This window comes from Streptomyces sp. NPDC048419 (assembly GCF_043200415.1).
GTDB lineage: Bacteria > Actinomycetota > Actinomycetes > Streptomycetales > Streptomycetaceae > Streptomyces.
Map to the genome: position 1 here is coordinate 1 of NZ_JBICXT010000025.1, position 111494 is coordinate 111494.

Below are 111494 nucleotides of genomic sequence, written 5' to 3' on the forward strand. Positions count from 1 at the left end.
TAAACCCCCCGCCACTCGGTTAAGACCCACCGCTGCCCCCACACCACCACCCCCGACGACAAGAACAACAACACCCCCCCCCCCCCCCCCCCCGGGGGGGGGCCCCCCCCCGGGGGGGCGCCCCCCCCCGACGGGGATTGGCTTTGACCGATGAGCAGCGTCAGTGTTGTGATCCCCTGCTACAAGTACGGCCACTTCCTCGCCGACTGCGTGAGCAGCGTCCTGGACGAGCAGGACGGCGTTGACGTCCGCGTACTCATCATCGACGACGCCTCGCCCGACGACTCGGCGGAGGCCGCGCAGAAGCTGGCCGCCTCCGACCCGCGCATCGAGGTCCTCGTCCACGAGACCAACAAGGGCCATATCGCCACCTACAACGAAGGCCTGCTGGACTGGGCCGACGGCGACTACGTGGCCCTGCTGTCCGCCGACGACCGGCTGGTCCCGGGCGCACTGGTCCGCGCCGCCCGCCTGCTGGACGCCCACCCCGAGGCGGGCTTCGCCTACGGCCGCCCCCTGCGCTTCCAGCACGGCGGGCCGCTGCCCAAGGCCCGTACACGGAGCACCGGTTCGGTCGTCTACCCCGGCAAGTGGTGGCTGGAGCGCCGCTTCGGCGAGGGCACCGGCTGCATCACCTCGCCGGAGGTCGTCGTCCGCACCGGCCTGCAGAGGAAGGTCGGCGGCTACGACCCGGCCCTGCCGCACGCCGGCGACATCGAGATGTGGATGCGGCTTGCCGCGCACGCCGACGTCGGATACGTCCGCGGCGCCGACCAGGCCTTCTACCGCGTCCACGGCAAGAACATGTCCACCGTCGACTTCGGCGGCCAGCTCGACGACCTGCGCCAGCGCCTGGTCGCCTTCGACTCGGTGCTCACCAAGTGCGCGGACCGGCTGCCGAACGCCGACCACCTGGCCGAGCAGGTCCACACCCGCCTCGCCCGCTTCGCCCTGCGCCGCGCCTACCGCGCCTACGACCGGGGCCGTACCGGCGTCGTACCGGTCGAGGAATGCGTGGCCTTCGCCGAACAGTGCCTGCCCGGATACCGGGCGCTGCCCGAATACCGCGCCCTGCGGCTGCGCAGACGGATCGGACCGAAGGCGATGCCCTATCTGCAGCCGCTCGTGTGGTCGGCCGTGGCCGAGCGCGGGCGGGAGTGGCTGTGGTGGGAGTCCTGGAAGCGCCGCGGCATCTGATGAGCGAACAGTTCAGCCCGGTGGGCCGCTCAGTTGGCCACCGGAAGAGGACCGGAGCTACGCCGGCGGCCCTGCGGGGCCGCCCGGCGGCTCGTCGCGTACCGGTCCAGCCACAGCGCGCCGATCACCCCGGCCGCCAGCCCCAGCAGCGCCGTACCCGCGAGCCCGCGGCTCTTGGTGCCCTGCACCTCGGCGGCGCTCGGCGAGGTCAGCACGGAGGGCGTGATCCACGCCTCGGCCGGCACCTGCTGGGCGCTCTGCAGCTGCTTGACGTGCGCCGTGTACACATCGACGATGCGCCGCACCGACGTCACCGCGGCGTCCGCGCTGGACGCCTGGGACTGCACCTGCAGGGACGGGATCAGATACTGGGGCGTCGCGCTCGTGCCGCTGTTGCGGGGGATGAGGTGGTAGCTCCCCGTGACGCCCGCCGCGCGCAACTCCTTCGTCCCGGCGGGGGACTGGAGCTGCTGGACGACGCCGTAGGAGACCACGGCGAGCGGCGGCTGCAGATTGGTGTACTGGTTGGGCTGGCTGCGCGTCACCGGCGGCTTGAGGACGACCACCGCCGAGCCGATGTACTGCGGCGTGGGCCGGACCACGAAGTACGCCCCGGCCATCGTCAGCAGCAGTGCGGCCAGCACGACGTACCAGCGGCGCAGCAGTGCGTCGGCGACGTTCCCAGGCGACATACGAGTTCCTTCCGTCACTCCCGATACTGGCAGGGCACGCGGTGGGATGCCACCGAATGGAGGGACGCATCGTGAGTCTTGGTGAGATATGGGCAATTCTGCGCCGACGTTGGTACTTCATGGTGCCCTTCACCATCCTCAGCCTGATCGGCGGCGGATATCTCTGGGTGACCGTCCCGGTCTCCTACGAGTCCCACAGCTCGGTCGCGCTGCTGGACTCCTCCGCCGTCGCCCGGCTGGCCCCCACCTTCGGCAACCCCATCTCGAACGCCGGCGGTTCGCTCATCGTCACCGCCGACGTGCTGATCAGGACGCTCGAATCGGCCGACGCCGCCAAGGAGTTGCGCAGCCGCGGAGTCACGGACGTCTACACGGCCGGCTTCGCGCCGGCCAGCGACAGCCCGCTCCTCGTGCTCAGCGTCACCGGCACCGACCAGGACAAGGTGCTCAAGGAGACCAACACCCTGACCGCCTTCGCCGGCGAGCAGCTCGACGCGCTCCAGGAAGCCGCCAAGGTCCCGCCCGCGTACGCCGTACAGACCGCGCCCGTCGTGCTGCCGCAGACCCCGGTGGCCAAGTCCAAGAGCCGCTACCAGGGCGTCGCGGCCGTCCTCATCCTGGGCGTGGTCAGCGCGTTCCTGCTGTCCATCCTGATGGAAGGCATCTCGGTGGTCCGCCGCCGCTACCGGGAGGCGCCGCGACCGAAAAAGGCCCGCACCCCCAAACGGGTCCGCGTTCCGGAGCGGACCCGCGCGGGCATGTTCAGCCGCCGGGTCGACGCCACCGCGGTCCTCACCGTCTACCTGGTGCTGGCCTTCTTCATCCCTTCCAACCTCGCCCTGCCCGCGCTCGGCGGCGTGGGCACCCCCGCCAACGTCTTCGCCCTGCTCGGCCTGATGTGGTACCTGGCGACCTGGCTCGGCGGCCGCATCCTGCCCGCACCGGGCACCCGGCTCGTCCGGGTCTCGCTGTGCGTGCTCGGGCTGGCCGTCCTGGCGGCGTACATCTCCGACTCGATGCGCGAAAGCTCCCACCAGGAGGTCCTCGGAGCCGACCGCGGACTCATCGGCTACCTGGTGTGGGTGTCCCTGGTCGTCCTGGCGTCGGCGGCCATGCAGGAGCGCAGCCGCCTGGACGTGCTGATGCGCCGCGTGGTCATCATGGCGTCCGTCGTCGCCGCCATCGGCTTCTACGACTTCTTCGCGGCCACCAACATCGCCGACTCCATCCACATCCCCGGCCTGCAGACCAGCGTGGCCCAGGTCAGCGTCATGGACCGCGGCGCCTTCACCCGGCCACGCGCCACCACGGCCCAACCCCTCGAATTCGCGGGCATGCTGGCGATCCTGCTGCCCTTCGCCGTCCAGCAGGCCTTCGATCCGGTCCGCCGCCATCTGCACGTGCTGCGCCGCTGGGGCCCGGTGATCCTCATGGCCGGGGCGCTGCCCCTGTCGGTGTCACGGACCTCGATCATCGGCCTGCTGCTGGTGGCCGTGGTGATGGTGCCGCGCTGGAAGCCGGCCCGGCGCTGGGCCGCGATCGGCGTACTGACGGCCTCCGTCGCCGTGTTCAAGGTCCTCGTCCCCGGACTGATCGGCACGATCACCGGCCTGTTCGCGTCGTTCCTGTCCAACTCCGACAGCAGCACCCAGGCCCGTACCGTCAAGTACAGCGCGATCGTGCCCTACTTGAAGGAACACCCGCTGTTCGGACGGGGCTTCGGCACCTTCACCCCGGACCTGTACTTCTTCACCGACAACCAGTACATGCTCGGGCTCGCCGAGATGGGCCTGCTCGGACTCGTCGCCCTGTTCGTCCTCTTCATCACCGGCATCCACCAGGGCGGCTCGATCCGCCGGCTGGCCCGCACCGACGCAGACCGCGAACTGGGCCAGGCGTTCTTCGCCTCCGCCCTGGTCGCCATGGTCAGCAGCGCCACCTTCGACTCCCTCAGCTTCCCCATGTTCGCCGGCATGTTCTTCCTGATGCTCGGAGCGGGGGCCAGCTACCTCGGTTTCATCAGGCGCGAGGCGGCCGCCGCCGGCGTTCCCGGCCCCCGCACCAGCCCGGAAGCCGAGCTTCCCCAACTAGTGGAGTCCCGATGAGCAGTGGCGTTCCGACGGGTCGCGGAGTTCCGACGGGCGATGGCGTTCCGACGGGTGATGGCGTTCCGACGGGTGATGGCGTTTCGACGAGCACGACCGTCGCCGTCATCGTCGTCACCTGGAACAGCGCCAAGGTGCTCCCCGGCTTCCTCGCCGCCCTCCCCGACGGCATGACCGGCCTCGACTGGCACCTCGTCGTCGCCGACAACGACTCCGCCGACGACACCGTCGACGTCCTCAAGACCCTGGCCCCCGACGCCACCATCGTCCAGACCGGCCGCAACGCCGGCTACGCGGCCGGGGTCAACGCGGCGCTGGACGCGGCCGGTGACATGGGGGTCGCCCTCATCTGCAACCCCGACATCCGCATGCGCCAGGGGTGCGCGAAGCGCCTGGTCGAAAGCCTCGGCCCGGAGGTCGGCATCGCCGTGCCCCTGCTCTACGAGGAGGGGAAGGGCACCCCCCACTACTCACTTCGCCGGGAGTCGACCGTGCTGCGGGCGCTCGGCGAGGCGGTGATCGGCAACCGCCGGGCCGGTCGCTTCCCGGCCCTGAGCGAACTGGTCACCGACCGCGCCGCGTACCAACGGCCCACCCGAGCGGACTGGGCGACCGGCGCGCTGATGGCCATCTCAGCCAATTGCCGTGCGGCGTGCGGCCGTTGGGACGAGTCGTTCTTCCTCTACTCGGAGGAGACGGAGTACTGCCTGCGCGCGCGGGACGCGGGCTACGCCACCCAGTTGGAACCGAGCGCCGAAGCCGTACACCTGGGAGGCGACTCCCAGGTGTCACCGCGGCTTTGGACGCTGCTGACGCTCAACCGGGTGCGGTTGTACGGGCATCGCCACGGCGCCGTCGCGACTCTTTGTTTCCGCGGCGCGGTGCTGCTGCGCGAGGCGGCCCGAGCGGCACTCGGCAGGAAGGCGAGCCGGGCGGCGGTGGGCGCGCTGCTGAGACCGGGGGCGCTGCGGGTGAAGCCGGGACCGTAACCGAGTAATGCCGCAGCACGGTTCGGCCGCCGCCTCGCACCCGATCGTCGTGTCGCTGATTCCGTCGAACTTCGTTGCCCAGTCGATCCAGTTGGTGCTTGGACGTCGCCTTTCGGGCCAGGGGCGTGTCAGACCGTCTTGACCACGGTGCCGGCGCTCTCCAGTGCCGCCACCTCCTCGGCGGGTGCTGTCGCGTCGGTGACCAGGGTGTGCAGGAGCGAGGTCGGGCCGACGTAGGCGTAGGCGGTGTGGCCGAGTTTGCTGCCGTCCGTGGCGAGGATGACGCGGCGCGAGGAGGTGATGCTCGCCTTCTTCACCGCCGCGTCGTCGAGGTCGTAGGCGGTCAGGCCCTCGGCCGCGCTCAGGCCGCAGCAGCCGACGATGGCGGTGTCGAAGCGAAGTGCCGCCAGGGAGGCGAGTGTGAGGGGGCCGGCGAGGGCGCCCTCGGCGGCGCGCGGGCGTCCGCCTGGCACCATCAGGGTGGCGGGGCCCGGAGGTTCGCTGAGGATGTGAATGGCCTGGAGTGACAACGGCATGACGGTGACCGGGCGTTGACGCAGCAGGCGGGCGACCTCCAGGCAGGTGGTGCCGCTGTCGAGGAGAACGGTCTCGCCGTCGGCGACGAGTGAGGACACCTCGGCCGCGATCCGGCGCTTGGCCTCGACGGCCTCGTGGGCGCGCAGCGCGAAGGGCGGCTCCTCGCCCCTGAGGAGGAGGGTGCGGGCTCCGCCGCGGACGCGTTCGAGGACGCCTTGCGCGGCCAGCGTGTCGAGGTCGCGCCGGATGGTCATCTCCGAGGCGCCGGTCAGCTCGGCGAGCTCCGGGACCGTGACGGTGCCCGCCTCCCTGACCGCCTGCGCGATCAGCCTGTGCCGGTCTGCGTTGCTCATGTCGTGATTGAACACCACGATAGAACGAACAAGCAAACTGTTCACGAAGCGACTTTCCAAACAAGAATTATGTTCGTTATGGTTCCCGGCATGGAACGCACCCTTCGATCCGCCCGAGTGGCGACCTTCGTCTACTTCGTCCTCTGCGGCACCTTGATGGGCACCTGGGTGGTGCACATCCCCGCCATCGAGGAGCGCGTCGGCATCAGCCACGCGACGCTGGGCGGCCTCCTGGTGGTGCTCGGCTTCGGGGCATTCGCCGGGATGCAGGTGGCGGGCCGGCTGTCGGACCGCCTCGGAGCGCGCGTCGTACTGCCGGCCTCGGGAGTCCTGTGCAGCGCGGCCCTGGTGCTGCCCGGCCTGCCCCGCGATCCCTGGACGCTGGCCGGCGCCCTGTTCGTCTTCGGCTTCTTCAACGGCTTCCTCGACGTGAGCATGAACGCCCACGCCGTGCACGTGGAGAAGGCCTACGACCGGCCCGTCATGTCGGCCTTCCACGCCACGTTCTCCGTCGGCGGCGTCATCGCCGCGCTCGTGGCCGCGGGCGCCGCGAGCGCCGACCTGAGCCCGGCCGCCACGCTCGGCGCCTCGGGCGCCGTAGGCATCGTGATCGCGCTGGTGTCGGCCCGCAGCCTGCTGCGGTCGGCCCCCACGCCTGCGGCTGCCGCCGAGGGTGGAGAAGAGCCCGCCACCAAGCGGCACGGAGCACCCGGACGCATCTGGATCCTCGCGGTCCTGGCCGCGATGGTCATGCTGGCCGAGGGAGCCGCCAACGACTGGAGCGCCCTGCACCTGAAGAACATCCTCGGCGCCCCCGCGAGCACCGCCGCCTTCGGCTACGGCGCCTTCGCGGCGGCGATGACCGCCGGCCGGCTGCTCGCCGACCGCATCTCCGGCCGTTTCGGGCCCCTCGCCGTCCTGCGCTACGGCGCGGTCATGGCCACCGTAGGGATCACGATCGCCGCCCTCTCGCCGTGGATCTGGGCCGCGTTCGTGGGCTGGGCGCTGTTCGGCCTGGGCCTGTCCGGCTGTGTGCCCCAGCTGTTCAGCGCCGCCGGGCGTGCCGACGCCGCGACGGCCGGCGCCAACGTCTCGCGCGTCGCCGGCATCGGCTACCTGGGTATGCTCTCCGGCCCCGCCGTCATCGGCTGGCTGACCCACCTCGTAGCCCTGAACCACGCCTTCCTGCTGCTGACGGCCCTGTGCGTGATCACGGCCGCGGCCGCCGGAGTCCTGCGCGATGTCTCCGACGGCACGCGGGAGGTGGCGCGGAGCGGACGCCGGTCGACGGTGCGGGACGGGTCCTGACGGCGAGCTGCTCACCTGCTTGTTGTCGCCATGTCGCCGGGGGAGGATGTACCCGCGGTCAGGCAGCGGCCGTGCCGGTCCGGTGCGTCCGGAACCGGTGCTCCCGCGCGACGGGTGTGCGTGGGACCGGATCGCAGAGCGAGGCATGATGACGACGCGTTCTCCGCAATCGGTGCTGTCGACCATCGGCCAGGCGACGGTGGTGTGCCTGGTGGGTGAGCTGGATGGCGAGATCTGCACCCAGCTCGGGCAGGAACTGAAGCAGCACTTGGAGCAGGCCGCGGGACGCGGGCAGCGGCTGGTCCTCGACATGGCCGGCGTTCGGTCGGTCAGTGCCGCAGCCTGCCGGACCCTCCAGCTGACGACCGGGCACCTCGCCCACGAGCCGGTACTGGTGGTCGCGGCACCGCCCGTGGTGCACGGCGTGCTGGAGGCCGCACACCTCACTGGTATCCGCCTCTACGAGACGCTCGCCGAGGCGCTGACCTTTCTGCCTCGGCCACCCGCACCGCAGAGTTCGCTGGGGGCGTGGCAGCTCGGGGACCCGTCCGTCGAGGGCGAGGGCCTTCGGGAGGAGGTGTTCGGTCTGCGGGCCAAGGCTCGCACCAGCGGCTTGATCGGCATCGCCCAGGGCATGCTGGTGGAACGCTATGACCTGACCGGACCGACTACCGCCTTCGACCTGCTCCGAAGAGCCTCCCAGCAGTTCAACGTGCCGCTGCGCGTCGTCGCCTCCGCCGTCGTCACAGCTCCGCCACCCACGAGCGAGAGCCAGTGGTTCCCCGGACGCGCCACCCACGCCCCGCGGCCCGACGTCGCGATCCTGCACGGGGACAGCGGTGATGCCGCCGACCGAGGACATGTCCTGTCCGCCGCCCTGCACAGGGCACTCGCCCTCTCCGACGCGAACGCAGCCGAAGTGCACCTCACCGACCCGGCGCAGGACGACGCCCTCTTCCTCGAACAGCACTGCGGACTGGGCGGCGCCTACTGGGACGCCCTGGTCACCGATCCGCCCGTCGCGTGCGTACGGGCGCAGCGGCAGTGCGAGGCGGTCACCGTGCCCGACATCGCCGCGGACCCTGACCTGGCGGCCCATCCGGCAGGTCGCGCCCTCCTGGCGCTGGGCAGCCACGCCGTCCACAGCATGCCGATGATCACGACGGGCGGATACTGCACCGGCACCGTGACCCTGCACCGGGTCGAGCCCGGATTCTGGCTGACGAGCCGACAGCAGCAGGAACTTGGCGCACTCACGGCCGACATCGCGGCCTGGCGCTCCTGGTACCGGCGCACCGTTGTCCTCGACGCACTCGAATACCTGCATCAACACCGGCAGCCGGAGCCCCGACGCGGCGATCAGGCCTGAAGCCCGCCTCGCATCGTTTCCGGTGCCTTCCGCATCTGCCGCCATGCGTCCGTCCCCGGGCGGACCGTCCTCAGCCGGCCGCTGTCGTGGTTCCCCGCACGACGAGATGCGGTGCGACGACGTCTTCCCCGGTCGGAGTACCGCTGTTTTCCAGGCGGTTGGTGATGTGCGCGACGGCCAGTTCGGCCAGGCGGGGGATGCCCTGGGCGACGGTGGTGAGGTCGACGTGGGGCAGAGGGGCCAGACGGCTGTCGTCGAAGCCGACGACGGAAATGTCGTGCGGGACCGAAAGGCCGCTGCGGAAAAGGGTGTTGAGCGCGCCGGTGGCACAGGCGTCGTTGAAGGCGAGGGCAGGGCCGGGGCGGGCGGCGGAGGTCAGCAGGGTGTTCGCGGCGGTGGAGCCGGGCTGTGCGGTGAGTCCTCCGGGCAGGATGCGGATGTGGTCGGCCAGGCCGTGGCGGTTCATGGGGGTGCGGTAGCCGCGGCGGCGTTCGGCGGTGCCCGGCGCCCGGCCGCCGTCGATGTGGGCGATGTCGCGGTGGCCGAGCGACACCAGGTGGTCGACGGCCTGGCGGGCGCCTTCGCCGTCGGCCGTGCGGATGACCTGGATGCCGGGGGATCGCCGGTCGCAGTGCCCGCCTGCTGCGCAGCAACCGCACCCACCTGATCGGCGTGCAGTTCGAGATCCAGGAGCCGTTCCACACCGACCTGCTGGAGCAGCTCTACGCCGCCGCCGAATCCGTCGGCTACCAACTCGCCCTGAGCGCCGTCGCGTCCGGCCGCCCTGAGCGCCAAGCCGTCGAATCACCTCAACCCCGGGCCGAACCCGTCGAGGTCTTCGCCATGGCCGACGCCCTGGTCCGCCCCGGCTTCAAGGGCCAGGGATTGCCCGACACCTCGGTGGTCACCGTCCGCTTCGACAACGGCACCCTGGCCACCGCGGGGGTTGCCGTCTCTCGCCTCAACGGCTCCGGTGCCCAGCAGTTACACATACCGGGCGCCACCGGCGTCATTGGCTGGAGACGGCAGGCCCACCCGTGTGCTGGGCCTCCTCCGTCGCGGCCCAGGCGGCGAGCAGCTGCAAGGCGTCGTGGTCGGGGGTGCCGGGGGCGGCGCTGTACGCGGTGAGGGTCAGGCCGGGCTGGGCGGGCAGTTCCATGGCGTCGTAGTCGAGGGTGAGGATGCCCACCGCGGGGTGGCGGAAGGACTTGCGGCCGGTGTGGTGCAACCGCACGTTGTGCTTGGCCCAGGCGGTGCGGAACTCCTCGCTGTGGGTGACGAGTTCACCGATGAGGCCGGTCAGCTCACTGTCGTGCGGGGCCCGTCCGGCCTCGGTGCGCAGGAGGGAGACGGTGGTGTTCACGGACTCCTGCCACTCGGGGAAGAAGTCGCGGCCGTGCGGGGTGAGGAACTTGAAGCGCGCGATGTTGACCGTCTCGGTGCTCCGGTCGGTGCTCCGGTCCGTGTACAGCGGGGCGTAGAGCGCGCGGCCGAGGCGGTTGGTGGCGAGGATGTCCAGGCGGCCGTTGCGGATGAACGCGGGAGAGTCGCTCATGGAGGCGAGCACGCGCAGGACGCTGTCCGGCAGCGGTCCGCGGGCGCGCCTGCCGCTGCGGCGGGCGGGGCGTTTGGCGGCGGCGCGGGCCAGGTCGAAGAGATGGGCGCGTTCGGCGTCGTCGAGCTGGAGGGCGTTGGCCACGGCGTCCAGCACCTCCTCCGAGGCGCCGGCGAGGTTGCCGCGTTCGAGGCGGACGTAGTAGTCGATGCTGACACCTGCGAGCAGAGCGACTTCTTCACGGCGCAGGCCGGGCACCCGCCGGTTGCCGCCGTAGGCGGGCAGCCCCGCCTGCTGCGGGGTGATCTTGGCGCGGCGGGAGGCCAGGAACTCGCGGATGTCACTCTCGGTACTCACGCATTCCAGGCTAAGCCGGGCGGCGCATGTGTGGGGGGTCCTGTCGGTACCTGTAACGGCAGACCCTTCTCCACCGCTTTGAGCTGCGGTTTCCTCGGTGTCAGCACCTGCCGGAGCACCAAGGAGCATCCCCATGGAACTGCTGAAGAAGCAGCCGACGATGAAACTGCCCTCCGATTGTTTCACCGGCGACGCCTGGGCCGACGTCATCCACCGCGGCGAGGAACCCTCCCGCTCCCGCGCGAACGCGGTCCGCTTCGCCCCCGGAGCCCGCACCGCCTGGCACTCCCACGGTCTCGGCCAGACCCTCTACGTCGTCGAGGGCATCGCCCTGATCCAGGCACGCGAAGGCGAGATCCTCGAAGCCCACCCCGGTGACGTGATCTGGACCCCGCCGGGCGAGGAGCACTGGCACGGCGCCGCCCCGGACCACTTCATGACCCACCTCGCCCTGTGGGAGACCGACGACGTCGCCTGGCTCGAACACGTCACCGACACCGAGTACGGCGCCCGCCGCCGCAGCACCCGTAGCGCCTGACCCCCGGTCCTCCTCACCAAGCCGCACACCGCCACGGCGGCACAGAACCCCGTTCGAAGGAAGTCACCACCATGCGCGGAGCAGTACTCCACGCCCCCGGGGACGTACGCGTCGAAGAGCGCGACGCCCCGACGATCGTCAAGCCGACCGACGCGGTCGTCCGCACCGTCGCCGCGTGTGTGTGCGGCTCCGACCTGTGGCCGTAGCGCGGCATCGAGCCCGTCACCGCTCTGGTCCCGATGGGACACGAGTACGTCGGTGTCGTCGAAGAGGTCGGCGGCGACGTCGAGTTGATCAAGCCGGGCCAGTTCGTGGTCGGATCGTTCTTCGCCTCGGACAACACCTGCGAGATCTGCCGGGCCGGCCACCAGAGCTCGTGCGTGCACCGCGAGTACGTGGGCGCCGGGGGCGCGCAGGCCGAGCTGCTGCGCGTACCGCTGGCCGACGGCACGCTGGTCGCCATGCCCGAACCGCCCTCCGACGACCTGATTCCCGGCCTGCTCGCCGCCTCCGACGTCCTCGGCACCGGCTGGTTCGGCGCGGTCGCCGCCCAGGCGGGGCCCGGCGAGACGGTCGCCGTCGTAGGCGACGGCGCCGTGGGCCTGCTCGCGGTGCCGGCCGCCAGGCAGCTCGGCGCCGAGCGGATCATCGCCATGAGCCGGCACGAGTCGGCACCGCCTCGATCGCCTGGGAACAGACCCAGACCGGCATGACGGCGGACGTGGTCGTGCCCGAGGGCTGCGAGGGTGGTGCATCTGCCGGGCTGCGCCTCCGTGACCGTAGGGGCGGGTCGGCACAGGCTGGACAGCGGGGAATTCGACCGCGCCGCAGTCTGAGACCGGTCCCGGGTTCCCGAGCGGCCGTTCAGGAGGTCAGGGCGACGTCCACGTGGGCGCATCCGTGGCGGGCCGCGAGCGGCCAGGGCTCGAAAGTGTCCGTGTTGTCCGCAGCGCCCGTGGGCAGTTGGACGAACATGCGGTGCTGGTGGGCGATGACGCCGGTGGCCGGTGTGTCGAGGAGGCGGGCCAGGACGTAGGCGGCGGACAGGCTGGTGACGTCGCGGATGGTGCCCAGCGGCAGCAGGGAGCGGGTCTCGGCGATCGCCTCGTGCTCACCTGCCCGCAGGACGACGCGGGTTCCGGGTGCGATGCCGTGCGCGGCGATGGCGACCGCGATGTTGTCGAGGTCGTCCGAGCCGACGGCGGCCAGGGCCCGGGCCCGGTCGAGATGGACCTTCTCCATGACGGCCCGGTCGCCGCCGTGGCCCGTCAGGACGGGGATGCCGAGGGAACGGGCGAGACGGACGCCCGGGGCGTCCGGATCGCGTTCCACACCGACCACCGGCACGCCCAGGCGCCGCAGTTCACCGCACAGGCGCAGCCCGACCTGGCCGATGCCGACGACGATGACATGGTTCGCGCGGGGGATGGTGCGCGGTCCGATCAGCCCGACCAGCCGCGGCCCGAGCATCCGGTCGATGAGGCCCGCGGTGAACAAGGCGCTGAAGACGATGGTGCTGAGCATGAACACGCTGGCCACCACGGGATACACGGTGGAGTGCTCGGGCGCGGCAGCGGGTCCGACGGTGGCGACGACGCGGGCGGCGTCGAACAGCGCCTGCGCGGGGTGATGGCCGAGCGCGATCAGCCAGGTGAAGTCGGCGAGGAGGACGGCGAACATGCCCAGCATGCCTATGAGCATCAGCCGGGCGCCGGCGTCATGAGGCCTCAACTGCCCTGCCAGGCGCCCGATCCGGAACCGGCGGCCGGCGCGCTCCGGTCTCCAGGGTTGGGTGGACGGGGGTTGCCCGTCGACGACCCGGACGGCGTGCGGGCGGCCGTCCTTGTGGGACAGGGCGGCGATCGTGCCGTCGAGACAGGGGCCGGCCAGGGCGGGCGCCGCCAGGTCGGCCGGCGAGGTCACGTGGCACTGCGGCAGCAGGCGGAGCAGTTCACCGGCCATGGTGCGGTCGAAGATGGTGACGGTGATCGGGGTGTGGGCGGACATGTGCGCCACGGCCAGGGCGTACCGCAGCGCCGCGACGTCGTCGTGCAGCAACACCGCCACCGCGTCGGGCGGTGGCGTCATGGCCGCCCGCAGTTCCTCGTCGCCGGGCTTGGTCAGATGCCGCACGATGTGCGCACCGTCGCGCAGGGACGCGCACACGCGGCGCGCCACGTTGGTCTCGCCGATGACGACGAAGGAACGGCCGCCGGCCGGGTCGGGGGAGTGGGTCATGGCGTCTCCTCAGCCTCCGGTCAGCCGCAGTCGGCGGGGCGGTGTGGACGGTGGGGTCGAGGAAGGCTTCGTCATGGCGACCAGCCTCGCCTTTTCGCGGCGCCGACCCTGCCGCCGAAATGGATGACGATCACGTGGTGCGTTGTACGTTCGCCGCACTTGACAGGGACGATCCGATTTGCGTGGTACGGCTGCGGGTCCGGGACCTGCCGTAATTCGCTTGACCTGGGCGCGGGTCGGGGCTGCACTGTCGCGGGGCGCCACGGGCGGTGGTGCCGTCGTACAGGGGAGGCTGCGCCAGCAATGGAGATCCGTTCCACGACCGACCAGGACCTCGACGTCTTCGTCGACACGCTGCATGTCGCATTCGGGCGCTTCCCGGAGACGCCGGCCGAGGGCGGCAGCGGGGTGTGGTGGTCGGCCCTCGAAATGGACCGCAATGTGCTGGCCGTGACGGCGGACGGGCGGCCCGTCGGCACGGCGGGTGCGTACTCCTTCGAGCTCACCCTGCCCGGCGAGACCGTTCTCCCGGTCAGCGGCGTGACCGCCGTCGGCGTCGTGCCCTCGCACCGGCGCCAGGGTGTACTCAGCGCGATGATGCGGCATCAGCTGACCGAGCTGCGGGCGCGCGGGGAGGCCCTTTCTGTCCTCCTGGCCTCCGAGGCCCTGATCTACCGCAGGTTCGGCTACGGCCCGGCGACCTACATGCGGCGACTGACGGTGCAGCGCCGGCGCGCCGCGCTCGCCGCGCCCCGGGCACGGGAAGCGGCCGCGGCCCCGGCGACCGGCACCATCGAGGTGCTACGGCGTGCCGAATGCGGCGAGATCCTGGAGGAGGTCTACGACCGCTACCGCCGCACCCAGCCGGGCGCGCTGTCCCGGCCGCACCGCTGGTGGGCCTCCGGCGCCGGACAGGCCCCGATCGCTCCGACGCCGCGCTACGTCGCCGTCCACCGCGACGCCGACGGTACCCCGGACGGCTACGCCAGCTATGCGATCGGCGACTCCCAGACGCTGACGGTCGACGAGACCATCGCGACGAACGACGCCGCTTTCACGGCCCTGGCCCGTTTCGTACTCGACCACGACCTCGTCGACCAGGTCGTCTTCAAGCACTTCCCGCCCGAGCACCCGCTGCTCTGGCAGTTCACGGACTTTCGCGCCGGCGAGCTGAGCGGCGACACCGACTGGCTCTGGGTACGACTGCTGGACATCCCCCGGGCCCTGACCGCACGCGCCTGGTTCACGGACGGCGAACTCGTCCTCGACGTCGACGACCCGCTCCTCGACGAACACGGCCGCTACCTCCTGACCGTCCACGACGGCAAGGCGGACTGCGTCCCGACGGACCGAGAACCCGACCTGTCCCTGGACGTAAGCGACTTGGGCGCGATCTACCTCGGCGGCACGACTCCGAGCACGCTCGTCCGCGCCGGCCACATCAGGGCCCACCACCCGAGTGCGGCGCCCCTTGCCGACGCACTGTTCCGGGCGGAGCGGGCTCCGCATTGCCTGCACTGGTTCTGACGGGCGCTGTCATTGCTCTCCGAAGGAGCCCCCCGCGCTCTGCTGATCACGGGCACGGTCGGCGTAGGCAAGACTTCGGTGGCCGACGCCGCAGGCGGCTTGCTCGCGGACGCGGAGATCCCCAACGCGGTCATGGATCTCGACCGGCTGTGCAACTCCTGGCCGACACCCGCAGCCGACCCTTTCAATTTCGGCATGCTGCTGCGGAACCTGCGCTGCATGGCGCGGAGCTTTCTCGACGCAGGCGCGACCCGGCTTGTCCTGGCCGGGGTGGCTGAAAGCCGGGCCGAACGCAAACAGTACGAGGAGGCACTCGGTATCGGTCTGGCGGTGTGCCGCCTGCGGGTTCAACTGCCCATGGTCCACCGTCGCCTTGCTCATCGCCATGGCGACGATCACGCCGGGCTGAGCTGGCATCTGAACCGCTCGGGCGAACTCGATCGCATCCTCGACGACGCCGAGGTCGAGGATTTCACCATCGACGCCACCGACACCTCGGTATCCGCGACTGCCATGGCCGTGCTGCATCGGGCGAACTGGTTGTCAGGCTGACCAAGTCGTGTAGAAGCTCTCGGGGTTGACCAGGTACCGCACGGTCGCGTGCGGTACGTGGCGCACCGTGTGGCTCCGGCTGTACCGGTGGATCAGTTCCCAGTCCTCGCGCGGGAGCACCTTCGGGGTGCGGTGCAGGCGGCTGAAGTGCAGGGTGCCGTCGCGGCGGGCGACGAACGCGTTGGTGTCCAGGAAGGACTCACGGGCGGCGCGGTGGCGGTCGAAGGGGACGGAGAGGGTGTCGTGTTCGGTGCCGTCCGGGAGGACTCGGCGCAGCGCCGTGTAGATGCCGTCGGGGGCGCCGGGGGAGTCCAGGACCGCCAACGCCCGTTCCAGGTGGTCCGGTTCCCACAGGTTGTCGTCGTCGAGGAACGCCACGTACCGGGAGCGCGTCAGACGGATGCCCACGTTGCGGACCACGCCCGCCACGCCGGTGTTACGGGAGAGCGAGACGGCGAACAGGCGTGGGTCGTCCGGGAGTTCCGGCAGGCCGGCGCCGTCGTCGACGACTATGACCAGCTGGTCGCGGACACTCTGGGCCAGGGCCGAGCGGACCGCCGACCGCAGTGCCTCCGGGCGGCGGTGCGTGGCGATGACCGTTGCTACGAGAGCGGCGGGCGCGGCGGCGGTCGTGGCCGCGAGGCGCTGCACCTCCGCCGACTCGAAGCGGCGCAGCCGCAGCGCCGAGGGCGCCAGCAGGACCTTGTTGCGGAGTTCGAACAGGACCAGCCAGCCGAAGGCGTGCTTGAGGAGTTCCCAGGGGGCGCGGACGACGCGTCTCATCAGCTCTTCTCCTCAGCCGGACGGCTCGGGGGTGACCGGGGTGCCGTCGGCGTACCGGTTGCCGCGCCAGACGTTGCCGGACCCGGCGTTCCAGGCCGTGACGGAGCCGTATACGCCGGAGTTGCGGTGATAGCGGGTCGAGAAGACGTTGTTCGTGACCGTGATCCCGGTTGCTCCGTCGCCGCCGCCGTACAGGGCGTACGCGCCGCCCGCCAGAAGGTTGTTGTCGACGACGGTGTTGGAGACGTGGCCGGTGTCGGCGAACAGGCCGATGCTCGCGGACGCGCCCCGGTTGACGTCGACCGGGTTCAGGAGCGTGTTGTGACGAATGATCAGCTGTCCGGAGTTGCCGCCGCCACTGATCACCGCGTCCGTGTGCTGCCACTCGCCGCCGGCGTTGCGGAAGGGCACGAGATCGTGGACGTAGTTGTCGTGAATGTTGCCCTGGCCCATGGACAGGGCGTTGCCGAAGACGGAGATGTCGCACCAGCCGACCTCGATGGAGCTGGCGCCCATGTTGGACACGGCGTAGTCCACACCGCCGTTGTCGGGGCCCTTGCCCGGAACGGCGGTGATGGTGGTGTGCAGGATGCGCAGACCCTTGAAGCCGGGGCGCAGGTTGACCCCCCACCAGTTGGTGGACGTGATCTTGGAGTCGATGATGGTCACGTTGTCGGCGTAGATGTCGAGTGACCCGGTGATGTCCCAGCCCTTGATGACCGTGCCGTCGGTCTTGATGCTCATGTTCCCCGTGGAATGCGGCTTGAGGGCCGAACGGGGGCCGGTGGTACGGCCGTTGGGAAAGCCGGCTTCCAGGGACGTCACCGTGGTGGAGCGTGCCGAGGGCTTGGCGCTGGGGCCGTGGGTGCCGGGAGCGGAGGCTGAAGGGCTCGTGCTGGGCGTGGCCCGTGCCGAGGGGGCGGCGCTCGTCGGGTCGTCTGCGGCGGCCGGGGGCCGGTCATGGGTGCTGGGAGCCTGACTGGCCGAGGTGGAGCCGGCGGACCCGGAGCAGCCCGCGGTCAGCAGGAGGGCCAGGCCGGCGAGACAGGTGCGGAGCCTGGTCATACGGTCTCCGGTGTCCGGGAGGTGCCGCGCAGGAATCGGCGGCTGGGCAGCACGCACACCGCGTAACTGGCCAGCGCGACCGTGCCGATGGCGAGCAGCGCGAGGACACCGTCGCCGAGTAGCCACTTCGCGGCGAGGAGTACCAGGGTCATCACGATTCCCCCGAGGAAGGGCCAGGCACAGGCTCTGGCGATGTGGGCGAGGCCGATTCCGGCCCGGCCGAGGGCGTGCAGGAAGACGGGGACCACCAGCACGGCGCCGACCAGGACATGGCCCTGGGAGACGCCGACGATGCCGCCCATCCGGGCCCCGGCGATCAGCACGGGGACCAGGGCGAGGACCCACAGCCCCTGGACGAGGATGAGGGAGCGGCGCTGTCCGGTGGCGACCAGGCAGTCGTAGGCGAGTTCGCAGCCGATGCGGATCAGGCCCAGGGCCATCAGCCAGGGCAGGGCGTGGGCGGCGGGCAGCCATTTGTCGCCGTAGATGAGCTGGACGACGGGGCCGGCGAGGCCGCCGAGCAGGACGCACAGCGGCACGGTGCCGGTGACCAGAACCCCGAGGGCGCGGCTGAAGCCCTGGGCAAGGGCCTGCGGGGAGTCGGCGAGGCGGGAGAAGCCGGCGAAGGAGACGCGTCTGGCCGCCTCGGAGATGACGCGGACCGGCCAGCCGGACATGTTGAACGCCAGGACGTAGAAGCCGAGGGCGACTCCGCCGAGCGTGGAGCCGACGACCATGGTGTCCACGTTGACGACCGCGAGCGCGAGCAGGCTCGCGCCGGCCAGCGGGAGCCCGAACCGCAGCAGCGCGCGGGCCTGTTCGCGGTCCCAGCCGAAGCGCAGGGTGCCGGGCGCGGCGACGGCGCAGCCGATGAGGGCGGCGACGTTGCCCACGACCGCGCCCCAGGCGAAGCTCATCGCGCCCCAGCCGGCGAAGGCCAGCACCAGGGTCACGGCGGTGCTGAGGACGAAGTTGAGCGCGTCGATGACCATCCGCTTGCCCTGCGCGAACTCCCGGGTCAGGAAGCTCGCGGGCACCTGGGCCACTCCGTCGATCACCAGGCACAGGCACATGACCCGCAGGACGCCCGTGGCGTGCGGCGAGGCGAGCAGGCCGGCCACCGTCGGCGCCGAGAGGAACAGGCCGACGTAGAGCAGGCAGCTGGTCGCGGTGGCCAGGGTCAGTACGGTCGGCGCGAAGCGGCGCGGGTCGCCGTCCCAGCGGACGATGGCCAGGCTGACGCCCAGCTCGTTCGCCGAGAGCAGCACCAGCAGCACGGTCTGGGCGATGCCGTACACGCCCCACTCGGCCGGCCCCAGGGCGAAGCGCGCCAGCAGGATGCCGGTGGCGAAGTTGCCCAGGCGCATGACCACGGTGTTGATCAGGCTCCAGCGGGCCGCCGAACGGACCTTCGTCCCGAAGGAGTCGGGGGCGGGAGCGCTTTCGCTTGTCTCAGCGGTGCCACCATCCGGGGAGAGCCGGGCCGCCGTCGTTTTCTCGTGCGCCGCAGATGTCCCGCTCGCCTCAGATCTCTCGCTGTCGGGTGTGCGAACGCTGTCCATGAGTCGACTCCTCGTCGAGCGGCTCGGCGGGCGCCACCGCCGTGGCGGACCGGCCGGCCCTCGGCTGTGCGGCCCGCCGGTTCTCGGCGGCCCGCGACCAGGCGGGCGGGCGCCGGAGGGCGATCGTCTGTTCCGCGACCGGCTCCCCGGCCGTCGGCTCCGGGATGGAGACCGGGTCCACGAGTTCTTCGGGCTGTACGGCCTCTTCCGGCGCGGGCGCCGTGCGCGGCCGGCGGCGTGCCTCAACGTAGAAGACGCCGACCAGGCTCAGCACCAGGCCCAGACCTCCGGCCATCACCATGTATTCGAGCCGCGTCTTGGTCTGTGCGACCGGGTTCTGGGGCGGCACGATCGTCGTCATGCGGATCATGGCCTTGGAGTTGACCTTCTGCTGCTTCTGGAACTGGTCCAGACGGTCCTTGGCGTACGACGTCAGGAGCTTGTCCGAGGCGAGCACGGAGGCCTTGTCGGTGCCGGTGACCGTGAGCCACATCAGCGGACCCTGGGCGTTGTCGGCCAGCTTGGCCTCGAACGTGCCCTTCGCACCGAGGGACTTGAGGTCCCGCAGCGAGTCGTCGGAGTTGAGGTTGCGCGCCAGGCTGTCGGCCATACCGGTCAGTGAGGTCTGGGTACTGAGGAAGGGGTTGCCGTCATAGGCCACGGTGGCCTTCTGGGAGTTGAGGAGGACCACCGTGCTCTGTGACTGGTAGGTGACCGGGACCATCGTGACCACGCCGACGATGAGGCCGGCGGTCAGCAGCAGTCCCGGCAGCAGGACGTACCAGCGCCTGCGCATCACCCGGAAGATCTCAGCGAGATCCATGGTGGTCCCCCCTAGCGACCAGACGTTCGACGAGCATATGTTGCAAGCGGATCATATGGGGAAGGTTCGGTCCGTGGGGCTCGTCCGGTCGATGGGTGCCTTCTGGCCGACGAGTCTCGGCCGGTCGGTCGATGTCGGAAGGTCTGCAGATGCCGGCAGGTCGGTCGGCCGCCGGCGGGTGGCCGCCGTGCCTCCTGCCAGCAGTACGTCGGCGATACGGTCGCTCGCGCGGCCGTCCCACAACTCGGGCCGGCGTGGCGCGGGCGGAGCGCCCAGCACCTGGTTCACGGTGGCCACGATGCGCTCCGGGTCCCGGCCGGCCAGCACGTTGGTGCCCAGCTCGACGGTGATGGGGCGCTCGGTGTTGTCGCGCAGGGTCACGCAGGGCACGCCCAGCGCGGTGGTCTCCTCCTGCACGCCGCCGGAGTCGGTGAGGACCACGCGGGCGGCGTCCTGAAGGGCGATGAAGTCCAAGTACCCCGCGGGCTGCACGAGTTGAACGCCTCCCGGGACTCCGATGTCGGCCAGCTTCCCGGCCGCCCGCGGGTGCACGGGAAGCACGAGCGGGCAGCTCCCCGCGATCTCGCCGAGCGCCTTCAGGAGTCCGGCGAGGACCTCGGGGTCGTCGACGTTGGCGGGGCGATGCAGGGTGACCAGGCCGAACTCGCCCTTGGACAGGCCGTATCGGCCAAGGACGTTCGAGGCCCGCGCCCGTTCCAGGTTGGCCAGCAGCGTGTCGATCATGACGTTGCCGACGAGGTGGACCTGGTCATCCCGGTAGCCCTCCGCGCGCAGGTTGTCCACGGCGTCGGGGGAGGGGGCCAGCAGGTAGTCGGCGACGCGGTCGGTGGCGACGCGGTTGACCTCCTCCGGCATGCTCCAGTCGCGGCTGCGCAGGCCGGCCTCGACATGGGCGAGCAGCGGGCCGGCCTTGGCGGTGACCAGGGCGCAGGCCAGGGTGGAGTTGATGTCGCCGACCACGACGACGATGTCCGGGGACACCTCGTCGAGGAGCGGTTCGAACGCGGTCATCACGCGTCCGGTCTGCTCGGCGTGGGTGCCGGAGCCGACCCCGAGGTAGCGGTCGGGCGGGCGGATGCCGAGGTCGGCGAAGAACACGTCGTTCATGGCCGGGTCGTAGTGCTGGCCGGTGTGGACGAGGACGACCTCGGCGCCCCGGTGCTCCAGGGCGTCCATCACCGGTTTGATCTTCATGTAGTTGGGGCGTGCGCCGGCGACGCAGACGATGCGCGGCATGGGTCAGAGCACCTCGATCGTGGGCCCGGCCGGGAGCCGTCGGCGGCAGTCCAGGACGAAGGGAGCGTGTTCGGCGACGAGTTCGTAGTCGAACCCGTCGTGGTCGGTGAGCAGGACCACCACATCGGCGTCCGCCAGCTCCTGCGGCGTCGGCTCGACCCGCACCAGCCGGCTGTCCATCGGCAGGCTCTCCACCACGTGCGGATCCGCGGCCCTGACCTGCGCTCCCATGTCGAGCAGGAGTTGGGAGATGCGCAGGGCGGGCGACTCGCGGGCGTCGCCGGTGTTCTTCTTGTACGCCAGGCCGAGCAGCAGGATGCGCGAGCCGTTCACGGAGCGGCGTCTCTCGTTGAACAGGTCGGTGATACGGCGCGTGACGTACTCGGGCATGTGGTTGTTGATGTCGTTGGCCAGCTCCACGAAGCGGAAGCTCTGGCCGAGTTCGCGTTGCACGCGCCAGGACAGGTACGAGGGGTCGATCGGCAGGCAGTGGCCGCCGACGCCCGGGCCGGGCGTGAACTTCATGAACCCGAAGGGCTTGGTGGAGGCCGCGTCGATGGCCTGCCAGATGTCGATGTCCAGGTGGTGGGCGAACATCGCGACCTCGTTGACCAGCGCGATGTTCACGTGCCGGAAGGTGTTCTCCAGCAGCTTGGCCAGCTCGGCCTCCTTGGGCGAGCCCACCGGCACGGTGGTGTCGACGAGTTGGCCGTAGAAGTCATCCACCGCCTTGAGCGACGACTCGCTGACGCCGGAGACGACCTTCGGAGTCTCCTTGAAGCCCCATACTGCGTTGCCCGGGTCGATCCGTTCGGGGCTGTAGCCGAGGTGGAAGTCGGTCCCCGCGGTCAGGCCCGAGCCCTCCTCCAGGATCGGGCCGAACATCTCCTGGGTGGTGCCCGGGTAGGTCGTCGACTCGAGGATGACGGTGGCGCCGGGGCGGAGGTAGCGGCCGAGGGTGACGGCCGATTCCCTGATGTAGCGGAGGTCGGGCATGCCCTCGTGCAGCGGGGTCGGCACGGTCACCACCGCGACGTCGAAACCGCCGCAGTCGCGGGCCGAATCGCTCGCACGGTAGGTGCCGTTGTCCAACGCCGCACGGATCCGCTCGGAGGAGACGTCCTCGACGAAGGACTCACCGGCGGCGAGGCTCTTGATCCTTCGGGTGTCGACGTCGTAGCCGATCACCTCGTGTCCGACCTCGGCGGCCCGGATGGCCAGCGGGAGACCGACGTAACCCTGTCCCACGACGACTACGCGCATCAGTGACTCCTTTTCGCGGGAGCTGCCGACGGGGTGAGCCGGAAGAGCTCGCGCGCCGTCATGAGGAGGAAGGAGGCATTGGTGGTCACGTAGCGCCGGCCCAGCCGGCGCGGTTCCTGCACCGCGCGGTAGAGCCACTCCATGCCCCACCGCTGCCAGGAGGCGGGGGCCCGCTTGGTGACCCCGGCCAGGATGTCGAAGGAGCCGCCGACGCCGTGCACCACGCGGGCGCCGGTGCGGGTGCCGTAGGCGGCGGTGAAGATCTCCTTCTTCGGCGAGGTCATGCCAAGGAAGAGCATCTGGGCGCCACTTCGCGCGATTCCGTCGGCGATCTCCTGCTGCTCGGAGTCGGCGAAGTAGCCGTTGCGGCTGCCGGCCACCTTCAGGCCGGGGAAGCGGTCGGCCACCTTCAGCAGCATCTGGTCCAGCACCTCCTGTTTGGCGCCGAGGAAGTACACGGGGATGCCCGTGGTCTCCGCCTCGGCGAGCAGGCGCAGGAACAGGTCGATGCCGGCCACCCGTTCGGGCAGCGGGGCGCGCAGGATGCGGCCGGCCCACACCACGGCCTGTCCGTCCGCGAGCACCAGGTCGCAGCCGGAGACGGCCTTGGCGAGGCGGTCGTCGCGCCGCATGTTCACCAGCTTCGCGGCGTTGACCACGCCGATCTCCAACTGCCTGCCGTCACGGACCGCTTCCAGGCAGCGCTCGACGGTCTGGTCCATGGTCAGCGGGTCCAGTTCGACCCCGAACAGCTGTTGACGCTGCGTCATATCCGGCCCCCCTGCCAGGCGTAGAGCATCCAGCCGAACTCGTACGGCCGGCATTCGCGGTCCACGGACAGAGGGCGGTACATCCGGTCCAGGGACTTCAGCCGCAGGCCGGGCGCGACGCGGGTGGACAGGCCACGGGCGGCGCGTACGGCCTTCTTCGGGTCGCCCCGGTAGACCTTGCGCCAGGTGGCGCCGAGCTCGTCGAGGATCATCGGCTCCCGGTGCTCCGAACCCGCCAGTTCGGGTACGTCCGTCATCCAGCGCAGGCCCTTGCGGATCGCCGCACCGAAGTCGGTGCCGCCCGCGTCCGCGAGGTCGAACAGCGCGGTCGGCGCCATCGCGTGCTGGTGGACGCTGTAGACGGGGTAGCCCTCCACGACGCCGCCGGTGCGCGCGTCGTAGTGCCACCACCACTGCCCGCCCTCACCCTGCAGCTCGCAGATGCGTGCCGCGCAGGCGTCGGACGCGGCCAGCGCCTCCGCGTCGCCGTCGTCGGCGCTCGCGTGGGCGCGGGCCAGAGCCTGCAGCGGGTAGGTCTGGTCGGCGAAGCAGGCGATGTGCGTCCGGTACCAGGGCACCAGGCCGGGGCCGGTGGCGTGCGGGAACAGAGGGCTGTCGCCGATACGGGCGCGCAGCAGGCGGTCCCGGGCCGCGGTGAAGCGTTCCTCCACGTCGACCGATTCGCGGGCGGCCGCGAGGGCGGACAGCACCCACGCCGCCTCGACGGTGTACTGCGGCCGGCCCTCCTCGTCGAGCGCGTAGACCCGCGCGAGGGCGTCGGAGAGTTTGGGGTGGTCGGTCTCGGCGGCGGCCCAGGCGATGAGCGCCGCGTCGCCGAGGTTGGTCACCGCGGGCAGCGACTCGACCAGCAGGCCCGCGAACTCCTGGGCCGTACGCCCGCCGAGGACCGCACGCTGGCGCTCCTCCGGCAGGAAGCGGACGCCGAGTGCGGTGATGGCCCCGTAGCGGGTGCTGGCCCCGCGCCGTTCCAGGGCCCAGGAGCCGTCGGGGGCCTGCTGCCCGGCCATGGTGAAGACGAAGGCCTCACTCCCCGGAAGCAGCATGGATGGAAGTCCCGACTCGGCGACTTTCAGCAGTCGTTGGGCGAGCGCGAACAGCGGCGGTTCCTCATGGCCGAGTGCCGCCAGACGTGTGGTGGTCATCTTTTGGACACACCAACCCCCCTGGGTCCTGTGAACAGACTTGTGATCGCCGCGGAGTGGATGGTCACGCGGCGTAAGGCAGACGTCGGACTGCGCAGTTGTCAGACGTCAGGCATCGGAGCGTGGTCGCTCCTGATTTCAGACACAGGTGTCCCCACCCCTGTAACCCCCCCTGGGTACTTCGGGTCCGTGTGCTCATTGTGCTTGCTCTGCACACTTCACACACATGTTATGCCGGGAGATGTTCGAAGATTTGCGGTTTGGGGGAAACAGGAGGCTACGCGCGTTCGACGAGTTGGGTGTCCTTCTCGTCGTACAGCGCGCCCGTCTCGGGGCACTCCCACACCCCGGGCTCGCCCTCGCGCTCGGTCAGTCGTACGCCGGCCCTGCCGACCCAGCCGATGCGGCGCGCCGGAACACCGGCCACCAGGGCGAAGTCGGGCACGTCCCGGGTCACCACGGCGCCCGCGGCGACCAGCGCCCAGCGGCCGATGCGCACCGGCGCGACACACACCGAACGGGCCCCCACCGACGCCCCCTCGGCCACCACCACGGCCACGGCCTCCCAGTCGCCACCGCGCTTCAACTTGCCCTCGGGGTCCACCGAGCGCGGGAAGTAGTCGTTGGTGAACACCGCCGCAGGGCCGACGAACACGCCGTCCTCGAGGACCGCGGGCTCGTAGACCAGCGCGTAGTTCTGCAGCTTGACGTTGTCGCCGATACGGACGCCGGGGCCGACGTAGGCGCCCCGGCCCACGATGCAGCCGCTGCCCAGCCGGGCGTCCTCCCGGACCTGGGCCAGATCCCAGATCGTCGTCCCGTCACCGATCGTGGCCGTCTCGTCGACCTGGGCGGTCGGCTGAATCCTCGAGCTCACCGGACTGAACCTTTCTTCTCGTCGAGCAGAGCAGGGAACGCCGCCTTGAGCGCCTCGCGCCAGGGACGCATGGGTTCGATCGCCGCCCGGCGCCAGCCGTCGTGGCCCAGGACGCTGTACGCGGGACGGGGTGCGGGTCGTACGAAGGCATCACTGGTGGTCGGCCGCACGCGCGCGGGATCCGCGCCGAGCAGCCTGAACACCTCGCGCGCCAGGCCGAACCAGGTCGTCTCGCCACCGCTGGTGCCGTGGTAGACACCGGCGGGCGCGGTCCCGGCGAGGGCGGCCTGCCCGAGCCGCACCAGCCGGTCGGCGAGGTCCACCGTCCAAGTGGGCTGCCCGCGTTGGTCGTCGACCACGTCAAGGGTCTCCTTGACGGACTCCAGCCTGATCATCGTGTCGACGAAGTTCCCGCCGCCCGCTCCGTACAGCCAGGCCGTCCGCACCACATACCCCGAGTCGGGAAGCGCGCCCAACACCGCTTGTTCTCCCGCGAGTTTGGTACGGCCGTACGCGCTGCGCGGTGCGGCCGGGGCGTCCTCGGGATACGGGCTGGTGCCGTCGCCCGCGAAGACGTAGTCCGTCGACACATGGACGAGTGCGGCGCCGGTCTTCGCACATGCCTCGGCCAGCTGCCGTGGCCCGTCGCCGTTGACCCGCAGGGCGTCCGCCTCGCGTGCCTCGGCATCGTCAACCGCCGTCCAGGCGGCGCAGTTGACCACGATCCGGGGCCGGCGCGCCGCCAGCACGTCGTGCACCATGTCGGCGTCGGTGATGTCGAGACCGGCCCGGTCCAGGCCGGCGGGCGACTCGCCGTCCCGGCGCAGCCGCGCCATGACGTCCTGCCCGAGCATGCCGGTGGCGCCGGTGATCAACCAGGTGGTGGTCGTGGAGGTCATGGTTTCCGCTCGTCTTCGAAAGAGGTCCGGGGAAGCGGACTTAGAGAGCTGCGCGCTCCTTGAGCGGCTCCCACCAGGCTCGGTTCTCCCGGTACCATGTCACCGTCTCCGCAAGGCCGGTGGCGAAGCCTTTGCGCGGCGCGTACCCCAACTCGTCTCGCGCCTTGGTGCAGTCCACCGAGTAGCGGCGGTCGTGGCCCTTGCGGTCGGCGACGTACTCGACGCTGGTGTCCCAGTTCGCGCCGCAGGCTTCCAGCAGCAGGGCGGTGAGGTCCTTGTTGGTCAACTCGGTGCCGCCGCCGATGTTGTAGACCTCGCCGGCCCGGCCCTTGGTGCGGACCAGTTCGATGCCCTGGACGTGGTCGTCGATGTGCAGCCAGTCGCGAACGTTGCCGCCGTCGCCGTAGAGCGGGACCTTCCTGCCGTCCAGCAGGTTGGTGATGAACAGCGGGATGACCTTCTCGGGGAACTGGTGGTGCCCGTAGTTGTTGGAGCAGCGGGTCACCCGTACGTCCAGGCCGTGGGTGCGGTGCTGGGCCAGGGCGATCAGGTCGCTGGACGCCTTGGAGGCGGCGTACGGGGAGTTGGGGCTGAGCGGGTCCGTCTCCGGCCAGGAGCCGGTGTCGACGGAGCCGTACACCTCGTCGGTGGAAACGTGCACGAAGCGGCCCACTCGGTGCCGCAGGGCGGCGTCCAACAGGGTCTGGGTGCCCAGGACGTTGGTGCGGATGAAGTCGGTGGCGCCCAGGATGGAGCGGTCCACGTGCGACTCGGCGGCGAAGTGCACGACCTCGTCGTGCTGGGCGAGGAGCTCGTCGACCAGCTCGCCGTCGCAGATGTCGCCCTTGACGAAGGCGAGTTGGGGGTGGTCGCGCACCGGGTCGAGATTGGCCGGATTGCCCGCGTAGGTGAGCGCGTCCAGCACCGTGACCGCCACCTCGCCCGGTCCGGCCGGGCCGAGCAGCGTGCGGACGTAGTGCGAGCCGATGAAGCCGGCACCGCCGGTCACCAGCATTCTGGTCGTCATGAGGAGATCTGCACCTTGCTGTGGTCGCCGAGGACGAAACGGTGGGCCGAGGGGCGGCGAGGCGCGGGAGTCACCTCGACGTTGCGGCCGATGAGGGAGGCCTCCACGCGGCGGACGCCGCTGACCGAGGAGTCGCGCAGCACGATCGAGTACTCGATCTCGCTGTCCTCGATCCGGCAGTCGCCGGCGATCGAGGTGTACGGGCCGATGTAGGAGTCGGTGATCACGGTGTTCGCGCCGATCACCGCCGGACCCACGATCCGGCTGCCGGTCACCTTCGCGCCGGCCTCGATGCGCACCCGGCCGATGATCTCGCTGGCGTCGTCGACCGTGCCGTGGATCTCGCCCTCCAGGCGCTCTAGCACCGAGCGGTTGACCTCGAGCATGTCGGTGACGTTCCCGGTGTCCTTCCAGTACCCGGAGATCGTCGTGGACCGCACATCACGGCCCGCGTCGATCATCCACTGGATGGCGTGGGTGATCTCCAACTCGCCGCGCCAGGACGGCTTGATCGCGCGTACGGCCTCGTGGACGGCCGGGGTGAACAGATACACCCCCACCAGCGCCATGTCGCTCTTGGGGTGCTCGGGCTTCTCCTCCAGGCCGGCCACGCGGCCGTCCGCGTCCAGTTCGGCCACCCCGAAGGCGGTCGGGTTCGCGACTTTCGTCAACAGGATCTGCGCGTCGGGCCGTTCGGCACGGAAGGCGTCCACCAGGTCGGTGATGCCACCGACGACGAAGTTGTCGCCGAGGTACATCACGAAGTCGTCATCGCCCAGGAACGCCCGGGCGATCAGCACCGCGTGGGCCAGCCCCAGCGGCTGGTCCTGTGGGATGTAGGTGACGTCCAGACCGAACGCGGAGCCGTCGCCGACCGCTTCGCGGATCTCCTCGGCCGTGTCCCCGACGATGATCCCGACCTCGGTGATGCCGGCTTCTGCGATCGCCTCCAGACCGTAAAAGAGCACCGGTTTGTTCGCTACCGGTACGAGTTGTTTCGCCGATGTATGCGTTATGGGGCGCAATCGGGTACCTGAGCCACCAGACAACAGGAGTGCCTTCACGAGATCACCATACTTTCGCGGTGCTTGCCGACGAAAGGATTCCGCATATGTACGGCAGGTCTTCGCCACGTGGGGCAGGTGGGGCTTACCGGGTGTGTCGGGAGGAATCGGAGCGTAGATGATCGCTTGATCGCCAAGGGTGCCGTTCACAATTCGTCCCCGACCCTTTGGAAACTGGTTCGACGCGTCTGGTGAGCGCTGGCACAGTGACCCCCCATGGATGACCCGGAACTCGTGACCGCTGCGGACGTACGACGCATGCAAGGTCTGGCCCAGAGGGTCACGGCCGTCCGTCCCGACCTGGTGAACAGTGACGCTTCGGTCGGGGAGCTGGCCTGGATCTGGGGCAAGGGGCATGCGAGCCACGGTGAGAGCTGGCGGCGCCGACTGTGGTTCTCCGGTGGCGAGTTGGTGGCGTGGGGCTGGGCGTTTCTGCCACACCGGGTGAGGCGGAACGACGGGTCGGTGAAGGACGTCACCGGTGCCTGGCTCACCTATCAGGTCCATCCCCACCACGATGAGCTGGTGGACGAGGTGATCGACTGGTACGACGCCGTGGCGGCCGGCCTCGAGCGCGCGGTGATCGCGCAGGCCGCCGACGAAGTCGCCTTGAAGCGCTGGACGGCGCACGGCTACGACACCGATCCGGACTCGCTCGGCGACGCCGGCTCCTGGACCCAGCTCAACGAGCGGGACCTGGATGACGTCGAACGGCCGACGTTGCCGGACGGCTTCCGCTTCCGCACCGCAGGCGAGGCCGGGCCGCAGGCCGCGGTCCAGGCCCATGTGGACGCGTGGGCTCCGTCGCCGTACACGATCGAGGCCTACGAGGGCGTTCGACGGACCCCGCCCTACCGCGGTGACCTGCACGTCCTGGTGGAGGCCCCGGACGGAACGATGGCCGCATCGGCGATCATGTGGCTCGACGGGGTGAACAGCACCGCCGAGTTCGAGCCGGTCGGAACGCACCCCGACTACCGGCGGCGCGGGCTCGGCAGGGCGATGCTGCTGCACGGGATGCATCTGGCGCGGGCGGCCGGCGCCCGGCACATGACGGTCGCCTGTCTGGGCGCACCGGGGCATCCCGGGGCGCGAGGGCTGTACTACAGCGTCGGGTTCCGGATGTTCAGCCGAGACGTGCCGCTCATCAAGGCAGCGGGGGAGGCCCGGCCGTCACAATGATGGGTGCGGCGCGTGGGTGACGGTTTTCGGAGGTGTGTGGTGGTCGGGCAGGTGGTTCGTCGAGGTGTGCGGCTCGGGGTGCGCATCGGCTCGGTGCCGGCGGTCGTCTTCGGCTCCCCATGGCTCGTTGGCGTGGTGGCGGGCGCCGGGACGGGCTGATGCGTGGCGCCATGGCAGTGGGCGGGAGTGTGGGTGTGGGCGTTCTGCTCGGCATGGTGGCAGGTGGCAGGTGGCAGGTGGCAGGTGGCGTACTGGCGCTGGCGCCCGAGTGGGCCGCCGCCCGCGCCCCGTTGAGGCCGCCTCCCGCCCCGCCCCCTACCCGGCGTCCTGCCGCCCGCAGGCGTGGGCGGCCGCCGCCTCGGTCTCGGTGCTCCAGGCCGCTCTCGGCCTCGACGCGGACATCCCCGCCGGGACGGTCACCGTGACGCCCGCCTTCGCTACGGCCTACGCACCGCTGACGGTGACGGGACTCCAAGTCGGCCCGGGCGCACTGGACATCACGGTCACGGCCGACGGGACGGTGGACGTGACCGCGCCGGAAGGGCTGAGTGTGGTCACGGGGTGAGAGCGGCGAGCCGTCTCGCGGCGTTTGCATCGCAGCGCGAGACGGCTCGTGTTCAATTCGGCGCGGAGTTACGGCACTTGCACGACCTCCTGCCGCGCCTCCTTCGCAGTCGCGCGGGCCTGGCGAGTGAGGGGGCCGAAGACGGCCAGGACCACGGCGCCGACGAGCCAGGTTCCGGCGATGAAGTAGAAGACGCTCCGGTAGCCGCTGCTCTGGTACAGGGACGCGACGATCAGAGGTCCCGCGGCGTTCGACAGGCGGCCCAGGCCGTAGGAGACGCCGGTGCCCAGCGATCGGCCCCGGGTGTCGAAGAGTTCGGGCGAGTAGGCGTAGGCGAGAGCTGTGTAGCCGCGCTCGAACATGTTGACCAGGAAGCCGAAGACGATGATCAGGACCGGGTTGAAGGTGAGGCCGTACAGCAGGCCGCACAGGGAGATGACGATGCCGAACGCGGCCAGGCACCACTTGCGTTCGAAGCGGTCGGTGACCAGCGACGCCAGATACGAGCCCAGCGGCGCGCCGACCGTGGTGAGTGCCACGTAGAAGACGGACTTCTCGACGCTGAAGCCCTCCTTGGCGAGCAGGGTGGGCGCCCAGCTGGAGTAGCCGAAGAAGCCGATGGTCTGGGTCACCCACAGCACCGTGAGCAGCAGGGTGGGGAAGAGGTACTTCTTCTGCAGCAGCAGCTTCAACGGGGCCCGGGTCTGCGGTGCTTCGTCCACGGGGGGCGCCGGCTCGGGCAGCGGGCCCTTCTCCGCGGCCACGCTCGCCTCGATCTCCCGCAGGACCTCGTCCGCCTTGGCGTGCTCGCCGCGGCTCTCGTACCAGCGCGGGGACTCCTTCAGCCGCCGGGTGAACAGGACGAGCAGGATGCCCAGGGCGCCCCAGAGGTAGATCAGCCGCCACGACCAGTCGTTGAGGGGGACGACCGCGCTCGCGACGAGGTTCGTGGCCGGGGTGCCGCAGATACCGACGACGATGGCGTACGCCTGGTACTTGCCGCGGACGGCTGCCGGGTACAGCTCGTTGACGTAGATGACGGCGACGACGGTCATCGCGGCCAGACCCGCCGAGGTCAGCACGCGGAACACGCCCAACGACACGATGTCCCAGGAGAACACCGAGGCGAACGAGAAGACGCCGAACCACAACGTGGTGAGCAGCAGGGCGCGTTTGCGGCCCCACCGGTCGGCCAGCGCGCTCGCGACGATCGAGCCGATGAACATGCCGACGAAGGACAGTGAAGTGACGTAGGCGACCTGGTCGATCGTCAGTCCCCACAGCTTGATCAGCTTGGGGGCGGTGGTGGCGAAGGTGTTGATGTCCGCGAACTCGAAGAAGTACGCGAAGGACACGGCCAGCAGCGTGACCTTGTGGAACCGGCCGATCGGCAGCCGGTTCAGCCTGTTCAGGGCGTTGGAGTGCACCATGGGGATCAGACCTCCTCGCTCGGCCAGTACAGGCGCATGGGGTTGTCGACGAGCAGACGCTGTCGCTGTTCGGCGGTGACCGCGATCTGCGGCACGTAGTCGACCAGGAGCCCGTCGTCGGGCATGTGGTCGGTGAGGTTGGGGTGGGGCCAGTCGGTGCCCCACAGCACGCGGTCGGGGAACTCCTCGACGGCGCGGCGGGCGAAGGGGACGACGTCGGCGTACGGACGGTGTTCGCCGTTCAGCGCGGCGGGCCCGGTCTCACTCAGACGCTCGGGACACGTCACCTTCACCCAGACGTCGTTCGCCGCGACGAAGCGCAGGAAGCGGGAGAACTCCGGCCCGTCCGCCGGTCGCGTCACGTCCGGCCGGCCCATGTGGTCGACCACCAGGGGAGTGGGCAGCGAGGCGAAGAAGCCCTCCAGGTCGGGCAGGTCGGCGCTCTCGAAGTACAGGACGATGTGCCAGCCCAGCGGGGCGATCTTCTTCGCGATCAGACTCAGGTCGTCCTCGGGCGAGGAGTCGACCAGCCGCCGTACGAAGTTGAAGCGCACACCCCGCACGCCTGCCGCGTCCAGGGCGAGCAGCTCGTGCTCGCCGATGTCCGGACGGACGGCGGCGATGCCTCGGGCCCGCCCGCCGGACGCCTGAAGGGCGTCGACCATGGCGGTGTTGTCCGCGCCGTGGCAGGTGGCCTGCACGATGACGTTGCGGGAGACGCCCAAGTGGTCCCGGAGTGCGAACAGTTGCTTCTTGCTCGCGTCGCAGGGCGTGTACTTGCGTTCCGGTGCGAAGGGGAAGACGGCCTGCGGGCCGAAGATGTGGCAGTGGGTGTCTACCGTGCCGGGCGGCAGCGTGAAGGTCGGTGCGGACGGGTTGTGATACCAGTCCAACCAGCCCGGTGTTATAGGGGAGTTGGGGACAGCGGTGGGCACGAGTTCTCCTCGGGGACGGGCTGTGCGGGGCACGCGGGAGGGAGAGAAGGGAGGGGGAGGGGGAGGGGAAGAAGAGCGGGGCTCAGCGGCCCTGGCGCTTGAGCAGCGCGTCCAGACGCGGGTACACGGCGCGGGCGTTGCGCTCCTGGATCGCGGCCAGGTCGTCCGGGCTCAGGTTGGCCTTCTCGACGTAGCGGCGGGTGTCGTCGAAGTGGTGGCCGGAGCAGGGGTCGATGTCGCGGACGGCGCCGATCATCTCCGAGGCGAAGAGGATGTTGCGGGTGGGGACGACGTCGAGGAGGAGGTCGATGCCCGGCTGGTGGTAGACGCAGGTGTCGAAGAAGACGTTGCCGAGGACGTGCTCCTCCAGCTCCGGCTTGCCGAGCGCCATCGCCAGTCCCCGGAAACGGCCCCAGTGGTAGGGCGCCGCGCCGCCGCCGTGGGGGATGATCAGCCGCAGGGTCGGGAAGTCCGTGAACAGATCGCCCTGCACGAGCTGCATGAACGCCGTGGTGTCGGCGTTGAGGTAGTGCGCGCCGGTGGTGTGGAAGGCCGGGTTGACGCTCGTGCTGACGTGCACCATGGCCGGGACGTCGTACTCGACCAGCTTCTCGTAGACCGGGTACCAGTAGCGGTCGGTGAGCGGCGGGGCGGTCCACCGGCCGCCGGATGGGTCCGGGTTGAGATTGACCGCGACCGCGCCGAACTCCTCGACACAGCGGGTGAGTTCGGGCAGGCAGCCGGCCGGTTCGACACCGGGCGACTGCGGCAGCATCGCCGCGGGCACGAACCGCTCCGGGTACAACTGGCTGACGCGGTAGCAGAGTTCGTTGCAGATCGATGCCCACTCGGCGGACGTCTCGAAGCCGCCGATGTGATGCGCCATGAACGAGGCGCGCGGCGAGAACACCGTCATGTCGATGCCGCGCTCGTCCATCAGCCGCAGCTGGTTCGCCTCGATCGTCTCGCGCAGCTCGTCGTCGCCGATGCGCAGATCCGCGGGGGCCGGCGCGGCGGCCGGATCGGCGAGCCCGGCGATCTGCCGCTCCCGCCAGGTGGCCAGGGCCGGGGGCGCGGTCGTGTAGTGGCCGTGGCAGTCGATGATCATTGCTGCACCCGTTCGCGGTCGTACGTCGTCGCTGACGGCTGCAGACTGGCTCCGCGCCGCGGGGGCGGGGAGCCGCCCTGGCACGGAACTAACGTGCGCTTAACATTGGCGACCCCCTCCTGACCTCGTGGTCTACATTCGGCTGCGGGACCACAGGCGAAAGGAGGTGGGCACATGCAGCTGCTGCTGGCCGAGGACGACGACGGGGTGGCCGCCGCCCTCGTGGAGGTCCTCTACGACCACGGACACGACACCCGGCGCCTCCGCCTCGGCAAGGACGTCATGACCTACCACCGCAGCGCCGACCTCCTGCTCCTCGACCTGGGCCTGCCCGACGTCGACGGCCTGGAGGTGCTTCGCACGCTGCGCGCGGTGAGCGACATGCCCGTGGTGATCCTCACCGCGCGCGGTGACGAGCGCTCGGTGGTGCGCGGGCTGCGGCTCGGCGCCGACGACTACCTGGTCAAGCCCGTACGGCTGACCGAGCTGCTCGCCCGTATCGACGCCGTCGTACGGCGTTCGCGGGCCAAGGGCCCTGGTACCGGTGCGCGAGCCGTCAGGGCCGGTGACGTCGAGATCGAGCTGGACGCCCGCCGGGTCCGGGTCTCCGGAGCGGAGGTCGAGCTGACCGCCAAGGAGTTCGACGTCCTCGCCGTGCTGGCCCGGCGCGCGGGCACGGCCGTCAGCCGCGAGCAGCTGCTGGACGAGGTGTGGGGCGACGCCCGGCACGCCACCTCGCGCTCCCTCGACGTCCACCTCACCCAGCTGCGCGCCAAGCTGGGACGCCCCGAGCTGCTCACCACGATCCGCGGCTTCGGCTACCGCTTCGGGGACTGAGGCGTGCGTACCCGGGTCCAGGCCGTACTGCTGCTGTTCGGCATTCTCGCGACGGCCGCCTTCGCCATCCCGCTGCTGCTGTTCACCGCCTCGGACCGCACCCAGCAGCTGGTCCTCGCCCGCAGCTCCGACCTCGACCGCTTCGCCTCCCTCATGGACCAGGCGGCCAGGACCGGCGACACGTCGCAGGTCGTCGCCGAGGCGCGCCGCTTCACGCAGCTGTACGGCGAACCACTCGTCGTCACCGACATCCGCCGCGGCCCGGTCGTGCAGACCGGCGGCATGCGGGCGGACCAGCCCGCCGTGACCCGGCTGATCGACGCGGCGCTGCGCAACCAGAGCGCCCACCCCGCGGCGGCGCTGCGCCCCTGGTCACGGGGGCACCGGATGTTCGCCGCACCCGCCGGCACGGGCACCCAGGTCACCGGGGCGGTCGTCCTGCGCGCCTCGGTGACGACGGCCGCGGCGGACGTCACCAGACGCTGGGCCGCCGTCCTCGCCGGAACGGCGCTGGTCGCGCTGGCCTGCACAGCCCTCGCCCGCGCCGCGACCCGCTGGGTGGTCAGCCCGCTGCGCCGCCTGGACCGGGCCGTCGGCCAGCTCGCCGCGGGCCTGCCGCCCGAGCAGACCCGTGCCTCCGGACCGCCCGAACTGCGTCAGCTGGCCACCGGGTTCAACCGCATGGCGCGCACCGTCATGGCGGCCCTGGAGCAGCAGGGCCGGCTCGTCGCCGACACGTCCCACCAGATGCGCAACCCGATGGCCGCGCTACGGCTGCGCGTGGACGCCCTGCACACCCATCTGCCCGCGTCCGCCGAGCGCACCTACACCGGGGTCACCACCGAGCTCGACCGTCTGGAAACCCTCCTGGACGACATGCTCGCCCTGGCCACCGCGGAACACCGGGCCGGCGAACTGACGGTGACCGACGACGCGGACGCGCGCTGCGACGCCGCCGAGGTCGCCCTGAACCGGCACCGGCTGTGGCAGCCGGTCGCCGACCGCGCCGGCATCCGCCTCACCACCGAGACCGACGCCCCCGTCCCGGCGCTCTGCACGGAACGTGAGCTCGCCCAGATCACGGACATCCTGCTGGACAACGCCATCAAGTACGCCGGAGAGGGCGCAGAGATCACCCTGTCCTGCGGCGTCGACGGCCCCTGGGCGGTCCTCACGGTGACCGACACCGGCCCGGGCCTCACACCCGAGGAACTGACCCAGGCCACGGAACGCTTCTGGCGCTCGACCCGACAGACCGGCACGACGGGCACGGGCCTCGGACTGGCAATCGCCCAGCAGCTGCTCGCGGGCCGAGACGGCCGTCTGGAGCTGGAGCAGGCGCGGCCGCGGGGGCTGCGGGTCACGGCGTACGTCCCTCGCGCCGCGGCTGAAGGGGGTGCGCGATGACCGGCCGCGCCGTCAACCGCCGCACCGCGATGCGCGCCGCTGTCGGTGTCGCGGCTGCCGTAGCCCTCGGGGGCGCGCTCGACGGCGACGTCTCGCGGCAGAGCATCGGGCCCAGCGGGGTTCTGCGCCTGGCGACCGGTGAGCCCACGGCGTTCTACGCCGCCTTCGGCCGCCTCCTCGCCGCCGAGATCGAGGCGGCGTACCCGGGTCTGAGCTGCCGTATCCGCACCACCGCGGGCAGCGTCACCAACCTCGAGCTGCTGCGCGACGGTCACGTCGACCTCGCGCTCGTCCTCACCGACACCGCGCGGGAGGCGCAGGGCACCACCCTCTTCCGGCGCCCGGTGCCGCTGCGGGCGATCGGCAGGCTGTACGAGACCTACCTGCAGTTCGCCGTCCGCTCGGACTCCTCCGTGCGTACCGTCTCCGGCCTGGCCGGCCACACCGTCTCCCTGGGCGCCCCGGGGTCCGGGGCGGAGGTGCTCGGTGAGCGGCTGCTGCGCGCCGCCGGCCTGCGGCCGGGCACGGATGTCCTGGTACGCCATCTGCGGCTGGCCGCCGCAGCCGACGCCGTACGGGCGGGAACCGTCGAGGGCCTGCTGGTGGCCGGCGGCGTCCCCCTGCCCACCCTGACCGACCTGGACGAAGATCCGGGTCTACGCTTCCTGCCGCTCACCGATCCGCTGCCCCGCCACGGCGGCGGTATGGCCGGCTCCGGCCTGGAAGAGGTGACGTTCCCCGCGGGCGCCTACCGGGCGGCGGGCGGTGTCGCCACCGTCGGGGTCTCCAACCTGCTGGTGTGCCGCCCCGACCTGGACACCGGTCTGGCAGAGGCGATCACGCGCCTGCTGGTCCAGCGCGCCACGGCCCTCGTGCCCGGCAGCGCGGTCGGAGTGCAGTTCCTAGACGTCCGCAGCCTGATCGGCACGGGGAGCGTCGCGCTGCATCCGGGGGCGGTCGCGGCGTATCGGGCGCTGCACGGCTGAGTCGAGAGACGTGTCGACCGTTCTGCAGGGCGGTGCGCCACCAGAAGCACCTAGGGGGTGACTGACAATTCCTTAGCCGAGCGCCGCAACCCCATCGATCAGCAGATCCCGGTCCGACCTGGCCGCCACCACCTCGAACCCCATCTCGGCGAGCTGCCGGGCCCGGGCGGGGCTGCCCGCGTACACGCCAGGGATGACGTCATGCGCGCGGCACGCGGCCACGATCGACCGGAGCTCTCCCTTGTCGCCCGCGATGAGGTCGTCGAGCGCGATGCCGAGGGACAGGGCGAGGTCGTACGGCCCGACGAAGATCATGTCCACTCCGGGCGTCGCCGCGATCTCCTCGACATTGTCCAGTCCGAGACGGGTCTCGACCATGACGCCGCAGACCGCTTGGCGGTTGGCCTCCTCCACGCCGAGTTCGGCACGTCCCCAGTACGGGGCGAACGGTCCCCAACTGCGGCTGCCGATCGGCGGGTAGCGCACGGCGGACGCGGCGCGGGCGGCCGCCTCGGCGCTCTCGATCATCGGGATGACGACCCCGCGCGCCCCGGCGTCCAGTGCCCGCCCGATCTCGCCCGCGTCGAGGGAGCGCACGCGCACCAACACGTCGACCCGGGTGACGACATGCAGCACGTCGCGCACCGACTGGTCGTCGTAGAAGCCGTGTTGGGCGTCGAGCCCGATCCAGCCGGGGTTGCCGTGGCTGACGGCCTCCGCGGCGGCGGCGCCGAGGAGTGACCACACCCCGGTGCCCGAGGTCGGGGTCCACGTCGTCGTTCGGGTCACGCTGATGTCTCCTCGTGCGCCGGGTGCTCGTGCGGGTGGTGGTGCACGCCGCTCAACTCGGCTTCTCGGAACCGGAGATGACGTCGACGGCGAGGCGTCGATGCGTGGCGAAGAGCGTGCGGGCGTCTTCGGTGTCGCGGGCGCGCAGCGCGGCGACGAGTTCCCGGTGCTCGCGCGGGATGCGATCGAGATAGCCCTGGGTGCTGCGGCCGATCCGGGTCAGCAGGAACAGGTGCACCTGGCAGCGGATGCCGTCCCAGGCGTCGGCGAGTCGCCGGTGCCCGGCGGCGGCGAACACCGCGTCGTGGAAGGCGATGTCGCAGCGCACCATCTCGTGCGCGTCGGCGGCCCGTTCCATCATGTCGGCCGTCTTCGCGACCGAGGCGAGGTCCTCGTCCGAGGCGCGCGCGATCACCTCGCGGACGGCCAGGTCCTCCAACGCGCCACGCAGGCTGTCCAGTTCGGCCACGTCGTCGGCGGACAGGGAGGTCACCGTCGTGCCGCGGTGCCAGGCGCAGTGGACCAGGCCCTCGCGTTCCAGCAAGCGAAGGGCTTCGCGCACCGGGCCGCGGCTGACGTCCATGTCACCGGACAGTTCCACTTCGCGCAGCTGCGCACCGGGCGCGTACCTGCCGTCGAAGATGGCCTCGCGGATACGGTCGGCGACCTCGTCCGCCAGCCCCCGGCGCCGGGCGGGGGTCACTCGTCCCTGTTCGTTCATCGCCTTCATCTCCTCAATGTCGCAATGTTAACATTCGAATCGCAACCAATGTCAACTTGCGACAAGTGCTGCACAGGTCCGAGCAGGAAGGCATTCCATGACCGTTCTCGACTCCCCGATCCCGCGGTTCCATCTCGCCATGCCGGTCGACGACTTGGCCGCCGCCCGTCGGTTCTACGGCGACGTGCTGGGCCTGGAGGAGGGCCGCAGCGCGGAGAGGTGGGTGGACTGGAACCTGCACGGCCACCAGTTCGTCACCCATCTCGCCCCGGAGCGCGGGCAGCGCGTCCACAACCCGGTCGACGGCCATGACGTCCCGGTGCCGCACTTCGGGCTGATTCTGACCGTGCCCGAATTCCACAAGCTGGCCGACCGGTTGCGCGCGGCGGACGTCGCGTTCGTCATCGAGCCCTACGTCCGCTTCGAGGGCCGGAAGGGCGAGCAGTGGACGATGTTCCTCCACGATCCGGCCGGCAACGCCCTGGAGTTCAAGGCGTTCGCCGACGATTCGCAGATCTTCGCTCCCTGACCGGCGGCGGTGCGGTCCGGCCGCCCGTGGCCCGGACGGGCGGACCGCACCTTCTCATGTCAGGCGCACCCTGCCGGGGTAGCCCGTGAGGCGTCGGAGATCAGCGCCTGCTGGGCTGCCTTGAGCCGCTTGACGTCGGGCTTGACCACCTTGCGGTCGTACGTCATCAGGCCGTTGAGCTCGCCCTCGACGTCCGAGATCTGGGTGTAGACCGCGCCGTTTCCGCCCTTGCAGGCCAGTGCGTGGACCTCGGCGAGCTTGGCCAGGTAGTCGTCCGTGTAGGTCGAGGGATCGACGTCGACGTACGACTGCTGCACCGACCAGGCGTGCCCGGGCACCGCGAGCCCAAGGCCGCCGTACTCACCGCTGACCAGGGCGCGTCGGCCGTCCGGGTTCGGTGGCAGGGCCGGGCTGGGATAGCCGTGCTCGTCGATGATGTCGCCGGTGCCGCCGTCGGCCCCGAGGTTGATCCCGGACATGGAGTTCACCAGCCGGGTGGGGTCCCAGGACTTGGCCTGGTCGGCGATGCGGGCCATGTCGTACTGGCCCCAGCCTTCGTTGAAGGTGACCCACATGACGACCGACGGGCTGCTGATGTGCTCGTCGATCATCTGCTTCATCTCGCGCTCGTACTCGGCGCGGGCCGCGGTGGACGGGCTCACCCCGGCGGTCATCGCCGGCATGTCCTGCCACACCATCAGACCCAGCTTGTCCGCCCAGTAGAACCAGCGGTCGGGCTCGACCTTGATGTGCTTGCGCACCGAGTTGAAGCCCATGCTCTTGTGCATCTTCAGGTCGTGGGCGAGGGCCTCGTCGGTCGGGGCCGTGTACAGGCCGTCCGGCCAGAAGCCCTGGTCGAGCGTGGCCATCATGAAGATCGGTTTGCCGTTCAGGACGGTGCGCGGAACGCCGTCGATCTTCTCGACCTTGATGGAGCGCATGCCGAAGTAGCTGCCGACGTGGTCGGCCCCGACGGTGACCTTGAGGTCGTAGAGGAAGGGGTCGTCGGGCGACCACAGGTGCGGGTTGCGGAGGCGCAGGGTCAGGGGCCCGCCGCTGCGGCCGGTGACGGTGGCGACCTTGCGCTTGCCGTCGTAGGCCGTCGCGGTGACCGGCAACCCGGCGCGTACCCCCTGCGGTTCGACGGTGAGCGTGCCGGCGTCCACGTCCGGGGTGAGCTTGAGCTGGTCGACGTGGTCGGAGGCGACCGGCTCCATCCACACCGTCTGCCAGATGCCCGAGGTCGGCGTGTACCAGATGCCGCTGGGGTCCAGGCGCTGCTTGCCGATCGGCGGGTTCTCGCCGTTCGCCGCGTCGGTCGGGTCGTAGACGCCGACGATCAGCTCCTGGGTGCGGCCGGGCTTGAGCGCGTCGGTGACGTCGGCGCTGAACTTGTCGTAGCCGCCCTGGTGTTCGGTGACCTTGGTGCCGTTGACGTAGACCTCGGCCTTCCAGTCGACCGCGCCGAAGTTCAGCTGAAGCCGCTTGCCGGAGCCGACCTTCCAGCCGGGCGGCACGGTGAAGGTGCGCCGGTACCACATGCGGTCCTCGTGCCGTTCGATCCCCGACAGCTGGGACTCGACCGGGTAGGGGACGAGGATCTTCTCGCCGAGGTTCTTGCCCACCGGCGGCTGGTCTCCCGCCTTGGCGGCCGCGAATTGCCAGGAGCCGTTGAGGTTCTTCCAGGCGTCGCGGGTCAACTGCGGCCGCGGGTACTCCGGATGGGCGTTGCCGGGGGAGACGTCGTCGGCCCACTTGGTGCGCAGCTCGTAGGTGGACTTGTTGGCGCCGCTGCTCCAGAAGGTGCTGACAACGTTGCCGTCCGTGCCGGTCAGGCCGCCCTTGCCGTCGTAGCGGACGTCGGCGAGCCCTGGCGCGGTACCGGTCTTGTTGCCGACGACGGGTTCCTTCAGCGCCACCAGCAGGGTTCGCGGGTTGGCCGGGTCCAGCTTCGCCTCGCCCAGCGGCCAGGTGGCGCCGCCGATCACGGCGTCGAAGTGGCTGCTCAGACCGGCCGGCGGCGTGCCGAGCGGCTGTGCGAAGTCGAGTTTGAGGGTACGTCCGCTCGCGAGGACGGTGGTGGAGATGGCGCCGTCGTAGGCCCATCCGTCGGGCAGCCGGAAGGCCGACTGCGGTACGGCGGTCTTGGTGCCGCCGGGCGGGGTCCAGCGCAGGTGGAGGTTGGAACCTCCGTAGTGCTCGAAGTACTCGACCTTGATGTCGTAGGCCTTGCCCGCGGTCAACTCGACCGGTGCGCCGGTCTGTTCGCGGTCCCAGTCGTCGACCCAGTGGTCGATGACCATCTTCCCGTCGACCCACAGCCGGAAGCCGTTGTCCCCGATGATCGAGAAGGTGGTGGGCCCGGTCTTCTCCGGGACGATCTTGCCGGTCCAGCGGACGCTGACGTCGTCCGACCGACCGGTGGCGAAGTTCAGCCGCGGCTCCAGGGTGTCGAAGTCGAGGTTCGGGTCGAAGCCGGTGGCTTTGAGCTGGTCGAAGTCGAAGGCGCCGGGGGCGGATTGGGTGTAGTACTCGCCCTTCAGGCCGTGCACCTCCACGGGGTCGTCGGCCGCGGTCGCGGCGGGTGCCGCGGCGAGGCCCGCGGCGCCCAGCGCCGCGGCGAGCAGCAGGGCGAGGCGTTGGCGGATGGGTCTGTGGACGCTGATGCGCACGAATCCTCCTTGGCTGAGGAAGGGTGGCGGCTCGTTGCTTCAGTCTGTACAACGTTGGAAGGAACGGCAGTTGGCATGAGAGCACGACTCCCGGCCTCTGTCCAGGGGACATGACAAAGCCTCGTGGACGGGGCGCCCATCGACGCTGAGGAGATCCCTTGCGGGTCAGCCTGAAGGACGTGGCGGAACGCGCGGGCGTTTCGATCAAGACCGTGTCCAACGTTGTGAACAACTATCCGCACGTCACACCGGGGATGCGGTCCCGCGTGCAGGCGGCGATCGACGAGCTCGGCTACCGGCCGAACCTGACCGCCCGCCATCTGCGCAAGGGCCGTACGGGGATCATCGCGCTGGCCGTTCCCGAACTGGGCAACCCCTACTTCGCCGAGCTGTCCGGCGCCGTGATCGACGCGGCCGCCGAGCACGAGTTCACCGTCCTGCTCGACCACACCCGCGGCGAGCGCGAGCAGGAGATCCTGGTCAGCCAGGGCTTCAGCGGCCGGGTGATCGACGGGCTGATCCTCAGCCCGCTGGCCCTTGAGGCCGAGGATCTGCAGGGCCGCTCGGACGACGTCCCGCTGGTGCTGCTCGGCGAGCGCGAGTACGACCTGCCGTTCGACCACATCGCGATCGACAATGTGGCCGCAGCGCGCTGCGCGGTGCGCCATCTGCTCAGCCGCGGCCGGACCCGGATCGCCTACCTCGGTGTGCGCACCGACTCCGTGAACCGGCCCGCCCACCTGCGACTGAACGGCTGGCGTGCGGAGTTGGCGAAGGCCGGGGTGCCGGCGCCGGACAGCCTGGTGGTGCCGGTCGGCGGTTGGGACCGGGACGACGGGGCCCGTGCGATGGCCCAGTTGCTCGACGCCGGCGTGCGCCCGGACGCCGTCTTCGCCTTCAACGACCTGATCGCGATCGGGGCGATGCGGGTGCTGCACGAGCGGGGTCTTCGGGTGCCCTGGGACGTGGCGGTGGTGGGGTTCGACGATATCGCGGAGGGGCGTTTCGGTGCCGTCACCCTGACGACGGTTTCGCCGGACAAGCAGGCGATCGCGAAGATGGCCGTCGGATCGCTGCTGCGCAGCCTGTCGGGCCGCGAGGAGCCTGGTGGGCGCGAACTGAGCGCGGAGTTCCGGCTAGTTGAGCGGGAGAGCACGCTCGGCCGGAGGTGACGAGATTTCGGACGGAAGGCTTTACACGCTCCTTCCAACGATGTAAAAACCTCCCCTGAACGACGTGCACGCCGAGTTGACCGCAAGAGCCAGCCTCCCCGAGAGCGCTCTCACCTCCCGGGGCCCGCGCCGTTTGGGGACACCCATGAAGCCCACCGCACTTGTCCGTCGCACCTCCGCACGAACCCTCCTCGCCGCCGGCCTCGTGACGAGCCTCGCGCTCGCGACCGGATGCACCAAGTCCGAGGACGACTCGGGCGAGAAGACCTCCGCCTCGAAGCAGGACGACGCCGGCCAGGTGGTCGCCTCACCCGCCGCCGGCTCGGGGCCGACCTGCACCATCGACGCCTACGGCGGCAAGAAGCTCGACCTCAAGGGCGCCACCGTCGGCTTCTCGCAGTCCGAGAAGGAGGCCAACCCCTTCCGGATCGCGGAAACCGCCTCCATCAAGGCCGAAGCCCACAAGCGGGGCGTGAAGCTGCTCACCGCCAACGCCCAGTCGCAGTTCTCCAAGCAGATCAGCGACGTCCAGGACCTCATCGCCAAGGGCGCGAACCTGCTGGTCATCGCCCCGCTCAACTCCGACGGCTGGGAACCGGTGCTGCGCACCGCGGCCGCCAGGCACATCCCGATCGTGACCATCGACCGCAAGATCAACGCCGCCGCCTGCAAGGACTACGTGAGCTTCATAGGCTCCGACTTCGTCGAACAGGGCAAGCGGGCCGCCGACTCGATGATCGAGGCCACCGGCGGCAAGGGCGAGATCGCCATCCTGCTCGGCGCGGCCGGCAACAACGTGACCACCGAGCGCACCAAGGGCTTCGAGGACCGCATCAAGGAGAAGGCCCCCGGTCTGAAGATCGTGTTCAGGCAGACCGGCGAATTCGCCCGCGAGAAGGGCCAGTCGGTCACCGAGAACCTCATCCAGTCCAAGCCCGGCATCACCGGCATCTACGCCGAGAACGACGAGATGGGCCTCGGCGCCGTCAACGCCCTCAAGGGCGCCGGCAAGAAGCCCGGCGACGTCAAGATCGTCACCATCGACGGCACCCGCAACGCCGTGCAGGGCATCGTCGACGGCTGGATCTACGGCGTGATCGAGTCCAACCCGCGCTTCGGGCCGCTCGCCTTCCAGACCCTCGACACCTTCACCAAGGGCCAGAAGGTAGGTCAGGACATCGTTATCAAGGACAGCTCCTACGCCAAGAGCAACGCCCAGTCGGACCTCGACAAGGCATTCTGACGTGCTCGCGGTCACCCACCTGTCCAAGACCTTCCCCGGCGTGCGCGCGCTGTCCGACGTGGACTTCACCGCGCGCGCCGGGGAGGTGCACGCGCTCGTCGGCGAGAACGGCGCGGGCAAGTCGACGCTCATCAAGCTGCTCACTGGCGTCTACCGGCCCGACGCCGGCGAGGTCACGTACGACGGCGAACCGGTCCGCTTCACCACCCCCCTGCAGGCCCAGCAGGCGGGCATCTCCACCATCTACCAGGAGGTCAACCTCGTCCCGCTGATGAGCGTGGCCCGCAACCTCTTCCTGGGCCGCGAACCCCTCGGCCGCCTCGGCCTGATCGACTTCCGGCGCATGCACCGCGAGGCCGACGAGGCCCTGCGCGGACTCGGCATCCGCGTCGACGTGCGCCGGCCGCTGCGCGAACTCGGCGTCGGCGCCCAGCAGATGGTCGCCCTCGCCCGCGCCGTCGCCGTCGACGCCCGCGTCGTCATCATGGACGAGCCGACCTCCTCCCTCGAACCCCGGGAGGTTCAGACCCTGTTCGGGGTGATCCGCATGCTCCGCGAGCGAGGCGTCGCGGTCATCTACGTCAGCCACCGCATGGACGAGCTCTACGAGATCTGCGACACCGTCACCGTCCTGCGCGACGGCCGCCTCGTGCACACCGGACCGCTCGCCGGTCTCGACCGGCTGCGGCTGGTGGCCATGATGCTCGGCCGCGAGATCGGCGAGGTGCGCGCGGAGGGCATGACCAAGTTCACCGGCTCACACGACACCGCCGCCGAACCGGTGCTGCGCGCCGAGGGATTGACGGTCAGTCACCGGTTGCGGGACGTATCCCTGTCGATCCGTCCCGGCGAAGTCGTGGGCCTGGGCGGGCTGCTCGGCTCCGGCCGCAGCGAGACCGCGAAGGCCATCGCCGGGGCCCTGCCCACCGACGCCGGCCGGGTCGCCGTCGCCGGCGTCCCGGTGCGGGCGGGCTCCACCGCCGCAGCCATCCGCGCCGGCATCAGCCTGCTGCCCGAGGACCGCAAGGCCGAAGGCATCGTGCCCGGACTGTCGGTGCGCGAGAACATCGCGCTCGCCGCGCTGCCCGGCCTGTCCCGCTTCGGCCTCGTCGACGACTCCCGCATCGACAAGATCGTCGACACCTTCATGAAGCGGCTGCGCATCAAGGCCGCCGGACCCCACCAGAAGGTAGGCGAACTCTCCGGCGGCAACCAGCAGAAGGTGCTGCTGGCCCGCTGGCTCGCCCTGCACCCCAAGGTGCTGCTGCTGGACGAGCCGACCCGCGGCATCGACGTCGGCGCCAAGGCCGAGGTGCAGGCCCTCATCGACGAACTCGCCGACGACGGCCTCGCCGTGCTGCTGATCTCCTCCGACACCGAGGAGCTGATCGAGGGCAGCGACCGCGTGGTGGTCCTCAAGGACGGCGTCGTCGTCCGCGAGCTGACCGGCGACGCCGTCACCGAGGACGCGCTGATGCGCGCCATCGCGGCCGTACCCGCTGGAGGCAAGGATGGCTGAACTCACCTACGCTCGCGGCGCGTTGGACCGCGACAAGCTGCTGCGCCTGCTCCAGGACTACGGCGTCTACGTCGGCGTACTGGTGCTGCTGCTGTTCAACTTCGCCTTCACCCCGCACTTCGCCTCCGCCGCCAACTTCCGCACCCAGGCCGTGCAGGTCGCCCCGGTCCTCATCGTCGCCCTCGGCATGGCACTGGCGATCGGCACCGAGGGCGTCGACCTGTCGGTGGGTTCGGTCATGGCCCTGTCCACCTCCCTGCTCTCGCTCTACCTCGGCTACGGCCCCTGGCTCGCCGCCCTCATCGCGGTCATCGGCGGCATCGTCGTCGGCGTCGCCAACGGCGCTCTCATCGCCTTCGTCGGCGTCCAGCCCATCGTCGCCACCCTCGCCCTCATGGTCGCCGGCCGCGGCCTGGCCCTCGTACTGCTGCCCCAGCTCAAGGACGTACGCGACCCCGGCCTCGCCTCACTCGGCTCCGGCGACGTCCTCGGCGTGCCCTACCTGGTCCTCATCGCCGCCGCACTCGCACTGCTGGTCGCGTTCGTGGTGCGCCGCACCACCTTCGGGCGCCAGGTCCTGGCGATCGGCGACAGCCGCCCGGCCGCCCGCCTCGCCGGGCTCCCGGTCCGCCGCGTCCTGGTCGTCGTCTACGTCTGCTCCGGCGCCCTCGCCGCGATCGCCGGCGTCCTCGCCACCGCCCGCCTCACCGCGAGCGACCCCACCTCCCTGGGCACCCTGATGGAGCTGTCCGCGATCACCGCCGTGGTCGTCGGCGGAACCCCGCTCAGCGGCGGCCGGGTACGCATCGGCGGCACCGTCGCGGGCGCCGTCCTCATCCAGCTGCTGACCACCACGCTCATCAAGCACGATCTGCCGCCGTCGTGGACCCAGATCGCCCAGGCCGTGGTGATCGTCCTCGCCGTCTACGCGGCCCGGGAACGAGGCAGGAGATGACCACGCACACCGAAGAGGCCGGCACGCCGGCCGACACCGTGAGCGCCAAGAACGACGACCCCGGGCGGATGAACCGCTCCGAGCGGCTGAGCGGGCTCGCCCAGCAGCACGGCGCCCTGGTCACCCTCGTGATCGCCATGGCCGTGGCGTCGCTGAGCTTCGACACCTTCCTGACCGGCGACAACCTCGAGAACATGGCGCTGTCCTCGGCGTTCCTCGCGGTGGTCGCCCTCGGTATGACCTTCGTGATCATCACCGGCGGCATCGACCTGTCGGTCGGTTCCGTCTTCGCCCTCGGCGGCGTCCTCGCGGCCTGGGGCTCGCAGTACGGCACCGTGGTGGCGCTGCTGCTGCCGCTGGCCGTGTGCGGGCTGGTCGGCCTGGTCAACGGACTGCTCATCGCACGCGTCCGGCTGGCACCGTTCATCGTCACCCTCGCGGCGATGCTGGGCGCCCGCGGCATCCTGCTGGCCATCACCGACGAGGGCTCCAAGACGTATCTCGTCGACAAGGACTCCTTCTTCGCCACCCTCGGGCAGGGTTCCCTGCTCGGCATCGGCGTGCCCGTGTGGATCACCGTGGCGCTGTTCGCGCTCGGCGCCGTCGTGCTGCGCCGTACCCGATTCGGGCAGTACGTGTACGCGGTCGGCGGCAACGAGGACGCGGGAGCCCTGATGGGCGCGCCCGTGGCCCGTACGAAGGTCTCCGTCTACACACTGTCGGGCCTGTGCGCCGGTCTCGCCGGCGCCCTCAACGCGGCCTGGCTGGTGTCCGGCGTGACCATCCTCGGCTCCGGCATGGAGCTGGAGGCGATTTCGGCCGTGGTCATCGGCGGCACCCTGCTCAGTGGCGGCTTCGGGTTCATCAGCGGCTCGCTCGTCGGCGTGATGCTGCTCAAGGTCATCCAGAACGTGATCAACCAGATCGGCTCGCTCGACTCCGCGTACCAGCAGGTCGTCAGCGGTGCCTTCCTGGCCGTGGTGGTCGTCGCCCAGACATGGCTGGGCCGGAGGCGGAGAGTGCTGTGAAACCTTCCTCGTCAAGATCCCGTCGCACGGCGGCTGTTGTCGCGGCCGGTGCGGTAGTGGGGCTGTGCCTGGTCAGCCCCGGCGTCGCGACGGCGGGCGCCGCGCACCAGCGGGCCCACCCCGCCACGGTGAGCGTGCAGGACGCCCGGTTCGAAGTCCTGTCCCCGACGTTGATCCGCAGCGAGTACGCGGGGGACGGCCACTTCGAGGACCGGCCCACCTTCAACGCGATCGGCCGGGACTCCTTCACCCCGCCCCACTACACCTCGTCCGTCGACGACGGCGTCCTGACCATCACCACCAGCGCCATGACCCTGCGCTACCGGGTCGGCTCCGGCCCCTTCGACGCCGACAACCTCACCACGTCCTTCAAGGCGGGCCAGGCACCGGTACTCGCGGCGCCCTGGCAGCACGACGTCTGCGCCGTCGGCGCGCTGTGCGAGGCCGAGGATCAGCAGTACGACGGTCCCGGTCTCGCCTCCGACCACAGCGGGTTCACCGGCAAGGGCTTCCTCGCCGGCTTCGAGGTCGACAACAACTCGCTTGCCGCAGACGTGAATTCACCGGCATCCGGTACCTACGACCTCGCCCTGCGCTATGCCAACGCCGTCGGCAGCGACGGCCAGCACGAGGCCCGCACCCTCAGCCTCAGCGTGGACGGCGGCGGCGACAGGACGTTCTCGCTGCCCGCCACGTCCGACTGGAACGCCTGGGGTGTGGCCCGCCTGCCGCTGACACTCGGCGCCGGCCCCCACACCGTCCGGCTGCACCGCACCGCCGCCGACTCCGGAAGCGTCAACATCGACAGCCTCGCCCTCCTGACCTCGGGAGCCGCCTACCCCTCCCGTGCGCAGAGCACGGTCAACGGCTGTCGCTTCGGCACCAGTTGCGAAGCCGAGGACGCCCTCCTGGCGGGCTCCGCGACCATCGCCACCGACCACAAGAACCATGCGGGCTACGGATTCACCGCCGAACTCAACCAGGGCTCCCGCATCTCCGACCGCATCACGGGCGTACCCGAGGACGGCACGTACGTGCTGAACCTGCGCTACGCCAACGGCACGGGCAGCGACGGCCTGCACCAGCCCCGCACCATCGAGGTCGGCACCGGCGGCGCCTCCCACGCCCTCACGCTCCCGGCCACCGACAACTGGGACACCTGGCAATCGGCTGCGATCCCGGTCGAGTTGAAGGCGGGCACCGACGAAGTCGCACTGAACTGCCCGGACTCGACCAGCTGCCACGTCAACATGGACACCCTCGCCCTGAGCCGGCAAGGCGAGACGGCCCCCGCACCCCACCTCGCCCTGGGCGGCTACCGGCGCAGCCTGGACGGCCTCAACGGCGACAACGACCCCACCCCCTGGACCACACCCGGCCTCCTGCACCGCGACGGCTGGTACCTGCTCGACGACACCCCGTCCGCGATCTACGACACCGCCACGAAGAAGGCGTCCCAACGCCCCGCTCATGACGGCCGCCCGTACCAGGACGGGTACGTGTTCGGCTTCGGACACGACTACCAGCAGGGCCTGTCGGACCTGGCGACCCTGACCGGTCCGTCACAATTGCTGCCCCGCTGGGCCTACGGCGTCTGGTACTCCGAATACATCGACCGCACCGCGAGCGACTACGAGAACACCATCCTGCCCGCGTTCCGCGCAGCGGACGTACCGCTGGACGTGCTGGTCACGGACACCGATTTCAAGTCACCCAACACCTGGAGCGGTTGGAACTTCGATCCGGCCAAGTTCCCCGATCCCAAGGGCTTCTTCGACTGGTCCACCGGACAAGGGCTGCACAACACCCTGAACGTGCATCCGAGCATCCTCGGCACCGACCCGCAGTTCGCGAAGGCGCAGAGCACGGCCAAGGGCAAGCTGCGCAAGGGCGGTTGTGCGGGCAGCGCGGGCTCGGACTGCTACACCTTCGACTTCGGCGATCCCGACCAGCTCAAAGCCTATCTCGACCTGCACCGTCCGATGGACGCGGCGGGCAACGACTTCTGGTGGCTGGACTGGTGCTGCGACGCCTCCCGCTCCTCCCAGGCCGGCGTCACCCCGGACGCATGGATCAACCAGAAGTACGCCGACCTCACCTCCGAGACCAGCGACCGCGGCTTCGTCCTGTCCCGCGCCTACGGCTCCCTCCAGGCCGGCGGCTACAGCGGCGGCGTGGGCCTGCCCACCGGCCCCTGGGCCGACAAACGCAGCACCCTCCACTTCTCCGGCGACACGACATCGAACTGGGGCACCCTGCGCGCCGAAATCGGCTACACACCAGGGGAGTCCGCCGCCACCGGCCTCGCCAACGTCAGTCACGACATCGGCGGCCACAACGACGGATACGGCATCCCCGGAGCCGAGACGTACACCTCCGGCGGCCAGACGCATCGCACCACCAAGCTGCCCGACGACCTGTACGCCCGCTGGGTGCAGCTCGGCACCTTCCAGCCCGTCGACCGCCTGCACAGCAACCACAGCGACCGCCTGCCGTGGCAGTACGGCGCTGATGCGCAGAAGTCCGCCGAGAAGTTCCTCCGCCTGCGCGAGTCGCTCGTGCCGTACACGTACACACTGGCGCAGCAGGCGAACACCACCGGAACGCCGATCGTGCGCCCCCTGTACCTCCAGTACCCGGAGGAGGAGTCGGCCTACAGCAAGGCGGACAGCGAGTACCTCTACGGCCCCGACATGCTGGTCGCCCCGGTCACCGAACCCGGTGCCGGTGCCACCACTTCGGTGTGGTTCCCGCCGGGCCGGTGGACGGACTACTTCGCGGGCCGCACCTACAACGCCCCTGCGGGCGGCGCCACTTACGACGTCACCACGACCCTGGACACCATGCCGGTCTTCGTCCGAGCGGGCGGCATCGTCACGACCCGCTCGAACAACGTGCCCAACGACGCACAGAGCCCCCTGAACAAGGTCAGCGTCACGGTGGCCCCGGGGGCGTCCGGCGCCTTCTCCCTCTACGAGGACGACGGCAGCACCTCCTCCGGACGTACGGCCACCACCCGCATCCGCTATACCGAACACAAGGAAACGCACCTGCTGAAGATCGCACCCACGAAGGGCACCTTCCGAGGCCAGGCAAGCCACCGCACGTGGACGGTCTCCTTCCTCGGCGTGGACCGAGCGCCGAAGCAAGTGACCTCAGAGGACCATAAGTTGACCGCATCGGCATGGCACTGGGACGCCGACACCCGTGTCCTGCGGATCACGATGCCGTCGCACAGCATCCGCAGTGGGGTGAGCATCGGGTACCACTAGCGGGCGCCGGGCGCCGGGCGAGTGGCGAAGAGGGGCCTGTGCATCGTTGATCGCACGGGCCCCTCGGCTACGTTGTACAGATGACCGACTCCCTGCCGCCGGGCGGCGCCGTCCTGGAGGCGGGCGAACTGGATGCCCGGTGGGCGCACGCGTGGCGGCCGGAACAGGTCGCGGAGCGGCTGGCCGGGGCCCGTACACCGTGGTGCGTCGCGGCAGGCTGGGCCCTGGACCTGTTCCATGGCGCGCAGACCCGGCCGCACGGTGACCTGGAGATCGCAGTGCCCGCCGCGGCCTTCCCGGAGGTGAGGGACCGCTTTCCGGAGTACGTATGGGACGCGGTGGGTTCGGGACGGGTATGGGCGGGAGCAGGGGCTGAAGCCCTGGCAGCCACACACCAGACCTGGCTCCGTGATGCGGCAACCGGCCGCTTCCTGTTCGACGTCTTCCGCGAACCGCACGAGGGCGATACATGGATCTGCCGACGGGATGAGTGCCTGCGGCTGCCGTATGACGCAGTCATCGAGCGAACGCGGAACGGAATCCCGTACCTGGCACCGGAGTTGGTGCTGCTGTTCAAAGCGAAGGCACCGCGGCCCAAGGACGAGGCCGACTTCGACGGGGTGCTGCCGCTGCTGGACCGGGTGCGGCGACACCGGCTGGGCGGGTGGCTGAAGCGGGTGCACTCTGGGCATCCGTGGCTGGCAAAGCTGTCCGTGTAGCCGGCACGTGCGACAGCCGACGCGTGCGGTCTGCCTGCTGGTCCATCCTGCGGTTCATGGGCGTCGTACGAACAGCAGGAGCCGCAAGGTCGCCCGGGCGTCGCGGCGGCGGTGTGGGGTGCGGGCGGCCAGGGAGGTGAGGGCTGTGATCGCGATGGCCGCGGAGTGGGTCACGCCGGTGAGAGCGGCGATCAGGGCGAGGTCGGGTGCGTGCATGGGGTGCCTCCATGGCGATGGGTGCGTGGAGGCTCGTTTCTCGGTGTTACGGCGGGTTTACGGCGACGGGCCCTGGTCCGTGTGTCTCGCCAATAGGCTGGTGGGGCGCGGTGTGACGAGTTTTCCGGGGGACGTGCGGAGGAGACGCGGATGGCGGGGGCGGACGACGCGGCCGAGCGTTTGCCGGCGGAGCTGGCGCGCCTGTACGCGGCGGCGGGCAGTCCGCCTCAGGCGGCGCTGGTGCAGCGGTGCGGTGCCCGGCTGGGTCGGCAGGTCAGCTTGTCCACGGTCAATCCCTGGTTACGCGGGCACAACCTGCCGGCGCTCAGCTCGTGGCCGGTCCTCCGCGTGCTGGTGGAGGTGCTCCAGCAGATGGCCGCCGAGCGGGGCACGGCGTTCGACAGGCGTACGGAGGGGTCGTGGTCCGCGTTGTTGCGGTCCGCGCACGATCAGCTGGCGGCCGGCAAGCGCGGTGGCCGCCCCCGCAAGAAACCACCACGCGCGCCCGACTCGTCCGGAAACCCGCGCATTCCGCACAGCCTGCCTGCGGACGTGGTGGACTTCACCGGACGGGACGCCGAAGTGCGGGAACTGCTCGGCTTGTTGGAGCCCGACACGCCTACGGACGTCGTGCTCGTCGCCGCGGGGATGGCGGGCGCCGGCAAGACCGCGCTGGCCGTCCACGTAGCGCACCGGGTTCACCGGGAGGGCCGGTTCCCCGGCGGTGTGCTCTTCGTCGATCTGCACGGCTTCAGCCCGGACGCCCCGCTCGACGCCGCCGACACCGCAGCAATCCTGCTGCGCGCCCTCGGCTGCCGAACCGTTCCGTCCTCGGCGACAGAGCGGGCCGCGGCGCTGCACTCCCTGCTCGCCGGGCGGCCGCCGGTGCTGATCGTGCTGGACAACGCCGCATCCGCACAGCAGCTCACCGGGCTGACACCGCACCCGCCGCACCGGCTGCTCGTCACCTCCCGCATCACCCTCTCGGCGCTCCCGTCCGCCCGTCGCGTGCCACTCGACTCGCTGTCCGCGCAGGAGTCGACGACGCTGCTGGATCGGGCCCTGCGCCGAGCCGACGCGGACGACGAGCGAGTGACGAAAGAGCCGGACGCCGCCCGCCGGATCGCCGAACTGTGCGGCTTCCTGCCCCTGGCCCTCCGTATCACCGCGGCCCAACTACGCGACGATCTCCACCACTTACTCGCCGACCAGGCGGACGCCCTCACCCACGTACACGACCGGCTCGGCCTGCTCAGTTACGACGACGTGGACGCGGAGGGCCGCCCACTCGCCGTGCGCGCCGCGTTCGACCTGTCCTTCGCCCGACTGCTCGACGCACACCGGCGCGCGTTCCGGCTGCTCGGCGCCCTGCCCGGCCCGGATATCGGACAGGAGACCGCCGCCGTGGCCCTCGACCGCGGCGCGCACGACACCTACCGGCTGCTGGCCGACCTGGCCCGACGCCATCTGCTGCGGCGACGGCCGGACGGGCGCTGGGACATGCACGACCTGCTGCGCCTGTACGCCGGCGAGCAGGCGACCCGCGAGGAGTACGACGCCGCACTGGACCGGATGCTGCACCACTACCGGCGGCGCGTCCCCGCGGCCTGCCGCAGGCTGTCCCGGGACACGGGCCGCTCGAAGGACCGGCGGGAAGCGGTGGAGTGGCTGGACGCGGAACACGGCAGTGTCGCCGAGGCGGTGGTCGCCGCCGGCGAACGCACCCGGCGGCGCGAAGCGGTACAACTGGCCGCCGACATGGCGACGTTCTGGGAGTTCCGTAGGCACAGCCGCGAGTGGATCGCCGCCGCAGAGGCTGCTTTGCGGGCGGCGCGGCACCTGGGCGCGAGCGACCTCTGCGCGGCCTCCTCGAACCTCGGCAACGCCTACCGGGTCAACCACCAACCCGACGAAGCGCTGCCGCACCTGGAGCGCGCGGCGCTCCTCGCGCCGAACGAGGCGGCCAGAGGCAAGGTGCTGCACAACCTGGGGCTGGTCCACTTCCAGCTGGGCCGCTACGGCGACGCCGCATCCCAGCACCAAACCGACCTGGACATCTGCCGCTCCCGAGGAGACGCCTTGGGCGCGGCGCAGGCGCTCGCAGCCCTGGGCGACGCGCAGCGCATGCTCGACCAGCACGCTGACGCCGCCGCCACGCTGCAGACGGCCCTCTCCCTTCTCGACGCACACCCTCGCCCCGCCGAGGGAATGGGCACCGGAGCCTTCACCGACACCAGGCTGAGGGCGCACATGAACCTGGGCCTGACCCTCATGCGCTGGAATGCCTCCGACTACGGCCGCTGCGGCATCTGGCACCTGTGCCACGCCCTTCGCATCGCCCTCGAACGCGACAACCGAGAGGCCCAACTCAAGGCCCTGACCAACCTCGCCGCGCTGTACCTCACCATCTGCCCGGACTGCCACGCCCCCTCGGCCATCGACTGCGCCACCCGCGCCCTCACCCTGTCCGAACACGGCGCCGACCCGGTCGTAGCGGCAGGCGCCCAACTCATCCTGTCCCAAGCCGACATGGCCCTCGGCAACGAAGCAGCCGGCTGCCATCCGACCGCAGACACCGCCGACACCGCCGCACAGCAGCGCCCCCTGCACGCATCGGTACTGGAGGGCGACTACGAGGAGCTGGAACGCACCACCTTCTATGGCTTTCGGTACGCGGTGTGGAGCTGACACCGGCCTTCACCTCGGCATCCATTCACCGCGAAGAGGCTGGATCATTGGGCGCACCCCGCCTTACGTTGGCGCCATGAGCGATCACCTGGAAGCGCCTGTCGCCCCCGTCGAGGCCCTTGAACCTCCTTACTACGTGGCGGTTTTCACCACGGTGCGCACCGAGGAGCAGAGCGGTTACAGCGAGACCAACGCACGCATGGAGGACCTGGTGAAGGACGTACCTGGGTTTTTGGGGATGGACCACGCGCAGACTCCTGGCGGCCTGGGTATCACCGTCGGATACTTCCGCGACGCCGACGCCCTCCGCGAGTGGCGGACCAACGCCGAGCACCGCGCGGCGCAGAAGCGCGGACAGGCCGAGTGGTACCAGAGCTACACGCTCCATGTGGCGAAGGTGGAGCGCAGCCACGGGTTCACGCGTACCCAGGCCCCGCACGGACCGACAGCAGACTGATCGACCGCCGCCGGTCGGTCCCTGACGTGACGCAGTCGATGCTCTTCGATACGTTCCCAGGCCATGGCGGATGGCAACGGTGCGCCGGAAAAGGTGGCGTGGGTTCTGGTCCGGGACGATCGGGTGCTGGTGACGCGTAGTCACGACAGGGATCGCTTCTACTTTCCGGGTGGTCATCGTGAGCCGGGCGAGTCCGACTGCGAGACCCTGGTGCGGGAGATCGACGAGGAGTTGCAGGCGGCGATCGACCCGGATTCCATGGTGCACTTCGGCACTTTCGAGATCGGCGAGGGGCATCCGGAGCACGGCCCCTTCCGGATGATCTGCTATACGGCCGATCACCGTGGTGAGTTGGCTCCGGCGCGGGAGATCGCCGAGAAGGCGTGGTTTCGCTACGCGGACAGGGACCGGGTCTCGGCCGTCGACGCCATGGTCTTCGACGCGCTTCACGAGGCCGGGCGGCTTTCCTGATTCCTGGGTCCGTGAGGTGTCCGGCGCACCGGGCTGTCGGTCAAGACAATCCGGTTCTGCTCCGACTGCGGCATCGTGACGCCGGCCGATCGCAACGCCGTCGGCTACCGCCATAGCGGCCCGGACGCGACGGTTTTCGGGCCCGTTTTGGACAGCGGACAGCAGAATTCCGAAAGCACATGGGTCGAGCCCAGGGCCTTGCGAAGGGCAGCCAACCCACGCCGGAGGAGTGCCGATCGAGGACCGTCGGCCGCTTTACGCGCGGGCCGTAGCCTGGCAGCCGGGTAGTAAGGCTACGGAGACCAGCGCCTACGTCTGAGCGCAGGACGTGCGCAACTCCGTCCACGCGTCCCGGGCCGAGTCGGCAGCGAACAGCGGGGTGGGCGTGCTCCGTCCGGGAGTGAACAGCATGTAGTGCATGGGGAGAAAGGACACGTCACCCCACGGCTCCCGATCGTGCACACGCGCGAGTACTTGGCCACAGCGTATGCAGGCGATCCACGGGACGACCAGCGGACCAGCCAGTGCCTCATCGATCGAGAGGTAGGCCCCGGACGGCTGGACGGCGTCGTCACGCTCGATCAACCTCAGCCCGTCGTCCTCCTGGCGATGGCCCACGCATTGGCCGAGGCCCGGTGCGAGCGCTCTGCGCACACCCCATACCTCGGACGCCACAGAGATTTCGGCCCGCACCGTCTCGCTGATCGGCGCCTGATGCTCCAGTAGGCCGGCGACGAGCTGGTCCAGCCCGGCTTCCTGCTCCCCGATCTGCCAGCAGTCCATGAATCGCGCGGCGTCATCGGGTGGCAGAGGCGCGGCGAACCGACGCCACTGGGTCGCTTCGTCAATCACGCGCCGAGACTATCGGCGCCTTCCCAGCGCTGCGTCGGCCCCCCGTCGGCTGCCAACGACAGAGGCGACTCGTGACGCCCCGCGCCCCCCGCCGAACAGAGCCCGCCGTCGTCAAAAAGAACTCATTGAACCGTACAACCACACGGAACCTTCACGAGTCCTTTACATGCACATCGAAACGCCCTTGGGGGGACCATGAACAACCAGCAGTACCCGCAGCAGCCCTACGGCGGTCAGCCGTACCCGCCGCAACAGCCGTGGGGCGCCCCGCCTCCGGCGCCTCAGCCGCCCAAGCGGAAGACGGGAAGAATCGTCGGCCTCGGCTGCCTTGGCATCGTCGCGCTGTTCGTCCTCATCGGCATCGTCGCCGCGATCGGGGGTGGTGACAGCGACAACAAGGCCGGCGGCTCCGGCGACGCCGGCCCCGCCGCGACCGCCACCAAGAACGACAAGGCCGCGGCCGTCAAGGACGACGGGAAGTCCGCCGGCAGCAGCGACAAGAAGCAGTCCGACGACAGCGGTAAGAAGAAGTCGGTTGGCGAGAAGAAAGCCGATACGAAGTCGAAGGTCGTGACCTTCAAGGTCTGGGGCACCGCCCCTGCGGGCGCGCTCGGCCCGCTCGACGTCACATACGGCTCCGACTCGGACACCCGTCAGGGCGCGTTCAAGAACGGCAAGTTCACGGCCACGCTGCCGCTGAACGACGACGCCATGTACTTCAACGTGACCGCGCAGCTGCAGGGCTCCGGCGACATCAACTGCTCCGTAACCGTCGGCGGTCACACCAAGAAGGGCCACGCGGCCGGCGGCTACAACATCTGCGATGCCCAGCTGTCGTCCGGGCTGTTCGGCGGCTGGGAGTAGCGATGACCGACCTCATACCGCCGCCGCCCACCGAGCCGCCCTCCGTACCGCTCGTACCCGCCGAGGTCGCGGTGCCCGCGGCACCGGCGAAGAAGCGCCCGAGTCCGCTCGCCGCCGGACTCATCGGCCTCGCTCTCGGTGCCGGCATCGTCGGAGGCACCTGGGCCGTCACCGCTGCCGGCGGGCCCGGCAAGCCGGGCACGTTCACGCTCGAAGGCGAATTCACGCTCCTCGAAAACGCCTCCGAAACCGGCGGCGGCTGCGAAGGGACCGGCGGCTACGACGACATCAGTGAAGGTACCTCCGTCACTGTGTACGGCGCCGACGGAGAGGTCATAGCCACCGGACACCTCGGCGACAGCAAATCCGTCACCTACGACACCTGGATGTTCAACATCGCCGTCCCCGACGTACCCAAGGGCGGAAGCCTCGGGTAGGCGGCCGGTTGGCGTCGCTCGTTCCCTCAAGGCGCCCCGGCCTCTACCGGGGCGTCCGCAGGGTCATCACCGACCCCCGGGGTTCAGCTGACGCCGAACTGCTCCTGGACCGAGCGGAGTTTCTGCCATCGCTCGGTCCTCCGCGCGGCGTCTGGCCTGCGCTCATGGTGGAGGAAGACGAGACGATTCCAGTCGTCCGCGTGGGTGAGAGAGCCCGTGAGCGATCAAGCCGTGCCTCCGCGGCCTGATGCGCTCCTTCTAAAGGTCACGGAGAGGACCGCGGCTGGTCGTGGTCGCGGCCCGGGAACAGCGAGTCGGGCCTGCGACGCTGGCGTCCGACGCGACCGTCGGTTCTGAAGGGGGCGACTGATGAGGCTACGGCCGCCGGTCGACGTCGCCGCATACCGGAGTGTGGGCCATGAATGCGCAGACTTGACTCTCCCGTAAGGGGAGACATGAAGGTGGGCCCATGGACGGCGGCGCGCTCTACTCGATCGGTGAACTGGCCCGGCGTACGGGGCTGTCGGTCAAGACGATCCGGTTCTACTCCGACCGCGGCATCGTGACGCCAGCCGATCGCACCGCAGCCGGCTACCGGCGCTATGGCCCGGAGGCGATCGCTCGGCTGGCCCTCGTGCGGACGTTGCGCGAGCTCGGACTGGGTCTCGACGCGATCCGACGGGTCACGGATCAGGAAGTCACGCTCGGTGAAGTAGCCGTGGAGCATGCCGCCGCCCTGGACGTACAGATCAGGGTCCTGCGTCTGCGGCGAGCGGTGCTGATGACCGCGGCCACACGCGAGCCCACCGTTGAGGAGATGGAACACATGCATCGACTGGCCACGCTGTCCGAAGCACAGAGGCGCCGATTCGTCGACGACTTCCTCGACGCCGTCTTCGACGATCGCGTCGGCCGGACGGCCTATGCGGCGGCTCGGCGATCCATGACCCCCGAGCTTCCCGACAGCCCCTCCGAGGAGCAGGTCGCTGCATGGGTGGAACTGGCGGAGCTGTCCCTGGACCCGGGCTTTCGCGCCGGTGTGCGCAGCCTCGTGGACGACCACGCGGCCGAACTGGCCGACGCCACCGCCGCTCCGCCCCGTCCGGACATCGTCGCCGTCACCCGTGAACTCGTCGAAGCGGCCGTGGCATCCGGTATCGGTCCCGGCTCCCCGCAGGCCGATCCCGTCGTCGCGAGGCTCACCGCCGCGTGCGCGCGAGCCGTCGGACGTCCGGACGACACCGAGCTGCACGGCTGGCTGGTGCATCGCCTGGAAGCCGCGAACGACCCACGCCGGCAACGGTACTTCGACCTTCTGGCTGTCATCAACGGCTGGCCGGCGCCGGAACCACTTGCACCGGTGATCGACTGGTCCGTCGAAGCCTTGAGTGTCCGAACGGCCCGCTGACGCGGCCTGTGCAGCTGCCGGCAGGACCCGGTGCCTTCGGGCTCTCGGGACGTCACACGCCCAAGAGCGTCCCAAGAGCCGGAACCTGCTGCCGATGAAGTCGGCGACGTAGGAGGGGCACTTGGGCTTCGCCCATGAGCAGGCCCCCGCACGCCGAACGTGACGCACGCCCGAGCCATCCCCTGCCACCACCACCCCACCGCACGGGCCGCCCAGCCCTGCGCACCCTCGACGTGACCGCCGCCGCGGCGACACGGACCGCCCTCGAAACCCTCGCGGCGACCGGCTTCGACGACTTCGGCACGGCTACGGCCCGGGCGCGTGCCTGGTGCTGTCCACCCCCGCAGGCACGGCCCGGTGACACACGGGGCCGTCAGTGCTCCAGGCGCACCGGCATCAGCAGTGAGAACGTCTCCTCGTCGTCGGGCCGGCGGATCGCGACGGGCGCGGTCGGGACACCGAACTCGAGGATCAACCGATCCCGGCCGCCGGCGGCCAGGGCGTCCAGCAGGAACTCGCGGTTGACGGCCACCTGGTCCGGGTCGTCGTCACCGTCGTCGCAGACGACCACGGCACCGTCGTCCGCCACCTTCAGCACGCTGAGGTCGTAGGACGCCCCGTCCTGACGGCGCACTTCGCTCGCACGGACGGGACCGCCCTCCACGGCCTTCCGGAAATCCGCAGCCTCGACGAGGGCGCGGCGCCCGGCAGGCAACTGGACAAGGCGACGGTAATCGGGGAAGTCGTGCTCAAGGCGCCGCCCCGACGCCTGTCCGCCCTCCGTCTCCAGCGTCACGCGATCACCGTCCACAGCGAGCCGTACGGACTCCTCGCCGTTCAGCAACGCCCGCATCGCGTCGGCGATCGGGGCGGGCACGACGACCTGCACAGCGGGTCCGCCGTGCCCGCCGACACCGGCGTGTGCGACAGCCATCCGGTACCGGTCGGTGGCCACGACGCGAAGTGCCTCCCCCTCGACGTCGAACAGGACGCCACCCAGCATCGGCAGCTCCGGATCGACACTGACGGCGAAACGGACCGCGTCCAAGGCGGCCGCCAACTCAGCAGCGGAGGCGGTCAGTCGGGTGGTGATGGTCGGATCGGAAGTCAAGGTGTTCTCCCTGCGCATGAGTAGTTCCTGGAGCGTGGAGAACTCGGCGCGGGCATCGGACAGTTCGAGTTCGAGCCGGCGCAGGTGCGCCTGCAGCAGCTCACTCACCAGGTCCTTGTCCGCACTGGACCAGCCGGCCAGGACGAGCCGAATGTCGGCCAGCGACATACCGGCCCGGCGCAACCGGGCCAGCAACCGCGCCTCCTCGAGCTGGGCGGGGCTGTACCAGCGATAACCGCTCACCGGGTCCACCCTGGCCGGCACCAGCACCCCGGTGCGGTCGTAGAACCGCAGGGCACTCACACCCAGCCCACTGTCCCGGCTCATCTCACCAATGCTGCGCATCTCGCTCTCCACACCGGGAACTTTGGGCCCTGCACAAGGTCGAGGGTCAATCGCGGCGTGTGCCGATCTGCAGGGTGGCCGGGGCCGCGCAGCAACCTCCGCCGTCCCCGCTCTGGGCCGAGTCAGGGTCGTCGTACAGACCCGCGCCGCCGCACACACCGGTTTCCGGCAGCGTGAGTTCGACGCGCTCGGCGGCCTCGCGGTCGCCTGCGATGGCTGCGGCGATGGATCGGACCTGCTCATAACCGGTCATGGCGAGGAAGGTCGGGGCGCGGCCGTAGGACTTCATGCCGACCAGGTAGATGTCCGGCTCCGGGTGGGACAACTCATTCACGCCGTGCGGGTAGACCGTGCCGCAGGAGTGCACGTTGGGGTCGATGAGCGGGGCCAGCGCGGTCGGGGCCTGGAGGCGCTCGTCGAGGCCGAGCCGCACTTCGGAGAGGAAGGAAAGGTCGGGCCGGAAGCCGGTCAGCGCGATGACCTCGTCGACCGGGTCCAGGCGCCGGCCGTCCTCGGCGATCAGGACCAGCCGGCCGGCGTCGCGCTCCACAGTCTGCGTGCGGAATCCGGTGACCGCACTGGCGTGACCGGCCTCGACCGCGGCCCTGGCGCGCAGGCCCAGGGCGCCGCGCGCGGGGAGCTGGTCGGCTTCACCACCGCCGTAGGTGCCCGCGCCGATGCCTCGGCGCAGGATCCATGCGGCGTGCGTACCGGGTTCGTCCTTCGCCAGATCGGCAAGGTGGGCGAGCGCGGTGAAGGCGGAGGCGCCGGCGCCGATGACGGCTGTGCGCTTGCCTGCGTACCGGGCGCGGGCGGCATGGTCCTTGAGATCGGGTACGCGATAGGAGATGTGGTCGGCTGCCGACTTCTCCCCGAGAGCGGGCAGGCCGTCGGCGCCCGTCGGACCGGGGACGGACCAGGTGCCGGATGCGTCGACGACGGCACGGGCGGTGAGGCGCTGCTCGCGTCCGCCGGCCGTCCGGACGTGGATCGTGAAGGGCTGCTCGTCGCGGTCGGCATCGACGATGCGGTCCCGTCCCGCGCGGGCGACGCCGGTCACGGTGAGGCCGTAGCGGACCTTGTCGCCGAGTACGTCGGCGAGCGGCTGGAGGTAGCCCTGCGCCCAATCACCGCCGGTGGGATAGGTGGCGCCGTCGGGGCGGGTCCAGCCGGAGGGGGCGAGGAGCTTCTCCGCGACGGGGTCCGTGACCTCGGACCATGGGGAGAACAGCCGGACGTGTGCCCAGTCGCGTACGGCGGTTCCGGCGGAGGGCCCGGCCTCCAGGACCAGCGCTTCGAGGCCGCGCTCGACGAGGTGGGCGGCAGCGGCCAGGCCGACGGGACCGGCTCCGATGACCACAACGGGCAGCTGGTCGGTGGTGGGCGCGTTCACGGTGTTCCCCTTTGATTCGACGTCTGTCGATGTCTTGCGCGGCCCAGCATGGCACCTGTATCGATGGACGTCAACATAGACAAACATCGAATCAGGAGAATGGGTCCCCTGGTCGACTTGATTCGACATGTGTCAACATAGATGCATGTCGAATACGAAGGTGCTGCCGCTGCTCGAACCCGAGGCGCGCGAGGCCGTGGCACCGTGCTGCCCGCCCCTGACCGAGCGACCGTTCACGGCGGAAGAGGCCGAGACGGCGGCGCGGATGTTCAAGGCGCTGGGTGATCCGGTACGGCTGCGCCTGTTCACCGCGGTCGCCTCGCACGAGAGCGGAGAGGCCTGCGTATGCGACATCTCCGACGTCGGCGTCTCTCAACCGACCGTCTCCCACCACTTGAAGAAGCTCAAGGACGCCGGACTGCTGACGTCCGAGCGGCGCGGCACCTGGGTGTACTACCGGGTCGAACCCTCCGTGCTGGCCGCGATGGGCAAGCTGCTCACCACCGGACCGGCTGCGGCCTGATCATTCCCGGGCGTGGAGAGTGCTCCCGGTGAGGCCGGACTGGCCGCCGCCGAGCACCACCACCTGGGACGTGCGCGTCACTCGGTGGCTTTTCGGCCGGGCAGGAAGACGAGCGCCACCAGCGCCAGGCCGACGACGGCGCCGATCAGCTGCATGGCGACGAAGCCCACCAGGGAGCCTGGTGCGATGCCCGCGAAGGTGTCGCTGAACGTGCGGCCGATGGTCACCGCGGGGTTGGCGAAGGACGTGGAGGAGGTGAACCAGTAGGCGGCGCCGATGTAGGAGGCGACGGCCACGGGGGCGAAGCGCAGCTGGTCGGTGCGGGCCAGGCCGAAGATCAGCAGGATCAGGCCGGCCGTCGCGACGACCTCGCCCAGCAACAGGTGTCCGGCGGACCGGTCGTGGGTGGACCACTCCACGAGCGGCTTGCCGAACATCGCGTCCGCCAGGATCGCGCCCGCGATCGCGCCGACGATCTGTGCGGGGACGTAGACGGCCGCCTCGCGGATCGTCACGCCCGGGCCGCCGCGCCGGCCTGTCCACCACTCGGCCAGTGTGACCACGGGGTTGAAGTGCGCGCCGGAGACCGGGCCGAGCAGGAGGATCAGGACGCCGAGGCCGAAGACGGTGGCCAGGGAGTTGGTCAGCAACTGCACCCCGACGTCCTTCGTGAGTTCGGTGGCCTGGATACCGGAGCCGACGACCACCGCGACCAGGGCCGCGGTACCGATGAGTTCGGCGGCCGCGCGGGCGGCCAGCGGCCTGCGGGGCGGGGTGGCGCCGGGAGCGGGCTGCGGCACGACGTCGGGTGGCGCCGATGCCGCTGCGGACTCGTGCGTGGCGGTCAACGAGGACTCCTTGGTGCGGTCGCCGGGTGGCGAGGGATCAGGGGCAGGAGCGCTTGTTGCCGGCGGCGGCACGGGCGGACTCGGCCAGGTCGGCGAACTGACCGGCGAGCGATGCGATGACGTCCGCGCGCAGCTTGTAGTAGGTGAACCGCCCGCACGGCTCCGTCTCGACGACTCCGGCCTCGCGCAGCACCTTCAGGTGGTTGGAGAGGTTGGTCTGCCGGGCGCCGGTCTCCTCCACGAGGTGCGTGGTGCACAGCGTCTCTTTGGCCAGCAGGGTGACGATCTGGAGCCTCAGCGGGTCGGCCAGAACCCGGATCAGATCAGTGTCGACTGACGTCAGCATGCACTGATACTGTCACATCAGTGGTGACTGACACCACTGGCCGCTGATGTGTGCGGACCTCTTCTGCCGCCGTGCAGGCGCGAGATCAAGAGAGACCACTGATGTCCGACAAGCCGTCCGTGCTCTTCGTCTGTGTCCACAACGCCGGCCGTTCGCAGATGGCCGCAGCGTGGCTGAGCCACCTGGGCGGAGGCCGCGTCGAGGTCCGCTCCGCCGGTTCCAGCCCGGGCGATCAGGTCAATCCCGCCGCTGTCGAGGCCATGGCCGAGGTGGGCATCGACATCTCCGCCGAGGTGCCGAAGATCCTCACCGTGGATGCGGTCAAGGAATCCGACGTATGCGTCACCATGGGGTGCGGCGACAGCTGCCCGGTCTTCCCCGGCAAGCGGTACCTGGACTGGCAGTTGGACGACCCGGCCGGCCAGGGCGTGGCGGCGGTCCGCCCGATCCGGGACGAGATCGAACGACGCGTCCGCGGCCTCCTCGACGAACTCGGTGTCCCCGAACGGCGCTGACCACGTACGGCACGCCCTGATCTTCGCCCGCACCACCAAGTCGTAGAGGCCTTGTCGCGGCTTGGTCGGCGCGGCAGGTGCTCATCCAGGCGGACGAGGCACCGGACGTGCAACTGTTCGGGACCGGCAGGAGTCTAGCGATCGAAGCGATGTACCCCTGGAAGACACCGTCCGTTCGCCCGCGCTCCAACAGAGGTTCCCTCCATGCCGATGCCCCCGCACAACCGTCGCGTCCACAGTGCCGCTGTTGCCGCCCTCGGCGCTGCCGGCCTGATCGCGCTGGCCGCGGCTCCCGCCGCCTTCGCCGATGACACCGCACCCGAATTGGTCATTGGCGGCATCAAGCCGATCGGCGGGGTGAAACCGGGGAGCACCTTCGATGTGCCGGTCACCGTGGCGAACAAGGGCACCGGAGCCGCCGGGAAAGTGTGGGTCACCTACTCCGTCACCCGGGGACTCGACTTCGCGGAGGTTCCCTCCAACTGCTGGACGCAGCACGTCCGGCCCTACGACGAGATGCCCGAGAGGTGGACCGCGGCGTGCGAGTTCGATCAGGCGGTGGAGCCGGGCGTCGTCTACACGCCCGACAGGCCTCTGCGCGTCGAGGCACTGGACCGCGCGCTCAACGACGAGCTGCGCCTGCGCGTCGGGGAAGACGAGCCGGGGGTGGACGACAACGGCACTCCGCCGGTGGTGGGAACCGGGCCGGCGGTGAGACTGGTCGAGAGACAGGCCGGGGGCGAGGGGGCCGCGCAAGTCGTCGACGTGCCCGTCACCTCCGTCAACACGGCCGACTACCAGGTGACGGGTGCCGCGTTGAAGGGGAGCGTCGGTGAAACGGTGCCGATGAAGGTGGAGTTCACCAACGCCGGGCCCGCCTGGGTCATGACCAAGGTGGAAGTCCCGTCCGTAAGGGTCGTGATCACGCCACCCGCCGGAACGTCGGCTGTCAAGATCCCCGGTTTCTGCAAGGCCAAGGGTGAGGCGTACGAGTGCGGCACGAGTGAGCGGGCTCTCTACGAGGGCGGACGAGAGACCTACACCTTCGAGCTGAAGATCGACAAACGGGTGGCGCATGCCAAGGGCTCGGTGGCCCTCAGCACCGAGGCGCGGCCGTTCGACCCCGACAAGGCCAACGACAAGGCCGACATCACGCTGGACGTCACGGGCGGGGGGCCGACCGGCTCGACGGGCAGCTCGACCAGCGGCTCGGGCGGATCGGCCGGCGGGTCGTCGTCGACCGGCGGCGACGGGACGACGGCGAATGGGGGCGACGGGACGACGCCGAATGGCGGCAGCCTGGCAGAGACCGGGTCCTCGGCGCTGCCGATCACGGGCATGGCTGCCGCGGCGGTGGCCACTGGTGCGGGCATGCTCGCCATCGTGCGCCGCCGGACCCGAGCCTGAGCTGACGACTGTCCGACGCGAGCGGTGCTACCGCCCTGGGGCGTTGGGCCAGGCGCGAGCAGGGCGCCGGGGCCTCAGTCGTCGGCGTTCTGCGGTGGCTGGTGCGAGGGCTTTTTGGACTTTGCGGGCTGCTTCGGAGTGCCGTGAGCCTTGGGGTGGGTGGGGCGGTTCTTGCCGTGGGGCCGGTGTGAGGCCGGCCTACCGGGGGCGGAGCCGCGGTGTTCCGGGGATCGCTGCTGCGTCAGCGCTGCCACGTCGGTGGAACCTTGGTTCGCCTGGGCGGCGTCGGTGTGAGGTCCGGCGGCCGGTGGGGCGGAAGACCGGTGGGATCCCGTCGAGGGGGTGGTGCCGGGCCTTGTTCGAGGAGCCGCCGTACTTGAGGGGGTGGTCGTCGATGTCGCAGCGCGGTCGTCGCTGTGTCCGTCGGTGCCCGCGGCGACGGTGAGGGTCGTTCCCAGGGCCACGGAGAGTGCGGCCAGAGCGGTTCCCACCGCCAAGCGGCGGTTGTGACGAAGACCGCCCGGAGGGTGGGGAAGGGGTACGGTCGGCTCGCTCCCGGCGTTCAGGTTCAGGGAGGCGAGGAGCGTCGCGCACCGCTCCGTGTCCGGGCGGGCCTCGGGGTCCCGGGCGGTCATGGCCCGCAGCAGGTCAGCAAGGTCGGGGGCGAGCCAGGTGGGGATCGTGGGTGGGCGGTGAAGGCGGGCGATGGCGGCCTCCAACGGAGTGCCCTGGTACTCCAGTTCACCCTTCAGGCACTCCAGCAGGACCAGACCGAGAGCGTAGACGTCCGTGGGCGGTCCGACGCGTCGTCCCTCGATCTGTTCCGGCGCCAGATAGGCGGCGGTGCCCGTCAGGGCGTCAGGTTCCGTATGGCGCGTGGCGTTCACCAGGCGTGCGATGCCGAAATCGGCCAGGTGGGGGTTGCCGGCCGTGTCGAGCAGGACGTTCGAGGGTTTGATGTCGCGGTGCACGATCCCGGCCCGGTGGACGTGGGCGAGCGCTCGTGCGAGGGAGGTACCGAGCTCGGCCACGCGCCGCTGAGGCAGCGGTCCGCTCGTCAGGAGGCCGCGTAGCGTGGGGCCGTCGACCAGTTGCATGACCAGGTAGGTGCGTTCGTCGTGGCAGCCGGAGTCGTAGACGGTGACCAGGCCGGGGTCTTCCAGGCGGGCGAGGAGGACGGCCTCCGCGGCGAGACGGTCCTCCGATTCCGGGCCGGAGCCCGGTCGGAAGACCTTGACGGCCACGGGCCGCCGAAGGCGCGTGTCGATTCCCTCGTAGACGTCGGCCATACCGCCCGAGCCGATTCTGACGCCCAACCGGTAACGCCCGGAAAGGAGTTGAGCGGACTGCGCATCCTCTGTCACCGGCGCGGGAGCCGGCAGGGCTGCTGATCGGCGGACGTTCATCTGCTCTCCGTTGCTGTCACCGCGTAGCGGACTCGACCTTGGACCGTGTTGTGCGGCGGGTACCCCGGGCCGTATCGGATATCCGGGGGGAGTCGGCCTCGTGATGGGGCGGCGACGAAGCCGGTGCGGGCCGGTGCCCGTGGGGCCGGCGGACCGGCAAGTCCGTTTCGTCTTCGCGGCGTCCGCCGCGCGTTCGTCAACCACAGCATGGCGCAGGGGAATTGGGGTAGGCGGACGGGCGCGGCCACCGTCCGAGTCGGCGCCGACGGAGGCTGCGATGCGCGGGGCCCACTCCCCCCGGGGCCTCGCGCGCGGCATGTCCTCCCAGCCGTCGAGTCCCCCTCGAGCCAGGCCGGAGGATGTGGGCCGGAGCCGCCGACGGACCCTTGAGGCCCAGTGCTCCGGCCCGCCCCGCCGCGTCTTCCGCCAGGCCGATCACGTCGACCAGGCTCAGCTGAAGCTGAACGCCGAGTACATGTGCCGGAAGGCGCAGGGACGCTTGCCGGCGGGGTCAGTGATGCGCCTGGTGTTGCCGGAACCTGGACGAACCTTGGGTTCCGCTTGGGAGTCGGACAGTAGTGGCATCGAGCCACAGCGCGGTACACCTTCAACCATGTCCGCCTCGAAAACGGTGACCGTCCATCCGCCAGACGTCGAGGGCGGTCGGCTGGTCTGCGTCCGAGAAGTAGCCGCCGGCCGGGCCTACGGTCTCTGGGACGTTGTCGTGTTTCTTCACCGCGCCGGGCTGGACCGGGACTTCGGGGACGAAGACGAGATCGCGGCCTCCGAACTGATCGAATGGCTCGGCGGAGGCCCGCACGTCTGGGAGCAGTGCGCCGACCCGTCCTGAGTCTCCGAGCCGACCCGTCCTGAGCCGCCGTAGAAATGCGGAGAAGGGCCGCTTCGACCTCCCCAGGTACCACGGCCCCTCCCCGGGCGAGCGTGGTCCCGTTTACCCCGGTGATCCGCTTCCATGCCTTGGCTGGTGGTCGCAGTTTCGCCGCCGTTTCCGCACGCTCCGCATGGGCTTTGGTGCGGACCGCGGACATGATTCCCCTGCGGCGGGGCTGGATCGGGGACACCGAGGATGCTGGAACGCCAGGGCAGGGGGCACTGGCGCTGCCCGACGGCGCGGGCCGGGCCGAGTGCCAGGTGGTGGACCCGGTGGGGCCTGCAGATGCAGGCCTCCGTCACCGTCCTGGACCAGGCCGGCCACTCCGTGACGGGAGGCACTGACGCCTACGGGCTGTTCACCGCGGCCGTACCGTCCGGCGACTATCAACTGGCGGTGATCTGCGACGGCTTCGAGCCACACCGGGCCCCCGTCCACGTGCTCCCCGACCTGCGTTCCTCCGCCGGTGTGATCAGACTGATGCCGCCACGCTGCCGCCGGCCCCGGCGCCGGGCCACTGGACCATCGACCCGGATCACACCGCGATCAGGTTTGTCGCGCGTCATATCGGTATGGCCGATATCCACGGCAGGTTCAACCGCTTCTCCGGCAACCTGTGGATCGGGAGCGGATGCGGGACACTTCCTGGACGTGGACGCCCACCCGTATCTGACCTTCAGCGGCGGCACCTTCGCGCATCGCGGCGGCTCCCACTGGGACGTGACCGGGACGCTGGAACTCAACGGCGTCGTCCGCACCGTGAAGCTGGACACCACCTACCTGGGTCTCGGCACCGGCATGACGGGCGAACCCCGCGCCGCCTGCAAGGCCGGCGCCTCGATCGCCTCGCGCTCATGGATTGTTCGCGTCGGATCCGCCGAGCGCGGCGACCTCCCGTACCGCCGTCGCGATCGCCGGGGCGTCCTTCTTCAGGAGTGCGCCGTGGTTGCTGGCGACCTTCGCGCTCACCTTGATGTGCGGGTTGCGGGCGGTCACCGCGTCCAGGCTGGTGCGGATCTGTTCCTGCTCGTCGCCGCGGCTGCCCAGGGACGTGCCCGAGGCGACCACGTACCGTACCGGGACGGTGATGCCGGCCAGTACAGGGGCCAGCTCGCTCTCGCGGGAGAGCTTGCCGAGTTCGATGTTGCAGTCCGCCATCCGGGCGGCGTTCATCCGCGGAGTAAGGCCCGTCGGGCGCAGCAGCGGCATGAGCCCGCCCCACTGCCGGAACTGCTTCCGGATCCGCTGCTCCATGGCCTCGTCCAGCCAGTCGTAGGGGAACGCTCCGTCGACCAGGACCGCGCCCATGGCTCGCTCCGGATTCCGGGCGGTCCAGTGCGCCCCGAGGTAGGCCCCGTACGACCAGCCCACCACCAGCGCCCGGTCGACACCCCTGGCCGCGAGGACGGCATCGACATCGCGGACGGCGGCCTCGAAGGAGTAGTCCGCCGAACGCTTCGACTTCCGGCCGCGGGCCCGTTCGTCGTAGGTGATGTGCCGCCATTCCGGGACCAGTTCGGCGATGACCCGCCGCCAGTAACCCTGCGTGGCGAACTGGCCGTTGAGGTAGATCACGGGAGTGCCGGGGCCGCCGGTGTCGGTGACGGCCAGGGCCGTGTCGTCGATCGGCACCATGCCGGTCCAGTTCGAGCTGGTCGAGGAGGTGCTGTGCTTGGTCATGTCGTTTCCTTGGTCGCGATCGGGTGCCCTCTACCGCTGGGGTGTCTTCTACCGCTGGGGTGGCTTCTACGGCTGGGGTGGCTTCTACGGCTTCTTTCGGTGGGCCTGCGGGTGGAGGGCAGGCCCCAGGACGGTCGGCCGGGTCGCCGGCGGTGATCGGACGATGTCGATCCCGGCGGCCCGGCGCGCCGTCCTGGTCGCGCTCGTTCAGAGGCTGCGGGCGGTGATGTCGCCGCGAGAGGTGGTGGCACGGATGCCGAACCGGTGGTGCCGTCGTTCTTCAGGGAGTTGCTGACGCGGCCGCAGGCGGTGTCGGCGTCCAGGGCGGCCGAGACGCCGGCGGCGGCGCCGACCGAGATGTCCCCGGACTGGGTCCGCAGGACGATCGTGCCGCGCACGGCTTCGGTGATACGGATGTCGCCCCGCGCGGTGCTGATCTCCGCGGGCCCGCCCAGTCGCCCGACCTCCACGTCGCCGTCGGTCGCGGTCAGGTGGAGGCTCGCGGCCTCGTCGATCTTGATGTGGTGGTACGCGCCCTCGAAGGCGACGTCGCCCAGGCGGCCGACGCTGCGCAGCTCGGAGCTGGCGGCCCTGGCCTCGACGCGGGAGCCGGTCGGCAGTTGGACGGTGACCTCCAGCGATCCGGAAGAGCCGGAGAGCCGGTTCTCGGGCTCGGCGGTGTCGATCCGCAGGACACCGTCGGTGTGGACGACGGTGGTCTGCTCGGCGGCCTGGACGTCGCGGTTCTTGGAGGGGTTGGCGGGCCGGACCTCGACGGTGGTGTCGGCGCGGTCGGCGGCGATGAACTGGATGCGTCCGGCGGGAATGTTCAGGACGGCGGAGATCGGGGCGGGGGTGTCGAACTTCTGCATCGTGTTCTCCTTCATCGGGCATCGGTATCGGGGGCTCTTCGGCCCGCCGTTTCTGATGAAAGAAACGCTACGTTGCATTCATGGATCTGGGAACAGCGTTGTTGCGTATGAAGGTTGTCTGCGCAGGTCAGAGCGGTGAAGTCGTTGCAACGGTCTCGCGCTTAACGCAACAACCTCCTCATCGTGCGTTGCAATGGGATGGGAGTGAACGCTACCCTCGGGGCAACCACGAACCGCGAAGGAGCCCCGAATGCCGGGAGGCAGACTCACCCAGCAGGAGCGTCAGCAGATCGCGCTGGGGCTGGCCGACGGGCTCGCCTACGCGGAGATCGCCCGGCGCCTGGACCGGCCGACCTCGACCGTCACGCGCGAGGTCATGCGCAACGGCGGCCCCACCGCCTATCGTTCGGACCTCGCCCACCGTGCCACCGAACGCCGCGCCCACCGGCGCAAGCAGCCTGCGCCGAGGAATGTGCAGGCGCCCCCGCAGGCTGATGGACGCGACGCCGAGGCCGTGCGGGAGTACGAGGAGACGCTCACCACCGTGCTCATGGGTTCGGGCGCCCCCAAGATGATGGCGAGGGTGCTGGCCTGCCTCTACACCACCGACGCGGGCAGTCTCACCGCGGCCGACCTCGTCCGGCGCCTCCAGGTGAGCCCGGCGTCCATCTCCAAGGCGATCGCGTTCCTCGAGGAGCAGGGCCTCGTGCGCCGGGAGCGCGACGAGCGGCGCCGCGAGCGGTACGTCGTCGACGACGACGTCTGGTACCAGTCCATGATGGCCAGCGCCCGCGGCACCGCCCAGCTCGGCGAGACCGCGCGGCAGGGCATCGGCGTCCTCGGCCGCGGCACCCCGGCCGCGACCCGCCTGGAGAACATCGCCCGCTTCGTCGACTTCGTCTCCGAGAGCATCGCCCGCGCCGCGGATCAGGCCCGCGAAGTCCTCCACGCCAAGTCCGAGGAGGGGTCGGACGACACCGCCGCCGAGTAGTGGCGCCTGGGTCGCGAAGGGATGCCGGCCCGTGGCCGTGCGCCGGCTCAGCCGATCGGCACCGGCATGGGCTGGACGGCGTAGTCGAGGCGGATGGTGTCACCGGTGGCGGGGTCGCCCAGCTCCACGGTCCAGCCCTCGGCGAACTGGTCGACGCCGGGTGCCATCGGGATGGTGCCGGAGATCAGGACGGTGCCCGGGGTGAGGGCGTCGCGGGAGCGCAGGACGTCGACCCAGTAGGCGGGGGTGAGGAGTTCGGCGAGAGTGCCGTGCTGGATCTCGGTGCGCGTGCCGTCATGGGTGACCCAGGCGCGCAGGGTGAGTTCGTCGATGCGGGTCTCCACGTCGGCCAGCCGCCAGGCGCGGCGGGCGAGGACGTCGGGGCCCGCGTTCTTGCTCCAGGCCACGCCGTGCACCTCGAGGTCGCGGTCGGTGTGGTCGCAGGCGGCGGTCAGCAGCAGCTCCCCGTCGTCCGCGACGACGAGCGCCCACTCCGCCTCGCCCGACGTGCGCCCGTGCTGGGCCTGGACCCGGTCGGTCTGCTGGGCGAGGTAGGGGGAGACGGGGTAGAGGGCCGGAGTCGCCGACGGGCCGGGCACGCCCAGCTCGGCGAGTTCCGCGACGTGCGCGGCGACGTCCTTCTGGCTGCGACCGGCGTACCCGGCGTTGAGGACCTGGACGACGTCGACCTCGCGGGTCGATCCGTCGGGCAGTTCGAAGGTCAGCACGGCCATGAGGGCACTCCCAGAGATCGGATCCACGGTGAAGTATTCGGCGCAGGGGGTTGCGCATACGATCTGTATACAAGAAGTATGCCGGAAGGTCGATGTCCCCGAGCAAGGATGGGAACCATGCCCCACACCCCGAAGGGCGACGTGAAGGCGTCCGCTCGGCACTCCGGCGTCCGCCGGGCCTTCGTCGCGAGCCTGACCGGAACCGCACTGGAGTGGTACGACTTCGCCGTCTACTCCGCGGCGGCCGCCCTGGTCTTCGGCGACCTGTTCTTCCCCTCCGAGGACCCGCTCACGGGCACCCTCCTGGCCTTCTCCACCTACGCGGTCGGCTACGTCTCACGCCCCCTGGGCGGCTTCGTCTTCGGCCGCCTCGGTGATGTCATCGGCCGCAAGAAGGTGCTGATGGCCACGCTGGTCCTCATCGGCGTGGCCACCTTCCTGATCGGGGTCCTGCCCGCCTACTCGACGGTGGGCGTGGCCGCCCCGATCGCCCTGGTCGTGCTGCGCTTCGCCCAGGGCGTCGGCGTCGGCGGCGAGTGGGGCGGCGCCGTGCTGCTCTCCAGCGAGTTCGGGGACCCGCGCCGCCGCGGCTTCTACGCTTCCGCCGCCCAGGTCGGCCCGCCCGCCGGCAACCTGCTCGCCAACGGCGTCCTCGCCGCACTCGGCGCGCTGCTGACCGAGGCGCAGTTCGAGTCGTGGGGCTGGCGCGTGGCCTTCCTGCTCTCCGGCGTCCTGGTCGCGTTCGGACTGTGGGTGCGGGCCAGGCTCGAGGAGACCCCGGTGTTCAAGGCGATGGAGACCGAGCACTCCCGCCCCGAGGCGCCGATCCGCGAGGTCTTCGCCACCCAGCCCCGCGCCCTGCTCGCCGCGATCCTGTGCCGCGTCGGCCCCGACGTGCTCTACGCGATGTTCACCGTCTTCGTCCTGACGTATGCCACCAGCCAACTCGGCATGTCGCGCGGCTCGGCCCTCGCGGCCGTCCTCATCGGCTCGACCCTCCAGGTCTTCCTGATGCCGCTCGCCGGCGCCCTCTCCGACCGCGTCAACCGCCGCCTGCTGTCCGGCTGCGCCGCGGTGGCCGCCGCCGTATGGCCCTTCCTGTTCTTCCCGATGATCGGCGGCGGGGGCCGGCTGCCGCTCGCCGCCGGTGTGGTGGTGGGCCTGGTGATCCACTGCTGTCTGTACGGACCGCAGGCCGCCTTCATCGCCGAGCAGTTCTCGCCCCGGCTGCGCTACACCGGCTCCTCCCTCGCCTACACCCTGGCCGGGATCATCGGCGGTGCGATCGCCCCGCTGCTGTTCACCAGCCTGCTGAGCGCCTACGGCACCTGGGTGCCGCTGGCCGCGTACATCGCCCTCGCGTCGGCCGTCTCCCTGGCCGGGATCTTCCTGGGGCGCGACCCCGAGGCCGCCGTGGACGAGGACACCGCCCTCGCCGCGCCGAAAGCGCGAAGTACGGCGGCTGCCACCCGTACCAACCTCTGACCCCCGACCCCTCCGAGGAGGAACCGCATCATGCGGATCGCCCTGAGCCAGCTCACCACCGGCCCGGCCCCCGACAAGAACCTTGGCCTCCTGGAGGAATGGACACGGCGCGCGGCGGACGCCGGAGCCCGCGTCGTCGTCTTCCCCGAGGCGTCGATGGCCTGCTTCGGCATCCCGCCGGCGCCGCTCGCCCAGCCACTGGACGGGCCGTGGGCCGACGGCGTACGGCAGATCGCGCAGGCCACCGGCACGGTCGTCGTGGCCGGCATGTTCACCCCGGCCCCCGGAGGCCGGGTGACCAACACCCTGCTGGCCACCGGACCCGGCGTCGAGGCGTCGTACGACAAGATCCACCTCTACGACGCCTTCGGCTTCCGCGAGTCCGACACCGTCGCGGCGGGCTCGGCCCCGACGCTGATCGACGTGGACGGCGTGCGGCTGGGCTTGGCCACCTGCTACGACGTCCGCTTCCCCGAGCTGTTCCGAGCCCAGGCCGACGCCGGGGCCGTCGCCACGCTGCTGGCCGCGTCCTGGGGTGCCGGGCCCGGCAAGCTCGAGCAGTGGGAACTGCTGGTGCGGGCCCGTGCACTGGACGCCACGGTGTGGCTCGCCGCCGTCGACCAGGCCGACCCCGGGGGCGAGCCGGGCTCCGCGCCGACGGGTATCGGGCACAGCCGCGTCGCCGGACCCGACGGCACGATCCGGCACGCCCTGGGCGCCGGGCCCGAGCTGCTCGTCGCCGACCTGGACCTCGACGAGGTCGCCGCCGTCCGGCAGAAGACGTCCGTACTGGCCAACCGGCGCCCGGAGCTGTGGCGATGAGCAAGCCCGAGCTGGAGTTCCACCTGCCCGACGGACCGTGGAGCGCCCCGGCCGGGGCCGGCCCCGGAGTCGAGGAGCGCGTCCTGGCCGACGACCCCGAGCGCGGTTGCCGTACCGCACTCGTGCGCTGGGCACCCGGCACCGACACGTCGGCCGGCGGCGTGGCACGCCACGACTTCTGGGAGGAGGTCTACCTCGTCGAGGGCGCCCTGCACGATCTGACCCTGGACCGCTCCTTCACCGCCGGCATGTACGCCTGCCGCCCACCAGGCATGCCCCACGGCCCCTGGACCTCGCAGGAGGGCGTCATCATGCTGGTGATCACGTATCCCTGAGGGCTCACCGGTGTTGGCCTCCGCGCCGGGAGGGCCTGGGGTAGGCGTGGATGCCCGGGCGGAACTGGGGCCGGGGGCTGTCGGCCCCACGCGTCCGGCCGCGGTCACGGATGCAGAGCCAGAGCACGACGTGGATGCTGACGGCGGCCGGGAGGAGGAAAACGGCGATCCACGAGAATCGCAGCCGGACATCGGCCGAGGACGTCGCCGTGTCCCAGCCGTGCGGCAGGCCGATGAGAACCAGAGAGGCCAGGCAGGTCAGAGCGGCCGTCGCCAGCACGCCGGCAGCCAGCCAGAACGCGAGTCCCGCCCACCAAGCGCTCAAGATCTTCCGCACGCCGCCCCCTGTCGTCCGCGCGGGAATTGTCACCCGGACCGGACCGGCGGACAAGCCGGTTGTGGATGGACCGCCTAGCCCGCGAGCAGCACCTTCAGCGTCGACTCCAGGTGGTGGTCGATGGCGGCGCACGCGGCCCGAGCGTCTCCCGCGGCCAGGGCGTCCACGATCGCCTCGTGCTCTTCCATCACCGCTTCCTGGCGGCCCTGCTGGTTGAAGAGCGCGACCACTCCGGCGCGGACCTGTCGGCTGCGCAGGCCGTCGTAGTGGCGGTCCAGGAGGGTGTTGCCGACGGCGGAGACCAGGGCGGAGTGGAACTGGTGGTCCACGTCGATGAACTCCTTGGCGTCCTCGGCGCCGGTGAGCTCACGCTGCCGGTCCAGCAGGGATCGCAGCTCCGCCACCGGTGCCCGTCCGGCAGAGACCAACTGCTCGGCGGCGTAACGCTCGACGATGCCCCGCAGCTCCATGAGCTCGCGGATCTCGCGTCCCGTCAGGGGCGCAACCCGGGCGCCCCGCTTGGGCACGAGCTCGACCAGGTCCTCCGCCGCGAGCTGCAGCAGCGCCTCGCGGATCGGCGTGCGCGATACGCCGATGCGGTCCGCGAGGTCCTGCTCCGAGAGGAAGGCCCCCTGCATCCCGGGATCCGTCAGCACCGTGTCCTTGAGATACGCGTACGCCTTCTCCCGACCCGACGCCACGGCAGCCCCCAGACCTCGCATACAGCTTGTATACGGACGCTACCACGTGCAGGCTCTCGAAATAGCGGCTCGAACAGCGTGGCTGGAGGACTGCAGTGCGGTACAGATGAGCATCCCTGGCCTCGTCCGGGGCAGCCGTCTCATATGCACTGAAACAGCAGGGAGATGCCCATCCATGACAGACGAGCAGGCGGCGGCTGACGGCCAGGGTCAGCACGGACCCACAGAGATCACCTACTCCGAACAGTTCTATCCGGCGCGACCGCGATCTCTGCGTCCCCGCGCGCGCCTGAGGCCGCAGGGACAGCCCCGGCCGCACGAGCGAACCGGAGACCCGGTCGGCACCAACCCCGACTACGTGTCATGGCTGCTGCGGCACTCCATGCTCCAGGACGCCCGGGACCTCTCCGTGCAGCTCACCGGCCAGGGCAGCATGTGGCAGAACCCCTTCGCGCGGCCCGACCCCAAGTCCGCCGTGAGCGTCGCCCCGGTGTGGTTCACGGCGTATCCGATCTCTCTCATCACCCGCCCCGGCGAGAGCTTCCTCGGCACGCTGGCCGACCCCGAGCTGTGGCGCACCTTCGCCGACATCGGGATCCGGGCCGTGCACACCGGGCCCGTCAAGCGCGCGGGCGGCATCTCGGGCTGGGACCCGACGCCGAGCGTCGACGGCCACTTCGACCGCATCAGCACCGCCATAGACGCCGCGTTCGGCACGGAGGACGACTTCCGGCGGATGTGCCAGGTCTCAGCCGACCACGGCGGCACGATCATCGACGACATCGTGCCCGGCCACACGGGCAAGGGGCCCGACTTCCGGCTCGCCGAGATGAACGTCGGCGACTACCCCGGCATCTACCATATGGTCCAGATCGAGCCGGAGGACTGGCACCTGCTGCCCGAGGTGCCGGCCGGACGCGACTCCGCCAACCTCGACACCGAGGCCGAGGAGGCGCTGGCGAAGGCCGGCTACATCATCGGCGCCCTGCAGCGGGTGATCTTCCACGACCCGGGCGTCAAGGACACCAACTGGAGCGCGACGGCCCCCGTCCTCGGACCCGACGGCCTCACCCGGCGCTGGGTCTACCTGCACTACTTCAAGGCCGGCCAGCCCTCCATCAACTGGCTCGACCCGACCTTCGCGGGCATGCGGCTCGTCATCGGCGACGCGCTGCACTCCATCGGCGACCTCGGATCGGGCGCGCTGCGCCTGGACGCCAACGGATTCCTCGGCGTCGAGAAGAGCGCGGAGGGCCTGCCGGCCTGGTCGGAGGGACACCCGCTGTCGGAGGCCGCCAACCAGCTCATCGCCAGCATGGTGCGCAAGCTGGGCGGCTTCACCTTCCAGGAGCTCAACCTGACCGTCGACGACATCAGGATCACCTCCGAGGCCGGCGCCGACCTGTCGTACGACTTCGTCAACCGGCCCGCCTACCACCACGCCCTGGCCACCGAGGACACCGAGTTCCTTCGGCTCACCCTCAACATCGCCCTGGAGAGCGGGGTGGCGGCCGCCAGCCTCGTGCACGCCCTGCAGAACCACGACGAACTCACCTACGAGCTGGTCCACTTCGCCACGCTGCACAAGGACGACCACTTCACCTACCACGGTGTGGACGTCACCGGCGGTCAGCTCGCGGAGCACATCCGCGGCGAGCTGGTGCAGACGCTGACCGGGCCCGACGCGCCCTACAACGCCATCTTCACCACGAACGGCATCGCCTCCACCACGGCCACCGTCATCGCCGCCGCGCTCGGGCACGCGTCGCTGGACAACCTCGCCAACCAGGACGTAAGGGAGATCAGGAGGGCGCATCTGCTCCTGGCGATGTTCAACGCCCTGCAACCGGGGGTGTTCTCGCTCTCCGGCTGGGACCTGTGCGGGATGCTGACCCTGCCTCGCGAACAGGTGGGCGCCCTGCTGGCGACCGGTGACACCAGATGGGTCCACCGGGCCGCCTACGACCTCATGGACTACCGGCCGGAGGCGACGGCGTCCGGTTCCGGCATGCCGAAGGGCCACAGCCTCTACGGCAGTCTTCCGTCCCAGCTCGCGGACCCCAACTCCTTCGCGTCCAGCCTGAAACACCTGCTGAGGGTGCGCGAGGAGACCGGGATCGCCACCGCCGACCAGCTGGAGATCCCGGGGGTGCCGCACCCCGCGCTGCTCGTCATGGTCCACCGCATTCCGGAGAGCGCGCAGATCCAGGCGACCGTCCTCAACTTCGGCTCCACATCGGTCGCCGGCTCCGTGGCCTCGGAGCACTTCCGGCCGGGCGCGCGGGCCCGTGACGCCCTCACCGGAACGGAGGTCGGCGTGGTCGACGACCTGCACGCCCTGAACGTCGAGCTGCCCGGCCACGACGGCTTCTGCCTGCTCTTCGAGGAGTAGACCGGAAGTCTTCGACGGACGGGCCGGGAGCGGCACGAAGGGGCGGACGCGCCGTGTGCGGCGGCGCGTTCGCCCCTTCCCGGTGCGTGTCAGACCGTCTTGAGCAGCTCCCGCAGCTCCGCGGTGTCGATCAGGTGGGCGCGGGAGGGGAACACCTCGTCGATGAGCACCCGGTGCACCTCGGGGCGGGAGTCGGCGACGCCGTCGGTGAGGACGTAGACCCGGTAGTCGCGGTCGGCCGCGTCGATCAGCGTGGACAGGACGACGCCGCTGGTGCTGATGCCGGAGAGGATGAGGGTGTCGATGCCGCGCTCGCGCAGCTGCTCGTGGAGGTCCGTGGTCGAGCCCGGCCCGAAGCGGATCTTGCGGACGACGATGTCGCCGTCCTCGGGAGCGATGCGGGTGTCGATCTGGGTGGCGTCGTCCTCGTGGTGCATCAGCTTCGCCGCGGCGACCGCGCTGAACGTCTTGTTCGTCGCCGGGATCTTCGCCCAGTCGTCCTCGGTGAAGGCGACGCGGACGTAGCCGATGGTGGCGCCGGCGGCGCGGGCGTCGGCGATCACGTCCTTGACCCGGGTGACGAGCGCGTCGGGCTCGGCCACCTGCGCGACGATCCCGTTCTGGAAGTCCATCGCGAGCAGGGCGGTCCGGGTGGGGTCGATCGTGGGGGCGGCGGGGGTGGTCATGCGTGGTGCTCCTTGCGGGTGTTCGGTGCTGATTCGGCAGTGCGGGCAGGGGAGTTGTGGGGGTGGGAGGCATCGGGTGCGTCCTTCGTCCTGCGGGCCATCAGCCTGCGGTCCAGGACGGTGAGCAGCAGGACGGCGACGCCCGCCGCGACCAGGACGAGGCCGAGGATGTGCAGGCCGTGGTCGCCGGCGCCGTCGCGGAAGACGATGCCGGCGATCACGGAGGACGTGATGGTGCCGAGGTATCCGAAGGTCCGGAACAGGCCGGAGGCGGTGCCGATCTGGTCCGCGGGCGCCGCGAGGTACAGGGCGGTCTGGTTGCCGACCGTGGCGGCCGCCGAGGTGACGCCGAAGATCAGGGAGACCAGGACGATCGCGACGGCCGGGCTGTGCGAGGTGAGCAGCACGATGCCGCCGGAGCCGAGGATCATCGTCACGGCGGCCGCGATCAGCGGGCCGCGCACCAGGTTGCGGCGGGACAGTGGGCGCGAGAGCAGCGCGGAGACGGCGCCCATCGGCAGCAGCAGGAGTCCCGCCGCCACGGTGGAGTAGCCATGGGCGGCCTCCGTCCACTGGGTCATGCCGTACATCACGCTGTAGACGCCGAGCAGGGTGAGGGCCTGGCGGAGGTAGGTGCGGGCGAGGGCGCCGTTGGCGGCGAGTCCGCGGAAGTCGAAGAACGGCGCGGTCCTGCGCAGCTCCCAGACGACCGTGGGGATCGCCGTCACGGCGAAGGCGGCCAGGGCGGTCCAGTTCGCGCGGGGGAGTGCCGTCAGGAAGACGACGAGTGAGGTCATCGACGCGGCGAAGCCGAGGATGCCGGGCAGGTCGATGCGGTCGGCGATCTGACGGAAGCCGCTGTGGGCGCGGACCAGGACGGGGTCCTTGGGCAGCCATCGCAGGGTCATGGTCAGGGCGATCGCCGTGACGGGCAGGTTGATGAGGAAGGCCCAGCGCCAGCCGACCGCGCCGACCAGGAGGCCGCCGATGGGCGGGCCGATCGCGGCGGTGGCCATGCCCGCCATCGCGAGGCCGCCGAGCACGCCGCCGGGCGGTGCGTCCAGGCCGGCCTGTGCGGCGCGGCGCCGTATGAGCACCATCGCGCAGGGGAAGCCCGCCGAGGTGCCGACGCCGATCAGGACGCGGGCGGCGGTCAGCGTCGCCAGGTTCTGGCCGAGGCCGCCGATCAGTCCGCCGAGCAGCACGAGGAGGATGCCGGCGAGGAAGACGCGGCGCGGGCCGAGGACCTCCGCCAGCTTGCCCGCGGTGGGCTGGGCGACGGCGCTGGCCAGGTAGAGCGAGGAGACGAGGACGGTGGTGGCGCCGACCGAGACGTGCAGTTCGCCCGCGATGGGCACCAGGGCGGTCGCAACGATGGAGCTGTTGATCGGGTTGAGGGCGGAGCCCACGTAGAGCGGGGTGGTGAAGGACCAGGCGAAGGGCGCGTGCCGGGGCTCCGGTGGCGTGCTCCCGCCCCGGCCGGTGGTGGGGCTCATATGCCGCCGCCGCGCAGGTCGGCGTCGGCCAGCCGCTCCAGGATCTCGACGGCCTTCTCCACGTCCGCGCGCTCGTCCGGGGCGATGACCTCCTCGATGGCGCGCACCAGGAAGTCGGAGCGGCCGGTCAGAAGCCGGTCGAGCAGTTCGGTCGCGGACGCGTCGGCGCTGACCAGCTTCTTGCGGCCGTCCTGCGGATCGGGCGCGGTGTGGATCAGGCCGGCGGTCCTGAGCACGGTCAGGCTCTGCGCGATGGCCTGCGCGCTGACGTGCTCCAGCGCGGCGAGCCGGGCCGCGGTGAGGGGGCCCTGCCGGATGATCCTTCCCAGTACGGCGATCTGGGTCGGGGTCAGCCCGGTCGCGTTCTGCCCCGACTCCGCCCGCAGGCGCGCCCGCAGCCGCTTCATCGCGTCCTGAAGACGCTGTGCGGCCACGGCGGAGGCGGTGGACTGCTGCGGGCGGGGGTCGGCGGTCATGACGCCCACCGTAAAACTCCTCAAGCAACTTTGCCAAGTTGCTTGAGGAGTTCTCGGAGGGGGACCGGCTCATGGAGGTCGGTGAGCCGGGGTGCCGCCGTTCGCCGGGGATGGCCCGGCTGGGGTGTCGACGCAGGTCACCGCTGGTGAGCGGGCTTGACCGGGACGTTCGTGCCGACGGTCGCGGGGGCGTCGGCGGCGGTGAGTTCTTCTAGCGAGCGGCCGGTCGTGCGCGGCCCGAGGAGACCGATGTTGACGATGACGGCCGTCATGGCGCAGGCGATGAACACGAAGACGGCGTTGGCGCCGTGGTTCATCAGCAGGGGGAGCAGGACATAGGGCATGACCGCTGAGGCGAGGCGGCTGAGGGAGTAGGCGCCGCCGGCTCCGGTGGCGCGCAGCCGGGTGGGGAAGAGTTCGCCCTGATACACGTGGTAGGCGTTGGAGAAGAGGTTGCTGACCAGGGTGTAGCAGAAGCCGAAGGCGACGATCATCGCGGTGTTGTGCGCGTAGCCGAAGCCCAGACCGAAGGCGAGCATGCCGAAGGCGGACAGCATGATGAGGTACTTGCGCTCGATCCGCTCGATGACGAACACCGACAGCAGCGAGCCGACCGGGTAGCCGACGAAGGACAGAGCGCTGAAGGTCAGGCTGTGCACGATGTCGTAGCCCTTGCTGGCCAGTACGAGCGGGGCCAGCGTGCCGAAGCCGTAGTAGCCGAAGACCTGCAGGATCTGGAAGATCACCAGCATCACCGTGCGGGTGCGCCAGGGTGGCGTGACCAGCTGGCGCAGCGGGGCCTTCTCGGCGGTGGCCGGCGCGGTGGTCTGCCGCGGCCTCGGCGGGGTGACGGTGCCCTGGTGGGCCGACTCCTCGAAGACGCGCACGATGCGGTCGGCCTCCTCGTGCCGGCCCATCGCCTCCAGCCAGCGCGGCGACTCGGGGAGCCGGCGGCGCAGCACCCAGCACAGGGCCGCACCCAGGCCGCCGATCAGGAACATCCAGCGCCAGCCGTCGACGCCCAGGTAGGAGTGGGGCACGATGCCGAGGGCGAGGAAGCCGGCGAGCGGCACGCCGCAGAAGCCCACCGTGTAGGCCCAGCCGATGAGACGGCCGCGGTGGCGTGCGGGCAGCAGGTCCGAGAGGTAGGCGTCGCACAGCGGCAGTTCGCCGCCGATGCCGAGGCCGGCCAGGAAGCGGCAGACGATCAGCATCTCGACGTTCGGGCTGAACGCCGCGAGGACCGAGAAGGCGGAGTAGACGGCGAGGGTGAGATAGAAGGCCCGGCGGCGGCCGAGGCGGTCGGCGATGCGGGACATGACGACCGCGCCGATGAACGCTCCGACGAACGCGGAGGCCAGCAGTGGCTTGAGCTGGTCCTCTCCCACGTGGAAGTCGTCCTTGAGCGCGGTGCTGACCGTGCCGGCGAGGAACACCTCGTAGAGATCGAAGAAGATGCCGAGGCCGACCACGAGGACGGCCATGAGATGCATACGGGTGATGGGTAGGCGATCGAGCCTGGTGGCGACCGAGACGTCCTTCACGGGCCCTCCAGTGAGCGGGGAGTGGGTTGTAAACTCACAATGTGGTTTCGGAACTCATGCTGGCGGCCTAATGGTCTGACGTCAATGGGTGAGTCGCTACGAGTTGGGGCGCTCAGTAATCTTGGCCAACGGCCGGACGGCCGGGGGGAGAGGAGACCAGTGGTGAGTGCGGGCGAGAAGGGCGGTATCCCACCGATCCTGGTGCTGCAGAAGTTCCGCCAGGTGCTGGAGTGCTTCACCATCGCGGAGCCCTGCCTGACGTTGCAGGAGATCACCAAGAAGACCGGGCTGCCGACCAGCACCTGCCAGCGACTGGTCCACAACCTGGTCCGCGAGGGGTTCCTCGACCGGGACGAGGAGGGCTACCGCATCGGCCTCGGTCTGGTGCGCTGGGCGGCACCGGGCACCTTCGGCCTGGACATGGTGCGCCTGACCAGGCCGTCGCTGCAGGACCTGCGCGACGCCACCGGGGAGACGGCGTGCCTGTACGTGCGCGACGGCGCCTACCGCACCGTGGTCTCCATCGCCGACACCCACCACGTGGTCATGCGCCTGTTCATGGTGGGCATGGTCATGGCCCTGCACGCGGGCTCCGCCGGCAAGGTCTTCATGGCGCACGACCCCCTGGCCCGCTCCGCCGCCGTCAGCCACGGCCTGAGCCGGCACACCGCCCGGACCATCGTCGACATCGACCTGCTCGACCAGCAGCTGGAAGAGATCCGCAAGCTCGGATACGCCGCCTCCTTCGAGGAACGCGACCTGGGAGCGGCCTCGGTCAGCGCCCCGGTCTTCGGTCTCACCGGTGAGCTGGTCGCCGTGCTCGGCATCGGCGCGCCGACGCAGCGGCTGACCCCCTCCGACGTCGGCGCCGTCGCACCGAAGGTGGTGGCCGCCGCGGAGGACGCCTCCCGCCGGCTCGGCCACCGTCCAGGGGCCCACTGACCGGCCACCCTCCCCGCGCTCACATCCGCAGCGGCACGGGCGCGGCCGGAACCGAGGACAGCGCGGACTCGAGCTTCCTGCCGAGCAACGCGTGCAACTGGTCGCGTACGGCCACCAGCTTCACGGTGTCGACTCCGGTGGCGATGCCGACATGGTGGAAGAGGTTGACCAGGTCGTCGGTGGCGATGTTGCCCGCCGCTCCCGGCGCGAACGGGCAGCCGCCGATCCCGCCCAGCGCGGCGTCGAAACGGCGTATGCCCAGCTGGACGCCTTCCCAGGCATTGGCCGAGGCCATGCCGTAGGTGTTGTGCAGATGCAGCCCGAGTGCCTGGCCGGGCAGCGCGGCGCGCACCTCCGAGACCGTACGGCGGATGTGGGCCGGACTCGCCGCGCCGATCGTGTCGGCGAGGTGGATGACCTTGGCGCCCGTCTCGGTGAGCCGGCGGGCGACGTCCACCACGCGCCCCGTCGGTGTCTCCCCGTCGTAGGGGCAGACGAACGCGGTCGCGATCGAGGCCTCCAGACGTACGCCGTGCTCGCCCAGCAGCCGGGCGCAGGGCTCCAGCCGCTCCAGGGCGCCCCGGGTGTCCGTGCCGGCGTTCGCCCGGCTGTGGCCGTCGCTCGCGGAGACGACGAAGCGCACGTGCCGGGCTCCGGCCGCGATGGCGCGCCGGGCGCCGCGTTCGTTGAACACCAAGGTGTGCAGCGCGGCGTCCGTGGCCGGTTGCAGGGCGGTCACGAGCGGGTCGGTGTCCGCCATCTGCGGCACCTTCTCCGGATGGACGAAGGCCCCGACCTCCAGGGAGGTCAGCCCGGCCTCGATCAGGCCGTACGCGAGGCGGATCTTGTCGGGCGTGGGCACGGTCACGGGCTCAATCTGGAGGCCGTCCCGCAGCAGCACGTCCGTGATGAGTACCTGCTCGACCCGCTTGTCCGCCGCCGGTCCGGTCATCACAGCACCCCCTGTGCACGCAGCCGCTCGCGGCGTGCCGCGCCGACGCCGAGCGAGTCCAGGACGTCGTCGGTGTGCTCGCCCAGGTCGGGGCCGAGCCACCGGGTGGTACCCGGCCGGTCCTCGAAGCGTGGCACGACGCCAGGGAAGACCACCTCCGCCTTGTCGCCGGAGGCCACGGCGACCGGATGCCGCTCGTGCATGCCGCGGGCCCGGTAGTGCGGGTCGTCGAGGATGTCCGACGCCGTGTAGATGGGGCCGCCGGGGACCGCGGCCTGCTCCAGGGCGCGCAGCACGTCGGAACAGGGCAGCGTGGCGGTCCAGGTGCCGATCGCCTCGTCGAGTTCGTCGGCCCGCGCCACGCGTCCGGCGTTGTCGGCGAGCGCCGGGTCCTCGGCCAGATCGGGGCGGCCGACCAGCCGCATCAACCGCCGGTAGATGGCGTCGCCGTTGCCGCTGATCACGGCGTACTTGCCGTCCGCGCACCGGTAGGTGTTGGAGGGCACCACGCCGGGCAGGGCGCTGCCGGTGCGCCCGCGTTCGACGCCGAACGCGTCGTAGTCGGGGACCAGGGACTCCATCAGCGAGTAGATGCCCTCGTAAAGTGCCACGTCCACGGTCTCGCCGCGGCCGTCACGGTCGCGCCGGTGCAGCGCCATCAGGGCGCCGATCACCGCGTACAGGCCGGCGATCTGGTCGGCGATGCTGATGCCGACGCGGGTCGGCGCCCGGTCCGGATACCCGGTCAGATGGCGCAGCCCGCCCAGCGCCTCGGCGACACCGCCGAAGCCCGGCCGGTCACGGTACGGACCGCTCTGCCCGTACCCGGAGATCCGCACGAGGACGGCCCGGGGATTGACGCGCCGGATCTCCTCCGGGCCGAGGCCCCAGCGCTCCAGCGTGCCCGGGCGGAAGTTCTCCAGGACGACGTCGCAGGAGCGGATCAGGTCCAGACACAGCTCGCGGCCCTCGTCCGTCCGCAGATCCAGGGTCACCGACCGCTTGTTGCGGTTCATCACGCGAAACAGCAGCGAGGTGTCGCCCTCGTGCAGCCGCCAGCGCCTCAACTCGTCGCCGGTTCCGGGTCGTTCGACCTTCACCACGTCTGCGCCGAAGTCCGCCAGCAGCCGTCCGGCGGACGGCGCCGCGATGAAGCTGCCGAGTTCGAGCACGCGCAGTCCGGCCAGGAGGTCGTCGGACCCGGTGGACCCGGTGGACCCGGACGCCATGGAACGTTCCCTGCTCATCTCACACACCCTTCCTTGCTCACATTCTGAGTGCTGCACTCATAATGTGAGCACCTTGGAGAGTGGTCAACGGGTGTCCATACAGCGGACAGGTACGGGCGGACAGGTTCTGGCGACAGGCGCAGGCGCGCGGGCAGCAAAAAGGCCAGGCAGCTTCAGCTGCCTGGCCTTGGACCACCGCGCCGCCGTCCTTATGCGGGCGGCGCAGGGGCGGGGGAACTGGGACTAGCCGACGATGCCGGAGTCCTCGACGACGATCTTCTTGGCGGTCGTGCCCGAGCGGCTGCCGAGGGCCTCGACGGCCTTGACGACGTCCTCGCCCTCGACGACCTCACCGAAGACCACGTGCTTGCCGTCGAGCCACGGCGTCACCACGGTCGTGATGAAGAACTGCGAACCGTTGGTGCCGGGGCCCGCGTTGGCCATGCTGAGCAGGAACGGCCGGTCGTGCTTCAGCTGGAAGTTCTCGTCCGCGAACTTCTCGCCGTAGATGCTCTTGCCGCCGGTGCCGTTGCCGTTGGTGAAGTCACCGCCCTGCAGCATGAACTCCGGGATGACCCGGTGGAAGGGCGCACCCTTGTAGCCGTACCCGTTCTGGCCGGTCGCCAGCTCACGGAAGTTACGCGCGGTCTTCGGCACGACGTCGTCGAACAGCCGGAAGACGACGCGGCCGAGCTTCTCGCCATTGGCCGAAATCTCGAAATAAACGTTCTCGCTCATGCCTCTGATTCTCCACAACTGGCGCGCCCAGGTCGAACAGGCCCCACGCGCAGGTGTCCGACCTGGCGTGGTATCCGGAGGGCCGGCGTGGGTCAGCCGGTGATGCGCAGGGCCCGCAACTGCTCCTGCAGCGGGCCCAGGCCGACATCCCCGCGGCGCTCGTCGACGCTCTGCGGACGGCGGATGGGATACGGGCGCAGCGTGCGGGGGTTGATCCGCGTCCCGTAGTACTGCGGCTGTCCCAGGTCGACGGCGCACTGGTCGGCGATATAGGCGAGGTGTATCGCCGGGCTGTGGCCGTCCGCCATGGCATCCGCGATCAGGTCGCGGCACCTCAGCCGGAAGCCGAGGTCGGGAGCGTGCAGCAGGATCATCAGGGCCGCGGTCGAGGCTGGCGGGCCGACCAGGTCGGCGTGCGGCCAGCCGTAGCGGCCGACGATCGCCGCGAGCGCCTGGGCGTTGTCCCGGTGGCACTGGACGATGCGGTGCTTGCGCAGCGGTGTGGGGTCGGCGTGCGCCTGGCGCGTCAGCTGCCGGTCCTCGTCGGCGCGACGCAGCAGCTCGGCGGCCAGGGCCGAGGCCACCGCCAGGGGAGCGGGTGCGGCGGGCGCGGCGGCTTCCGGTGGTGCGGCGTCACGGCGTCCGTCACCGTGCGCGAGGTCGTTCACGCCGCTGCCCACGTGCCCTGCCCTGCTCTTCACGGTGTCGCCCCCCGTCGTCCGATCGCGAACCACACCCGCTTGCCCGGCGTCCCCGGTTCGGGTGGTGCCGTGCCCCAGCCGTCGGTCAGCGCGGAGACGATGGCGAGCCCGCGCCCCGACTCGGCCACCTCGTCCGCCGGCCGTGGCCGCGGTGGCACGGGGGAGCGGTCGGCGACGAGGACGCGCAGCGTGTGCTCGGTGCACTCGATGGCCACGGTGACCGTGTCGCCCGGTCCGCGGCTGGCGTGTCTGACGGCGTTGGCGAACAGCTCGCCGGTCGCCGTCGCCGCGTCGTCGAGCCGCTCGGGATGCGGTACCAGCGCGGCCAGACGCTCGGTGACCAGGCGCCGCACCGCGGCGCCCCAGGAGGGGTCGGCCGGGAAGGTGGAGCGCAGGAGTTCGCCCGCGACGGGTCTGGGAGGACGGAGTGGAGCGGTCGGCACGCGGGCGACGGCGTTGTTCTCGTCGGGTGCCGGTGGGGGTGACGGCGTGTGGCGCGATGAAGCCCTGAAGGCCGTCATCGAACCTCCTTCGTACGCAGCCCTGTTGTGGGGTGGCTGCCCCGGTGGCCGTCGGTGCCGGCGGTGGGCCGATGTGCCGAGGTCCGGAGATGAGGTGAGGCGACCGACCCGTCGGAACATCAGTTCCCTTGGCGCCAACGGCAGTTGGGCACCACGTAAGCGCACAGTGCGACAGGTCACCGGATCACTATGACGTCCAGCAAACTCAGCCCGCAACCTTCGTTCCGATAATTTCAGATCTATCGCATCGTTCTGTTGGCGTCATGGCGTTCGTGGCAGACTGCGGAGCGTGACCGCCGTTCCAGGAGGTGGAACGTGGGGGACAACCGCTCGGGCGGCAGCGCGCCGACGGTCCTTCGGATCGTGCTCGGCAGGCGCCTGCGGACCCTGCGCGAGCGGGCCGGGGTGTCGTTCGAGGACGCGGCGCGGGCCCTCGGCGTGACGCCGCTGACGGTCCGCCGGATCGAGAAGGCCGAGGTCGGGCTGCGGATTCCGTACGTGCGGGAACTGCTGCACCGCTACGGGGTACCGGCGGCGGAGATCGACGGCTTCGTGTCCCTGGCCAGGGAGGCCAACCGGCCTGGGTGGTGGCACACCTTCCGGGACGTGCTGCCCGAGTGGTTCAGCACCTACGTCAGCCTGGAGAGTGAAGCCGGCGTCATCCGTCTGTACGAACCCCACTACGTCCCGGGCCTGTTGCAGACGCAGGACTACGCGGCCGCGCTCCTGCGCATCGGCTTCCCGGACACGTCTCAGGAGGAGATCGACCGTCGCGTGTCCCTGCGCCTCAGGCGCCAGGACCTCCTGGAGAAGCCGGACGGCCCGGCCGTATGGGCCATCCTGGACGAGACGGTGCTGCGCCGGCCCGTCGGCGGGGCCGAGGTGATGCGGGCTCAGATCGACCGGCTGGTCGAGTCGTTGGCCAGGCCGAAGGTCCGTATCCAGGTCATGCCCGTCTCCGTGGGAGCCCACCCCGGCGCCTTCGGCCCCTTCCACCATTTCTGTTTCGGATCCTCCGAACTGCCCGACGTCGTCTACGCGGAGAACCTCACCGGTGCCGTCTACGTGGACCGGCCCGAGGACGTCGCCGCCCATCTCGAAGTCCTGGACCGGATGTCCGATCAGGCGGAGCCGGCCACCCGAACCATGGACATCCTGCGTGACCTGCGGAAGGAGCTGTGACCATGGGAGTCGAGAGCCGGATCTACAGTGGGATGCCCGCCGCCGACCTGGGAACCGACGGCTGGCACAAGCCCTGGAGCGGGACCAACGGCGGCAGTTGCGTCGAGGTGAAGCGGCTGCCCGACGGCAGCGTCGCCTTCCGCCAGTCCGCGGACCCCGAAGGGCCCGCGCTCGTCTACACCCGCGACGAGGTGATCTCCTTCCTGGAGGGCGCCAAGACCGGCCAGGCGGACTTCCTCGTCGCCTGAGCGCGCGGGCCGCACCGTCACTCGGCGGGGGCGCCCGGCTCCCCGTGACGGTCGCAGGTCGGCGACGCCGTGCCGCCGCCCACCGCGGCGGCGCAGCCGACCGTGGACCCGAGAGGTACGCCGTTGCCGCGCAGCACCTCGCGGACGTCCAGGATCAGCGGGAAGACCTCGTGGTTGCGGTCCTCGCCCTGCTCGTCCCACGCCCGCTGCTCGGCCTCGACGGCCATCCGGTCCTCGGCGAACACCCGCTCGGTGAACCGCCTGATGAGTGGCCAGGCCAGCTGAAGCGCACCGGGCACCCGGGGCTTCTCGATCATCAGCAGGCCGTAGGTGCGGCAGACGCGCTGCTCGGCGTCCTCGGGCACGTACACGGCCCACAGCCGGAACGCCGGCCGGTCGGCGCCCTCCGGCACCAGGTCGAGCGTCTGGTACGGATACTCCGTGCGGATGGTCATGACATCGCTGGAGTCACGCCCGGTGAGGCCCTCGCCGGCCAGGATGCCGGCGCCGCGATTCCGCTTGCCTCCCGTGTGCGTGAACAGATACCTCGCCTCCACCGAGCGCGCGTCGGCCCGGTGCCCCAGCAGCTCGGGACGGAGCTTGCCGACGACGCCCCGGTGCAGGAACTGATGGTTCATGTCGAGGAGGTTCTCGTGCATGAACGAGTAGTGGCAGCGAACGGTCCGCGCGTACGTCATGGTCTTGTAGCGCCCCGAGCCGAAGGCGGGCAGTGCGGGCACGGGCGTGTCCGCCGCCCGCTCGGAGGCGCCGGGGAAGACGAACACCAGGCCGTACGCCTCACGGACCGGATAGCCGCGCACCCCGCGTGGCGGCCGGCCGTCGCCCTTGGACAGATACGGGATCTGCGAGATGCGGCCGTCACCGCGGTAGGCCCACGCGTGATAGCAACAGCGCAGGGCCTCACCCTCCACGACGCCCATGCTCAACGGGACTTGCCGGTGTGCGCACCGGTCCTCCAGCGCGTGGACGGTCCCGCTCTCCCCGCGGTAGAGCGCGATGCGCTCACCGGCGAACGTCGTCGCGAAGGCCTGCTTGGTGCGCACGCTGCGGGACAGTGCGACGGGATACCAGTGATCGGGGTGCGCCCCGATGCGCCGAAGGTCAGTTTTGCTGTGGCTTGCTGCGCGATGTCCCAAGAGACGATCGCTCCCCGTTTTGACGGATTCGGTATCGGTCATCCCTTTCCTTACCACATGGGATCCGGCACGGACAGCCCCCGCGTCGCGCCCACGCCCGCACCTGTCACATCGAACCTCCCCGCCCGGTCTATCTGGTGACGACCGAGGAGCAGAGGGAATCATGCGAGAGATTGTGATCGTCGGTGGCGGCTACGCGGGCTTCTACGCCGCCTGGGGTCTGGAGAAGAAGCTGCGGTCCGGCGAGGCGCGGGTCACCGTGATCGACCTCCGCCCCTACATGACGTACCAGCCCTTCCTGCCGGAGGTGACGGCCGGATCGGTCGAGGCGCGGCACGCCGCCGTCTCGCTGCGGCGGCATCTGCGCACCACCCGCCTGATCTCCGGGACCGTGGTCGAGGTCCGCCACGCGGACCGGCGCATCACCGTCCGGCCGACGAGTGGGGCCGACCACGAGCTGGGCTACGACACCCTCGTGGTCACCGCCGGTGCCGTGACCCGCACCTTCCCCATCCCCGGACTCGACCAGCAGGCGATCGGGCTCAAGCAGGTGGAGGAGGCGGTGGCCGTCCGCGACCGGCTGATGACCGCCTTCGACCAGGCCGCCTCCCTGCCGCCCGGCCCCGCACGGCAGAAGCTGCTCACCGTCGTGTTCGTCGGCGGCGGCTTCTCCGGCGTCGAGGGCTTCGGCGAACTGCTGTCCCTGGCGACGGCGATGCTCAAGTCCTACCCGGAGCTGAGCATGGACGACCTGTCCTTCCATCTGGTCGAGGCCCGCGGCCGCATCCTGCCCGAGGTGAGCGACAAGCCCGGTGCCTGGGTGGTGCGTTCGCTGGAGCGCCGCGGTGCGCACGTCCACCTCGACACCCAGCTCCTGTCCGCCGCGGACGGCCACGTCGTCCTGTCCAGCGGCGAGGAGTTCGACGCGGACCTGATCGTGTGGACCGCGGGCAACGGCTCGAACCCCGTCGTGCGGCAGCACACGGATCTTCCCGTCGACGAGCGAGGGCTGCTCGTGGTCCGGCCAGATCTTCGCGTGGGTACGGAAAGCGAGCCCGTGCCCGACGTGTGGGCAGCCGGAGACGACGCGGCCGTTCCCGACCTGGCCTCGCGCGCGCCCGGAGCCCGTACGGTGCCGAACGCCCAACACGCCGTACGCCAGGGCAGGTTGCTGGCCAGGAACATCGCCGCCGGCCTGCACGGAAAACGCCTCCGCGACTACCGCCACCCCAGCCTGGGCGTGGTGGCGACGCTGGGCATGGGGCGCGGCATCTTCCAGTACAAGCGCCTCGTCATCAAGGGCTTCCCGGCCTGGCTGATGCACTGCGGGTATCACGTCCTGGCCGTGCCCTCCTGGGAGCGCAAGGTCCGCGTCCTCGCCGTGTGGCTCACCGCCGCCCTCTTCGGCCGTGACCTGGTCTCGCTCGCCTCCGTGCAGCACCCGCGGGACGCGTTCGTGGCGAACGGCAATCCGCGGGTCGCGGCTCGGGAAGGCTCGGTGCGGTAGCGGCCCCGGCAGGTTTTTCGTCCGGACCTGTCACAGCGGGTCGCCCACCCCGGTCCATGAGGACAGTTCCGACCGGAAGAAACGGAGACCGCAGGATCATGGACCTCGCCCCGTCTCCCGCCAAGAGCGACCTGGACGAGGCCGTCGCCGCCTTCGTGCAGCACCGACCCCGCCTCTTGGGCATCGCCTACCGCATCCTCGCCAGCGCCGCCGAGGCCGAGGACGTCGTCCAGGAGGTGTGGCTGCGCCGGCAGAAGACCGACCGCTCGGTGGTGATCAACCCCGCGGCCTTCCTGTCGAGCACCGCGACCCGCCTGGCCATCAACGTCGCCCAGTCCGCGCGCGTGCGGCGGGAGACCTACATCGAACCGTGGCTGCCCGAGCCCGTCGACACGAGCGGGGACCCGGAGCTGGGCGCACAGCGCGCGGAGGCGGCTGGAACTGGCCCTGCTGCTGGTGCCGCAGAAGCTCGGCCCCACCGAACGCGCCGTCTACGTACTGCGCGAGCCCTCGACTACGGCTATCCCGAGATCGCCCGCACGCTCCACCTCAGCCTCGTCAACGTACGGAAGATCGTGAGCCGGGCGCGCAGGCGTCTCGCCGACGAGCAGCGGGAGAGCGTGGACACGGCAGGGCACCGGCGCCTGCTGCAGGCCTTCGTCTCCGCCGCGCGGACCGGGGACGTGGCGTCGCTGGAGACCGTGCTCACCCCCGACGCCGTCAGCCTGTCCGACGGCAACGGTGCCCGCGGCTGCGCCCGCCTCCCCGGGCTGGGCCGGACCCGGGTGGCACAGCTGTCGGTCCACCGGCAGTTCTGGCGGGTGGCGGGCCGGCCCGCGCTGGTCGCCGCCAACGGGCGTACGGGCGCGGTGATTCACCGTGAGGGCGGGCCTCCCGCTTTCGTGACGGTGGCCGCCTCGAAGGAAGGCATTCACACGGTGCTGTGTGGCTGTTCAGCCCGAGCAAGGTCGCGGCGTTCCTCGCTTCACGCTCACGTGGGCAAGGGGCCTGGGGGCTCGTTCCATGACCGCAGCTTGTCGGGGTTGAGGATCATCCAGACGTATGCGACGCGGTGATCGGCCACATCGAGGCAGATCACCCCGGCGACCCGGCGTTCGTAGCAGACGACCAGACCGGTCCGCCCGTTGACGGACTGCGCGCTCAAGGTGGTGCGCGGCCGGCGCGCGAGCAGCGTGAGCAGTGTGCGGGCCACCTGCCGGTTTCCGTGGACCGGCCGGTCCGGCGCCCTGATCTTGCCGCCCCCGTCGACGAACGCCGTGGCCTGCGCGCACAGCAGCGACGCCAGCAGCTCACCGTCGCCTTCCAGGCACGCCCGCCCGACGGCGCGCACCACGGCGTCCTGCTCCCGCGGCGCGGTCAGCAGGGCACGGCCCAGCGCTGCGTCGATGCCGGCGGACGCCTCTTCCGGGCTCTGCGCGCACTCCTGCCCGGGTCCGCTGTCGCCCTGGTCAGGTCCGCCCTCGCCCTGCCCGGTCCCGGCAAGGCGGCTTTGACAGCTCCGGCCCGCGGTCTGCGCCAGCCAAAACCTCGGCCGTACGATCTGCCGGCGCGCCTCGTCCGACAGCCCGTACCAGCGGCGGTAGACCTCGTCGACGACCCGCTCCGCCTCCCCGGCGCTGCCCAGCATGCAGTAGGCCACGTCCAGCAGATACCGGCGTTCGTCGAGCAGGTCCGCGATCGGGACCGCGTCCGCCTCGTCCATACGGCATCCTCCCTCCCGCACCAGGGCTTCGGCGGCTCGTCGTGTCGTTTCACTGGTTTGACCGGGCACCCGCAGATGTTGTGACACGCGTGCCTCCCCACAGGCGGCCCCTTCGGTGACGCACGACACTCGCCCCCGTGTCACATCTGCGCCGGTTGTCCTGTCTCAACTACAGAGACCGGTACGACTCCCGGCGAAGCTGGAGGTGCGCTTCCCATGACCGCTGTAAGAGGAGATCCCACCCTGCCCTGGCACGAACGGGCCGCCTGCCTGGGTCAGGACCCCGAGCTTTTCTTCCCCGTGGGCAACAGCGGCCCCGCGCTCGTCCAGATCGACGAGGCCAAGGCCGTCTGCGGCCGGTGCCCGGTCGCCGAGCAGTGCCTGCGCTGGGCCCTGAAGGCGGGGCAGGTGGACGGCATCTGGGGCGGCACCACAGAGAGCGAACGCCGCGCGATGAACCGGCGCGACGCCGGCGAGACCCAGGACGCGGTCACCGCGGAACCGGTCACCACGGCGGCCTGAGCGCAACTCTTTCTGACACTTCACGGAATGGCGGTGATGGGGCCGTGGGTGACGGACTCCAGGAAAACGACGAACCGGAACGGGGCAGAGGCGAAAGGGTCGCCGACTGGGCCGACGGGCGCCTCGGTCTCTACAGCCTGATGCGGGGAAAGGCGCGGAAAGCCTTTCCCGACCACTGGTCGTTCCTGCTCGGCGAGATCAGCCTCTACAGTTTCGTCGTCGTCGTCATCACGGGTGTCTATCTGACGCTGTTCTTCCACCCGTCGATGAACCAGGTCGAATACCACGGCAGTTACGCGCCGCTGCGCGGTCAGATGGTCTCGGAAGCCTTCGACTCGACGATGCACATCTCCTTCGACGTCCGTGGCGGTCTGCTCATCCGGCAGGCGCACCACTGGGCCGCGCTGGTCTTCGTCGCCGCGATGTTGTGCCACCTGATGCGCGTGTTCTTCACGGGCGCCTTCCGCAAGCCCCGCGAGCTCAACTGGGTCTTCGGATTCCTGCTGTTGGTCCTCGGCATGTTCGGCGGTCTGACGGGCTACGACCTGCCCGACGACCTGCTGTCGGGCACCGGACTCGCCGTCGTGAACGGCACGATCCTCTCCATCCCGATCGTCGGAACGTACCTCTCGATGTTCCTCTTCGGAGGCGAGTTCCCCGGACACGATCTCGTGGCCCGCTTCAACACGATCCACGTGCTGATCATCCCCGCCGTGATGGTGGGACTGCTGGTCGCTCACCTCTTCCTGGCCCTCGCCCACCGGCACACGCAGTATCCGGGCCGGGGGCGCACCGAGAGGAACGTCGTGGGCCCGCCGCTCAAGGTCCGGGCCGTGAAGTCCGCGGGATTCTTCTGCCTCGTCGCGGGCGTCATCTTCACCATCGCCGCCGTCGCACAGATCAACCCGGTCTGGCGGTACGGCCCTTACCGCGCCGACCAGGTCTCGGCCGGGTCCCAGCCCGACTGGTACATGGGCGTCGCGGACGGCCTGCTGCGCGTCATGCCCGGCTGGGAACTCACCTTCTGGGGCCACACCCTGGCGCTGGACAACCTGATCCCGCTGCTCGCGGGGGTCGGCGTCTTCGCCGCCATGGGTGTCTACCCGTTCCTCGAGGCCTGGGTGACCGGCGACGACCGTGAACACCACCTGCTCGACCGACCCCGAAACCGCCCCGCGCGCACGGCACTTGGCGTCTCCTGGATCAGTTTCTACCTGGTGGCCCTGCTCGGCGCCGCGAACGACATCATCGCCACCCGCTTCCATGTCGGAGTCGAGTCGGTGACCTGGGCGGTGCGCGTCGGCCTGATCGTCGTACCTCCCCTCGTCTACGTCCTCACCAGGCGCTGGGCACTCGGCCTGCAGCGCCAGGACCGCGACAAGGTGCTGCACGGCCGCGAGACCGGCATCATCAAGCGCATGCCGAACGGCGAGTTCGTCGAGGTGCACGAGCCGCTCGGCCAGGAGGAGTTGGCCCTTCTCACCCAGCGCGACCAGTACAAGGCGATCGGCCCGGGCTCCCCGGCCGGCGGGGAAGACCCGGACGACGGATTCCGCCCGGTACGCCGCCTGCGTGCCGCACTGAACCGCACCTTCTACGGTGAACAGGTCCCGGTCGACGAGCCGCCCGCGCGGGACCAGCACGAGCTCACCGGCGAACCCACCCCATCGGCCGGCACCCGAACCGAGAACAACTGACGCCGCCCACAGCGGCCGGACACGAAGTGGCCCCCCGCCGACCGGCGGGGGGCCACTTCCTGGACTTACTTAGTGCTGCTGTGCGTGTAACGCGCCTGGGAGTCCGTGACGACCTTGCGGGGGTCGTCCTTGGCGGCGAGCCCCATGCGGATGAAGTCCTCGAGCTCGAACGCCTCGGGGCCTCCTACCTCCACCACGCCGCCCACCGGGTCGTGGATCATTCGGCGAGCTTTCCTTCGGTCGAGATCTCCTGCATCAGAGCGGAAATCTCGTCCGGGACGGCCGGAATGGTCTCGCGGGTGACTCCCGTCTTCGGCGACCACACGAGATTGACCTGAAGGTCCGGGTCCTGGCCGGGGAAGTCGCTGCGGTTGTGGCAGCCCCGGGTCTCGCGACGCTCCAGGGCCGATTCGAGGGTGGCCCGGGCCGCCAGGACGGCGGACTTGAGGTCGAAGGCGTGCCCGAGGTCCTGGTAGCCGGCGATGTCCGGGTGCACGCCGACGTCCTCCATCCGCTTCTCGATCGCCGTCAGCTCCGCGAGCCCGGCGCTCAACCCCTCTTCGTCGCGTACGACGCCTGCGTGCTCCGTCATGGTGTTGCGCAGGGCGCGCTGCAAGGCACGTACGTTCTCCACCCCGTCGGCGGCGAGCAGCTCGTCCACCTCCGCGCGGGCCTCGGCGATCGCCCGCGCCGACCGGGGCTGGGCGGTCAGGGACTCCGAGTACGCGGCGGCCGCCCGGCCCGTGATCCGGCCGAACACCAGCAGCTCGATGAGGCTGTTCCCGCCGAGCCGGTTGGCGCCGTGCAGCCCGCTGGAGGCCTCGCCGATCGCGTACAGGCCGCGTACGTCGGTGCTGTGGTCCTCGGGCCGTACCCACACCCCGCCCATCGAGTAGTGCGCGGTGGGCGCGATCTCGATCGGCTCGCGGGTGATGTCCAGCATCTGCAGATCCAGCAGCGTCTGGTACACGCGGGGCAGCCGCGTCATGATCGTCTGCCGGGGCAGGTGGGAGACGTCGAGCCATACGCCGCCCTTGGGCGTCCCGCGCCCCTCCTTGATCTCCGTGTAGGAGGCGAGTGCCACCCGGTCACGCGTGGACAGCTCCATGCGCTCGGGGTCGTAGCGCGTCATGAACCGTTCCCCGAGCGCGTTGCGCAGGACGCCGCCCTCACCGCGGGCGGCCTCGCTGACCAGGGTGCCGGCCGCGTTCTCCGGCTCGATGATCCCGGACGGGTGGAACTGCACCAGCTCCGCGTCCCGGAGCCGGGCCCCGGCCTCCACCGCCAGGCGGAAGGAGTCGCCGGTGTTCTCGTCGCGCCGGGACGAGGTGCGCCGCCAGATCCGCGTGTGGCCGCCCGCGGCCAGGATGACGGCGTCGGCATGGATCAGGTAGCGCCTGCCGTTCGTCAGGTCGAAGCCGTACGCACCGAAGACGGCGCCGTCGTGCACCAGCAGCCGGGTGATGTAGACGCCTTCCAGTACGGGGATTTTGAGCTGCTCCGCGCGCCGGACGAGGGTGCGCTGGATCTCCAGACCGGTGTAGTCGCCGGCGAACGCGGTCCGCCGGAACTTGTGCGCCCCGAAGAACCGCTGGGAGATCCGGCCGTCCTCCTCACGGGCGAAGGCCATGCCGTACCGCTCAAGATCGTCGATGCCACGGGCGGCGCCCTGCGTGACGATCTCCACGGTCCGGGGGTCGGCCAGCAGGTAGCTCTCCTTGAGCGTGTCAGCCGCGTGCTGCTGCCAGCTGTCCTCGGGGTCCATGGTGGCAAGGGCCGCGTTGATGCCGCCGGCGGCAAGCGCCGTGTGGGCGTCCTCCTTGGGACGCTTGCCGACCGCGAGCACGTCGACACCGGCCTCGGCCAGTTCGATCGCCGCACGCAGGCCGGCTCCTCCGGTGCCGATCACCAGCACCATGGTGGAAAGACGTTGTTCGGTGAGAGCCACGGTCGTCTCCGGTCGCCAAGGGTTTCAATCGCTTCCATGAGTACGACCGGGCCGGGGAGGCATCTGTGACACTGCTCCGCTGCTGCCGCCGCCACGCACCTGCGGCAGCCCGTCAGCCGGGATACGGGGACGACGAGCGGCTCAGGGGAGCGCGTGCTGATATGCCGTGGGCGCTGCCTTTACGTCGTCGGGGTGCGCGATGATCGCCTGGCCGAGTTCGGCGCCGTCGTACATGGACCACACCTACCAGCTCACCCGCGCCGTCGCACATCAGACGCGGGGGAGCGACGAGCGTGACCAGATCCTCGCCGGATGACGGCTGTCACTCGCAGAAGACCAGCACCTTGGCATCCGGTTCCTCGACGTTGACCGAGACGTCGTCGAGGTGGTCGATGAGCTCCTCGAGCTGCTGTGGCTTGAGCTCGGTGAGGTCGATCGGTACGCCTGACCTGGCCAGCTCCGCGTTCACTTTGGTGAGTGCCTGCGGAGGGATGAGGCTGGCGAGCCGGACGCCGGCGCGCAGCAGCTGGAGCGGGATCTGGACGTCGACCCGGCTCGGCCCGTCGCCGTCGGCGGTCTCGCCGGACAGCACCATGAGGCGCAGGTACTTGGGCCGGGACTTCGCGCGGGACGCGCCTCCCGGCGGCGACACGGCCCGCTGCCGTTCGAGGGCGTCGATCAGCCGCTCGGCCTCGTCCGTGGTGATCTTGCCCTCGGCGAGCATCTCCAGGATCTGACGGCGCTGCTCGTTCATCGCTGCTCCTTCTGCTCCGTACCGCTGTGGACCTGCTCTGTACGGCTCCGATTCATCTGACGCTGACCAGTACGGCCCTGTGGCCGTACTCGAGCTCGAACCGTGTGCCGGGCAGCGCCCACAGCAGCTGCCCGCAGCCGCGCAGCGCGCCCGAGGGGCTCACCCCGAAGACGCGGCAGACGACCAGGCCCGCCAGTACCCCGAGGAGCAACAGCGGGGACAGCACCAGCAGCACCGGCACGACAGGCACGTACACGCGTCGCCAGCGGCCGTCGGGCCGGCGGCAGCGCACCGTCACCAGCTGCGGCATCAACGGGACTTCTCCAGTTCGGCCAGCGCCTCCTGGGCGCTGATCTCCCCCCGCCGCAGGCGGTCGACGACGTCGGCGCCCGGGGGTGCCGGTTCGACGTCGACGAAGTCGAGCTGCTCGGCGATCCGCTTCAGACGGGCCTTGACCGTCGGATAGCTCACCCCGAAGACCCGCTCCATCTCCTTGATCGAACCGTGTGACCGTACGAACGCCGCGACGAACACCTGGTCCTCGATGCCGAGTTGGGCCAGCTGCGGCGGCTCGAACTGCCCCTCGATCGCGACACCGCTGTCGGCGAGGCGGACCCGCTCGACGACGAACGGCCTGCCGCGCGTCAGGTCCGTCAGTTCCTGCCAGTCCACCCTCGGCTCCCCTGCGCTCGGCGACCTGCTCTCTATTTATTTGTATCTTGAGTTTTTTAAGATCACAACGCATCCAGCTTAATTTTCTCAAATACACGGTGCCCGGGGTGTGGAAGCGGTCAAGGCCCACGGTGGCGCGGGAATCCGGCCTAGGAGACTGCTTCTCAGCTCTCCAGCGAGGCCACGTAGGGCGCCAGTTTCGCCGGGTTCATGACCCACATGACGCGCTCGATGCCGTGCTCCGACGCCTCTATGTTGAGCAGGGCCACGGCCTTGCCGCCGCTCGTGACCAGGACGGCCGGCCTGCCGTTGGCCTCGACCCAGCGGACGTCCGACTGCGGCCAGAAGCGCGGCGCGAAGGCGGCGAGGTACTTGGAGACGTGCAGGCGTCCGACGACCGGGATCCTGGTCGCTCCGCGGATTCCGCCGCCGTCGGTGTAGCTGACCACGTCCGCGGTGAGCACGTCCTCCAGCACCGACAGGTTGCCGGTCTGCGCCGCGGCGAGGAACACCTCCAGCAGCCTCCGGTGGGCCTCGGCGCTCACCGGCTCCTTGCGTTCCTTCGACAGATGCTTGCGGGCGCGGCTGACCAGCTGGCGCGTGTTCGCCTCGCTCGTCTCCAGCATCTCCGCGATCTGCTGGTACGGGTAGTCGAAGGCCTGCCGCAGGACATAGGCCGCGCGCTCGACGGGGTTCAGCTTCTCCAGGAGGAACAGCACGGCCAGGTCGAGCGCCTCCGCCCGTTCCGCGCCCAGCTGCGGATCCCTGCTGGTGTCGACCGGTTCGGGCAGCCAGGGCCCGGTGTACGTCTCGTGCCGCTTCCTCGCGGACTGGGCGAGGTTGATCGCCAGCCGGGAGGTGACGGTGGCCAGGAAAGCGGTCGGGTCCAGGATCTCCGCGCGGTCGGTCCGCTGCCAGCGCAGCCATGCCTCCTGGACGATGTCCTCGGCCTCGGTGGCGCTGCCCAGCACGCGGTAGGCGATTCCGAACAGCTGGGGCCGCGCGGCCATGAATTCCCTCGTTGCCTGGTCGAGAGAGCCTGGGTCTTCTCCGGCGCGCATGTGAGTCCTCCAGCAGTGGATCACCATGCTACAAGCTGTCACGCAGGTGGGGCCGCGTTCACCGCCGCGCAGCCGCTCCCGGTCGGCACGGTGTCACACGCGGACGGTGTGTCCGGTCAACACTGAGGAACGGTTCTCCCGCCCGTGGGCGATTGCCTCGTCCCGGGCGTACTCACGGAGGTGCACCTCAGTGCCTGACACACAGTCGGCAGACGACAACACCGATGGACAGCGCACGTCCGGTACTTGGCGGACAGCGGCGACGATGCTGCAGGACGCGAAGCCGCCCTTCATCCCGGAGGGCGCCTCGGGCATGACCATCCAGGTCGAATGGCCGCCCGGCGACCCGGGCACGCCCCCGCACCGCCACTCAGGGCCGGCCTTCGGCTACGTCGTCGAGGACGAGGTGCGGTTCGAGCTGGAGGGTGAGCCCGAGCGCGTGGTCAAGGCGGGGGAGACCTTCTGGGAGCCCGGCGGCGACGTCATTCACTACCAGGACGGCAACGCCCGCACGGACATCCCCTGCCGCTTCATCGTCACCATGCTCTGCGCCCCCGGCCGGCCGATGCTCACCCTGGTCGACGAGGAGGAACTGGCCGAGCGGGCCCATCTGCGAGCACCGCGGCCTACCGTTCGACCCAACTGATCACCAGGCACCAACCGTGCCGCATCATCTGCCGGCGGGCCAGTCGAGCACGGTCAGTTCGGGCCAATGCCGTTGCCAGCGTGCTGCCTTGGCCTCGTACACCTCGCGCGGGGCCGGCACCGGATTGGGGCGTACGACCAGGTTGAACACGTCGGAGAGTCCGTGCGGCGCGTAGACGCGCCATCGGCCGCCCCGCTCCAGTCGTACGCCCAGGCAGCAGGTGGTCGCCGCGAAGCTGTCGATGGCCGCCTCGGTGGACGTGTGGGGAGTGCACGGGACGCCGAACTTCTGCTCGTACCAGAGGTGGACGCGGGCCTCGTTGCGGACCTCGACCTCCGCCGGCAGCCTGGAGAACGCTGCGCGGGCAGCCTGGATGACGGCGTCCTCCGCCTCCCACGACAGGTCGCGGTCGTCGAAGTAGAAGACGTCGTAGTCCTTGATGCCGGCGCCGGGCAGCCTGTCCGTGACCACGTTCCAGACGGTCTGGAACAGGCAGCCCGCTGTGAGGTACCAGCCGGGGAGATCCAAGCTCGCCGCCCGGTCCAGCACCTCCAGCAGCGTCTCATTGCGGGACAACGTGGACTTCAGGGCGACGAGTTGCTCGTCGAGCGGGAGGCGGCCGGTCATCGGTCGTGTCTACCATCCCGCGGTCACCGTGGAGTCGGTGTCTCCCGCAGTGGGGTCAGGCGAGTTCGAGTCCGCCGTCGGTCGTCAGTATCTGACCGGTGATGTGCGCGCCGCGGGGGTCGGCGATGCGCAGAATCCAGTCGGCGACATCACTGGGGCGGCCGAGACGGCCCGTTGGGATCCGCTCGCGCTCCTGAGTGCGGACTGCGGCGACGGCGTCCTCGGAGAGGCCCGCGGCGGCCAGGACGTCGGTCTCGGTGGGACCTGCACCGCGCGACGGCCGTGTCGACGACCACCTCCGCCGCGCCCCTCTCCGCAGATGTCGAGCGGCATGACGGCGATGCCGGAGTGGCCGCGAGCCGTCTACTCCAGCGCCTCCTTCCGGCGCCCCACGATGAGGACGCGGGCCCCCGACTCGGCGAGGGCGATCCCCGTGGCCCGGCCGATGCCCGACCCCGCCCCCGTGGCGATGACGCTGTCGGCGAAGGGCAGGGGCGAAGCGGAGTTCATGGTGCCTCGTGGTTCGTATCTCGTGAGGTGCCGAGCCGGGAGCCGGGGGCGGGGGCGGGGCTAGCCGAACATGCCGGGCTGGTAGTCCCCGGCGGGCTGCTGGGTGATGACGTTCACGCGGTTGTAGGCGTTGATGATCGCGATGAGGCCGACCAGCGCGGCGAGTTGGTCCTCGTCGAAGTGCTTGGCGGCGTTCTCCCAGACCTCGTCCGGGACGCCACCGTCCCCATCCGTGATGCGGGTGCCCTGCTCCGCCAGCTCCAGCGCGGCGCGCTCGGCCTCGGTGAACACCTGGGCCTCCCGCCATGCCGCAACGAGGTTGAGGCGCTGCTGCGTCTCACCCGCGGCCGTCGCGTCCTTGGTGTGCATGTCGGTGCAGAATCCGCAGCCGTTGATCTGACTCGCGCGGATCTTCACCAGCTCCTGCGTCGCATGCGGCAGCGTCGAGTCGGCCACCACCTTGTTGGCGGAGTTGAGGTGCCGCAGCACCTTGCCCGCGAGCGGGTGGGCGAAGAAGTTGAGACGTGATTCCACGGTGATCTCCTGGTCTTGGTGCGGATACACACGGTTGACCAGGCGGGCCGATGGTCTGTGACAGGTCCCTGGGTGTGACCTGCATCACCGTCCCGCGTCGTGTCGGGGCGGACCTCAATAGATCGGCGTCAAGGAGTCGACTCAATAGATCGGATCTGTCGCGCTTCATTGACGCAGATCTGCCTCATCCCTATGTTGCCAGGCGGGATAGCTCCGATGAATCGCTGAGCCCGCCTGGAGGCGCCGTGCCCGACCACCCGTCCAGACGTACCGTCCTCGCCACCGGATCCGCCCTGGGCGGCACGCTGTTGGCCTCCGGCCTGACAACCTCCCAGGCGAACGCCGCCGACCGAACCCCGGCCGATACGTCCTCCGGCGATCCTTGGCGCACCGTCCTGGACGACGCCGACATGGTGTGGCAGAAGATGCCCGCGACCTGGTACGAGGGCCCGTTCCTCGGCAACGGACTCCTCGGCTCCGGCATCTACGCCGAACCGGGCGCCGCCTCGACGGCCGTGCGCTTCAACGTCCAGCACTCCGAAGTGCAGGACCATCGCCCCGAGTTCGGCTCCCTGTTCGGACTTGCCCGGCTGCCGATCGGATACTTCACGCTGGAGCCGGTGGGTGCGATCACCGGCGTCGACTGGCGACTGTCCCTGAACAACGCCGAGTTGACCGGCACGCTCACCACCGACCAGGGCACCCTGGCCTTGCGGGCCCTGGTCCACAACGACCGCTCGCTCCTCGCCGTGGAAGTCACCCCGAGCCAGGGCGAGCGCGGCTTCCGCTGGGTCTTCCACCCGGCGGAAGCGATCAGCCCGCGGGCGGCGTTCAAGGAGCTGCCGGACGGCTACCGGGGCAACCCGCCCGCCGAGATCACCGAACACGACGGCGTGAGCGCAGCCGTACAGCCGCTGCTGGCCGGCGGGCAGCACGTCACCGCATGGCGGGAGCGGACCAGGGGGACGACGCGCACGCTGTACGTGCACGTCGCGCACTCGTACCCGCAGACCACGGCCCTGGACCGGGCCCTGAAGGCGGTCCGTGCCGCGGACCGGCTGCCCTACGCCGCCCTGGCGGTGCCCCATCGCGCCTGGTGGCAGGCGTACTACCGCAAGAGCTTCCTGTCCCTGCCCGACGCCCGTATCCAGCGCTTCTACTGGATCCAGCTCTACAAGGCCGCCTCCGCCGCCCGCCGCGACGCACCGGTGATGGCGACCAGCGGCCCCTGGCTGGAACCCACCCCGTGGCCCAACACCTGGTGGAACCTCAACGCCCAACTGGAGTACTGGCTCATCCACGGCTCCAACCACCTCGAACTCGACGCGATCACAAGGGCGTTGAGCGAGTTCCGGGACAACCTCGCCGCCGAGGTCGCGCAGCCGTACCGGACCGACTCGCTCGGCATCCCCCGCACCACCGATCCCCATCTGGTCAACGGCGCCGCCAGTTCACTCATGGGCTACGGCGTCGGCATCCCCGGCCAGGACCCGCCGACCCCCGAAGTCGGCAACCTCACCTGGGCGTTGCACAACATCTGGCTCAGCTACCGCCACACGATGGACGTCTCGCTCCTCCGCGACGTCCTCTTCCCCCTTCTGCGCAAGGCGATCACCTATTACCTGCACTTCCTCGAACCCGGCCCCGACGGCAGACTCCACCTGCCCGCCACCTTCTCCCCTGAGTACGGCGGCGACTCACGCGACTGCAACTACGACCTGATGCTTCTGACCTGGGGCTGCCGCACTCTCCTCGAATCCGCCGAACTCCTGCGGATCGACGACGAGTTGGCGCCCCGCTGGCGGGACGTCCTCGCCAGGCGGGTGCCGTACCCGACGGACGCCAACGGCTTCATGATCGGCGCGGACATCCCCTTCGCGAAGTCCCACCGCCACTACTCGCACATGCTCGCCGTCTACCCGCTGTACGAGGTCACCGGCCGTACCCCCGACGAACGCGTCCTGATCGAGAAGTCCCTCGCCCACTGGGTCGGCTTCGAGGGCGCCCTGCAGGGCTACACCTTCACCGGCGCGGCGTCGATGTCGGCCCTGCTCGGCAAGGGCGAGGACGCACTGCACTACCTCGGCGAGCTGATGACCCGCTTCATCAAGCCCAACACCATGTACCTGGAGTCCGGCCCGGTCATCGAGACACCCCTGTCGGCGGCACAGTCCCTGCACGACATGATCTGCCAGTCCTGGGGCGGCATCGTCCGTGTCTTCCCCGCACTCCCCGTGGTCTGGGCCGACCTCACCGTCCACGACTTCCGCACCCAGGGCGCCTTCCTGCTGAGCGCCCACCGCCAGGCGGGCACCACCCGCTGGGTACGCCTCGTCAGCGAGGCGGGCGCCCCCTGCGTCGTACGCCACGGCATCCCGGGACCGGTCGACGTACGGGACCACCGAGGCCGCCCCCTCGACCACTCCGACGCGGGCGACGGAGCGATTCAAGTCGCCCTGCGCAAAGGGGAGTCGGCACTCATCACGGCCAAGGGCGATCGTCCCGACCTGACCGTGGCGCCGGTACGGCCGAACGGGGATGCGCCTCGCTGGGGGCTGCCCCTGGGCTGAGACCGGGTTCGTCCTCGGAGTGCCGCGGGCGGAACACCCAGGTCCGGTACACCACGAAACGGAACCCGGTGGCGATCACGAGGCCCACGGCCTTGAACAGGTTGCTCTGCAGGGCGCTGTCCCAGTCGAACCAGTACGTCGCGGCGTAGAGCACGCCGTTCTCGATGACCAGGCCGACGATGCTGAAGGCGATGAACAGCGTGAACTCACGGGCCGGCCGGCGCTTGTCGCGGTCGCGGTAGGCGAAGTAGCGAAAGCCCAGGTAGTTGACGAGCAGTGCCACGACGGTGCCGATGACGCTGCACCGCACCACGGGCAGCGGCGTGAGTGCGCGGCACAGGTTGAACACCGCGAAGTTCACCACCACGCCGAGACCGCCCACCGCGGCGAACCTCGCGATCTCGCCCGTCAGCGCGAGCCGGGAGCGACGGGAGGGCTTGCCCGGTGGCCGGTCAGATGCGGAAGCCGACGTGGACATGGTCGTGGTGGGTGGGGTCGGAGAAGAACTGTCCGGAGGTGCCGCCGCCCAGCAGTACCGGGCCGCCGACGTTGTAGGAGCCGGCCACCGCCGCGTCCCGCATGAACGACTCGATCAGACGGCGCGGGGTGGCCGGGTCGACCACGGGGCGGCCGTCGATCTGCCAGACGTCGAACGCCCGGCCACGCGGATGGTCGCTGCGGCGGGAGGTGCCGAAGACGTACAACGGGTGGCCCGAGCGAATCACGCTCACGTTCATCCGGTACGTGCCCGCCAGATCCAGCAGTGCCCCCAGGGTGGTGGGGTGGATGTGCCCGCTGCGCACGTCGGCCCGTGCGGCGGGCGGCAGGGCGATGCGTGAGTCGTCCAGCACCTTGCGTGTGGCCGCGGACAGAGACGACACCGCCGGGCCAGGGTCGGCCGGATGCAGGGCGGTGACCGTCCACCGCGGCCGCGCGCGGCTGAGCCGTACGTCCACGGTGGTTCCGCCCGCGGTGACGGTGCCTCCACGGCGGGTCCACTGCCGGCAGACCACCAGCACGCTGCCCGTGTCCGCCAGGATGCCGCCGTACTGCGCGTCCACCACCCGCAGCACGGCCTCGTCGGCGGAGGCGAGTACCGGTTTCGCGGACCCGGCGAGCCCCGGATCGAGCCCGAGGGCGGACACCCGGCGCCGGGCCGCGGCCATGCCCTGTTCCCCGGTGTGCCAAGTGCCGAGCGCCTCGACGAGCCGGACGGCGCGGAGCTTGACCTGCGGATCGACGTCACCGGGGCTGGGGTGCCAGACCGTGGCGCTCGGGAGCGTGGGCGGGGTGCTGCCTCCGGCGGACGGCTGCCGGCGCGGCGCCTCGGTGCTCCGGGTACCCGCGGCAGTGGGAGGCGGGTGCGACGTGGAGCAGCCCGCGGCGCCGAACGCCAGGCCGCTCACCGCCAGCAGCACGGTCCGGCGTCCGACCCGGGACGCCTGTCCGCAGTCTTCCATCGGCCCGTTCCCAGCTCGGAGTGCGCGCCGGGATCACCCCGGTGCGGAAGCCGGCCCCCGTGTGCTCCCGGCGGAGCGGTGGCCGCTGCTGCCGGGTCGGGATGCCTCTGGCTCCCTTCCTCAACCCTACGTCGTGTCGGGTTGGGACGCAGGGTGCCGTGACACCGGCGCTCGGACCCCTTACGGTTCCTCGTCCAGCAGGTCGCGCAGGGCCTGCTCCTCCTGCGGGGTCAGCCCGCTGACGAACTGCTGCAGCGCGGCGATCGGGTCGGGCCCGCGGTCCAGAGCCTGGTGCATGGCCTCGGCCGTCACCTCGGCGGCGTTCTTGGCCGGGCGATACGCCCCCCGCCGCCCGTCGACGTCCCGCAGCACGAGCCCCTTGTCGTACAGGCGCTTGAGGATGGTGTGCACGGTGTTGTACGCGAGGTCGCCGCCGAGCCGGTCCTGGATCTCGGCCGGGGACAGCGCGTCCTCGGTCGACCAGAGGGTGGCGAGGACCTCGCTCTCCAGCGCGCCGGCGCTGCGTCGTTCCCCACCGCCACGGGGAGATGTGCCAGCCATGCCGAAACCCTAAGGCGTGAAGGGTTCGTGTGCCCGGTCCGGCGCCGCCGCCTCCGGGGTACGACGGTTCACCAGCCGGGGCAGGCGCGGCGGGGTGAGGAAGCCCTCGGCCTGGGCACTGGCCAGACCGATGCGCGGGATGTCGGCGCTCTTGGCGAACAGCAGATAGCGGGGTTCCCACACGGGCCGGTACTTGGCGTTGGCGCGGTAGAGGGACTCGATCTGCCACCAGCGGGAGAAGAAGGTGAGGATCGAGCGCCACAGCCGCAGCACCGGCCCGGCGCCGAGCCGAGCGCCGCGCTCGAAGACGGAGCGGAACATGGCGAAGTTCAGCGACACCCGTCGTACGTCCAACTCCTCGGCGCGCAGCAGCAGTTCAACGACCATGAACTCCATCAGGCCGTTCTCGCAGGCCCGGTCGCGGCGCATCAGATCCAGCGACAGCCCGCGCTCGCCCCAGGGGACGAAGCTCAGCACCGCCCGCGGCCGGTCCTCGGCGTCCCGGCACTCCAGCATCACGCAGCGTCCGTCGCCCGGGTCGCCGATCCGGCCGAGCGCCATGGAGAAGCCGCGCTCGGTCGCGCCGTCGCGCCAGTCGTCGGCCCGGTCGATCAGCGTGGCCATCTCGTCGTCGGGAATGTCGGCGTGGCGGCGGATACGCACGGTGTACCCGGCCCGCCGCACCCGGTTGTGCGCCTGCCGTACGACGCGCATGGCGCGCCCTTCGAGGGTGAAGTCGGCGACGTCCACGATGGCTTCGTCGCCCAGTTCCAGGGCGTCCAGGCCGTGCCGGGCGTAGATGCCGCCGCCCTCCTCGCTCGCGCCCATCACGGCGGGTGTCCAGGCGTGCCGGCGGGCCTCGGCGAGCCAGGCGTCGATGGCACCGGGCCAGGCCTCGGGATCGCCGATCGGGTCGCCGGAGGCGAGGCTGACGCCACCCACGACCCGGTAGGTGACGGCGGCCTTGCCGCTGGGGGAGAAGATGGCGGCCTTGTCGCGACGGAGCGCGAAGTAGCCGAGGGAGTCACGTTCGCCGTGCCGGTCGAGCAGCGCGCGCAGCCGCTCCTCGTCCTCCTCGCCGAGCAGCTTGCGCCCGCGGGGCGAACGGAAGGCGGCGTACAGGACGAGGCAGAAGCTCGCCGCCATCATGATGTTGATGATGACGTCCACCCAGCGCGGCGCGTGCACGGCCGACACGCGGTCGGCGAGCGGGCCGACACTGATGCCCCGCAGCAGCGTGTACGCGACCTTGTCGAACAGGGTGGCGCCCTGCAGCGTGTTGGTCGCGCCGACCAGCAGGGTGCCGATCGCGCCGCTGACCAGGACGCCGCCCGCGCCGACGGCGAGTGCCAGCTTCGGGTTGGACGGGTCCCCGACCGCTTCGAAGTCCCGGCGCCCGATCACCAGCGCGACCACGAACAGGCCGGTGAGCAGGGCCGACACCCAGTTGAACAGGTGCGCGCGGTAGGGGTCCTGGGTGAGGGCGACGGCGTAGATCAGGAACAGCGGGCCGGCCAGGGCCATGTTGACCATCCAGGCGGCCCGCTTGCCGCGCCGCATCACCAGCGACAGGAAGATCGCGAGCGCCGCCGAGACCAGGCCTGCCGTGGCCAGGTACGGCGTGAAGAACTCACCCGCGTGGTGTGCGTGGAAGCGGTGGGCGGTGTGGGAGGCGTAGATCCGGCCGGTGTTGTGCTCGGCGACCTCGCGCCTGAACGGCACCGACATGACCGCCGCGATGTTGACGAGGGCGATGATCCGCAGGTACCAGACGGTGAACGCGGCCGCCCGCGCTCGTAGTTGGGACGGAGCGGACGGTTGTTCGGGAGCGGTGCGCCGGTGGGGAATCGGTGCTGACTGCTGCTGAACGGACATGACTGGCGGTCACCTTGGGGAGCGAGCGGTGGGTTCGGGGCAGGCGGGGACGGAGCGGGTGGGGATGGGACGGGTGGGGACGGGGCCCGCGGTGGGTCGCCGCATGTCGGACCTCTTGCGCGACGCAGTCCGAGGAGGCGCCGGCCGAAGGTCCACGATGCCCGAGGCGGGGGTGGCTCACCGTACGCGATGCGGCGGTCGGCCGGGAGGGCGGATGGATGAAGCCTTGGCGCATGGGCCGGGCGCCCGCGCGGGGGCGGGCCCGCGTTCACGCGCCGCGCCGGAGCCGATGGCACCGCACGCTGTCGGTGCCGCTGCTCGTAGGGCCCGTCCGCGGCCGGCAGCCGAGCTCATGGCCGCTCCCGGCGGAAGCTGATCGACAGGTTGCCCTTGACGGTGACATACGGCTCCACCCGGACACCGGCGGCGGGCCGCGCCGGGTGGACGGGGCCTTCCTCCACTCCTGGTCTGTGCACGACGTGGCGAGGGAGTCGATCGGCAGGTATGCGTGGAAACGGTCTCCGTCCGGGTCGGCGGGGACGCGCAGCTGCGTGTGGCTGCCGCCTCTGGCCTTCAGGACGAGGACGGCCGCCTGGTCGACCTCGGCTCCGCACTCATGACGGGGGCCCAGCGCTTTGTCCATGCCTCTTCCCGTGTGCTCACCACTCGCCCCACCCCACGCCTTGCAGGACACAGAGAACCCTACACGTTGTAGGGAGGAAGGGGCGGGTGGTGACCTTCCAACGGGTGCCCGGACAGAAGGCTATGACTCAGTCCCCGTGACGGTCGTCGCCCGCGACCTCGTGCTCGGTGCCCCTTGGGGAGATGTGAGCGCCGCCGGGCACATCGCCTCGCGAGCGGCCTTCAGCGGTGCACCTTCACCTTGTTGACCGCGGCCACTCCGACCGCGGCGAGGGCGATCTGGATGAGCCACTCGATCCAGTCGATGCCGTTGGTGTCGGCGACATCGAGGCTGGAGGCGATGGCGGTGCCGATGAGCGCGGCGACGATACCGATCAGGATCGTCCACAGGATGCCGATGCGCTGCCGGCCGGGGACCGCGAGTCGGCCGAGGACACCGATCACGATGCCGATGATGATCGCGCTGAACAAGCCTGCAATATGCATGAGTTCTCTCACCCGAAAAGTAGTTGGTGACTCGCGGGTGCCCGCTGTGCCCGGGTGCACGCCCCCGGCCCGGGGCGAGGATGTACGGCCGGACTCAGCCGTGCAGGCTCGGACGGTAGACGAGTTCCTGGATGTGGCCGTCCAGGGTGCGGCTCTCGAGCAGTTCGAGGTCGAAGTCGGCCGCGTGCTGGAAGATCGGGTCGAGGCCGGTCGCACCGGTGATCACCGGAAAGAGCGTCACCTGGACACGGTCGACCAGGCCGGCGGCCATCAGCGCCCGGTTCATCGACAGGCTGCCGTGTGAGCGCAACGGCACGTCGGACTCCTCCTTGAGCCGGGCGACGACGTCGACGGCGTCGCCCCTGGTGACGGTCGCGTCCGGCCAGTCGAGGTCCCCGTCCAGGGTGGACGACACCACCGTGGCCGGCATGTTCCTCATCCGCGTGACCCAGGCGTCGCGCACCTCGGACTCCTCGGTGCTGGAGGCCAGCATCTGCGCGAACGCCCGGTACGTGTTGGCCCCGAAGACCATCCGTTGCTTCTCGCCGTACAGGGCGAAGCGACGGTCGAGGAGTTCGGGGCCCTGCTTGCCCCAGTAGCCGGTCCAGTCGCCGCCGGCGGCGCCGAAGCCGTCGAGGCTGCAGAAGACGTCGAAGGTGTAGGTGGCGGTCATGTCGATCTCCTCGCGTGGGGTCGGTCGCGTGTCGCAGATAAAGACGGATGCCCGCGGCGAAAGTCATCGCGGCCGCTCAGTCCAGACGTGGACGGCGGAGGACAGGTCGACGACCACCCGGCCGGGGTCGCCCGCGTAGTCGAACCGGCCGACCAGGTCGTTGGGGGAGGCGAAGAACAGCTCGCCCGTCACCGGTGGACGAGGGTGCCGCCGTCCGGGTCGGTGACCGCCCTGACCTCGGCGGTGCTCCGGTCCACCTTCCGCGACGGCGCCCCGGCCCAACATCCGTGAAGCGTGTCGGCTGTGGTGTCGCTACTTGACCGGCAGGCCCGCCGCGAAAGCCTGCCCCTCGTCGATCCACTCACCGAGCACGTCGTCCTCCGCGACGGCGGAACCCGCCACCACGATCCAGCCGCGCATCGGCCGGCCCGACATGTCGAAGAGCCGTGCGCCCGGCCGGGTCAGGGCGGCGTCCGTGGCGTCGGGGCCGACCCGGACCATGAGGTCGTCGCCGGTGACTCCGACGGCCATGTTGCCGCGGTGCAGGAAGGCGATGCCGCCGAACATGCGCTTCTCGGTGATCTCGGGATCGGCACGCAGCCGTTCCCGGATCCGCTCGGCGAGTCCTTCGTCGTACGCCATCGGGTGTCTCCTTCCGGGCGGTGAGGATCGTTCGAGACCGTGCGGGCCGCGCCGTCACGTCGATCGCCGTGCGGTCAGGATCCCAGCGGGCGCGGGACGGCGCGCGACCGCGGCCGGCGATGCCGGACAACACCCGACGCCTGACGGCGGCCGATGCCTGATAACACCCGCTGCCCGCCGCTGGCCAGCCCGCCCGAGCCGACGTTCAGGTTGTGTTCAGGTCCAGGAGGGCCTCGGCCAACTCACGCTCCAGAAGCGCCAAAACAATGGCAAAGGGGTCTGGGGTGATCACAGGGCGCCGTGTCATCGTGCCCGGCATGACGACAGATCACCTCATGCACGACCGACCCACGCGCCACGTACGACACGCGGCGAGCAAGGTGCCGGAGGTGACCGTCTTCTTCTGGATCATCAAGGTGCTGACGACCGGGATGGGCGAGACGGCCTCCGACTTCCTGGCCCATCTCCTCGGCCCCGTCCCCGCGGTCGGACTGGGCGGCGTCGCCCTGGTGGCCGCGCTGGCGGTGCAGTTCGCCGTCCGGCGCTACGTGGCCTGGATCTACTGGACGGCGATCGTGATGGTCAGCGTGTTCGGCACGATGGCGGCCGACGTCCTGCACGTCGGCCTCGGTGTGCCCTACACGCTCTCGACCCCGTTCTTCCTGGCCGCGCTCACCGTCGTCTTCGTCCTCTGGCACCGCAGCGAAGGCACGCTGTCCATCCACAGCATCCACACGCGGCGCCGCGAGGCCTTCTACTGGGCCGCCGTCCTGGCCACGTTCGCGCTGGGCACCGCCGCCGGTGATCTCACGGCCACGATCGGCCTGGGCTACCTGGGCTCCGCCGTCCTGTACGCCGCCGCGATCGCCGTCCCCGCCGCCGCGCACCGCTGGGGCAGCCTGAACGCGGTGACCGCGTTCTGGGCGGCGTACGTCATCACCCGCCCGCTCGGCGCCTCCGTCGCCGACTGGATGGCCCTCAGCCACGCCAGGGGTGGCCTCGCCCTGGGCCTGGGACCGGTCACGCTGTCCTGGACCGTGGCCAT

Annotated in this window: 107 protein-coding genes and 7 pseudogenes (1 of these 114 running past the window's edge); 50 read left to right on the forward strand and 64 right to left on the reverse strand. The window is 70.4% G+C overall.

Going from position 1 to position 111494, the window contains the following annotated elements; genetic code table 11:
• Positions 1-150 precede the first annotated feature (150 nt).
• Positions 151-1197 (forward strand): glycosyltransferase family 2 protein, encoded by a 1047-nt coding sequence (locus ACGFYN_RS36920; RefSeq protein ID WP_393870335.1) that lies wholly within the window; start codon positions 151-153, stop codon positions 1195-1197.
• A 29-nt stretch (positions 1198-1226) separates the two neighbouring features.
• On the opposite strand, the gene ACGFYN_RS36925 is transcribed toward ACGFYN_RS36920, so the two are convergent.
• Positions 1227-1889: a hypothetical protein gene (locus ACGFYN_RS36925; protein WP_393870336.1), complete on the reverse strand. Its 663-nt coding sequence runs from the start codon at positions 1887-1889 to the stop codon at positions 1227-1229.
• A 71-nt stretch (positions 1890-1960) separates the two neighbouring features.
• On the opposite strand from ACGFYN_RS36925, the gene ACGFYN_RS36930 reads away from it, so the two are divergent.
• Both ACGFYN_RS36930 and ACGFYN_RS36935 read left to right on the forward strand, forming a co-directional pair.
• On the forward strand, positions 1961-3994 hold the full coding sequence (locus tag ACGFYN_RS36930) for an O-antigen ligase family protein (RefSeq protein WP_393870337.1): 2034 nt from the start codon (positions 1961-1963) through the stop codon (positions 3992-3994).
• Positions 3991-4983 carry a glycosyltransferase family 2 protein gene (locus tag ACGFYN_RS36935; RefSeq protein ID WP_393870338.1) on the forward strand — a complete coding sequence of 331 codons (993 nt, stop codon included), beginning with the start codon at positions 3991-3993 and terminating at the stop codon, positions 4981-4983. The genes ACGFYN_RS36930 and ACGFYN_RS36935 overlap by 4 nt, the downstream gene beginning before the upstream one ends.
• Positions 4984-5111: 128 nt before the next feature.
• Here ACGFYN_RS36935 and ACGFYN_RS36940 read toward each other — a convergent pair whose 3' ends face one another.
• Positions 5112-5873, reverse strand: coding sequence for a DeoR/GlpR family DNA-binding transcription regulator (locus ACGFYN_RS36940; protein ID WP_393870339.1), 762 nt, complete (start codon positions 5871-5873; stop codon positions 5112-5114).
• Between the two features lie 90 nt (positions 5874-5963).
• On the opposite strand from ACGFYN_RS36940, the gene ACGFYN_RS36945 reads away from it, so the two are divergent.
• Both ACGFYN_RS36945 and ACGFYN_RS36950 read left to right on the forward strand, forming a co-directional pair.
• A complete protein-coding gene (locus ACGFYN_RS36945) occupies positions 5964-7181 on the forward strand; it encodes an MFS transporter (RefSeq protein ID WP_393870340.1) in 1218 nt (405 codons plus the stop codon).
• Between the two features lie 148 nt (positions 7182-7329).
• Entirely contained in the window at positions 7330-8550 is a 1221-nt protein-coding gene (locus tag ACGFYN_RS36950) for an ANTAR domain-containing protein (protein ID WP_393870341.1), read from the forward strand.
• 70 nt (positions 8551-8620) lie between these two features.
• On the opposite strand, the gene ACGFYN_RS36955 is transcribed toward ACGFYN_RS36950, so the two are convergent.
• Entirely contained in the window at positions 8621-9103 is a 483-nt protein-coding gene (locus ACGFYN_RS36955; RefSeq protein ID WP_393870342.1) for a substrate-binding domain-containing protein, read from the reverse strand.
• Positions 9104-9559: 456 nt separating this feature from the next.
• Positions 9560-10462 carry a helix-turn-helix transcriptional regulator gene (locus ACGFYN_RS36960; RefSeq protein WP_393870343.1) on the reverse strand — a complete coding sequence of 301 codons (903 nt, stop codon included), beginning with the start codon at positions 10460-10462 and terminating at the stop codon, positions 9560-9562.
• A 133-nt stretch (positions 10463-10595) separates the two neighbouring features.
• Between ACGFYN_RS36960 and ACGFYN_RS36965 the strand changes: the two genes are divergently transcribed.
• Both ACGFYN_RS36965 and ACGFYN_RS36970 read left to right on the forward strand, forming a co-directional pair.
• Positions 10596-11000 (forward strand): cupin domain-containing protein, encoded by a 405-nt coding sequence (locus ACGFYN_RS36965; RefSeq protein WP_393870344.1) that lies wholly within the window; start codon positions 10596-10598, stop codon positions 10998-11000.
• Between the two features lie 71 nt (positions 11001-11071).
• Positions 11072-11671: pseudogene (locus ACGFYN_RS36970) on the forward strand (alcohol dehydrogenase catalytic domain-containing protein); the annotation flags it as partial.
• 193 nt (positions 11672-11864) lie between these two features.
• On the opposite strand, the gene ACGFYN_RS36975 reads toward ACGFYN_RS36970, so the two are convergent.
• Complete coding sequence (locus ACGFYN_RS36975) at positions 11865-13238, reverse strand: potassium channel family protein (RefSeq protein ID WP_393870345.1); 1374 nt, start codon at positions 13236-13238, stop codon at positions 11865-11867.
• 303 nt (positions 13239-13541) lie between these two features.
• Here ACGFYN_RS36975 and ACGFYN_RS36980 point away from each other — a divergent pair, with 303 nt between their 5' ends.
• Together ACGFYN_RS36980 and ACGFYN_RS36985 are read left to right on the forward strand one after the other, a co-directional pair.
• A complete protein-coding gene (locus ACGFYN_RS36980; protein ID WP_393870346.1) occupies positions 13542-14765 on the forward strand; it encodes a GNAT family N-acetyltransferase in 1224 nt (407 codons plus the stop codon).
• A 78-nt stretch (positions 14766-14843) separates the two neighbouring features.
• Entirely contained in the window at positions 14844-15317 is a 474-nt protein-coding gene (locus ACGFYN_RS36985) for a hypothetical protein (RefSeq protein WP_393870347.1), read from the forward strand.
• Here ACGFYN_RS36985 and ACGFYN_RS36990 read toward each other — a convergent pair.
• The 12 genes from ACGFYN_RS36990 to ACGFYN_RS37045 form a co-directional block, all read right to left on the reverse strand.
• Positions 15309-16100: a glycosyltransferase family 2 protein gene (locus tag ACGFYN_RS36990; protein ID WP_393870348.1), complete on the reverse strand. Its 792-nt coding sequence runs from the start codon at positions 16098-16100 to the stop codon at positions 15309-15311. The two genes, ACGFYN_RS36985 and ACGFYN_RS36990, sit on opposite strands and share 9 nt — an antisense overlap.
• 12 nt (positions 16101-16112) lie before the next feature.
• Positions 16113-17165 (reverse strand): hypothetical protein, encoded by a 1053-nt coding sequence (locus tag ACGFYN_RS36995; protein ID WP_393870349.1) that lies wholly within the window; start codon positions 17163-17165, stop codon positions 16113-16115.
• A complete protein-coding gene (locus ACGFYN_RS37000) occupies positions 17162-18727 on the reverse strand; it encodes an oligosaccharide flippase family protein (protein WP_393870350.1) in 1566 nt (521 codons plus the stop codon). Before ACGFYN_RS37000 ends, ACGFYN_RS36995 begins: the two co-directional genes overlap by 4 nt.
• Entirely contained in the window at positions 18690-19550 is an 861-nt protein-coding gene (locus ACGFYN_RS37005; RefSeq protein ID WP_393870351.1) for a chain length determinant protein, read from the reverse strand. Before ACGFYN_RS37005 ends, ACGFYN_RS37000 begins: the two co-directional genes overlap by 38 nt.
• Positions 19551-19601: 51 nt before the next feature.
• Positions 19602-20807, reverse strand: coding sequence for a non-hydrolyzing UDP-N-acetylglucosamine 2-epimerase (wecB, locus tag ACGFYN_RS37010; protein WP_393870352.1), 1206 nt, complete (start codon positions 20805-20807; stop codon positions 19602-19604).
• Between the two features lie 3 nt (positions 20808-20810).
• The gene (locus ACGFYN_RS37015; RefSeq protein WP_393870353.1) at positions 20811-22070 is read right to left on the reverse strand and encodes a nucleotide sugar dehydrogenase; all 1260 of its coding nucleotides are present in this window, start codon (positions 22068-22070) and stop codon (positions 20811-20813) included.
• Positions 22070-22840 carry a WecB/TagA/CpsF family glycosyltransferase gene (locus ACGFYN_RS37020; protein ID WP_393870354.1) on the reverse strand — a complete coding sequence of 257 codons (771 nt, stop codon included), beginning with the start codon at positions 22838-22840 and terminating at the stop codon, positions 22070-22072. Before ACGFYN_RS37020 ends, ACGFYN_RS37015 begins: the two co-directional genes overlap by 1 nt.
• Positions 22837-24003 carry a hypothetical protein gene (locus ACGFYN_RS37025; RefSeq protein ID WP_393870355.1) on the reverse strand — a complete coding sequence of 389 codons (1167 nt, stop codon included), beginning with the start codon at positions 24001-24003 and terminating at the stop codon, positions 22837-22839. Before ACGFYN_RS37025 ends, ACGFYN_RS37020 begins: the two co-directional genes overlap by 4 nt.
• A gap of 277 nt (positions 24004-24280) precedes the next feature.
• On the reverse strand, positions 24281-24880 hold the full coding sequence (locus tag ACGFYN_RS37030; RefSeq protein ID WP_393870356.1) for an acyltransferase: 600 nt from the start codon (positions 24878-24880) through the stop codon (positions 24281-24283).
• On the reverse strand, positions 24877-25779 hold the full coding sequence (gene rfbD, locus ACGFYN_RS37035; RefSeq protein ID WP_393870357.1) for a dTDP-4-dehydrorhamnose reductase: 903 nt from the start codon (positions 25777-25779) through the stop codon (positions 24877-24879). The genes ACGFYN_RS37030 and rfbD overlap by 4 nt, the downstream gene beginning before the upstream one ends.
• Before the next feature lie 40 nt (positions 25780-25819).
• Positions 25820-26806 (reverse strand): dTDP-glucose 4,6-dehydratase, encoded by a 987-nt coding sequence (gene rfbB / locus ACGFYN_RS37040; RefSeq protein ID WP_393870358.1) that lies wholly within the window; start codon positions 26804-26806, stop codon positions 25820-25822.
• Positions 26803-27870 carry a glucose-1-phosphate thymidylyltransferase gene (locus ACGFYN_RS37045; RefSeq protein WP_393870359.1) on the reverse strand — a complete coding sequence of 356 codons (1068 nt, stop codon included), beginning with the start codon at positions 27868-27870 and terminating at the stop codon, positions 26803-26805. The genes rfbB and ACGFYN_RS37045 overlap by 4 nt, the downstream gene beginning before the upstream one ends.
• Positions 27871-28086: 216 nt before the next feature.
• Here ACGFYN_RS37045 and ACGFYN_RS37050 point away from each other — a divergent pair, with 216 nt between their 5' ends.
• Positions 28087-29052 carry a GNAT family N-acetyltransferase gene (locus ACGFYN_RS37050; RefSeq protein ID WP_393870360.1) on the forward strand — a complete coding sequence of 322 codons (966 nt, stop codon included), beginning with the start codon at positions 28087-28089 and terminating at the stop codon, positions 29050-29052.
• A 268-nt stretch (positions 29053-29320) separates the two neighbouring features.
• Complete coding sequence (locus ACGFYN_RS37055) at positions 29321-29617, forward strand: hypothetical protein (protein WP_393870361.1); 297 nt, start codon at positions 29321-29323, stop codon at positions 29615-29617.
• Positions 29618-29685: 68 nt separating this feature from the next.
• Here ACGFYN_RS37055 and ACGFYN_RS37060 read toward each other — a convergent pair whose 3' ends face one another.
• The 3 genes from ACGFYN_RS37060 to ACGFYN_RS37070 form a co-directional block, all read right to left on the reverse strand.
• Positions 29686-31047: an MFS transporter gene (locus ACGFYN_RS37060; protein WP_393870362.1), complete on the reverse strand. Its 1362-nt coding sequence runs from the start codon at positions 31045-31047 to the stop codon at positions 29686-29688.
• 5 nt (positions 31048-31052) lie between these two features.
• A complete protein-coding gene (locus ACGFYN_RS37065; RefSeq protein WP_393870363.1) occupies positions 31053-31982 on the reverse strand; it encodes an amidohydrolase family protein in 930 nt (309 codons plus the stop codon).
• 82 nt (positions 31983-32064) lie between these two features.
• Entirely contained in the window at positions 32065-33090 is a 1026-nt protein-coding gene (locus ACGFYN_RS37070) for an amidohydrolase family protein (RefSeq protein ID WP_393870364.1), read from the reverse strand.
• Positions 33091-33264: 174 nt separating this feature from the next.
• Here ACGFYN_RS37070 and ACGFYN_RS37075 point away from each other — a divergent pair, with 174 nt between their 5' ends.
• The 3 genes from ACGFYN_RS37075 to ACGFYN_RS37085 are packed head-to-tail and all read left to right on the forward strand — an operon-like array spanning position 33265 to position 36320.
• The gene (locus ACGFYN_RS37075; RefSeq protein WP_393870365.1) at positions 33265-33927 is read left to right on the forward strand and encodes a response regulator transcription factor; all 663 of its coding nucleotides are present in this window, start codon (positions 33265-33267) and stop codon (positions 33925-33927) included.
• Positions 33928-33930: 3 nt separating this feature from the next.
• Positions 33931-35334, forward strand: coding sequence for an ATP-binding protein (locus ACGFYN_RS37080; RefSeq protein ID WP_393870366.1), 1404 nt, complete (start codon positions 33931-33933; stop codon positions 35332-35334).
• On the forward strand, positions 35331-36320 hold the full coding sequence (locus ACGFYN_RS37085; protein WP_393870367.1) for a TAXI family TRAP transporter solute-binding subunit: 990 nt from the start codon (positions 35331-35333) through the stop codon (positions 36318-36320). Before ACGFYN_RS37080 ends, ACGFYN_RS37085 begins: the two co-directional genes overlap by 4 nt.
• 72 nt (positions 36321-36392) lie before the next feature.
• Here the strand turns inward: ACGFYN_RS37085 and ACGFYN_RS37090 are convergent, their stop codons facing one another.
• The gene (locus ACGFYN_RS37090; RefSeq protein WP_393870368.1) at positions 36393-37109 is read right to left on the reverse strand and encodes an HpcH/HpaI aldolase/citrate lyase family protein; all 717 of its coding nucleotides are present in this window, start codon (positions 37107-37109) and stop codon (positions 36393-36395) included.
• Between the two features lie 52 nt (positions 37110-37161).
• On the reverse strand, positions 37162-37830 hold the full coding sequence (locus ACGFYN_RS37095) for a GntR family transcriptional regulator (RefSeq protein ID WP_393870369.1): 669 nt from the start codon (positions 37828-37830) through the stop codon (positions 37162-37164).
• A 97-nt stretch (positions 37831-37927) separates the two neighbouring features.
• On the opposite strand from ACGFYN_RS37095, the gene ACGFYN_RS37100 reads away from it, so the two are divergent.
• Positions 37928-38359, forward strand: a complete 432-nt coding sequence (locus tag ACGFYN_RS37100) for a VOC family protein (RefSeq protein ID WP_393870370.1) — start codon at positions 37928-37930, stop codon at positions 38357-38359.
• 59 nt (positions 38360-38418) lie between these two features.
• Here the strand turns inward: ACGFYN_RS37100 and ACGFYN_RS37105 are convergent, their stop codons facing one another.
• Positions 38419-41031: a PA14 domain-containing protein gene (locus ACGFYN_RS37105; protein ID WP_393870371.1), complete on the reverse strand. Its 2613-nt coding sequence runs from the start codon at positions 41029-41031 to the stop codon at positions 38419-38421.
• A 158-nt stretch (positions 41032-41189) separates the two neighbouring features.
• Here ACGFYN_RS37105 and ACGFYN_RS37110 point away from each other — a divergent pair, with 158 nt between their 5' ends.
• The 7 genes from ACGFYN_RS37110 to ACGFYN_RS37140 all read left to right on the forward strand — a co-directional run bounded on the left by ACGFYN_RS37110 (position 41190) and on the right by ACGFYN_RS37140 (position 50939).
• Complete coding sequence (locus tag ACGFYN_RS37110; protein ID WP_393870372.1) at positions 41190-42203, forward strand: LacI family DNA-binding transcriptional regulator; 1014 nt, start codon at positions 41190-41192, stop codon at positions 42201-42203.
• Positions 42204-42348: 145 nt separating this feature from the next.
• Positions 42349-43446 carry an ABC transporter substrate-binding protein gene (locus tag ACGFYN_RS37115; protein ID WP_393870373.1) on the forward strand — a complete coding sequence of 366 codons (1098 nt, stop codon included), beginning with the start codon at positions 42349-42351 and terminating at the stop codon, positions 43444-43446.
• A gap of 1 nt (position 43447) precedes the next feature.
• Entirely contained in the window at positions 43448-44965 is a 1518-nt protein-coding gene (locus ACGFYN_RS37120; protein WP_393870374.1) for a sugar ABC transporter ATP-binding protein, read from the forward strand.
• Positions 44958-45920: an ABC transporter permease gene (locus ACGFYN_RS37125; protein ID WP_393870375.1), complete on the forward strand. Its 963-nt coding sequence runs from the start codon at positions 44958-44960 to the stop codon at positions 45918-45920. Before ACGFYN_RS37120 ends, ACGFYN_RS37125 begins: the two co-directional genes overlap by 8 nt.
• Positions 45917-46948, forward strand: coding sequence for an ABC transporter permease (locus tag ACGFYN_RS37130; RefSeq protein ID WP_393870376.1), 1032 nt, complete (start codon positions 45917-45919; stop codon positions 46946-46948). The genes ACGFYN_RS37125 and ACGFYN_RS37130 overlap by 4 nt, the downstream gene beginning before the upstream one ends.
• A gap of 56 nt (positions 46949-47004) precedes the next feature.
• Positions 47005-50220, forward strand: a complete 3216-nt coding sequence (locus ACGFYN_RS37135) for a TIM-barrel domain-containing protein (protein WP_393870377.1) — start codon at positions 47005-47007, stop codon at positions 50218-50220.
• Between the two features lie 80 nt (positions 50221-50300).
• On the forward strand, positions 50301-50939 hold the full coding sequence (locus ACGFYN_RS37140; protein ID WP_393870378.1) for a nucleotidyltransferase domain-containing protein: 639 nt from the start codon (positions 50301-50303) through the stop codon (positions 50937-50939).
• Positions 50940-50993: 54 nt separating this feature from the next.
• Here the strand turns inward: ACGFYN_RS37140 and ACGFYN_RS37145 are convergent, their stop codons facing one another.
• Entirely contained in the window at positions 50994-51155 is a 162-nt protein-coding gene (locus tag ACGFYN_RS37145) for a hypothetical protein (protein WP_393870379.1), read from the reverse strand.
• Between the two features lie 150 nt (positions 51156-51305).
• On the opposite strand from ACGFYN_RS37145, the gene ACGFYN_RS37150 reads away from it, so the two are divergent.
• The 4 genes and pseudogenes from ACGFYN_RS37150 to ACGFYN_RS37165 all read left to right on the forward strand — a co-directional run.
• Positions 51306-53843, forward strand: coding sequence for an ATP-binding protein (locus ACGFYN_RS37150; RefSeq protein WP_393870380.1), 2538 nt, complete (start codon positions 51306-51308; stop codon positions 53841-53843).
• 76 nt (positions 53844-53919) lie between these two features.
• Positions 53920-54300: an antibiotic biosynthesis monooxygenase family protein gene (locus tag ACGFYN_RS37155; RefSeq protein ID WP_393870381.1), complete on the forward strand. Its 381-nt coding sequence runs from the start codon at positions 53920-53922 to the stop codon at positions 54298-54300.
• A 63-nt stretch (positions 54301-54363) separates the two neighbouring features.
• Positions 54364-54771 carry an NUDIX domain-containing protein gene (locus tag ACGFYN_RS37160; RefSeq protein WP_393870382.1) on the forward strand — a complete coding sequence of 136 codons (408 nt, stop codon included), beginning with the start codon at positions 54364-54366 and terminating at the stop codon, positions 54769-54771.
• 33 nt (positions 54772-54804) lie between these two features.
• Positions 54805-54900, forward strand: a pseudogene (locus ACGFYN_RS37165) (MerR family transcriptional regulator); the annotation flags it as partial.
• Between the two features lie 180 nt (positions 54901-55080).
• Here the strand turns inward: ACGFYN_RS37165 and ACGFYN_RS37170 are convergent.
• On the reverse strand, positions 55081-55623 hold the full coding sequence (locus tag ACGFYN_RS37170; RefSeq protein ID WP_393870383.1) for a hypothetical protein: 543 nt from the start codon (positions 55621-55623) through the stop codon (positions 55081-55083).
• Between the two features lie 195 nt (positions 55624-55818).
• Here ACGFYN_RS37170 and ACGFYN_RS37175 point away from each other — a divergent pair, with 195 nt between their 5' ends.
• From ACGFYN_RS37175 to ACGFYN_RS37185, 3 genes are all read left to right on the forward strand, one after another.
• Complete coding sequence (locus tag ACGFYN_RS37175; RefSeq protein WP_393870384.1) at positions 55819-56487, forward strand: hypothetical protein; 669 nt, start codon at positions 55819-55821, stop codon at positions 56485-56487.
• Positions 56488-56489: 2 nt separating this feature from the next.
• Positions 56490-56924 carry a hypothetical protein gene (locus ACGFYN_RS37180; protein WP_393870385.1) on the forward strand — a complete coding sequence of 145 codons (435 nt, stop codon included), beginning with the start codon at positions 56490-56492 and terminating at the stop codon, positions 56922-56924.
• 469 nt (positions 56925-57393) lie between these two features.
• Entirely contained in the window at positions 57394-58332 is a 939-nt protein-coding gene (locus tag ACGFYN_RS37185; protein WP_393870386.1) for a MerR family transcriptional regulator, read from the forward strand.
• 373 nt (positions 58333-58705) lie between these two features.
• Here ACGFYN_RS37185 and ACGFYN_RS37190 read toward each other — a convergent pair whose 3' ends face one another.
• Positions 58706-59788, reverse strand: coding sequence for a MerR family transcriptional regulator (locus ACGFYN_RS37190; protein ID WP_393870387.1), 1083 nt, complete (start codon positions 59786-59788; stop codon positions 58706-58708).
• A gap of 46 nt (positions 59789-59834) precedes the next feature.
• The gene (locus ACGFYN_RS37195; RefSeq protein WP_393870388.1) at positions 59835-61181 is read right to left on the reverse strand and encodes an FAD-dependent oxidoreductase; all 1347 of its coding nucleotides are present in this window, start codon (positions 61179-61181) and stop codon (positions 59835-59837) included.
• Between the two features lie 145 nt (positions 61182-61326).
• On the opposite strand from ACGFYN_RS37195, the gene ACGFYN_RS37200 reads away from it, so the two are divergent.
• Positions 61327-61704 carry an ArsR/SmtB family transcription factor gene (locus tag ACGFYN_RS37200; RefSeq protein ID WP_393870389.1) on the forward strand — a complete coding sequence of 126 codons (378 nt, stop codon included), beginning with the start codon at positions 61327-61329 and terminating at the stop codon, positions 61702-61704.
• Between the two features lie 77 nt (positions 61705-61781).
• Here ACGFYN_RS37200 and ACGFYN_RS37205 read toward each other — a convergent pair whose 3' ends face one another.
• Both ACGFYN_RS37205 and ACGFYN_RS37210 read right to left on the reverse strand, forming a co-directional pair.
• Positions 61782-62552 (reverse strand): aquaporin, encoded by a 771-nt coding sequence (locus ACGFYN_RS37205; RefSeq protein WP_393870390.1) that lies wholly within the window; start codon positions 62550-62552, stop codon positions 61782-61784.
• A gap of 37 nt (positions 62553-62589) precedes the next feature.
• Entirely contained in the window at positions 62590-62898 is a 309-nt protein-coding gene (locus tag ACGFYN_RS37210) for an ArsR/SmtB family transcription factor (RefSeq protein ID WP_393870391.1), read from the reverse strand.
• A 101-nt stretch (positions 62899-62999) separates the two neighbouring features.
• Here ACGFYN_RS37210 and ACGFYN_RS37215 point away from each other — a divergent pair, with 101 nt between their 5' ends.
• Positions 63000-63413, forward strand: coding sequence for an arsenate reductase ArsC (locus tag ACGFYN_RS37215; RefSeq protein ID WP_393870392.1), 414 nt, complete (start codon positions 63000-63002; stop codon positions 63411-63413).
• 204 nt (positions 63414-63617) lie between these two features.
• Positions 63618-64820, forward strand: a complete 1203-nt coding sequence (locus ACGFYN_RS37220; RefSeq protein ID WP_393870393.1) for a hypothetical protein — start codon at positions 63618-63620, stop codon at positions 64818-64820.
• Between the two features lie 74 nt (positions 64821-64894).
• On the opposite strand, the gene ACGFYN_RS37225 is transcribed toward ACGFYN_RS37220, so the two are convergent.
• Entirely contained in the window at positions 64895-66109 is a 1215-nt protein-coding gene (locus ACGFYN_RS37225) for a serine/threonine-protein kinase (protein ID WP_393870394.1), read from the reverse strand.
• Between the two features lie 730 nt (positions 66110-66839).
• Between ACGFYN_RS37225 and ACGFYN_RS37230 the strand changes: the two genes are divergently transcribed.
• The 3 genes and pseudogenes from ACGFYN_RS37230 to ACGFYN_RS37240 form a co-directional block, all read left to right on the forward strand.
• On the forward strand, positions 66840-67076 hold the full coding sequence (locus tag ACGFYN_RS37230) for a hypothetical protein (protein ID WP_393870395.1): 237 nt from the start codon (positions 66840-66842) through the stop codon (positions 67074-67076).
• A 566-nt stretch (positions 67077-67642) separates the two neighbouring features.
• Positions 67643-67726 (forward strand): annotated as a pseudogene (locus ACGFYN_RS37235) (hypothetical protein); the annotation flags it as partial.
• 43 nt (positions 67727-67769) lie between these two features.
• Positions 67770-67904 (forward strand): annotated as a pseudogene (locus ACGFYN_RS37240) (hypothetical protein); the annotation flags it as partial.
• A 66-nt stretch (positions 67905-67970) separates the two neighbouring features.
• Here the strand turns inward: ACGFYN_RS37240 and ACGFYN_RS37245 are convergent.
• Both ACGFYN_RS37245 and ACGFYN_RS37250 read right to left on the reverse strand, forming a co-directional pair.
• Complete coding sequence (locus tag ACGFYN_RS37245; RefSeq protein WP_393870396.1) at positions 67971-68798, reverse strand: alpha/beta fold hydrolase; 828 nt, start codon at positions 68796-68798, stop codon at positions 67971-67973.
• A 207-nt stretch (positions 68799-69005) separates the two neighbouring features.
• Positions 69006-69670: pseudogene (locus ACGFYN_RS37250) on the reverse strand (DUF4097 family beta strand repeat-containing protein).
• A 250-nt stretch (positions 69671-69920) separates the two neighbouring features.
• Here ACGFYN_RS37250 and ACGFYN_RS37255 point away from each other — a divergent pair.
• On the forward strand, positions 69921-70661 hold the full coding sequence (locus ACGFYN_RS37255; RefSeq protein WP_393870397.1) for a helix-turn-helix domain-containing protein: 741 nt from the start codon (positions 69921-69923) through the stop codon (positions 70659-70661).
• A gap of 47 nt (positions 70662-70708) precedes the next feature.
• Here the strand turns inward: ACGFYN_RS37255 and ACGFYN_RS37260 are convergent, their stop codons facing one another.
• On the reverse strand, positions 70709-71395 hold the full coding sequence (locus ACGFYN_RS37260) for a DUF2848 domain-containing protein (protein ID WP_393870398.1): 687 nt from the start codon (positions 71393-71395) through the stop codon (positions 70709-70711).
• A gap of 117 nt (positions 71396-71512) precedes the next feature.
• Between ACGFYN_RS37260 and ACGFYN_RS37265 the strand changes: the two genes are divergently transcribed.
• Genes ACGFYN_RS37265 through ACGFYN_RS37275 form a run of 3 tightly spaced genes read left to right on the forward strand, consistent with a single transcriptional unit; the run spans position 71513 to position 74037 of the window.
• Complete coding sequence (locus ACGFYN_RS37265; protein WP_393870399.1) at positions 71513-72880, forward strand: MFS transporter; 1368 nt, start codon at positions 71513-71515, stop codon at positions 72878-72880.
• Positions 72881-72910: 30 nt separating this feature from the next.
• Positions 72911-73702, forward strand: a complete 792-nt coding sequence (locus ACGFYN_RS37270) for a carbon-nitrogen hydrolase family protein (RefSeq protein WP_393870400.1) — start codon at positions 72911-72913, stop codon at positions 73700-73702.
• Positions 73699-74037, forward strand: coding sequence for a cupin domain-containing protein (locus ACGFYN_RS37275; protein ID WP_393870401.1), 339 nt, complete (start codon positions 73699-73701; stop codon positions 74035-74037). The genes ACGFYN_RS37270 and ACGFYN_RS37275 overlap by 4 nt, the downstream gene beginning before the upstream one ends.
• Before the next feature lie 4 nt (positions 74038-74041).
• Here ACGFYN_RS37275 and ACGFYN_RS37280 read toward each other — a convergent pair whose 3' ends face one another.
• On the reverse strand, positions 74042-74374 hold the full coding sequence (locus ACGFYN_RS37280; RefSeq protein WP_393870402.1) for a hypothetical protein: 333 nt from the start codon (positions 74372-74374) through the stop codon (positions 74042-74044).
• A gap of 74 nt (positions 74375-74448) precedes the next feature.
• A complete protein-coding gene (locus tag ACGFYN_RS37285) occupies positions 74449-75075 on the reverse strand; it encodes a GntR family transcriptional regulator (RefSeq protein ID WP_393870403.1) in 627 nt (208 codons plus the stop codon).
• Positions 75076-75250: 175 nt separating this feature from the next.
• On the opposite strand from ACGFYN_RS37285, the gene treS reads away from it, so the two are divergent.
• Entirely contained in the window at positions 75251-77467 is a 2217-nt protein-coding gene (gene treS / locus ACGFYN_RS37290; RefSeq protein ID WP_393870404.1) for a maltose alpha-D-glucosyltransferase, read from the forward strand.
• An 89-nt stretch (positions 77468-77556) separates the two neighbouring features.
• Here treS and ACGFYN_RS37295 read toward each other — a convergent pair whose 3' ends face one another.
• The 4 genes from ACGFYN_RS37295 to ACGFYN_RS37310 all read right to left on the reverse strand — a co-directional run bounded on the left by ACGFYN_RS37295 (position 77557) and on the right by ACGFYN_RS37310 (position 81669).
• Positions 77557-78153 carry a cysteine hydrolase family protein gene (locus ACGFYN_RS37295; protein ID WP_393870405.1) on the reverse strand — a complete coding sequence of 199 codons (597 nt, stop codon included), beginning with the start codon at positions 78151-78153 and terminating at the stop codon, positions 77557-77559.
• Entirely contained in the window at positions 78150-79649 is a 1500-nt protein-coding gene (locus ACGFYN_RS37300) for an MFS transporter (protein WP_393870406.1), read from the reverse strand. The genes ACGFYN_RS37295 and ACGFYN_RS37300 overlap by 4 nt, the downstream gene beginning before the upstream one ends.
• A complete protein-coding gene (locus ACGFYN_RS37305; protein ID WP_393870407.1) occupies positions 79646-80125 on the reverse strand; it encodes a MarR family winged helix-turn-helix transcriptional regulator in 480 nt (159 codons plus the stop codon). The genes ACGFYN_RS37300 and ACGFYN_RS37305 overlap by 4 nt, the downstream gene beginning before the upstream one ends.
• A 137-nt stretch (positions 80126-80262) precedes the next feature.
• Positions 80263-81669, reverse strand: coding sequence for an MFS transporter (locus ACGFYN_RS37310; RefSeq protein ID WP_393870408.1), 1407 nt, complete (start codon positions 81667-81669; stop codon positions 80263-80265).
• Between the two features lie 162 nt (positions 81670-81831).
• Here ACGFYN_RS37310 and ACGFYN_RS37315 point away from each other — a divergent pair, with 162 nt between their 5' ends.
• Positions 81832-82611: an IclR family transcriptional regulator gene (locus tag ACGFYN_RS37315; RefSeq protein WP_393870409.1), complete on the forward strand. Its 780-nt coding sequence runs from the start codon at positions 81832-81834 to the stop codon at positions 82609-82611.
• A 19-nt stretch (positions 82612-82630) separates the two neighbouring features.
• Here ACGFYN_RS37315 and ACGFYN_RS37320 read toward each other — a convergent pair whose 3' ends face one another.
• The 5 genes from ACGFYN_RS37320 to ACGFYN_RS37340 all read right to left on the reverse strand — a co-directional run bounded on the left by ACGFYN_RS37320 (position 82631) and on the right by ACGFYN_RS37340 (position 86752).
• On the reverse strand, positions 82631-83563 hold the full coding sequence (locus tag ACGFYN_RS37320; RefSeq protein ID WP_393870410.1) for a hydroxymethylglutaryl-CoA lyase: 933 nt from the start codon (positions 83561-83563) through the stop codon (positions 82631-82633).
• Complete coding sequence (locus ACGFYN_RS37325) at positions 83563-84810, reverse strand: CaiB/BaiF CoA transferase family protein (RefSeq protein ID WP_393870411.1); 1248 nt, start codon at positions 84808-84810, stop codon at positions 83563-83565. Before ACGFYN_RS37325 ends, ACGFYN_RS37320 begins: the two co-directional genes overlap by 1 nt.
• Positions 84811-85035: 225 nt before the next feature.
• Positions 85036-85530, reverse strand: a complete 495-nt coding sequence (locus ACGFYN_RS37330; protein ID WP_393870412.1) for a peptidylprolyl isomerase — start codon at positions 85528-85530, stop codon at positions 85036-85038.
• A 92-nt stretch (positions 85531-85622) separates the two neighbouring features.
• A complete protein-coding gene (locus tag ACGFYN_RS37335; protein WP_393870413.1) occupies positions 85623-86231 on the reverse strand; it encodes a DUF6624 domain-containing protein in 609 nt (202 codons plus the stop codon).
• Positions 86228-86752 (reverse strand): ATP-binding protein, encoded by a 525-nt coding sequence (locus ACGFYN_RS37340; protein ID WP_393870414.1) that lies wholly within the window; start codon positions 86750-86752, stop codon positions 86228-86230. Before ACGFYN_RS37340 ends, ACGFYN_RS37335 begins: the two co-directional genes overlap by 4 nt.
• 315 nt (positions 86753-87067) lie before the next feature.
• On the opposite strand from ACGFYN_RS37340, the gene ACGFYN_RS37345 reads away from it, so the two are divergent.
• Together ACGFYN_RS37345 and ACGFYN_RS37350 are read left to right on the forward strand one after the other, a co-directional pair.
• Complete coding sequence (locus ACGFYN_RS37345; RefSeq protein WP_393870415.1) at positions 87068-87934, forward strand: helix-turn-helix domain-containing protein; 867 nt, start codon at positions 87068-87070, stop codon at positions 87932-87934.
• A 2-nt stretch (positions 87935-87936) separates the two neighbouring features.
• A complete protein-coding gene (locus ACGFYN_RS37350; RefSeq protein ID WP_393870416.1) occupies positions 87937-88182 on the forward strand; it encodes a DUF397 domain-containing protein in 246 nt (81 codons plus the stop codon).
• A 17-nt stretch (positions 88183-88199) separates the two neighbouring features.
• Here ACGFYN_RS37350 and ACGFYN_RS37355 read toward each other — a convergent pair whose 3' ends face one another.
• A complete protein-coding gene (locus ACGFYN_RS37355; RefSeq protein ID WP_393870417.1) occupies positions 88200-89381 on the reverse strand; it encodes a Rieske 2Fe-2S domain-containing protein in 1182 nt (393 codons plus the stop codon).
• A 121-nt stretch (positions 89382-89502) separates the two neighbouring features.
• Between ACGFYN_RS37355 and ACGFYN_RS37360 the strand changes: the two genes are divergently transcribed.
• Positions 89503-90846, forward strand: coding sequence for an NAD(P)/FAD-dependent oxidoreductase (locus tag ACGFYN_RS37360; protein ID WP_393870418.1), 1344 nt, complete (start codon positions 89503-89505; stop codon positions 90844-90846).
• A 98-nt stretch (positions 90847-90944) separates the two neighbouring features.
• Positions 90945-91873 (forward strand): annotated as a pseudogene (locus ACGFYN_RS37365) (sigma-70 family RNA polymerase sigma factor).
• Here ACGFYN_RS37365 and ACGFYN_RS37370 read toward each other — a convergent pair.
• Positions 91838-92569 carry an RNA polymerase subunit sigma gene (locus ACGFYN_RS37370; protein WP_393870419.1) on the reverse strand — a complete coding sequence of 244 codons (732 nt, stop codon included), beginning with the start codon at positions 92567-92569 and terminating at the stop codon, positions 91838-91840. The pseudogene ACGFYN_RS37365 and the gene ACGFYN_RS37370 overlap by 36 nt on opposite strands.
• 243 nt (positions 92570-92812) lie before the next feature.
• Between ACGFYN_RS37370 and ACGFYN_RS37375 the strand changes: the two genes are divergently transcribed.
• On the forward strand, positions 92813-93091 hold the full coding sequence (locus ACGFYN_RS37375) for a WhiB family transcriptional regulator (RefSeq protein WP_393870452.1): 279 nt from the start codon (positions 92813-92815) through the stop codon (positions 93089-93091).
• A gap of 44 nt (positions 93092-93135) precedes the next feature.
• Entirely contained in the window at positions 93136-94788 is a 1653-nt protein-coding gene (locus ACGFYN_RS37380; RefSeq protein WP_393870420.1) for a cytochrome bc complex cytochrome b subunit, read from the forward strand.
• Positions 94789-94853: 65 nt separating this feature from the next.
• Here ACGFYN_RS37380 and ACGFYN_RS37385 read toward each other — a convergent pair whose 3' ends face one another.
• From ACGFYN_RS37385 to ACGFYN_RS37410, 6 genes are all read right to left on the reverse strand, one after another.
• On the reverse strand, positions 94854-95009 hold the full coding sequence (locus tag ACGFYN_RS37385; protein ID WP_393870421.1) for a hypothetical protein: 156 nt from the start codon (positions 95007-95009) through the stop codon (positions 94854-94856).
• Positions 95006-96706: an L-aspartate oxidase gene (locus ACGFYN_RS37390; RefSeq protein WP_393870453.1), complete on the reverse strand. Its 1701-nt coding sequence runs from the start codon at positions 96704-96706 to the stop codon at positions 95006-95008. Before ACGFYN_RS37390 ends, ACGFYN_RS37385 begins: the two co-directional genes overlap by 4 nt.
• 352 nt (positions 96707-97058) lie before the next feature.
• Entirely contained in the window at positions 97059-97490 is a 432-nt protein-coding gene (locus ACGFYN_RS37395) for a hypothetical protein (protein WP_393870422.1), read from the reverse strand.
• 52 nt (positions 97491-97542) lie between these two features.
• Positions 97543-97800: a hypothetical protein gene (locus ACGFYN_RS37400; protein WP_393870423.1), complete on the reverse strand. Its 258-nt coding sequence runs from the start codon at positions 97798-97800 to the stop codon at positions 97543-97545.
• Positions 97800-98162, reverse strand: a complete 363-nt coding sequence (locus tag ACGFYN_RS37405) for a DUF2089 domain-containing protein (protein WP_393870424.1) — start codon at positions 98160-98162, stop codon at positions 97800-97802. The genes ACGFYN_RS37400 and ACGFYN_RS37405 overlap by 1 nt, the downstream gene beginning before the upstream one ends.
• A 164-nt stretch (positions 98163-98326) precedes the next feature.
• Positions 98327-99223: an RNA polymerase sigma-70 factor gene (locus ACGFYN_RS37410; RefSeq protein ID WP_393870425.1), complete on the reverse strand. Its 897-nt coding sequence runs from the start codon at positions 99221-99223 to the stop codon at positions 98327-98329.
• Positions 99224-99488: 265 nt separating this feature from the next.
• On the opposite strand from ACGFYN_RS37410, the gene ACGFYN_RS37415 reads away from it, so the two are divergent.
• Entirely contained in the window at positions 99489-99869 is a 381-nt protein-coding gene (locus ACGFYN_RS37415) for a cupin domain-containing protein (protein ID WP_393870454.1), read from the forward strand.
• 24 nt (positions 99870-99893) lie between these two features.
• Here the strand turns inward: ACGFYN_RS37415 and ACGFYN_RS37420 are convergent, their stop codons facing one another.
• From ACGFYN_RS37420 to ACGFYN_RS37435, 4 genes are read right to left on the reverse strand one after another with little or no spacing between them, the layout of a single operon-like run.
• Positions 99894-100496: a nucleotidyltransferase family protein gene (locus ACGFYN_RS37420; RefSeq protein ID WP_393870426.1), complete on the reverse strand. Its 603-nt coding sequence runs from the start codon at positions 100494-100496 to the stop codon at positions 99894-99896.
• A 55-nt stretch (positions 100497-100551) separates the two neighbouring features.
• Positions 100552-100815 carry an SDR family oxidoreductase gene (locus ACGFYN_RS37425; protein WP_393870455.1) on the reverse strand — a complete coding sequence of 88 codons (264 nt, stop codon included), beginning with the start codon at positions 100813-100815 and terminating at the stop codon, positions 100552-100554.
• A gap of 44 nt (positions 100816-100859) precedes the next feature.
• Positions 100860-101006 carry an SDR family NAD(P)-dependent oxidoreductase gene (locus tag ACGFYN_RS37430; protein ID WP_393870427.1) on the reverse strand — a complete coding sequence of 49 codons (147 nt, stop codon included), beginning with the start codon at positions 101004-101006 and terminating at the stop codon, positions 100860-100862.
• A 60-nt stretch (positions 101007-101066) separates the two neighbouring features.
• Positions 101067-101540 (reverse strand): carboxymuconolactone decarboxylase family protein, encoded by a 474-nt coding sequence (locus tag ACGFYN_RS37435; protein WP_393870428.1) that lies wholly within the window; start codon positions 101538-101540, stop codon positions 101067-101069.
• 245 nt (positions 101541-101785) lie between these two features.
• Between ACGFYN_RS37435 and ACGFYN_RS37440 the strand changes: the two genes are divergently transcribed.
• Positions 101786-104110: a Tat pathway signal sequence domain protein gene (locus ACGFYN_RS37440; RefSeq protein ID WP_393870429.1), complete on the forward strand. Its 2325-nt coding sequence runs from the start codon at positions 101786-101788 to the stop codon at positions 104108-104110.
• Here the strand turns inward: ACGFYN_RS37440 and ACGFYN_RS37445 are convergent.
• The 8 genes and pseudogenes from ACGFYN_RS37445 to ACGFYN_RS37480 form a co-directional block, all read right to left on the reverse strand.
• Positions 104022-104588, reverse strand: a complete 567-nt coding sequence (locus ACGFYN_RS37445; RefSeq protein ID WP_393870430.1) for a GtrA family protein — start codon at positions 104586-104588, stop codon at positions 104022-104024. The two genes, ACGFYN_RS37440 and ACGFYN_RS37445, sit on opposite strands and share 89 nt — an antisense overlap.
• A complete protein-coding gene (locus ACGFYN_RS37450) occupies positions 104563-105570 on the reverse strand; it encodes a hypothetical protein (protein ID WP_393870431.1) in 1008 nt (335 codons plus the stop codon). Before ACGFYN_RS37450 ends, ACGFYN_RS37445 begins: the two co-directional genes overlap by 26 nt.
• 180 nt (positions 105571-105750) lie before the next feature.
• The gene (locus tag ACGFYN_RS37455) at positions 105751-106131 is read right to left on the reverse strand and encodes a BlaI/MecI/CopY family transcriptional regulator (protein ID WP_393870432.1); all 381 of its coding nucleotides are present in this window, start codon (positions 106129-106131) and stop codon (positions 105751-105753) included.
• A 9-nt stretch (positions 106132-106140) separates the two neighbouring features.
• Entirely contained in the window at positions 106141-108006 is a 1866-nt protein-coding gene (locus tag ACGFYN_RS37460; RefSeq protein ID WP_393870433.1) for a phosphatidylglycerol lysyltransferase domain-containing protein, read from the reverse strand.
• A gap of 864 nt (positions 108007-108870) precedes the next feature.
• Positions 108871-109134 (reverse strand): GlsB/YeaQ/YmgE family stress response membrane protein, encoded by a 264-nt coding sequence (locus ACGFYN_RS37465; RefSeq protein ID WP_393870434.1) that lies wholly within the window; start codon positions 109132-109134, stop codon positions 108871-108873.
• Positions 109135-109228: 94 nt separating this feature from the next.
• Positions 109229-109807: a dihydrofolate reductase family protein gene (locus ACGFYN_RS37470; protein WP_393870435.1), complete on the reverse strand. Its 579-nt coding sequence runs from the start codon at positions 109805-109807 to the stop codon at positions 109229-109231.
• A gap of 81 nt (positions 109808-109888) precedes the next feature.
• Positions 109889-110049, reverse strand: a pseudogene (locus ACGFYN_RS37475) (sodium-independent anion transporter); the annotation flags it as partial.
• Between the two features lie 70 nt (positions 110050-110119).
• Positions 110120-110449 carry a TfoX/Sxy family protein gene (locus tag ACGFYN_RS37480; protein ID WP_393870436.1) on the reverse strand — a complete coding sequence of 110 codons (330 nt, stop codon included), beginning with the start codon at positions 110447-110449 and terminating at the stop codon, positions 110120-110122.
• A gap of 317 nt (positions 110450-110766) precedes the next feature.
• On the opposite strand from ACGFYN_RS37480, the gene ACGFYN_RS37485 reads away from it, so the two are divergent.
• Positions 110767-111494 carry the 5' portion of a hypothetical protein gene (locus ACGFYN_RS37485; RefSeq protein ID WP_393870437.1) on the forward strand. 67 nt of this gene lie beyond the right edge of the window, so 728 of the gene's 795 nt are visible here — the first part of the coding sequence; its start codon is at positions 110767-110769; its stop codon lies off the right edge, out of view.

Bases quoted from the DNA above. Each gene is read 5' to 3' on its own strand.
- ACGFYN_RS36920 (WP_393870335.1), top strand. From the start codon at position 151: ATGAGCAGCGTCAGTGTTGTGATCCCCTGCTACAAGTACGGCCACTTC.
- ACGFYN_RS36925 (WP_393870336.1), bottom strand. From the start codon at position 1,889: ATGTCGCCTGGGAACGTCGCCGACGCACTGCTGCGCCGCTGGTACGTC.
- ACGFYN_RS36935 (WP_393870338.1), top strand. From the start codon at position 3,991: ATGAGCAGTGGCGTTCCGACGGGTCGCGGAGTTCCGACGGGCGATGGC.
- ACGFYN_RS36940 (WP_393870339.1), bottom strand. From the start codon at position 5,873: ATGAGCAACGCAGACCGGCACAGGCTGATCGCGCAGGCGGTCAGGGAG.
- ACGFYN_RS36945 (WP_393870340.1), top strand. From the start codon at position 5,964: ATGGAACGCACCCTTCGATCCGCCCGAGTGGCGACCTTCGTCTACTTC.
- ACGFYN_RS36950 (WP_393870341.1), top strand. From the start codon at position 7,330: ATGACGACGCGTTCTCCGCAATCGGTGCTGTCGACCATCGGCCAGGCG.
- ACGFYN_RS36965 (WP_393870344.1), top strand. From the start codon at position 10,596: ATGGAACTGCTGAAGAAGCAGCCGACGATGAAACTGCCCTCCGATTGT.
- ACGFYN_RS36975 (WP_393870345.1), bottom strand. From the start codon at position 13,238: ATGACCCACTCCCCCGACCCGGCCGGCGGCCGTTCCTTCGTCGTCATC.
- ACGFYN_RS36980 (WP_393870346.1), top strand. From the start codon at position 13,542: ATGGAGATCCGTTCCACGACCGACCAGGACCTCGACGTCTTCGTCGAC.
- ACGFYN_RS36990 (WP_393870348.1), bottom strand. From the start codon at position 16,100: ATGAGACGCGTCGTCCGCGCCCCCTGGGAACTCCTCAAGCACGCCTTC.
- ACGFYN_RS36995 (WP_393870349.1), bottom strand. From the start codon at position 17,165: ATGACCAGGCTCCGCACCTGTCTCGCCGGCCTGGCCCTCCTGCTGACC.
- ACGFYN_RS37000 (WP_393870350.1), bottom strand. From the start codon at position 18,727: ATGGACAGCGTTCGCACACCCGACAGCGAGAGATCTGAGGCGAGCGGG.
- ACGFYN_RS37005 (WP_393870351.1), bottom strand. From the start codon at position 19,550: ATGGATCTCGCTGAGATCTTCCGGGTGATGCGCAGGCGCTGGTACGTC.
- wecB (WP_393870352.1), bottom strand. From the start codon at position 20,807: ATGCCGCGCATCGTCTGCGTCGCCGGCGCACGCCCCAACTACATGAAG.
- ACGFYN_RS37015 (WP_393870353.1), bottom strand. From the start codon at position 22,070: ATGCGCGTAGTCGTCGTGGGACAGGGTTACGTCGGTCTCCCGCTGGCC.
- ACGFYN_RS37020 (WP_393870354.1), bottom strand. From the start codon at position 22,840: ATGACGCAGCGTCAACAGCTGTTCGGGGTCGAACTGGACCCGCTGACC.
- ACGFYN_RS37025 (WP_393870355.1), bottom strand. From the start codon at position 24,003: ATGACCACCACACGTCTGGCGGCACTCGGCCATGAGGAACCGCCGCTG.
- rfbD (WP_393870357.1), bottom strand. From the start codon at position 25,779: ATGACCTCCACGACCACCACCTGGTTGATCACCGGCGCCACCGGCATG.
- rfbB (WP_393870358.1), bottom strand. From the start codon at position 26,806: ATGACGACCAGAATGCTGGTGACCGGCGGTGCCGGCTTCATCGGCTCG.
- ACGFYN_RS37050 (WP_393870360.1), top strand. From the start codon at position 28,087: ATGGATGACCCGGAACTCGTGACCGCTGCGGACGTACGACGCATGCAA.
- ACGFYN_RS37060 (WP_393870362.1), bottom strand. From the start codon at position 31,047: ATGGTGCACTCCAACGCCCTGAACAGGCTGAACCGGCTGCCGATCGGC.
- ACGFYN_RS37070 (WP_393870364.1), bottom strand. From the start codon at position 33,090: ATGATCATCGACTGCCACGGCCACTACACGACCGCGCCCCCGGCCCTG.
- ACGFYN_RS37075 (WP_393870365.1), top strand. From the start codon at position 33,265: ATGCAGCTGCTGCTGGCCGAGGACGACGACGGGGTGGCCGCCGCCCTC.
- ACGFYN_RS37085 (WP_393870367.1), top strand. From the start codon at position 35,331: ATGACCGGCCGCGCCGTCAACCGCCGCACCGCGATGCGCGCCGCTGTC.
- ACGFYN_RS37095 (WP_393870369.1), bottom strand. From the start codon at position 37,830: ATGAACGAACAGGGACGAGTGACCCCCGCCCGGCGCCGGGGGCTGGCG.
- ACGFYN_RS37100 (WP_393870370.1), top strand. From the start codon at position 37,928: ATGACCGTTCTCGACTCCCCGATCCCGCGGTTCCATCTCGCCATGCCG.
- ACGFYN_RS37115 (WP_393870373.1), top strand. From the start codon at position 42,349: ATGAAGCCCACCGCACTTGTCCGTCGCACCTCCGCACGAACCCTCCTC.
- ACGFYN_RS37125 (WP_393870375.1), top strand. From the start codon at position 44,958: ATGGCTGAACTCACCTACGCTCGCGGCGCGTTGGACCGCGACAAGCTG.
- ACGFYN_RS37130 (WP_393870376.1), top strand. From the start codon at position 45,917: ATGACCACGCACACCGAAGAGGCCGGCACGCCGGCCGACACCGTGAGC.
- ACGFYN_RS37140 (WP_393870378.1), top strand. From the start codon at position 50,301: ATGACCGACTCCCTGCCGCCGGGCGGCGCCGTCCTGGAGGCGGGCGAA.
- ACGFYN_RS37145 (WP_393870379.1), bottom strand. From the start codon at position 51,155: ATGCACGCACCCGACCTCGCCCTGATCGCCGCTCTCACCGGCGTGACC.
- ACGFYN_RS37150 (WP_393870380.1), top strand. From the start codon at position 51,306: ATGGCGGGGGCGGACGACGCGGCCGAGCGTTTGCCGGCGGAGCTGGCG.
- ACGFYN_RS37155 (WP_393870381.1), top strand. From the start codon at position 53,920: ATGAGCGATCACCTGGAAGCGCCTGTCGCCCCCGTCGAGGCCCTTGAA.
- ACGFYN_RS37160 (WP_393870382.1), top strand. From the start codon at position 54,364: ATGGCGGATGGCAACGGTGCGCCGGAAAAGGTGGCGTGGGTTCTGGTC.
- ACGFYN_RS37175 (WP_393870384.1), top strand. From the start codon at position 55,819: ATGAACAACCAGCAGTACCCGCAGCAGCCCTACGGCGGTCAGCCGTAC.
- ACGFYN_RS37180 (WP_393870385.1), top strand. From the start codon at position 56,490: ATGACCGACCTCATACCGCCGCCGCCCACCGAGCCGCCCTCCGTACCG.
- ACGFYN_RS37185 (WP_393870386.1), top strand. From the start codon at position 57,394: ATGGACGGCGGCGCGCTCTACTCGATCGGTGAACTGGCCCGGCGTACG.
- ACGFYN_RS37190 (WP_393870387.1), bottom strand. From the start codon at position 59,788: ATGCGCAGCATTGGTGAGATGAGCCGGGACAGTGGGCTGGGTGTGAGT.
- ACGFYN_RS37200 (WP_393870389.1), top strand. From the start codon at position 61,327: ATGTCGAATACGAAGGTGCTGCCGCTGCTCGAACCCGAGGCGCGCGAG.
- ACGFYN_RS37210 (WP_393870391.1), bottom strand. From the start codon at position 62,898: ATGCTGACGTCAGTCGACACTGATCTGATCCGGGTTCTGGCCGACCCG.
- ACGFYN_RS37215 (WP_393870392.1), top strand. From the start codon at position 63,000: ATGTCCGACAAGCCGTCCGTGCTCTTCGTCTGTGTCCACAACGCCGGC.
- ACGFYN_RS37220 (WP_393870393.1), top strand. From the start codon at position 63,618: ATGCCGATGCCCCCGCACAACCGTCGCGTCCACAGTGCCGCTGTTGCC.
- ACGFYN_RS37225 (WP_393870394.1), bottom strand. From the start codon at position 66,109: ATGGCCGACGTCTACGAGGGAATCGACACGCGCCTTCGGCGGCCCGTG.
- ACGFYN_RS37230 (WP_393870395.1), top strand. From the start codon at position 66,840: ATGTCCGCCTCGAAAACGGTGACCGTCCATCCGCCAGACGTCGAGGGC.
- ACGFYN_RS37245 (WP_393870396.1), bottom strand. From the start codon at position 68,798: ATGACCAAGCACAGCACCTCCTCGACCAGCTCGAACTGGACCGGCATG.
- ACGFYN_RS37255 (WP_393870397.1), top strand. From the start codon at position 69,921: ATGCCGGGAGGCAGACTCACCCAGCAGGAGCGTCAGCAGATCGCGCTG.
- ACGFYN_RS37260 (WP_393870398.1), bottom strand. From the start codon at position 71,395: ATGGCCGTGCTGACCTTCGAACTGCCCGACGGATCGACCCGCGAGGTC.
- ACGFYN_RS37265 (WP_393870399.1), top strand. From the start codon at position 71,513: ATGCCCCACACCCCGAAGGGCGACGTGAAGGCGTCCGCTCGGCACTCC.
- ACGFYN_RS37270 (WP_393870400.1), top strand. From the start codon at position 72,911: ATGCGGATCGCCCTGAGCCAGCTCACCACCGGCCCGGCCCCCGACAAG.
- ACGFYN_RS37275 (WP_393870401.1), top strand. From the start codon at position 73,699: ATGAGCAAGCCCGAGCTGGAGTTCCACCTGCCCGACGGACCGTGGAGC.
- treS (WP_393870404.1), top strand. From the start codon at position 75,251: ATGACAGACGAGCAGGCGGCGGCTGACGGCCAGGGTCAGCACGGACCC.
- ACGFYN_RS37295 (WP_393870405.1), bottom strand. From the start codon at position 78,153: ATGACCACCCCCGCCGCCCCCACGATCGACCCCACCCGGACCGCCCTG.
- ACGFYN_RS37300 (WP_393870406.1), bottom strand. From the start codon at position 79,649: ATGAGCCCCACCACCGGCCGGGGCGGGAGCACGCCACCGGAGCCCCGG.
- ACGFYN_RS37305 (WP_393870407.1), bottom strand. From the start codon at position 80,125: ATGACCGCCGACCCCCGCCCGCAGCAGTCCACCGCCTCCGCCGTGGCC.
- ACGFYN_RS37320 (WP_393870410.1), bottom strand. From the start codon at position 83,563: ATGACCGGACCGGCGGCGGACAAGCGGGTCGAGCAGGTACTCATCACG.
- ACGFYN_RS37325 (WP_393870411.1), bottom strand. From the start codon at position 84,810: ATGAGCAGGGAACGTTCCATGGCGTCCGGGTCCACCGGGTCCACCGGG.
- ACGFYN_RS37330 (WP_393870412.1), bottom strand. From the start codon at position 85,530: ATGAGCGAGAACGTTTATTTCGAGATTTCGGCCAATGGCGAGAAGCTC.
- ACGFYN_RS37340 (WP_393870414.1), bottom strand. From the start codon at position 86,752: ATGACGGCCTTCAGGGCTTCATCGCGCCACACGCCGTCACCCCCACCG.
- ACGFYN_RS37350 (WP_393870416.1), top strand. From the start codon at position 87,937: ATGGGAGTCGAGAGCCGGATCTACAGTGGGATGCCCGCCGCCGACCTG.
- ACGFYN_RS37355 (WP_393870417.1), bottom strand. From the start codon at position 89,381: ATGACCGATACCGAATCCGTCAAAACGGGGAGCGATCGTCTCTTGGGA.
- ACGFYN_RS37360 (WP_393870418.1), top strand. From the start codon at position 89,503: ATGCGAGAGATTGTGATCGTCGGTGGCGGCTACGCGGGCTTCTACGCC.
- ACGFYN_RS37370 (WP_393870419.1), bottom strand. From the start codon at position 92,569: ATGGACGAGGCGGACGCGGTCCCGATCGCGGACCTGCTCGACGAACGC.
- ACGFYN_RS37385 (WP_393870421.1), bottom strand. From the start codon at position 95,009: ATGATCCACGACCCGGTGGGCGGCGTGGTGGAGGTAGGAGGCCCCGAG.
- ACGFYN_RS37390 (WP_393870453.1), bottom strand. From the start codon at position 96,706: ATGGTGCTGGTGATCGGCACCGGAGGAGCCGGCCTGCGTGCGGCGATC.
- ACGFYN_RS37395 (WP_393870422.1), bottom strand. From the start codon at position 97,490: ATGAACGAGCAGCGCCGTCAGATCCTGGAGATGCTCGCCGAGGGCAAG.
- ACGFYN_RS37400 (WP_393870423.1), bottom strand. From the start codon at position 97,800: ATGCCGCAGCTGGTGACGGTGCGCTGCCGCCGGCCCGACGGCCGCTGG.
- ACGFYN_RS37410 (WP_393870425.1), bottom strand. From the start codon at position 99,223: ATGCGCGCCGGAGAAGACCCAGGCTCTCTCGACCAGGCAACGAGGGAA.
- ACGFYN_RS37415 (WP_393870454.1), top strand. From the start codon at position 99,489: ATGCTGCAGGACGCGAAGCCGCCCTTCATCCCGGAGGGCGCCTCGGGC.
- ACGFYN_RS37420 (WP_393870426.1), bottom strand. From the start codon at position 100,496: ATGACCGGCCGCCTCCCGCTCGACGAGCAACTCGTCGCCCTGAAGTCC.
- ACGFYN_RS37430 (WP_393870427.1), bottom strand. From the start codon at position 101,006: ATGAACTCCGCTTCGCCCCTGCCCTTCGCCGACAGCGTCATCGCCACG.
- ACGFYN_RS37445 (WP_393870430.1), bottom strand. From the start codon at position 104,588: ATGTCCACGTCGGCTTCCGCATCTGACCGGCCACCGGGCAAGCCCTCC.
- ACGFYN_RS37450 (WP_393870431.1), bottom strand. From the start codon at position 105,570: ATGGAAGACTGCGGACAGGCGTCCCGGGTCGGACGCCGGACCGTGCTG.
- ACGFYN_RS37455 (WP_393870432.1), bottom strand. From the start codon at position 106,131: ATGGCTGGCACATCTCCCCGTGGCGGTGGGGAACGACGCAGCGCCGGC.
- ACGFYN_RS37460 (WP_393870433.1), bottom strand. From the start codon at position 108,006: ATGTCCGTTCAGCAGCAGTCAGCACCGATTCCCCACCGGCGCACCGCT.
- ACGFYN_RS37465 (WP_393870434.1), bottom strand. From the start codon at position 109,134: ATGCATATTGCAGGCTTGTTCAGCGCGATCATCATCGGCATCGTGATC.
- ACGFYN_RS37470 (WP_393870435.1), bottom strand. From the start codon at position 109,807: ATGACCGCCACCTACACCTTCGACGTCTTCTGCAGCCTCGACGGCTTC.
- ACGFYN_RS37480 (WP_393870436.1), bottom strand. From the start codon at position 110,449: ATGGCGTACGACGAAGGACTCGCCGAGCGGATCCGGGAACGGCTGCGT.